Here is a 113376-nt window from a genome sequence, read left to right as displayed (position 1 = left end):
GGGGATTTTGGGGGAGGCAGCGGCCGATTTCACCCCGAACCGCCGAAAAACCCCTGTCGGTATCACGTCGGTATTTTGTCGGTATGACGTCGGTGGGGTTTGGGGGGTGAGACACGCCCGTGCCGTGCGCTTTGGACGTGGGTTTTGTACGGAATGGGGAGGGAGTAGGTCGTACGAAGGTCGGATAATTAGCAAGTACTAGAGCCTAGCCACTCAATATGTCTTTCAAGTCTTCGGCGATTTGCCCCTTATCCCGTAGTTCAAATAATAAAGAGGGAGACAACTCAAAGTCTTTATGGATGATTGTCTTGAGGCACTTCAGGAGCGCTTTGCCTTTAACAGAGCCAGCATAATAGTAATCAAGCTCCTTTTTCACATCTTCGTTTTTTGGCGTACCCGATCCGCCAGGGTAAAACTTGTCACTTTTATTGATCTGTTTTCGTTTTTCAGTGAAGGTTTTTTCGCTTTTTGCTTGGTTCCAAGCTTCCGACAATATTTCTTCAGCTTGATCCTCGCTTACAGCTAAACAGTCCATGAGATGTTCTCGATCACATAAATATCCCTCTAAATCCGATGGTCCGGTGATCCATAACTCGCACCCACTTCCGTAGAATTTTTTAGTCAAAATCCCTTTTTCATATTCTGTTAAAAAATCTCCGTCACGATGAATCACTAATTTTGAAACGCCTAACATGTCTTTGAGAGATTTTGCTCCATCAGCAGATGGAAGATTTTCTGCACCGAAGACCGGCCAAATCGCAGTTTTTTGCCTGTGCTCTGGCCATTGATCAACAATTGATTGAAGCAATGGAGTATTTTTATCCTCGGTGATAATAAGCGTTGACTTATCAAGAAGGCCCCATCCCATTTGTTCTCTTATGATGGCTTCGTCTTGAGCAACTCCCCCGTTTGCAAGCCATGCTAATTTTACATCTGGCGAAGAGGTTCTGATGATGTGTGGACTGTGTGTGGTCAATATCACTTGAGCGGAGAATTCAGTAGCGGCTTCTTCAATTGTTCGAATTAGCTTCTCTTGTCTATCCGGGTGAAGATGTGCATCAGGTTCATCAATAAGCAGGATACTTGGTTTAAACAAAACCAAGTATGCAAAGATTTGAACAACCTGTAGTACTCCTGTACCTGCAAGCTCAAGCGGAGCCCAAAACCCTCCTTTCATTTTCTCAGTGTAAACAAGGGCCTCGATGTCAAAATGTTCGCTGTCGTCGAATTCTATTTTGATCTTAGTTGGTCCGAGGACTTTAGAAATCCACTCTTCAAGAATGGTCAAGTCGTCTTTGGATTCTTGTTGAATTAACAGAAGAATGTTCCGAAGAACACTGTTGGCGTCACCACTAGCCGCACTTCTAAATACGGGTTGCCTACTTTTCTTTTCTTCACTCGACGGTATGCCGGCAAGCCCTGGAATATACGCGCTGAAAGGAGAATTGCGATCTGATAGCTCTGAATAAAGCTTTTTAGGCAATAGATTTTCGGCTCTTAAGTCAATTTGAATGGCATCATTTCTGCCTCGCTTGATCGGAATAACTCCGGAGCTTTCGTCTTCGTCATCACATTCCAGCGTCACGAATACGGAAACGTGCTCCTGCTTTCCTCTAGCTTCGCGAAGTTCCTTGTTGTGCCCAACAACTTTTGCATCGGGCGTGGGAAAATAGTCCAAAGACTGCACCGCAACGCTCCGGGCTTGGTTGTTTTGGATTTTTGGGTCTGCGGTACACCTACACGCCCAATGGAGAGCCTGGAGAAATGAAGACTTACCTGAGCTATTCTGACCAACAAGAATAGTGACATCGGCCAGTTCGACACGAGCTTTGTCTATTGCTTTAAAATTCTCAATCGTGACTGCTTTAAGTCTCAAATAGAATACCCTGTGACGTTGCTGATTAGTCTACGAAAAATCTTACAGCTTCACACTATAAAGTTGTATCCTCTTTTCCCAAAAAAGCCACAATAATTACCAAGAAACAAAGATCTGTTTTCCCCTAAAGCACATACCTCGACAAATCCGCTGATTTCATCAGTTCGCCCAAGTTCTCCTCGACAAACGCAGCGTCCACCGTCACGCCTTCGCCGGCGCGGTCGGGGGCGGTGAAGCTGAGTTCTTCGAACACCCGTTCCATGACGGTATAGAGCCGCCGGGCGCCGATGTTTTCGACCGACTGGTTGACCTCTGCCGCGATGCGGGCCAGTGCCGCGATGCCGTCTTCGGTGAAGTCGACCGTCACCTCCTCGGTCCCCATCAGGGCGGTGTATTGGCGGGTGAGGGCGTTGTCGGTTTCGGTCAGGATGCGCACGAAATCTTCTTCGGTCAGGGCGCGCAACTCGACCCGGATGGGCAGGCGGCCTTGCAGTTCGGGCAGCAGGTCGGAGGGTTTGGCGATATGGAAGGCGCCCGACGCGATGAACAGGATATGATCGGTTTTCACCGGCCCGTGCTTGGTTGACACGGTGGTGCCTTCGATCAGCGGCAGCAGGTCGCGCTGCACCCCCTCGCGGGAAACATCGCCGCCGCGGGCCTCGGATTTGGCGCAGACCTTGTCGATCTCGTCCAGAAACACGATGCCGTTCTGTTCGACGGATTCCAGCGCGGTTTTATTGACGGTTTCATCGTCCAGCAGCTTGTCGGCCTCTTCGCTGATCAACAGCTCGTAACTTTCGGCGACGGTGAGTTTCTTGCGCACGGTGCGCCCGCCGAAGGCCTTACCGAAGAGATCGCCAAGGTTCATCATTCCCATCTGGCTGCCGGGCTGTCCGGGAATATCCATCATGCCCATGGGGTTGGATTGGTCGGCGACGTCCAGTTCGATCACCGTGTCATCGAGCAGCCCGTCGCGGAGTTTCTTGCGGAACATCTCGCGCGTGGCGTCGCGGGCGTCTTCGCCGGCGATGGCCTCGATCACCCGGTCCTCGGCGTTCTGGTGGGCCGAGGCTTTGACATCCTCGCGCATGTAGTCGCGGGTTTGGGCGATGGCGGTATCCACCAGATCGCGAATGATCTGTTCGACATCGCGGCCGACATAGCCCACCTCGGTGAACTTGGTGGCCTCGACCTTGATAAACGGCGCGCGGGCGAGTTTGGCCAGACGGCGGGAGATTTCGGTTTTGCCGACGCCGGTGGGGCCGATCATCAGGATGTTTTTCGGGTACACTTCCTCGCGCAGGTCATCGGGCAGTTGCTTGCGCCGCCAGCGGTTGCGCAGGGCGACGGCGGTGGCGCGCTTGGCGTCCTTCTGGCCGATGATGAAACGGTCAAGTTCGCTGACGATTTCGCGGGGGGTCAGGTCGGTCATTTGGAGATGCTTTCTACGGTCAGGTTGCCGTTGGTGTAGACGCAGATATCGGCGGCGATGGCCATGGCGTCGCGGGCGATCTGTTCGGCGGTGCGGTCGCTGTCCATCATGCCGCGGGCGGCGGCGAGGGCGTAGTTGCCGCCCGAGCCGATGGCGGTGCAGTTGTGTTCGGGTTCAAGCACGTCGCCCGCGCCGGTGATGACATAGATCTGGTCACCGTCGGTGACGATCAGCATCGCCTCGAGCTTTTGCAGGTACTTGTCGGTGCGCCAGTCCTTGGCGAGTTCGACAGAGGCGCGTTGCAGCTGGCCGGGGGTGGCTTCGAGTTTGGATTCGAGCCGTTCCAGAAGGGTGAAGGCATCGGCGGTGGAGCCGGCAAAGCCTGCCACCACGTCATAGCCGCCGGGGGATATGCGGCGGACCTTGCGGGCGGTGCCCTTGATCACGGTTTGGCCAAGGCTGACCTGGCCGTCGCCTGCGATGACGACTTCGCCGTCTTTCTTGACGCCGACGATGGTGGTGCCGTGCCAGCCGGGGAATTCGTTGCTCATATCCGCCTCCGCTTTGGTTCGTGCCTATATGGAAGGCTGCGGCCTATGGTGCAAGGGTTCAACCCAGAAGGTCACGTGCGATGCGGTGAAAGATGCTGGTTCCGATGGGAATGAGATCATCGGGAAAGTCGTAATCGGGGTTGTGAAGGGCGGCGTGGCTGTGGCCCGCCCCCAGAAACAGCATCGCGGCGCGGGCGTTATGGCCAAAGCGCCCGAAATCCTCGGACGGGCGCCAGGGCAGGCCGGTGGCGTCATGCGGGATTTGCAGCGCGTCGAGCGCGGCGGTGGCAATGGCCGTGGCCTCGGGGTCGTTTTCGCTGTGCAGGAAGATGTCGTGATAGGCATGGGTGAAACTCAGGCCATGGGTTTCGCAGGCGGTTTTCAGCAGGGTTAGAGCCTGATCGCAGAGGTTTGTCATCCGATCATCGGTAAGGGTGCGCAGGGTGGCAAAAAGCCGGGCATCGCCCGGGGCAATGCCAAAGGCCGGTTCGCCCATTTGGGTATGGGTCACGGTCACGAGCGCGAAATCGGGGTCGGAGGTGGTGCCATGGCTGAGCGCGGTAAGCCCCGGCATGACTTGTGCCAGCGCCGCCATGGGGGAAATGCCGGTTTCGGGTTGCGAGGCATGGGCGGAGCGGCCCGTGAATTGCACCTCAAGCCCCCGCGAGGCACAGGTTACCGGCCCGGCGGTAAGCGCAACATGACCGATTGGCAGACCGGGGGTATTGTGCAGGGCAAAGGCATATTGCGGTTGAATAGGGTCGAAATTCATATCTTCCAGTACGGCCTTTGCCCCGGCCCCGGTTTCCTCGGCCGGTTGGAACAAAAGCACCACGCGGCCCTTTGCGGGGCGTTGCCGCGACAACAGCCGCGCCAGCCCCATCAGGATTGCCATATGCCCGTCATGGCCGCAAAGGTGCCCAACCCCGTCGGTGAGGGAGCGATGCGCGGGCGTGCCTGTCTCGTAGATCGGCAGGGCGTCGAGTTCGCAGCGGAACAGGACGGCGGGGCCGTCTTTGCCACTCTCGAACACCGCTGCCACGCCATGCCCGCCCAGATCGGGAATGAGCCTATCGGGCGAAAGTGGCGCGAACGCCTGTGTGATGCGCTGGGCGGTTTGGGATTCGTCGCCCGAGACTTCGGGGTGACGGTGCAGATCGTGGCGCAGGGCGACGAGATCGAGAATATCGGAGTTTGTAAGGCTCATACCCTGTTTGTCGCCCGGTGAGGGGGAAAAGGGAAGAGCCGCGTATTGGCGGGCCGCGGTACGGCGTTCTACCGGTTGGTCTATAGCGCTTTATCTAAAGCGTTTCGCGAAAAACCTGAATCACAGATTTTCGCGAAACGCAGTGCTCCGCTCAATCGTTGCACGCGTTCCGCCTTTCGCTGATGCCTCAGGTTAAAGGCGGAACGCTTTAAGTCACTGGCGCGCAACTTTAAGGATGCGAACTAAGTCTGGCCAAATCGCCGTGCCGGGGGGCGGCCCGGCGATGCGCGGCGGCCTGCGGCCTTGATTCCGCGCAATCAGATTATGAAGCTAGGCCCGTCGATGGCGCGGCTTCTTCCCATCACAAAAAAGGGCCGCCCGAAGGCAGCCCTTTCGAAACCTATGCGCGGATCGCTTAGATGCTTTCTTCGATCCAGCTTTGCAGCGCGGCCTTGGGCGCGGCGCCGGTTTTGTTCGAGACAACTTCGCCATTCTTGAAGATGAACAGCGCGGGAATGCCGCGAATGCCCATTTGCACGGCGGCGTTGGGGTTGCTGTCGACATCGACCTTGGCGACCTTGATCTTGCCTTCCATCTCGGCGGAAATCTCTTCCAGCGCCGGGCCGATCTGTTTGCAGGGGCCGCACCATTCGGCCCAGAAATCCACCACAACGGGGATATCGGAATTCTTCACTTCGGCATCGAAGGTATCGTCGGTTACGGCAACGGTGGCCATTGGCTTTCTCCTGACAGGGGTGTGCGTTTGATTGGCAACCTATGTACGCGTGCCGGAAGCGTCAAGCAATGGTGGTGGCCTTGAGCGCTTTGGTCACAAGATCGTGGGGCAGTGGCATGAAGGTTGCCGTGCGCGTCCAGACAAAGGCGGTTTGCACCTTGCGATCAGGGTAGATCGAGGCCAGCGCATGGGCATAGGCCCCCATTTGCCGCAAGAGGCCATCGGGGCAGGTTTCGGGCGTGCCGGGCACCACGGTGTTGGTTTTAAAATCCACCGCCAGCACGCTGTCGGGGGTGAGGACAAGCGCGTCGATGATGCCGTGAATACGACGGTTTTGCAGGGCGTCGATATTGGCGCTGATCGGCACCTCAGAGAGAACATCGGGGGTGAAGAGATGTTGGAGGTCAGGCGCGGTCAGAACCGCCTGTGCCTCGGCCAACAGCGGGTCAAGATCCGCGCCTTGCGCCGCATCCGGGCCGTTGGCAAGGATACGCGCGGCGGTGTCGGGCCATGTATCCTGGGGCACGGTCGGCAGGATTTCCAGAAGGCGGTGGATTTGCCGGCCCCGGCGCTTGGCCTCTTCCTCTTCCAGCCCTTCCCCGGGCAGGGCCTTTTTGCCGCCCAGCTCAGACGGTTTGAGGGTTTCCAAAGCGGTGGCTTTGTTCGGGGCGGGGGTGTGGAAATAGGCGGGCAGGTCAGGGGGCGCCGGGGTGCCCGCGCTTTCCTTGGCGCTTTGTGTCGCGGCCCCCCAATCGCCATGTTCCAGACGCAGCGCGCCTTCGCCTTCGGTGGGATGTGGCGCGGCATCGCAGGCCTTTAGCCCCATGCGCACCTTGTCGTACCATGTGTCACCATTCTTGCCCAAATCGCCCGCTGCCGCCACGATCAGCCATTTCTCGGCCCGGGTCATGGCGACGTAAAGCAGCCGGTCACGTTCGGCCAGTTGCGCGGCCTTTGCGGCGTCGATGGCATCGGTGATGACCTGCGGGGCCTCGTCTGCGCCGGGCTTCCACAGGGCGGTGCCTTGATGGGTCAGGATTTGATCCTTGATGTCATTCTTGCGCTGGCCGGTGTCGGGCAGGATGACGATGGGTGCCTCAAGCCCCTTGGCGCCATGCACTGTCATCACCCGGATGCGATTGCCGGCGCTGTCCATCTGGCGCTTGATCTCAAGATCATCGGTTTCCAGCCAGACAAGGAAGCCCGTCAGGCTATCGACGGCGCGTTGTTCATAGGCCATGGCCTGTGACAACAGGGCGTCGATGCCATCCTCGGCCTCACTGCCGAGCCGGGCCAAAAGGCGACGGCGGCCGTTGTGACGGGTGAGGATGCGTTGCAGCAGGTCATAGGGGCGCAGGTAATCGGCCTCTTTGCGCAGATCCTTGAGAACCGCCATGGTTTCAGGGAATTCTTCGGCGCGATTGCGCAGTTCCGCCCAAAGGTATGTCTGCGCACGGCCATGGGCGAGGGTGTAAAGATCGCCCTCGGACCAGCCAAAGAGCGGGGAGCGCAGCGCGGTGGCCAGGGCAAGGCTGTCCTCGGGCGTGGCAAGGAACGACAGCAGCGCGCCAAGGTCACGCACGGCCATTTCCGCCCCGACCTTGAGCCGGTCGGCCCCGGCGATGGGCAGGTCCTGGTCTTTGCATTCGCGGATGATCTCGTGGAAAAGCGCGCTGCGGCGTTGCACGAGGATCAGGAAATCGCCCGGCTGGGCGGGGGCCATACCGCCCTTGCCATCGGGAACCGGGGTTTGATCGTCGATCATCCGGCGGATCTCTTGCGCGATCTTGCGGGCCAGAAGGATCGCCGGATCATTGGGGGCCTTGGTATCGACCGGCAGGTACCAATCGGGCTGTTCCTCTTTCTCGGGCTTTTCGATCACGGGCCAGAGATCGACGCGCCCGGGCATATCGGATTTGAAGGCCTTGTGGCCCTGATCCGGCGTAAAACCGCTTTCCCCAGCGTTGGCGAAGGTGGCATCGACCAGCGCCAGAACCGCGTGGGAGGAGCGGAAAGAATACTCCATCTCCAATGCGCTGAGCGGGGTGTTCGTGGCCTTCAGACGGTCGTCGAACTCGTCTTTCATGCGGTCAAACTCGCGCGGGTCGGCACCTTGGAAGGAATAGATCGACTGTTTCTTGTCACCCACAACAAAGATTGTCCGGGGCACATCGGCGCGGGCGCCTTCGCCGCTGGTGAATTCCTGTGCCAAGCGTTCGATCACCTGCCATTGCACGGGGCTGGTATCTTGCGCCTCGTCCACCAGGATGTGGTCGATCCCGCCGTCCAGCCGGTAAAGCACCCAAGCGGCGACATCGGGGTTGGTCAGAAGATCACGGGTGCGCAGGATCAGATCATCGAAATCCAGCAGCCCCCGGCGGAGCTTGGCCGCTTCGTAGGCCTCAAGGAAGGTACGGGCGAAGGCATGCAGCGCGCGGGTTTTGCGCATGGCGGCGAGGGCCAAGCGCGGTTCGCGGGCGGATTCCACGCGGGTCATCCAATCGTCGATCTGAGGCATGACTGCGGCGAGGTTTTTTTGGCAGGGTTTGGTGGGGAAAGTGCCTATCTTGGCTGTGAAAGCTTTGGCCCCTGACTTGAACAGGAACAACCCTTCGAGCTCTGCCAGCGCAACAAGGTCAAAGTTGGTAATGTTGCGTAGTTTGACGGCCGCTTTTTGATCGTTGGAACTACTCGCCTCAAGCGCAGGGATCAATTGATCCAGGAGCGCCCGCTCACTGCCCAAGAATACCCCGGCCAAGAGGGACTCTTCCGTCAAATCCGGTGCGATGCCGAAAGCATCGGCCAGTTCCGCATCGCTGATCGGGTTTTTCAGGGCGCTGGCGGCGCGAACAATCTCGGCGGTCAGCTTATCCAGGTCATCGCCGGTGTAATGGCGCGCGAGATTGTAGAATTTCGCGGCCTGCGGCCCTTCGGCGATCTGTTCGACGATCTCGGCACGCAGGAGGCTGGCGGTGCGATCGTCCATCTCGGCAAACTGGGGTGTGACACCGGCCTCCAACGGGAAGCGGCGCAGAAGCGAGGAACAGAAAGAGTGGATCGTCTGGATTTTCAACCCACCGGGCGTTTCGATGGCGCAGGCGAACAAGCGCCGCGCTTTGCGCAGGGTGTCGTCGTCCAGATCCCGTTCAACCCCCAGGTCCTCAAGCGCCGCGCCGAGTTTGTCATTGGACAGCATCGCCCATTCGCCCAAGCGGTCGAACAGGCGGTTCTGCATCTCGCTTGCGGCGGCCTTGGTGTAGGTGAGGCAGAGGATATGCTGTGGGTCTACATCCTCCAGCAACAGCCGCGCGACACGGTCGGTCAGGACACGGGTTTTGCCCGATCCGGCATTGGCCGACAGCCAAGTTGAGCGGTCGGGGCGGGCGGCGTCCACTTGCCGTTGGGTGGCGTCATTGCGTTTTGTCATGATACCGGCCCTTCCTCGGGGTCATCGGTGATGTCCCATTCGCCGAACCGCGCCAGTTGGTCGTAATTGCCTTCCATATCCTTGGTGAACATCGCCCGCCGCGAGGGGAAGCTTTTGCCCCCGTCCAGATAGGCGGCGATCAGGGCCTCGAATTCCTGCCAGATCTTTTCGACGGGTTCGTCGGCCAGCGGCGCGGGCACCTCCTTGGGGTCGTTGCTGAGGCTGAGGTAATAGGCCCCGGCCACCTTGTTGGGCGCAAGATCGCCAAAGCCGAATTGTTCGGCCATCGCGGCCTCAAGCAGCAATTGCTTGTCGAACTCGGCCTGTTGCGGGCCGGTGGGGGCCGCGCCGGTTTTGTAGTCGTAGATATAAAGCTGTCCGGTTTCGTCCATGTCGATCCGGTCGGCGGTGCCGGTGAGGGTAAAGCCCAGGGCGGGCAGGCTGGCCTTTGCTTTTTCCTCGAGGGCCGTGGGGCGGCCACGTTCGCGGCGGGTGTCTTCGGTGGCCAAAACCCAGTCTGCCACCCGCTCCATCCGGGCCAGCCACATGGCGCGCACCTCGGGCCAAGGGACGTTTTCGGCCAGAATAGTCTCTGTTTTCGTGATCAGGTGGTCGCGGGTCAGAAGGCCGGGATCGGCCATGCTGTTGTCTATGAACTCTTCCAGCACCTTGTGCAGAACGATCCCGCGCAACAGGGCATCCGGGGCTTTCATCAGCGGATCAAGCGGTTTGAGGCGCAGAACATGCTTGGCATAGATCGCGTAAGGATCACGGATCAGGGTTTTGATCTCGGTGACCGAAAGTTGCTTGGGCCGCGCAGCGGCCGGTGGGATGGGCGCGGGGCGTTTGGCAGGGGTGGCAACACCGGGGTCTTCCAGCCGCTCGGCCAGCGCAAGCCAATGCTGACCCCTTGCGCGCATCGCCTTGAGCGCGTCCTCACCGCCTTTTTCGGGCAGGCCATCCAACAGGTTCTGCAAGCGGTTGAGCCAGCGCGACACCACGGTTTCGGCATCGTCCGAGCGGATCGAGCGGGTAAGCCAGACCTCGGGCGCGGTTACCGCCTGTTGGAAATCATGTGCCGAAAGACCGATGCGCCGTTCAGGCAGCAAAAGCCCCGCCTCGTTGCGCAGTTTGCGGTTGAGCCATGGGTCGGGCTTGGGCGCTTCGGGCCAGCTTCCTTCGTTGAGGCCCGCAAGGATCAGCAATTCGGCCCCCTGAACGCGGGCCTCCAGCGTGCCCCAGATGCGGATATGCGGGTGGGGCGTGTCGGGGTTGCGCACCTCGCCCCGGCCCAGAATGGCGTTGAAGAGATTGGCGTAGTCGGGGGCGTTCAACTGCCCGCCGTGCTTTGCGTTGTCTTGAAGTTCGGTGACTGCCTTGAGGGCTTCGCGCCCGGCCTCTTTTTCCCAAAGCGTTCCCGTGCCCTCGCCTTCGGGGCCTTGGGCGATGCGCCCGGCCAAGGCGATATGATCCTCGACAAGACGGGTCAGCGGTTGGGCACTACTCACCTCTTTTCCGCAGAAACAGTCTCGAATCCAGGCCACCCAGGCCTCGGCCTCGTCCTCTTTTCGGCCTGCGGCCCAGGCGGTGAGGCTTTCGGCATCGGGGAAGGGCGGCCCATAGCGGCGCAGGTGCAACTCCAACTCCCGCGTCAGGCGCAGGTGGGGGCCGCGTTCATTGCCCGTATGGGTCAGCGGGTGCTTGAGAAGGGTTAGAAGCGACTCTGCGGTCAGGCGGTTGCGCATCAGGTCGGCCACATGGCGCAGGAACCGCCCCGGCACCGAGAGTTGCAGCGGCATACCGGCGGAATCGTCGGGGATAATGCCCCAGCGATCCAGAAGGGCGGTGACCTGCCGGGTCAGCGTTCGGTCGGGGGTGATGAGGGCCGCGGTAGTCTGGTCTTCGGCGGCTTTGCGCAGGCGCATGGCGATGGTCAGCGCCTCATCGCGGGTGGATTCGGCCTCCAGTAATGTGACGTTGGCCATGGCCTTGGTCAGATCGGGCAGGAGTGGCCCATCGCGCAACCATTCATCGGTCACCGGCGCGGGGCGCAGGGCAAGCGAGATCACCTTGTTCCGTTCAAGGCTGGCCGGGGCGGGGGACCACGGCCAAGGGGCGATGTCACGCGGGTGCCCGCCAAGCCGCGCCATGAACTGGGCAAAGCGGTATTGCGGGTGGTCTTCGGAGGTGAGCGGGGTTTCCAGCGTTTGCCAGACATCTTCGGGCATATCGGCATCGAAGCCGGGGAAGACGACCGCCCCTTGTGGAAGTTGCGCGACCGCCTGCATCAAGATCTGCGTCGCCCCGCGCGAGCCGGTGGAGCCCGCGATGATGATGGGATGATCGGGGGGCGTTTCGGCCCATTGGTGGGTGAGCCGTTCAATCACCATCCGTTGCCGGGTTTCCACGTCAGGTTCGGACTGGCCAACGTCGAAATAGGGTCTGACAATGCCCAAAAAGGCTTTGATCCGCTCCCAGTGGCCGGATTGGTCGGTGATGTCCAAGCCTTCGATCACCTCGGGCGGGACGCCTTCGCCATGCATTTCGTCCATCAGGCCGGCAAGGCTGTCGGAGAGGTCGTAAAGCGCCGCGCGCGGGGCAAGATCGGGGGATTGGTCCAGCAGTTGTTCCACCAGCCGCAGGAGTTCCAGACGCCGCCGAAGGGGCGGCACCGCATCGGGCAGGTCGGCCATGGCCCAATCCTCGCCTAGATCGGTCACCAATGAAATGCGCGGTAGCAAGAGCGCCGGGCCTTGATCGAACATCTCGCGGATGCGGCGGGCCATGCGGCGGGTGTTGACGATCAGATGCACCCGCGCCAGCGCCTCGGGCGGCTGGCCTTTATGCAGCGCCAAAAGGCCGTCGACCAGCGCCTTGGGGAAATCCACGCCAAGCGGCACACCAAAGACACGGGGGGCATCGGTTGGGTCAAACATGCGGGTATTCAAGCAGGTCTTCGGCCTGTGCGATACCCTCGGGGTGGCCGACATCGCACCATTTCCCGGGGTAGGGCGTGGCGTACAAGCGGCCCGCCTCGGCCATGCGGTTCCACAGGAGGTTGAGCGAGAACACCTGTTGCTTGATCTCGTGCAACATGTCGGTCTTGAGAATTTGCAGCCCGGAATAGACATGCCCCGGCCCACGGGCGATGCGCCCATCGGGGGCGATCACGAAATCGCCCGCGCCCTTGTGGCCCACCGCATTTTCCCGTGGCAGGCAGAGCAGCAGGGCATCCATTTTGGAAGGCTCCCAAACCTTGGCCAGTTGCGACAGGGGGTTCGGCCCTTTCCAGACCGCATCGGTATTCATGGTAAAGACCGGCCCATCGCCCAGAAGCGGCAGCGCATGGCGAAGGCCGCCGCCTGTGTCCAGGATATCGGGCGTTTCATGCGAAAGCTGCACGCCCTTACCGGCAAGATGCGCGATCAGCGGCTCGGGCTTGTAGTGCAGGTTGGCCACCACGGTTTCCACCCCATGGCCGCGCACCTGTTCCATAGCGTGATCAATCAGCGGCCTGCCCGCCACTTCGACCATGGGTTTGGGCCGCTCAGCGGTCAGCGCGCCCATGCGCGTGCCGAACCCGGCGGCGAAAAGTATCAGGGCCTTGGGTGTGTCGCGCATTGGTCTTTGAGCCTTTGAAGGGTGGTGGCATCGGCGGCGGGCAGATGCGCATGCACAAGTGCGGCCACATCCGAGAGTGCCGGATCCTCAAGATTGCGCATCAGGTGGCCCCAGACGCGCGGGATCAGGTCAACGTAATGCGCCTTGCCATCGCGGATGCAAAGCCGGGCGAAAACACCGACGATCCGCAGGTTGCGCTGCGCGCCGAGGCGGTTGTAATCGGCTTGGAATTGCGCCGGGTCCAGACCGGCGGCCTTGACATACCGTGCGATCATCGCCTCTTCGATCTGCGGGGGCACATCGCGCCGCGCGTCTTGCAGAAGCGAGACCAGGTCATAAGCCCGGTGGCCCAGCATCGCGTCTTGGAAATCCAACAGGCCCACACGCGCCACACCCGCACGCCTTGGCAGCCAGAGCAGGTTTTCGGCGTGGTAATCGCGTTGGATCATCACATCGCTTGGCCCGTGCAACCCTTCAAGCGCGCGCTGCATGGCTTGGGCAAATTCGGCCCGCAAACCGGGCGTGCCCTTGGCGTACCAATCAAAGGGCAGCGCCGAGAGGTCGGCCATCAGTGGCGGATCGTAGGCGGCCAAACCATCGGGCGGCGGGGCCGTGTGAAGCTGTACCAGAAGGTCAGTTGCGGCGGAATAGAGACTGTTTTCAAGGTCAGGATCCCGCGGGATCACGCGGGCGAACAGGTCATCGCCCAAATCCTCCAGCAGCAAAAACCCCTGCGCCGTGTCGCGCGCCAGAATGCGCGGCGCGCTGAGGCCCTGTGACGTGAGGTATTCAGCAATTTGGATGAAAGGCGCGGTATCCTCGCCTTTTTCACGCGGGGCATCCATCAGGACCGCGTCACCCAGCGCGGCGTGATGCAGGCGCAGGTAGCGGCGGTTCGAGGCATCGCCCGCGAGCGGGGCCACCTTGGCCCCCTGCCATTCGGTGTCTGCGATGAAGGCTTTGATCAGGCTGTCACGATCCGCCATTGCAAAGCTCCTTCATGCGGGCATCCCAAGTGGCATCCGACCATTCGAACGTCAATTGGCGGGCATCTTCTGTCGCGGCGGTTTCAAGCGTCAGGTGCAGGGCCGTTTGCGGGGCCAAATCGCCCAAGCGATCAGGCCATTCGACAAGGCTTATCGCGGTTTCGAAGGCCTCCAGCAGGCCCAGTTCCTCGACCTCGCCAATATCGGTCAGGCGATAAAGATCGGCGTGCCAAAGATCGCCCAAGCGGCCGGGATATGTTTGCACCAACGTGTAGGTAGGCGATGGTACATCCTCGGGCATTTCCAGCAGGCCCTGGATCAGGCAGCGCGCGAAATGGGTTTTGCCTGCGCCCACCTCGCCCTTGAGCAAGAGGCAATCGCCGGGGCGCAAAAGCGGGCCCAACGCCTGCGCGATGGCGCAGGTTTCATCGGGGCTGTGACAGGTGATTTGGGCGCTTTGGCGGGACATGGCGCGACAGTACACGCGCCTTCGCCGCCTGCAAGGGGTCAGTCAGGCGTGTTCGGCCGTTATGGGCCGCCCGGTCACGGGGTTCAGAGGTTTGACCGACAGCATTTTTACACCCCCCGACAGCGATCGCACCCGGCATTCGGCGACCTGTCCCGACCGACCCCGCAACACCCGCTTGTGGTCCAGCCCCGCCTTGTCCGAGGCAAGGGCTTCTGCAATCTCGGCCCAATCGGCCTGTCCCAGCGGCGTATCGGCATAGGCCTTGACGATGTCCGCGGTGCTGAGATCGGCAAAACTGCTGTCCGGGTCGATGCCCAGAAGATCGGCGCAGCGTTGGTTGCAGAACATCAACAGGTTGCGCGAGTCAAAAACGGTGATTGCATCATCCATTTCGTCCATGACCAGTTGTCGCAAATCCAGTTGCGCGCGAAAGCGGCGTTTGATCGACATCTCGTCGGTGATGTCCTCGATCAGGAAGGCGACCGCGCCATCGGGGTGGGGCCGCCCGGTGATCCGGTAGGTGAGGCCCGAAGGCAGCGACCAGTTTTCCTGATACAGCCCGTCCGAGGCGCTTTTGATCATCTCAAGGATATGCGCGCGCCATTTCGCGTAACTGCGTGGCTCGGGCATGACCTGTCGGTCGCGCAACCCGTCGAAGAAGCTCATGACATGGGGGCGTGCCGTCAGGAAAGGCGCAGGCAGCGAGGTAAGTTCCAAAAGCGCGGGATTGAACAGGGCCAGTTCCTGATTGCGGTCAAACACGGCCAGCCCCGTGGTGAGATTGGCAAAGGTCTTGGTCAGGGTCTGGACAAACTTGCGCTGGGCATTCTCGGCCCGGACGAGGCCGGTGACTTCGGTGATGTAGAGCGACTGGCCGCCGGGTTGTGGTGTGCTGTGCAATTCGAAACAACGGTGACTGCCCGGTTCCTTGAGGCGCTGTACCTTTGTGTCGCTCAACTCGTCAGGTGCGATCCCTTCAAGCGCCTGTTGTGCGACGCTGTGGGGAAGGGCCTTCCACGCGGTGTTCTGCCATATCGCCCGCCCGGTATTGTCGGCCGTGCAAATGGCGTTGGGCGCGTCGCGCAATGCGCCGAGTTGCCCGGTTTGCCCCTGCGATTCGGTAATGGCGGTCAGGCGTTGCCAGGCCGTTATTATGTCTTCGCTGTGCAGCTGAATACGGGTGTTCGGCCCTCGGCGGGTTGCCGTCAGGATCATGCCGCGCGCCGCGCCTTGGGCGTGGAACCGCGCCGCCGTGTCGTCGGGCAGTTTCGCAAGCGAGTCCGGCAAGCCGGGAAAGATGGCGTGCAGCGTTTCGCGCATCTTTTTCCATTGCGTTACCCCTTCGGGTGGGTCGGCGATGGACGTCGGCGTGCCGATATCCAGATCAGCGAGTTGATCGTCGTGAAAGAGGAAATAGGCATCGGTGCCTTGGTCGCTGCTGTCCGCGCTGGGCCGAGTGCGCCGCGACAGGAGAAGCCCGGAAAGCCAAACCACGAACAGCGCCGTCACGGCGGCGGCCCCCATGAGGGCCAGAACATGGATCGGTGTGATGGCGTGCATCCTTTTCCCCTTGGGCAGACCTTGGGGAATCTTTGCGCGGTTTTGGTTAATCGCGGGTTAATTACCGATGGACTAGCGTTGTATCCGTTCGTTTTCGCCCATGGGGGCGCGGTCGCTGCGCGGTGGGGCCTCCATATGGGCGCGTGGCCAGCTGACCTCGACAAAGGCACCGGTGCGGTCTGCCAATTCCGATTGTCGCCGGAAACTGTCGGAGCCATTGGCGAAACTCAAATCCGCGCCCGAGCGTTCCAAAAGCGTTTTCGCGATGAACAGGCCAAGGCCCATGCCTTCGTATTCGGGGCGTAGGGCGTCGGGGGGGCTGTTGCGCCGGCGCACGAAGGGGTCACCGATCCGGCCCAGAACATGCGGCGGGTATCCATGCCCGTCATCCATGATGCGCACCACGATCCTGTCCTCGGTCCAGCGGCTTTCGACCCAGACCTTTTCATGCGCGAAATCCACGGCGTTCTGCACGAGGTTGCGCAACCCGTGGATCACGTCGGGGCGGCGCAGGACGGTGGGTGTTTCGCCGCTGCTTTCGCTGCCGTGTTCGAACAGGATGATTTTACCACGCTCGACATGCGGTTCGGCGGCCTCTTCGATCACGGCGGTCAAGGGCGCGCGGCGCAGCATCTGATCGCTTTTGCCTGCCCGGCCCATGGAATGCAGGATATCGCGGCAGCGGTCCGCCTGTTCGCGGATCAAAAGCGCATCCTCGCGCAGGTCGGTATTGTCGGCCAGATCCTCGGCCAGTTCCGAACTGGTCAGCTTGATGGTGGCCAATGGTGTGCCCAACTCATGGGCGGCTGCCGCCACCACGCCGCCCAGATCGGTCAGTTTCTGTTCGCGGGCCAAGGCCATTTGCGTGGCTTGCAGGGCATCGGACATCGAATGCATCTCGGACACGATCCAGCGCGAATAGACGCCCAAGAACACCACCCCGATCACGATTGCCGCCCAGTTGCCGAAGATGAAGATTTGCGGGATGCGCAGGACAAACCCCTGTTCAGTGCGCAAGGGCAGGTAAAGCTGTGTCAAAAGGGAAACGATCAAGATCGCCGTCAGCCCCAGGAACATCGTGGAGCGTGACGACAAGGCCGAGGCCGAAACAATTACGGGCCCGACGATCAGGATCGAGAACGGGTTGTTGAGGCCGCCCGTCAGATACAGGAGCAACCCCAGTTGCAGCAGGTCGAACAGCACCACCATCAAGGTTTCGCTTTCCGAAAGGCGCTTGTTCTCGGGATAAACGAAAGAGGCCACGAGGTTCGAGATAACCGCCACGCCGACGGCCAGGTAACACAAGCCGATTTCAAGATTGAGGGAATACAGCCGCTGCGCCACGATCAGGGCGCTGACTTGCCCGATGATCGCCCACCAGCGCAACAGGATCAGGGTGCGCAACCTGATCCAATTGCCACGACTGGGCGATTTGAACATATCTATCGAAGAGTCGGACATCTGCGCCTTTCCGTCCCGTTGCAACTTGGGCTGCCGATGTTAGATGTGCCACAGGACAGGCGGATTGCCTAGCTTCACGAAGGGAATTGGGATGACTCGAACCTATGCGATTGCCGCGGTGGTGGCTATCTTGGGCCTGCTTGGCGGTGTCTATTACATGACCATAGGCAGCGCGCCGGACGATCAATTCGCCCAGTGCCGTACCGGCAAGGTGGCGGGCGGTACGTCGCAGATCGGCGGGCCCTTCACCTTGGTCAGTGAAACCGGTGAGACCGTCACCGATACCGACGTCATCGACAAACCCACGCTGATCTATTTCGGGTACACCTTCTGTCCCGATGTCTGCCCCTTGGACAACTACCGCAACGCGCAGGCGGTCGAGATCCTTGAAGAGCGTGGCGAGATCGTGAAGCCGGTGTTCATCTCGGTCGATCCGGCCCGTGACACGCCCGAGGTTATGGCCGAGTACACCGATAACCTGCATCCCCGGATGCTGGGCCTGACCGGGTCGGAAGAGCAGGTCAAAGCCGCCAGCCGGGCCTATCGTACCTTTTACGAAAAGCAGGCCCCGGCCGAAGGTGCCGAGGATTACTACTTGGTGGATCATACCACGATGACCTACCTTACGCTGCCCGAGCATGGGTTCGTCGAGTTCTTTCAACGCTCGCTAGGCCCGGAACAAATGGCTGACAAGGTTCAGTGTTTCGTCGATGCCATGTAGCGGGCCGCGTTCGTTTGACGCACCCCAAAACGCGGGTTAGAACTATTCTTAAGTCCATCGAAGTGGGAACGGGAGGGGCGACGTAATGTCGGAAAACTTGCACGATCTTGGTGAGGATCGCTCGCTTCTTCTTGTCGATGACGATGAGCCTTTCCTGCGGCGTCTGGCCAAGGCCATGGAAAAGCGCGGTTTCGAAGTGGAAACCGCGGGGTCCGTGGCCGCAGGCACAGCCATTGCCACCGCCCGTCCGCCCGCCTTCGCGGTGTGCGATTTGCGGCTTGAGGATGGCAACGGGTTGGACGTGGTCGAGGTGATCCGGGAAAAGCGCCCTGACAGCCGGATCGTGGTTTTGACGGGCTATGGCGCGATTGCCACCGCGGTTGCCGCCGTCAAGATCGGGGCAACCGATTACCTGTCGAAACCCGCCGATGCGACCGATATCACCAACGCGCTTTTGGCCAAGGGCGAAGATCTGCCCCCGCCGCCCGAGAACCCGATGAGCGCGGACCGCGTTCGTTGGGAGCATATCCAGCGGGTTTACGAGCTGTGTGATCGCAACGTCTCGGAGACCGCGCGCCGGTTGAACATGCACCGCCGGACCCTGCAGCGGATCCTGGCCAAACGCAGCCCCCGGTAACCATCTTCTGTGCCCTTGGTGGCTGTTGCACGCTTCCGGCGGGCAAGCTTTCGAGTGGTTCTGCACATCCTCGTTTCTGACGACATCTGACTTTCAGATAAGAGACGGCGTAGTTCCTGCTCGGGCTTCTGTTGGTGGGCTGTTGTGGCGAGTTGTGCGCCGACAATCCTTCCTATGCACTTTAAGCATACCCGGTTTGCGCCATGTGAAAGGGAAGGGCAGTCGGGTTGCACTGTCTGAGCAAACCTGTTTCGTTTCGCCCATCACTTGCCACTCACGCCACCTGACACGCGGCTGCCACCCGGTTGCCGCAGGACCAATGTTTTGGCGTGATGGCGTCCCGTTCGCGTGGCGTTCCCTGCATGGGATCTGGCGCGTCGAACACAGATAAAGGAGATGTCGATATGAAACGTTACTTGCTGGGAACCGCGCTTGCCGTGGCAACACCGGTGGCCGCCGCCGCACAGGATTGCGGCGAGGTCTCGATCGCGGAAATGAACTGGGCCTCGGCCCAGATCGTCGTTGCAGTTTCGGAGTTTCTGCTGACACAGGGCTATTCCTGCGACGTCACGGTGGTCCCTTCGGACACCACCCCGGCCGTTACCTCGCTGTCGGAAAACAATGAGCCCGATGTTGTGCCCGAGATGTGGCCAAACTCGGCCGGCGATGCCTATGATAAGCTCAAGGAAAACGGTCGCATCGTCGAATTGACCAGTGTTCTGAACCCCGGCGGCGTCGAAGGCTGGTGGATTCCGACCTACCTTGCCGAAGAGCATCCCGAGCTGACCACCATCGAAGGCGTTCTTGAGAACCCCGACCTTGTTGGCGGCATGTTCAACAACTGCCCCGATGGCTGGGGTTGCCGGACCGTCAGCGATAACCTTGCCCGCGCTTTCGACCTCGAAGGCAATGGGATCGAGGTGTTCAATCACGGCTCGGGCGAAACCCTCGCGACCTCGATGGCCTCGGCCTATGAAAGCGAAGAGCCGTGGTTCGGGTATTACTGGGGTCCGACCACCCCGCTGGGCAAGTTCGACATGACCCGCGTCGAGCTGGGCGAGTATGACGAAGACGCGCATGCCGCCAACCAGAACCCCGACAACCCCGATCCGCAGCCTTCGGAATTCCCGACGGCGCCGATCCTGACGGTCGTTACCAAGGACTTCAACGACAACAACCCCGAGCTGGCGGAGTTCTTCAGCAAGGTGTCGTTTGAAACGTCCGAGATGAGCCAACTGCTGGCTTGGCAGGATGAGAACAACGCTTCCACCGAGGAGGCCGCTGTTTACTACCTGCAGAACAACCAAGACACCTGGAGCGAGTGGCTGAACGAAGACGCCCGCGGGAACCTGTCGAAGCTGCTGGAGCAGTAAGCACAGGCGCGTGACAACACCGGCGGGGAGCGAAGGCTTCCCGCCGGTATTCGTGTTCTTTCAACATGACTGTCCCGCGACATGCACCGGGGGGCAGTTTCGCTGCAAGAACATGCGAAGGGCCGCTTGCGACCGCGTATTTTACCCGGTCCGACAACAATCAGACGGTCCGCTCAAGATCCGGGGAAGTGATACATGGCGACATACGATTTTCTGTTCGACAAACTGGGCCTGCGGGACTGGTGTGGCGATGAGCAGGCCGGCGGCCTTAGCTCGATGGCCGACCTCATGGGGCAGGCCGGGGGTGAGAGCGAAACCTCTGTCTGGGAGCTTCCTTTTCCCTCGCTCGATGCGCTGAACGATGCCTGTAGCAGCGTTCCGCAATCGCGGGACCTGACTCGCGGGTTGGAGCGCGGTTTCCTGGATATCAAGGACAGCCTGAAGGTCGTGGTCGATCCGCTGACCCAGCCGTTGAGCTGGGCACTGGAGAACGCACTCTGGATCATGCAATCGGTGCCGTGGTGGATCATGATCCCGCTGTTGATGCTGATCACCTGGGGCGTGGGCCGGTCAGGCAAGCTGGTGGCGCTGGTCGCGGCCTGTTTCGGCTTTCTTGCCTTTATCGATTTCTACGACCACACGATGCAGACGCTGGCGATCATTTTCGTCTGCGCCTTCATATGTGTGTTGTTCGGTGTACCCATCGGTATCGCCATGTCGCGGAACGACCGGGTGCAGAAAGCGCTGATACCCGTGCTGGACATGCTTCAGACGCTGCCGCCCTTCGTCTACCTGATCCCGCTGATTTTCCTTTTCTCGGTGACCGAACCGAAACTCTACGGGATTGCCATCATCCTCTATGCCATCGTTCCGGTGGTGCGCCTGACCGATCTGGGGATACGCCTGGTGGACAAGGACGTGATCGAGGCTGCCGATGCCTTCGGCATGACCAAGCGGCAGAAGCTTTTCGGGGTTCAGATACCGCTGGCGCTGCCGAACATCATGGCCGGGGTCAACCAGACGATCATGATGAGCCTTGCGATGGTGGTTATCGCCTCGCTGGTCTCGGCGCCGGGTCTCGGGGTGCTGGTCCTGCGTGGTATCCGCAGCCTTGAATTGGGTGTCGGGCTGCTGTCCGGCCTCGGGATTGTATTGCTGGCGATTATCCTCGACCGGGTCACCAAGGCCGCGCTGGCGCGGATCAACGCGGAGCAGAAATCATGAGCGATGACATCAAGATCTCGGTGCGCAACCTTTACAAGATCTTCGGCGCGGACCCACAGGGCGCGCTGGAAAAGGTCCGCGACGGCATGGGCAAGGCCGAGCTTCAAAGCGAGACAGGCCACGTGCTTGGCCTGAACGACATCAATGTCGATATGCCCAATGGCAAGACCACGGTTATCATGGGGCTGTCGGGGTCCGGGAAATCCACCTTGATCCGCCACCTCAACCGGCTGATCGAGCCAACGGCGGGCGAGGTCCATGTGAACGGCGAAAACATCCTGGAATATAACGAGCGCCGCTTGCGGCGGCTTCGGCAGGCGGAAATGTCGATGGTGTTCCAGAAATTCGCACTTCTGCCGCACCGCACGGTGCTGGAAAATGCCGGTATGTCCTGGGCGATCGAGGGCAAGAACCGCAAGCAATACGCCGAAGAAGCCACGAAATGGCTGAACCGCGTTGGCCTTGAAGGGCAGGGAGAACAGTATCCCGCACAGCTTTCGGGCGGGATGCAGCAGCGCGTCGGGATTGCCCGGGCGCTGACCTCGAACTCGGACATCATGCTGATGGACGAGGCGTTTTCGGCGCTGGACCCCCTGATCCGCACCGATATGCAGGACTTGCTGATCGAATTGCAGGATGAACTGGCCAAGACGGTGGTGTTCATCACCCACGATCTGGACGAGGCATTGAAACTGGCCGACCACTTGGTGATCCTCAAGGATGGCTACGTGGTTCAACAAGGTGAACCGCAGGATATTCTGCTCAACCCCAATGACCCCTACATCGAGGCCTTCGTCAGCGACATCAACCGCGCCCGTGTGCTGCGGGTACGCTCGGTGATGGAGGAAACCGGCGAACCTCCAAGCGATATTGCCGGTGAGGTCGATGCCAACGATACGCTGGAGACGGTGATCGCGGCCTCGCAGGGTGATACCACCAAGAACTATCGTGTTATGCGTGGTGATCGGCAGGTTGGCGTGCTGCACATGCGCGACCTTGTCCGGGCGCTGGTTCCGCGTGAGACCGGGCAAGGGAGTGCCGAGGCTGAAATCCTAGGCTGATCAAGCAGGCAAGTCGCAAACATCAATCTTGTGCGGCGTGTTGGCGAACCCCGAGGATGAGGCTGAGACGCCCGCAGTTTGCCGGGCGCCTGCCCCGTTCAGTTTCCGCTGGCTGGTTTCGAAGGCAACGGGCGACAGCATGCCGTCGAAATTTCAGCCTAAAAGCTCCCGTCCCAACCCCTATCAGGCCACTTGAAAAAACTGGGCAATATCTGCTGGATCACTAGCGTGGCGTCAAAGCCTGAGCCACAAGAGCAAAGACGGAGAGAGAGCCAATCGCCTGTTCATATGTGTCGGAAGAAAAGGAGATCGAACGTGCGTTAAGGCGTTCGGTATGGGGTAACAGCGAGATAGCATCCGCATGAACCTGCTTCATGAACTCGACCTTTATATCCAGAGGTGGTTTGCAAGGGATATGCGGTTGTTGCTGATGAGCCTGTCGCACCGCTTCGCGCACCTCTTCTGTAATGAGTTTGCGAGCCTCCGAAGGAGACAAGCTGTCGCTGGCCTGTGCGCCAAGGGCGGTTTTGGTTTGAATTCTATGTGTGTCAGGAAACTGTTTGGCAACTTCGCCACATACTTTGTCATCGCCGCTCACGGCAAGCAGGGGAACTCCGAGTTCGGCCGCATAACCCGCGAATATCGTTGGTTCACCGGCCACGATCCCGTTGATTTCGATACGTGAAAATGCCAGTCCGCTGATCGTGTGGGCAAGAATGCCCGGTTCACCTGCCGCTGCATGATAACCGACTAGAACGATACCGTCATGATCTGGCCGCACGCCTTGAATCATTGAAAGAGGACGAGGCTTGCCGGATACAACACGGGCGCGGGGATCAAGATCCTCGACAATCATGTTGCGCATGGGGCCGTGTGAATCTGCGACTGTGATCTCTGTGGCACCGGCATCGAACGCTCCGCAGATTGCGGCGTTTGCCTCCTGTGTCATAAGGTGACGAGCCGTTTCGTATTCCGCGTTACCACGCTGACCTTGCAACGGTTCGCAAACCCCGGCCACGCCTTCGATGTCGACGGAGATGAAAATCTTCACGTTAAGTCCTCTTCATTTGGGTTTCTTGTTGCTTGGTTTCCTGTATCGCGCCCCAAACGCGTTTGATCGCGGGACGTTGCGAGTCGCGCGCACGATAAAGGCGCACCTCGAGAGGAACCTGCCAGTCTTCGCCGCCCACGACAGCCAGTTCACCATCTTCCACAGCCTCGCGCGCGCAGCTTTCGGGCAGGAGTGTTAGTGTGCCAAAAGAAATTGCGAGTCGTTTTAGGACCTCGGAGGTTGGACTTTCGCCTAGACGCTGCAGAATGAGCCCATTCTCGGCATGGTGCGCAAACAGGATGCGTTCGACCTCTGCGAAATAGCCATCGTGTGAATAGCCCATGTATGGGAAGATTCCGCCGCGATCTCCGGCGCGTGCCGGATCGTGCAGAGGTTCCCCGTGTCGATCGGTGGCCGATACCAGCACCATCGGCTCGATGGTTAGTACATGGGTCATAAACTTGGATGTCTCGACAAAAAGTGGCACTTGCGAGTGGCTGTACTGCAAGACGAGATCAATCTCTCCCTCGGCCAAATTTTGTGCCATGTCGTGGAAATTTTGTGTAGAGATATGTGTTGTCAGGTGTCCGGTCTGTGGCTCCAATTGGCGTAGCCAATTCGGAATAAAGTTCAGGTTCAACGTTGTGGCTGCTGCTATTCGCAGATCGGGTCGTTGCCCAATCTGGTTTTCCTGAAATTGCGCGCGATTTGCATAAAGTGTCGTTAGAATTGTTTCGGCGCTATCGCGGAACATGCGACCCTCGGTCGTCAACGTGACGGGGTAAGACCGTCGATCAAACAGTGACACGCCCAGCCAGGTCTCCAGCGCGCGTATCCTGCGGCTGAACGCGGGTTGAGTGACGTTACGATCTGATGATGCCTGAGAGAAGTTTCTCGTCTGGGCAAGCGCCAGGAAATCTTCCAACCATTTTGTGTCCATATCACTAGATTGTTGCTCTCAAGAAAAACGGCAAGCCTATAGTTATGCCAACTTTGCATAGTTCATGCCAAATTTGCCTTAGAAAACCTGTCAAAGTTTCGGTTTCATGATCCAAATTCTGGGCAACGTGCCAATGGTGTCGGTGTATCCGCCGGGGAGACGGAATGAACGCAGGTAATCTTTTGGAAGTCGAGGGGCTGAATGTCGGTTTCGGGCAAGGTGACAATAGTGCGCATGCGGTCAAGGATTTGTCGCTACACGTCAAGCCTGGTGAAACGGTCGCTATTGTCGGAGAATCCGGATCGGGGAAATCTGTTACTTCCTTGGCGGTGATGCGTCTTGTCGAGTTTGGCGGAGGCAGGATCGAGAGCGGCAAGATCGCCTTTCGTAAGCGTGACGGACGAGAAATCGATGTTGTAGACCTAGGTGTCGAAGAAGCGCGCAAAATGCGCGGTGACGATATAGCCATGATCTTTCAGGAGCCGATGACCTCGCTCAACCCGGTGTTCACCATCGGGGAGCAGATTATTGAAGCAGTTGTGGCCCACCAGAATACAAGCCGTACTAACGCCAATAAAATCGCGCTAGAAACACTAGAAAAGGTGCGTATCCCAGATGCGCGCCAGGTAATGAAACGTCACCCTCATCAGCTTTCCGGTGGGATGCGACAGCGCGTGATGATCGCCATGGCGTTGTCATGTCGGCCGCAGCTTCTGATCGCGGACGAGCCGACCACGGCGCTCGACGTGACGATTCAAGCTCAGATTCTGCGCCTGATCCGTGATCTTCAGGAGGAAGAGGGGATGGCGGTCCTGTTCATAACGCATGACATGGGCGTGGTCGCCGAGGTCGCGGATCGTGTTGTCGTTATGTATCGTGGTGAAAAGGTCGAAGAAGGCACCGTCGACGAAATTTTCAACACACCGCAGCATTCCTACACCCGGGCATTGCTCAAAGCTGTACCACGCCTTGGTGCAATGAAGGGTAGCGACACGCCTCTGCCCTTTGATATGCCGACTGCGGGCGAGGATATACCGCACCCAGTTCCCGCACGCGCCATCACCTATGATGCCGAGCCGCTCTTGTCCGTTCGTGGCCTGACAACAAGGTTTGACATCACCGGGGGGTTGTTGGGAAGAGTGCAGAAACGGGTCCATGCGGTCGAACACTTGAATCTCGACATCTGGCCTGGCGAAACGCTTGGTTTGGTCGGTGAATCCGGCTGTGGCAAGTCCACCACTGGTCGATCCATCCTGAAACTAGTCGAGGCCGAATCCGAGCGGTTGCGGTTCAATGGAGAAGATCTGACAAACCTTTCAGGGTCTGAACTACAAAAGCTACGCCGCGAGGTGCAATTTGTGTTCCAGGACCCTTATGCCTCGCTGAATCCCCGTTTGACGGTGGGTTATTCTATTGCCGAACCGATCTTGCTGCATGGGCTGGATAATAAGAAGAACGCCTTTGACAAGGCAGTATGGCTGCTTGAGCAAGTCGGGCTTAGTGCTAATCATGCGCACCGATATCCGCACGCCTTCTCGGGCGGACAGCGTCAGCGCATCGCGATTGCGCGTGCGCTTGCCACAGACCCAAAGTTGATTATCGCGGACGAGGCTGTTTCGGCGCTGGACGTATCAGTGCAAGCGCAGGTGGTGAACCTGTTGATGGACCTTCAAGATCGCTTTGGTCTGGCCTACCTGTTTATCAGTCATGACATGGCCGTAGTCGAACGGATCAGCCACCGGGTTGCCGTTATGTATTTGGGCCAGATTGTCGAAACCGGGACCCGCCGGGACATCTACGAGAACCCGCGCCATGCCTATACACGCCGTCTGATGGCTGCGGCTCCGGTGCCCGATCCCGCAATGCGCTCACGCGAACGTCCGCTGATCACAGGTGAAGTGCCTAGTCCGGTGCGCCCGGTCAATCAGCCGCCTACGCTCAATGAGATGCTGGAGATTGCCCCGGGTCATTTCGTGGCAAAGACCAGCGACGGGGAACTGGCAGTATAATCCAACACTTTCCAACCACAGGGAGAATAAAATCATGAGCTTTTTCAGAAAGGTGACTGCAACCGCAGCGCTTGTAGCAGGAACCGTTCTCGCAGCGCCAGCGATAGCGCAGGACGTGGGCATCGGGATGAACCAGATATTCCAGCGCATGGATCCCCACAACACCAACTACAATGTGGACTATTCCGCGGTCAACGGTGTGCTGGAGCGGCTGATCGGCTTTGATCAGAACATGCAGCTAGTGCCGCAACTCGCTACCGAATGGGAAGGGAGCGACGACGCCAAAACCTTTACCTTCAAACTGCGAGAAGGCGTGAAATTCCATGATGGAACAGATTTCAATGCCGCTGCGGTAAAGGCGAATTTCGACCGACTGGCAGACCAATCCCAGAATCTGGCGAAGAACAGCCTGTTCAAGGTGGTCGACCACGTGGAAACACCGGACAACTATACCGTTGTGATGCATTTAAAAGAGCCATTCGGTGCGATGATCAACACTGTCGCACATCCATCGGTCGTCATCCACAGTCCCAAGGCACTGGAAGAGTTTGGCCGGGATGTCGAAAAGAACCCCGTCGGCACCGGTCCGTTCAAGTTCAAGGAATGGATTCCTGGTGAACGGCTGGTTGTGGAACGTTTTGACGGCTACTGGGATGCAGAATACCCCAAGGTAGACAGCGTGACCTTCTATCCGGTTACCGAAAGTGCAACCCGTGTTTCGATGCTGCTGTCGGACGAGGTGCAGTTTGTGCACGTTCTGCCAGCTGAGTTGTCCGAACGGGTCGCGAGCAATAGTAGCTACGAAGTATTGGACGTGCCCGGTATCACGGTTTGGACCGCATCCATGAACATGCTTAAAGACCATTTCAAGGATGTGCGCGTTCGCCGGGCTTTCAACTTGGCGGTCAACCAAGAGGCGTTCGTACAGGTTGTTTATTCGGGTCACGGTGTCGTTCCGGATTCGCCGATTGCGCCCGACACGCGGTTCCACGAAACGCAGGAACCGCCACTATCCAACGACCTCGAAGAGGCGCGTCGCTTAATGAAAGAGGCGGGCTACGAAGACGGGTTCGACATCCAGATCTGGGGCACTAACAGCTCGACAGGGGTGCGCCTGTTGCAGTTCCTCAAGCAGCAACTTTCGCAGATCAACGTGAATGCGACGATCGTTCCAATGGAAGGTGCCACGCGGTCGGAAAAGGTGTTCTCGTCAATGGATCCTGACACTTCGGAATTCGACATGCTAATTGGCGGCTGGTCACCTTCGACCGGAGATGCCGACTGGCACCTACGCCCGGTTTACGCGACTGAAGGGTGGCTCCCCAAAATCTATAACATGGCGTTTTATTCGAGCGACGTTGTGGACAAAGCGATCGAGGATGCCCTGAACACTGCCGACCCCGAAAAGCGCCGCGCGGCCTATGCCATTGCGCAACAGCAGATTTGGGAAGATGCGCCGGTTGTCTGGCTGGCGATCGAGAACAAGATGGCGGGCCGCAAGAAGGGTTTGTCCGGTGTATTCCAGATGCCTGACGGCACCATGCAATATAAGCACGCGACCTTCGAATAGGTCAGATGAACCCTGACCCGGCGTGTTTGCGCCGGGTCGCCAAAGGATGAGAGCCGATGTTGAATTATTCTCTGCGCCGCGTGGCTGCACTGGTCCCGGTATTGCTGCTTATTTCGGTCTTCGTGTTCCTGTTCATACATCTGCTACCGGGTGATCCTGCTCGGCTTTTGGCCGGTGAGACAGCAACGCAAGAAGAGGTGGAAGCCATCCGCAGGGCGCTGAACCTCGACCGTCCGCTGATTTTGCAGTATTTTGACTTCTTGCGCAGCCTTTTGACGCTCGACTTGGGTACATCGTTGCGCACGGGTGAACCGGTGGCGCAAATGATCGGTCGCGCCTTCATGCCCACGTTCTGGCTGTCAATCTGTGCATTGGCCTGGTCGGTATTGTTCGGGTTGGTCGCGGGTGTGATTTCGGCCGTGCGCCGGGGTAGCGCAGGCGATCACGCAGGCATGTTTCTTGCCGTGTCGGGCATTTCCATGCCGAACTTTTGGTTGGGATTGCTGTTAATGCAGTTCTTTTCGGTCAATCTCGGCTGGCTTGGCACCAGCGGCTTCGACAGCCCTTCCGACCTGATCCTACCTTCTTTGACGCTGGGCACCGGGGTGGCCGCCGTAATGGCGCGATTTACCCGATCTGCGGTCATAGACGTGGCGCGTGAAGATTTCATCCGCACAGCCCGCGCCAAAGGCTTACGCGAACGCGTGGTGATCTGGAAGCACGCATTGCGCAACGCGCTGATCCCTGTGGTAACAATGGTGGGTCTACAATTCGGTTTCCTGTTGGGCGGCTCGATCGTCGTGGAAAAGGTATTCCGGTGGCCGGGGTTGGGTTCGCTACTTCTGGATGCCATCAACTTTCGTGACTACGCAGTCGTGCAGGCCGAAATAATGCTGTTTTCGCTGCAATTCCTTCTCATCAATCTGGTGGTTGATTTGCTTTATGCATTCATCAACCCCGCGATCCGCTACAAATAGGCTCTGACCATGGCCCATACGATTGACAACGATCCCACGGCGGCGCGCATCGAAGAAACCGCGCGCTCCCCGTTTAGCGAGTTTCGCCGACGGTTTGTCCGCCGTCGTGCCGCACTGGTCGCAGCCGTATTTCTTGCGTTGATGCTGGTGGCGGCGTTGCTGGCCCCGTGGTTGCTGCCTTATGGCCCAGATGACTTCGATTACATGAACACCCTGTCCGAACCCTCGCTGCAACACTGGGCGGGAACCGACGAGTTCGGTCGAGACATCTTTGCACGCATCCTTAATGGTGCAAAGTTGTCCATGTATATCGGTTTTGTATCGGTCACCATCGGTGCTGTACTAGGCATTCTGGCGGGGCTTTTCGGCGGCTATTACGGTGGTTGGCTGGATTCTGTCATCATGCGGGTTGCCGATGTGCTTTTTGCTTTTCCGGGTATTCTGTTGGCAATCGGCATCGTGGCCATTCTGGGGGCGGGGCTCGTGAACGTCATCATTGCTGTTGCGGTTTTCAGTGTACCTGCCTTCGCGCGTATCGTCCGATCAGGCACCCTTTCACTCAAAGAAGCAACCTATGTCGAAGCCACCCGTGCCGCGGGTGCTTCGGATTTCGTCATCATGTTCCGACATATCCTGCCTGGCGCTCTTGGCGTGGTGATTGTCTATTTCACGATGCGGATCGGCACCTCGATCCTGACTGCAACCAGCTTATCTTTTATCGGTCTAGGCGTTGAGCCTTCGGTCGCGGAATGGGGGGCCATGCTTGCCACAGGCCGCGAGTACATGATGGCGGGTGAATGGCATCTGACTTTCTTTCCGGGCTTAGCCATTTTTCTGACCGTGCTTGCCTTCAATATCCTAGGTGACGGACTGCGCGATGCGCTGGACCCCAAATTGGACGAAAGCTGAGACGACATGACTGAATTCAAGACCTTGCTGGAGGCCGGGGATTTCCGTGCCGGTCCCGGTAACGACATTTGCGATGTGACAGGAGTACGCGTAGGGCATCAAAATTTGCGGGGCGATGGGCGTTGCACCGGCGTCACCGCTATCTTGCCGCATGGTGACGACCTTTATCGAAATCCGGTGCCGGCTGGGTGCGCCGTTCTAAATGGTTTCGGAAAATCATCAGGATTGGTGCAGGTCGAAGAGCTTGGTGAGATCGAGACCCCCATTCTGTTAACCAACACCTTTGGCGTGGGCTCCTGCGCGAACGCTTTAATCCGGCAGGCGATTGGCCAGAATCCCGGGATCGGGCGAGGGCAGGCGACGGTGAACCCTCTGGTACTGGAATGCAATGACGGCAAGGTAAACGACATCCAGCAACTCGCCGTGTCCGAGGCCGATGCGGAAAGCGCCATCTCTGCGGCAGGTGATGCCTTCCAGCAGGGTGCGGTCGGTGCTGGCAGCGGGATGAAGACCTTTGGATTCGCCGGGGGTATTGGTAGCGCTTCGCGCCATGTACCGCTTGATACAGGGGATTACATGCTAGGTGCGTTGGTTTTGTCTAATTTTGGCGAAGCGGGTAGCTTGCGCGTTTTGGGCAACCGCATCACTGCGCCGGAGGCCATTGCGGAACCCGACACCGGATCAATCATCATACTATTGGCGACCGATGCTCCGATGGAGGCACGCCAGCTCACACGTCTGGCGCGGCGTAGTGCGGCGGCGCTTGGCAGACTTGGCAGCTACCTTGGCCATCAGAGTGGTGATATTGCGCTGGCTTTTTCGACCGCCAACCGGATCGAGCGCGGCTCGCAGGAACTGCATCCGATCCAGCGGCTCTGCGAAAGCCGCATGAACAGCTTTTTCAAAGCCGGTGTCGAGACAGTCGAAGCCGCGATTCTTGGGGCGTTGTGGCACAGTACACCTCAACAGGGATACGACGGAACGCGCCTGCCGGGTTTCCGGGAGACATATCAACGGCACTTCCAGGATAAACAATCGGTTATTTCCGCCTAATGAAGGACAGACTATGACCTATTCTCTTGCGATCCATGGTGGGGCTGGGACGATTCTTAAATCCCTCATGACGCCCGAGCGCGAAGCCGCATTTCATGCTGGCCTCGCCCGGGCGCTGATGGCAGGAGAAGAGGTGTTGCGTGACGGCGGTTTGGCGCTTGACGCAGTGGTCGCCTCGGTATCCGTGCTTGAGGACGACCCGCTGTTCAACGCAGGGCGGGGTGCGGTTTTCACTTCTAATGGTGAGCAGGAGATGGACGCCGCTGTAATGGAAGGCCAAACGCGCAAGGCTGGTGCTGTCGCCGGAGTTTGCGGTCCGCGCAACCCGGTTCAGCTTGCGCGCGCAATAATGCAGCGGACTGAGCACGTCATGCTGATTGGTCCGAACGCGCTGGATATTGCCCGGGCCGAAGGGTTGGCGTTGGAAGACAAGCACTATTTCTTTACCCAAACGCGGTGGGATGCACTGCAAGAGACGCTTAAGTTGCGCGCCGAAGGGAAGGAGCCTGACGACCCGGCCCGCCGCCATGGCACGGTGGGCGCGGTGGCGCGCGATGTCCGCGGTACGTTGGCAGCGGCAACATCAACCGGAGGCATGACCGCCAAAGCACCCGGCCGGGTGGGCGACACGCCCGTGATTGGAGCAGGTACTTTTGCGGATAACGATACATGTGCGGTTTCTTGCACCGGCCATGGAGAAGTATTTATTCGCTGGAACGCAGCTGCCGAAATTGCCGCACGCATGAGGTATGCGCACGAAACACTCCAGCAGGCTGCGGATCATATCGTGCATACAGTTCTCGCGCCTAACGACGGTTCAGGTGGGTTGGTTGCTATTGATCGGGATGGCAATGTCACGATGCCATTCAACTCCCCGGGGATGTATCGCGGCGTTGTAAGTTCGCAGGCAAAAGCTGAGACGTTTATCTTCTGATAACACAGTCCGGAACTTCCCACGCTTAAGTATAATGGGATGAACTACCCGGAGTGACCCCTTCGGGACGCACACCAAGGCTTGTAAATATTGACCGGATCGTGGTTCTGATCAAGAGACACCGCCAGCACATTACCGCCAAGGGACAGGCCCCCGCATGTTGTTGGCGAACAGCACTAGACTGTCTCACCCGATCGCATGCTGTGTTTTAATAGTCTAAGGGGGATCGCCAACTTATTTCGCACTGAGCGCAAAAGTCCCGCCTGGCTTTGATCACACAGTCATTTTGGAGCATAGCAGTGCCAGACATTAACGGCATCGGATCTAGTGTCACGGTATGAGATGGCGGAAAGGCGATAGCGGCGGGGTCTAAAAATCGTGTTGCTCTGGTCATGGGCGGCGAGGAAACTCTTTGACAGTGTTTGCCCGCAGGCAGAGATTTGAATTGGGCGACTGTGAATGCATTGGATTTTGCCATGAAATTGACCTCAGTATTATCTACGTTCTGGCGTAACACTGCCCGGCTCATTCGAGGACGTGATGAGGCATTAAGTCATTGATATTTAATGAATATTAATTCTGGTGACATCCAGCGTGAACCTATGTCACAAGAAGAATACCCCTGGGGCGGGAGTATTTTGGGAAAGATGAAAAGGGATCGCGTCAAAGATCGAAGCGTTTGCTGATTTTGTCCACGACCTGCCCGTCGGCAAGGGCTTGGTTGGGCTGGCGGGCGTAATCCTCGAAGCCGCGGCTTTGGTAATAGGCCAGCCCCCCGGCATTGTCGGCGCGGATCGTGGCGTTGATCCAGCGATAGCCCAGCGCACGGGCGGCCGCCTTGGTTGTCTCGAAGAGTTTTGAGCCGATACCGAGGCCGGTCGTACCCAGTTTTACGAAGGTCGCGATATCGCAGGCCTCGGGCGGCAGATCGGGGTGCGGATTTGCGTATTGAAAGCCAAGAAGATGTCCGGCCTCATCCTCGGCCAAGTGCCAGAGGGCGTTGGCCGGGGCTTGTTCGATCCGCTTGGCAATTGCCTCGCGCGTCACCTCGTGGGTAAGGGCGGTGGTGCCACCTTTGCGGATGATGGCATTGAGCAACTCGGCCATCTGGCGGGCATCCATGGCCCCGGCTTGCCGAATATGGATCATCCGATTTCCTCGAGCAGGGCATTGTGCCGGGCCACGTAGTCGCGGCGGGTATCGAGTGGTGGGCGCAGGACGATTTGCAAACCATCGATCACGTCGGCCGCAGGGCGGCCAAAGAATTTGTCGGCTTCATCGGTGGAAAACCCGGCAATCTGCGTGGCCTCCATCCATGCGCTGATCTTGTCGGCCTTCTTGATCTGTTTCTTGATCTGCGCCGGGATCACCGCAGGCAGGCCAAAGCGGATATGAATCGCCGCGGTCAGGCGCTTGTCCAACTCGTCATAATCCGGGCCAACGGCGGCTTTTACCGGGCTGATCATGTCGCCGATCACGTATTCGGGGGCATCGTGCAAAAGCGCGGCCAGCTTCCATTTCGCATCGGCCTTCGGGTTCAAGCGGGTGAACAGGCCCTCCACCAAAAGCGAATGCTCGGCCACGGAATAGGCATAGTCGCCCAGGGTTTGACCGTTCCAGCGCGCCACGAAGCTTAGCCCATGGGCGATGTCCCCGATCTCGATATCCACCGGGGTCGGGTCCAGCAGGTCAAGCCGCCGCCCTGACAGCATCTTTTGCCATGCACGGGGTTGTTTCATCGTGGCCTCATTGTCGCGGCTTGCCGGTTGGGTGGCTCTGGCGTTGCCGAAGGGACTGACCGGTGCTATCTGCACGGCAAGTTTACAGATTGCAAGGAGCCACCCGGATGGCAAAAGACTATATCGTCAAAGACATCAGCCTCGCGGATTATGGACGCAAGGAACTGGATATCGCCGAAACCGAGATGCCCGGCCTGATGGCCCTGCGGGAAGAATACGGGGCCGAGCAGCCCCTGAAAGGCGCGCGGATCGTGGGCAGCCTGCACATGACGATCCAGACCGCCGTGTTGATCGAAACGCTTGTCGCGCTGGGTGCCGATGTGCGCTGGGCCTCGTGCAACATCTTTTCCACGCAGGACCACGCTGCGGCCGCCATCGCCGCGGGCGGTACACCGGTTTTCGCGATCAAGGGGCAGACGCTGGAGGAGCATTGGGATTACCTTGATCGATCCTTCCTGTTTGACGATGGCCCCAACATGATCCTCGACGATGGTGGGGATGCCACGCTTTACATCCTGCTGGGCGCGCGCGCCGAGGCAGGCGAGGATATCATCCCCGTGCCGTCTTCCGAGGAAGAGGAAGTGATCAAGGCGCAGATCGCCAAGCGGATGAAAGAAAGCCCCGGCTGGTTCACCAAGGTGCGTGATCAGATCAAGGGTGTGTCCGAGGAAACCACTACAGGGGTCAACCGCCTGTATCAACTGGTGCGTGACGGGCAACTGCCGTTCCCGGCGATCAACGTGAACGACTCTGTGACCAAGTCGAAGTTCGACAACAAGTACGGCTGCAAGGAAAGCCTTGTCGATGGCATCCGCCGCGCCACCGATACCATGATGGCCGGCAAGGTTGCCGTGGTCATGGGCTATGGCGATGTGGGCAAAGGCAGCGCCGCTTCTCTGCGCGGGGCCGGTGCCCGCGTGAAGGTGACCGAGGTTGACCCGATCTGCGCCCTGCAGGCCGCGATGGACGGGTTCGAGGTGGTCTTGCTGGAAGATGTGGTATCCTCGGCGGATATCTTCATCACCACCACCGGCAACAAGGACGTGATCCGCATCGAGCATATGCGCGAGATGAAGGACATGGCCATCGTCGGCAATATCGGCCACTTCGACAATGAAATTCAGGTGGCCAGCCTTAAGAACCACAAGTGGACCAACATCAAGGAACAGGTGGACATGATCGAACTGCCCTCGGGCAACCGGATCATTCTGCTGTCCGAAGGGCGCCTTTTGAACCTTGGTAACGCCACCGGCCACCCGTCCTTCGTGATGTCGGCCAGCTTTACCAACCAGGTTCTGGCGCAGATCGAGCTGTGGCAGCGTGGTGAGCAGTACAAGAACGAGGTTTATATCCTGCCCAAGCATCTGGATGAAAAGGTGGCCCGGCTGCACCTTGACCGGATCGGCGTGAAATTGACCCCGCTTGACCCAGAACAGGCGGCTTATATCGGGGTCAAACCCGAAGGCCCCTACAAGCCGGAACACTACCGGTATTGAGGTGATTGCAATTGGCGGGGCGGTTGCGGCTGTCTTGCCGATCTGGGTCCGCTGAGCCTGAACACCCCGGAACCGCCGCCTAAAGCGTTCCGCCTTTAACCTGATGCATCAGCGAAAAGCGGAACGCGTGCAACGATTGAGCGGAGCACTGCGTTTCGCGAAAATCTGTGATTCAGGTTTTTCGCGAAACGCTTTAATCGGGCGGCGGTTTTGTATTTTTGCACCTGATTTTGCATGTTGCCCGGCGGCACCCTAATATCCGAGTGTTTTACTTGACAATTAGAAGATGCCCGAGCAATAGGGGCATCATACAGCAAGCTATCGGATTTCTGGCCGTCTATCAGGCCCTTGAATGCCGGCGCTAGCCATTTCCCATGAACCGATCCCGCCAATCGCCGCCCGCCACCCTTTCGTGGTGTGCGGTACAGCCGGTTTCGTGAATGGGACAGCTTAAGGGATGAAGGGACAGATCAGATGACAAACAGGATGCGACTGGCCAATACAACCGCGATCGCGCTGGGGCTTTCGGTGCTTGGTGGAATGGTGCTTGCGCAGGAGGACATGCAGGTTGAGGGGCATGTCGACCTTGGACAAGTGATCGTCGGCTATACAGCCGATGGCACACCGGTCTATGCTGGTGAGAACACCACCGAGATCGACTCGGAAGAGCTGCACGATACCGGTATCAACACATCGCTCGACAACACGCTGCGTTCGGAAACCTCGGTGTTTACGCAGGAGGACCCCGGCAATCCGGCGCTCGCCGTCAATATCCGTGGTTTCGAAGGGTCCGGCCGGGTCGCGATGATGGTCGACGGGGTGCCGCAGAACTACCGCACGACGGGTCATGCGGCACAGAGTGCTGCCTATATCGACCCCAACCTTCTGTCGAGCATTGATATTTCCCGCGGTGCAGTCGTGACCGCCGGGGGCAGCGGGCTTGCCGGTGCGGTCAATTTTCGTACGTTGAATGCCGAGGACGTGCTTCTGGATGGCCGGAATTTCGGTGGTATGACGCGTCTTAGCTATGGCGACAACGGTGACGATGGCGCCGGGATGCTTGCCGGGGCGTACCGCGATGAGACTTTCGACATGGTCCTGGCGTTCAGTGGCCAGGATGCCAGTAACTACGAGGACGGTACCGGTGCGACCGCCGCGAATACGTGGAAAGATACCCGTTCGGGTTTGCTCAAGCTGGGGTACAACCTGACGGATACGCAGCGCGTCACCTTCTCGGCCAAGCGGTACGAAGCGGATTTCTTCGCGACCAGCTACAAACAGAATATCGAGCAGGACACCTTTACATTCGGGTACAGCTTTAACCCGGGCAACAACCTCGTGAACCTCGATTTCAACCTCTACTACAATGAAACGGATATTCGCTATGTTGCCGGGACAGGCTCTTTTGTCGGGCGGAATATGGTGACCGAAACACTTGGCGGGAACCTGACGAACATTTCCGATTTCCAACTGGGCGCCTGGAACGTCACCTCGGTGAACGGTCTCGATTACTCCCAGGACGACCTGGGCGGCGGCGGCGGCGGTGTGAACCCGACCAACGGGACGGCAAAGCGGTTCTCGGCCTTCTCTGAAAACGTCTTTGTCAACGGCAACTGGGAGGTGACGTTCGGCCTGCGCGCCAATCACTATTCGCTTGAAGGCAATGCATCCCAAGGCGCGATTGATGTGGACTACACATCGATCGACCCGAAGCTGACCGTGGCCTATTGGGTCAACGATTGGCTACAGCCCTACGCGACCCTGTCACAAAGCAGCCGCATGCCGACCCTGCAGGAAACCATGCTCGGGGGTACCCATCCGGGCGGCGGTATGGGCATGATCGCCAACCCGCTTCTGGAGCCGGAAACCTCAAGAGGTTATGAACTGGGCTTCAATATCCAGCGTCACAATCTTTTCATGACCGGAGACAGGCTGACCGGGCGGGTCAATTACTACCACATGGATGTCGAGGATTACGTGACCGCCTCTTCGCTTGCGGGGAACTTCACCAATGCATGGGGCCAGACCGGTATCGCTTTCGTCAACCAGCCGGGCACAGCCGAAACCAGTGGTTACGAGCTTGAACTCGACTACAGCACACCGCGTTACGATATCGGGCTGAGCTACACGATCAACGATTCCGACATGCCGTCGCAAACACCGGGTCTGGGTGCAGGGCAGTATCTGCCGGATCAGACAGGCTCACTTCGGATTGCGACCCGGTTCCTTAACGACAAGCTGACCCTTGGTGGGCAGTACAACTATGTCTCAGGCGGTCTTTATACCGGCCTGTACCAACAGACGCCGACACAGACGGACAGCGATTACCACCTGTTCGATCTATTCGCCGTCTATGACATTTCGGAGGGTGCGAAGCTGACCGCGAAAGTCGCAAACGTGTTCGACGAGGATTACACGCCTTGGCTTTCTGCCGGAACCAAGGGCCGCGGCCGGACGGCCTATGTCGGTCTTGAAATGAAATTCTGACCCGTCCTTTCGGACAAGACAGGGAAAAGGGCCGCGCCGTGCCGTGGCCCTTTTCTTTTGCAAAGGTTTGCTTGCGCTTTTTATCGGGGAACCGTGTCGAAGTTTTCCCTTTGTGCGTGCCAAAACTGCCGTTATCGTAAGGATCAGAGCCGCATTTTGGCTTGGATTTTAATCATGCACCGGCGGGATGGCCGGTTTCAGGTGGGAGAATACTTATGGGCAAACGCGACGAGCTTATCGCACAATATGCTGACGATCTTCGCAACAAATGCGGGATGCAGCCGGATATGGACCTGCTGACCAAGGTGACCATTGGTTGTGGTCCGGCGATCTACAACGCGGATGCAAGTACCGTCGCCGCCGGTCAGCCCGAAGAGCTTGAGACCGTCAAGAACAATTTCCTCATCAAGAAACTGGGCCTTGCCGACGGTCCGCAGCTTATGGATGCGATCAACCAGGTGATCGAAACCTATGGCCGCTCGGAGCGTAACAAGTACCGCGCCGTGGTTTACTACATGCTGACCAAGCACTTCGGCAAAGAGTCGGTCTACGGTTAATCCGGACCAGACAATTCAAAAGAAAACGCCCGGGGCCAAAAACCCCGGGCGTTTTTTCATGGCAGTGGGCCGGGGTTTACCCGGCCCGAAACACCTTAGCCGATGATGCTGTTCAGCGTTGCCGATGGCCGCATGACCGAGGACACCTTGGCCGGGTCACCGTGGTAGTAGCCGCCCAGATCGGCAGGTTTGCCTTGCGCCGCGGCCAGTTCCGACACGATCTCGCTTTCCTTATCGGCAAGCGCCTTGGCAATCGGCGCGAAATGCGCGGCCAGATCGGAATCGTCGCTTTGCCCGGCCAGTGCCTCGGCCCAGTAACGAGCGAACCAATAGTGGCTGTCGCGGTTGTCGGGCTCACCTACCTTGCGCGAGGGGCTGCGGCCATGATCCAGCACGCCCTGCGTTGCCACCTCAACCGCAGTGCCCAGGACGCGCGCCTTGGCGTTGTCCTTCTGATCGGCAAGGAACTTGAAGCTTTCCCCCAGTGCACAGAATTCACCCAGACTATCCCAGCGCAGGTGGTTTTCTTCCATCAACTGGTCGACGTGTTTGGGGGCCGAGCCACCGGCGCCGGTTTCGAACAACCCGCCGCCATTCATCAGCTTCACGATCGACAGCATCTTGGCCGATGTGGCCAGTTCGAGGATCGGGAAGAGGTCGGTCAGGTAATCGCGCAACACGTTGCCGGTGATGGCGATGGTGTTTTCGCCCTTGGTGATGGTTTCAAGCGATGCACGGGTCGCTTCACGCGGGGTCATGATCTCGAACTTGTCGGCCACGCCCTTCGCCTCAAGGATGGGCTTGACGTATTTGATCAGTTCCGCGTCATGCGCACGATCTTTATCCAGCCAGAAAATCGCGCGGTAGCCGGTGGCCTTCTGACGATCAATCGCAAGGTTTACCCAGTCTTCTATCGGGGCCTTGCGGGCGCTGGCCGACCGCCAGATATCCCCGGCTTCGACCTTGTGCTCGTGCAACACGGTGCCATCGTCCAGAACCATCTTCACGACCCCGTCTTCCGGGATCTCGAAGGTGGTGGGGTGGCTGCCGTATTCTTCGGCTTTTTGCGCCATCAGGCCGATGTTTTGCACCGTGCCTGCGGTGGCCGGGTCCATCTTGCCTTTCTCTTTGAAGAACTCGATCGCCTCGTCATAGACCGGCGCGTAGGAGTTATCGGGGATCACACAGTTGGTATCGTGCTGCGCATCATCCGGGCCCCAGCCCTTGCCGCCTGCCTTGATCAGCGCAGGCATCGAGGCATCGATAATCACGTCCGACGGTACATGCAGGTTGGTGATACCCTTGTCGCTATCCACCATGTACATCGGCGGACGCTCGGCCATGACCTTTTCGATCTCGGCCTTGATCTCGGACTTGTCTTCCACACGGTCCAACAGCGCGGCAAGCCCCGAATTGGGGTTCACACCTGCGGCTTTCATCTCGTCGCCGTATTTGTCGAAGACGGGCTTGAGGAATTCTTTCACCGCATGGCCAAAGATGATCGGGTCGCTGACCTTCATCATCGTTGCCTTCATGTGGAGCGAGAACAAAACACCCTCTTGCTTGGTCTTTTCGATCTCTTCGGCAAGGAAGGCATCCAGCGCCTTGGCGCTCATGTAAGTGGCATCCACCACGGTGCCCGCCGGGTAGGACACCCCGTCTTTCAATACGGTTTCGCCGCCCGCGCCTTCCAGAACGATCTTGGCGGTCGCTTCCCCGTCCAGCGTTGCCGACACTTCGTTCGAGAAGAAATCACCGCCCGACATCGAGGCGACGCGCGTCTTGCTGTCGGCGCTCCAATCCCCCATGCGGTGCGGGTTGTTCTGGGCGTATTTCTTGACGGCCGCCGCCGCGCGACGATCCGAGTTGCCTTCGCGCAGAACCGGGTTCACGGCCGAGCCTTTGATCGTGTCGTACTTGGCCTGAATGGCCTTTTCTTCGTCGTTGGCCGGCTCATATGGGTAATCGGGCAGGGCATAGCCTTGGCCTTGCAGTTCCTCGATCGCTTCGACCAACTGCGGCACCGAGGCCGAGATATTGGGCAGTTTGATCACGTTTGCATCCGGCGTCTTCACCAGCTTGCCAAGTTCAGCAAGGTCATCCGACTGGCGCTGTTCCTCGGTCAGAACCTCGGGGAAGGTGGCGATGATGCGCCCGGCAAGGGAAATATCCTTGGTCCCAACGCTGACGCCCGCCGCCTTGGCAAAGCTTTCGATGATCGGAAGAAGGGAGGCCGAGGCCAGTTCGGGGGCTTCGTCGACCTTGGTATAAATAATGTCAGGAGTGTTTTCAGCCATGATTCCACGCTTTCTGAAGTTTCGGCATACCATAGTACACCGAAATCGGATAATCCATCTCTAAAGTGGCGATTACAGTGAGATGCGCCGCAGCGATCCAAAACGCAACCTACAAGTCTTGATCATGCCTTGAAGGCGGGTCGCCATGCGGCAGATCGGCTGCTGGTGCGAGACACCTCGTTGATACACGCTATGTGATTCTTCACATTTTTTCACTGAAAAATCCAATAAAGCGTTTCGCGATAAACCTGAATCACGGGGTGTCGCGCTATGCAGCCCAAACCCCGATCGTTGCACACGTCCCGCCTTTCGCAGGGGGCTCAGGTTAAAGGCGGAACGCTTCAGGTTCTGTCACGTTCATCGGGTGGTGATCGAACAGGCGAAGGTTTGAACCCTCATGCGGCGGGTTTCTTGCGCCCTGATGTCGGTTTAGGCGGGTTGGCGGATCACCGTGAATTAAAGTGACGACTGGCAAATCCAAGGGGCTATCCCTCGATCACTTCGACCCCCCGACGAGCGAGCTTGCGCGCCATGGCGCCGTGCTGTTCCACGTCGGAACCGGCGGCGGTTCCAAGGCGGACACGGTCGGCGATGCCGACCCAGATCACCGAGAAGCGGAACAGCGCAAAGGCCTTGTGAAAAGGCAGGAGGGGCGGTGTTTCCGGGGCATTCCGCATGTAGCGTTCGACGAATTCCTGTTCCGAGGGCAGCCGGAGCGCTTTGTGATCAAGCCCAAGGATACCGCCGTACTCATCGGGCGCGGTATGCCACGGCAACACGCAGAACCCGAGATCCGCCAATGGATGACCGAGCGTCGAAAGTTCCCAGTCAAGGATCGCGGCGACGCGCGGCTCGGTGGGGTGAAAGATGACGTTGCCCATGCGAAAATCGCCGTGTGCGATACTGACGGCGCCATCGTCCTCGGGCATGTTTGCACGTAGCCAGGCCGCAAGCCGGTCAAGATCGGGGATCGGGTCGCCGGGGCTTTCCTCCCATTGACGGCTCCACCGGGCGATCTGGCGCTCGAAGTAATTGCCGGGCCGTCCGAAATCCCCAAGGCCGACCTCGTCGGGCCGGATCTTGTGCATTGCCGCAAGTGCATCAGCAAGCCCCATCCAGAGTTCCCGACGCTCGGCCGGGTTGGCCTCGGACAGCGAGCAATCGGTGAAAACCCGGCCTTCGACCCGTTCCATCAGGTAGAAGGGTGTGCCGAGGACATCCGTCTCTTCGTGAAACAGCACGGGGCGCGGAACCGGAACCCCGGCAGGATACAGTGCATTCAGGACGCGGAATTCCCGGTCAACCGCGTGGGCGCCCTTTAGGATTGGCCCGTTCGGCTGCTTGCGAAGTACCATGTCACGCGAGCCATAGGTGAGAAAGTAGGTCGGGTTGGATTGGCCGCCCGATATGCGTTCGAGCGTCATGTCGCCCGCCGTGCCGAACCGGCGGGCGAGAAAGGTCTCGAGGCGGGCCGGGTCGAAGTCGATATCCGTGGTCATTTCGGGTGGGTATCCTTTTTGCCGGTCATGTCATGAGGGGCGGCTGGCGTTCAGGCCCCGGCTCCCATTTCCAGAAGTCGCGGCCCTCTTTGGCAAGCGTGCGTTCGAGAACCATCTTGTGAACCTCGTCCGCGCCATCGACCAGCCGGGCCTGCCGAGCGTAGCGATAGATCCATTCCAGCACGGTATCCTTGGAATAGCCGCGCGCGCCGTTGATCTGGATCGCGGTATCGGCGGCCTGGTGCAGAAGGTTCGCGACATGGACCTTGGCCATCGACACTTCTTTTCGCGCAAAGCTGCCCTGATCGAGGGCCCAGGCCGCCTTCATCACCAGAATGCGCCCTACCTCGATCTGCATGGCCAGGTCACCCAGCATCAGCTTGATGCTTTCGCGGTCCGACAGGCGCTCGCCGAAGGCAAAGCGCTCGTGGGCATAGGTGTTGGCAATCTCGACGCAGCGCTTGGCCAGCCCCAGCCAGCGCATGCAATGCGTCAGCCGCGCCGGCCCGAGGCGAATCTGGGTCAGCTTCAGCCCGTCCCCTTCCTCCATCAGCACGTTCTCGGCCGGAATCTCCATGTCCTCGTAGACGATCTCGCAATGCCCGCCATGTTCTTCCGGGCCCATGATCGGGATGCGCCGCTCGATCCGGAAGCCGGGTTCGTCCTTGCCGTGCAGGAAGGCCGTCAGCCCCTTGCGCGGGTCGTCCGAGGTACGCGCGACCAGAATGAAGTGATCGGATTCCTCGGCGCCGGTGATGAACCACTTGCGGCCGCGGACGATGTAGCGGTCGTTCTTCTTTTGGGCGGTGGTCAGCATCATGCCGCCCGGATCGGAGCCCGAACCGGGGTGCGGTTCGGTCATGACGAAGGCCGAGCGCACATTGCCTTGGACGATGGGTTGCAGCCAGCGCTTTTTCTGGGGGTCGGTGGCCACCTGTTCCAGAACCATCATGTTGCCGTCGTCCGGCGCGGCCGAGTTGAACACGACCGGCCCGAAAATGGAGCGGTTCATCTCTTCGTAGCACACTGCCATGCCGACCTTGCCGAAGCCCTGGCCGCCGGTCTCTTCTTTCAGTTGCAGGCACCACAAGCCCTCGGCGCGGGCCTTTTCGCGCAGAGCTTCAAGAACGTCGAGGCGGATGTTTTCGTGCGGGTCGAAATTTGTTCGGTCCTCTTCCAGGGGCAGCAGCTCGTCCTCGACAAATCGAGCGATACGCGCCCTGAAATCTTCGATGCGGGGGGAGATTGTAAAATCCATGGGGTCCGTCCTAAAGCGATGATACCAGATGGCCGCCATCGACCACGACTTCGGTGCCGGTCATGAAAGCGCTGTCGTCGGAGGCCAGCAAAAGAAGGGGGCCGTCAAGGTCCGACATCCGGCCAAGCCGACGCTGTGGCACACGCTTGATCAAGGCCTGCCCCACGTCGGAGGCAAAGAACGCGCGGTTCAGGTCGGTCTCGATGTAACCCGGGCAGAGGGCGTTGACCCGGACGCCATGCCGCGCCCATTCGAGTGCGAGGCTTTTTGTCATCTGCACGACCCCGGCTTTCGCCGTCGCGTAAGCAGAGACGTTACCGGCGACGCGCAGACCAAGTATCGAGGCAATGTTGATGATACTGCCGCCGCGGCCTTCATCGACCATGCGTTTTGCCGCGGCCTGCGCAACCCGGAAGACGCCGGTCAGGTCGGTATTGATCACGCGGTCCCAGTCTGCGGGCGAGGTTTCCAACGCCGGGCCGTCATGGGTGATGCCGGCGTTGTTCACCACGATGTCGAAGGCTGGGCGCTCCATCGCTGTGTGAATGCTGTCTGGGTCTGTAACATCAAGCGGTAAGGCCCTTGCCATGCCGCCGGCCTGATGGATTTTGGCGGCAAGTTCTTCCAGCTTCTCCGTCCGGCGGGCCGCGACCGTGACCTCGGCCCCCTCGCGTGCCAGGATCTCTGCGAAATGCCGTCCAAGCCCGGACGAGGCCCCGGTAACGAGGGCGGTTTTACCGCTCAGTTTTCCACCATCTGACATGTTTTTGTCTCCGTCATCGTCAATCGTAGGCTCTGATGGCTCGTGTCGGGCCTTGCGGCGTGTTGCAAGGCTGGCATGCCGGCAGCGGGGCCATCCCCTTGTGCCTGTCGTGATACGCATTTGTGAGTGTAACCTAGACAGAGGCGAAGGACACTTGCGTTGATATTGTAGCTTGTCTCCGAGAGTTTCGTAAGGGGCCTTGCCGTTGTGCGCGCCGTGCGGTTGGGGCATCTGCGGCGCGAACTTCACCCCCCGACGTCGGATCGTTTAGTAGGAAATGTCGATGCCGCGCTCCAGGAACATTTCCTCGATCTCGCGGAGGGAGAGGTTGAAACGGACGTACAGCCAAATCGCGTACGCGATGGTCTCTGGTGGAAACCGGTGGCGCTTGTAGCTGAAGATGGTGCTCATGCGCAGCAACTACTCAGAATCTCTAACGCCTCCAACAGGCCCGTGTTAATGTGACAAAGCTTTCCGGACGACGACACTTGTAGGACGACAGATCGTTGGATAAGCTTGCGGCACTGGTGAATACTAGGCATCAGGCTGTCACCTGAAACCCGCAGCACCGCTCCCAAAGCCGTTTCTCGCGCTTGAAAGACTGATACTATGGGGTTTCGATTTCCTGTCATGATTCCGTTCACCAAGAGTCCTTTCGGCACCACACGCCGTAGTTTTATTCTCGGAAGCTTTGCGGCTTTGTTGGCGCCGCACGTCGCGACAGCACAGCAGGCGATCAGAATTCCTCATGTGTGGGGTGAAACGGTTCTTGAGCGTCCGGCGGAACGGGTTGTGTCTTTGGGATACACCACTCAGGACCCGTTGCTTGCACTCGGGGTGGTGCCTCTGGCGGTGCGTTACTGGTTCGGAGACCAGCCGCATGCCGTTTGGCCATGGGCGCACGAGCGACTGGGCCACGCGGAGCCGACCGTTCTGACCGGCGAGGTCTCGATGGAGCTTGTCGCGGGGCTGTCGCCCGATCTGATCGTCGCCATCGGGTCGGGTATTTCACGGGCCGAGTACGCGTTGCTGAGTGAGATCGCGCCTGTGCTGATGCAGGGGCCCGACGACCCGGTCTTTGGCACGCCTTGGCAGACCGATACCAGGCGCATCGCGCGCGCGTTGGGCAAGGCGCAGCAGGCCGAGGCGTTGATCGGGGACGTCGAAGGCCAGTTCGAGAGCGTAGGGGCAGCGCACCCGGATTGGCAGGGCAAGACAGCGGCCGCGGCCTGGCAGAACGGCAGCGAGACCGGCGCCTTCATGGCTCAGGACAACCGGGCGCGGTTTCTGCATGACCTTGGGTTCCGGATGCCGGAAAAGCTGCGCGACACGGCGGCTGCAGACGGATTCTACACCACGTTTTCGCCAGAAGATATCTCGCCGATTGATGCGGATCTCCTGCTTTGGATTTCATCCATCGGCGGGGCAAGGGAAATTGCCCGGCTTCCGATGCGGAGAACCCTGCGCGCCGAGCAGGAAGGGCGGGAGGTCTTTGCCGATCACCTGGTCTCCGGTGCGTTGTCCTTCGGCAGCGCACTGTCGCTGCCCTATGCGCTCGAACGCTTGGTCGGGGAGGTCGAGCTGGCGCTCGACGGGAGACCTGAAACGGTCGTGCCCTCGGCGCTGAAGGCGGGGCTGGTGCGCTGATGCGCGGCCTGCTTCTTGCCTGTCTTCTGATCGGGGCCGTGGCCATGTCGCTGGGCATTGGTGTCAGGCCGGTTGCGCCCGGCGTGTTCCTGGAGGCGTTGCTTGGATACGATCCGCGCGACCCGGCCCACGTGACGATCGCAGCGATCCGGCTGCCGCGCACGTTGGCGGGCCTTGCGGCGGGTGCGGCACTGGGCATCGCCGGGACGGTCATGCAATCGCTGACCCGCAACCCGCTGGCCGATCCGGGCATTCTGGGGATCAACGCGGGTGCCGCCTTTGCGCTCATTGTCGGGGTCACGCTTTTCGGAAGGTCGGACCAGGCGGCGGTTGCATTGTTCGCCTTTCCGGGGGCCGCGCTGGCGGCGCTGGCGGTGTTTGCCTTGGGCGGCGGCTTCCGGGGGGATTCCGGACCGGTACGCCTGACACTCGCGGGGGCCGCCCTGAACGCGCTGCTGTTATCCCTGGTCACGGCGATTGTCTTGGTCCGGCAGGATTCGCTGGATGTACTGCGGTTTTGGGTGGCCGGCTCCCTGACAGACGCGGCCTACAGGCCGGTCGTGGAAATGACGCTGGTTATCGGGCTGGCTGCGGTTCTCGCGTTTGCCATCGCACCGCTGATCGAGGCGCTGTCGCTTGGTTCCGACTTGGCGCGGGGCCTTGGAACCCGGCTATTGAGAGCGCAGGCCGGGGCGTTGACAGTTGTCACTTTGGCGACGGGGGCTGCGGTGGCGATTGCCGGGCCGATCGCCTTCCTGGGCCTGATGGCGCCGCACCTGGCACGGATGTCGACAGGATACGCGCTGCGGCCGCGCCTGGCGGTGTCGGCGGCCTATGGCGCCCTGACCCTGACGCTGGCGGACACGCTGGGACGGCTGGTTCTGAACAGCGGAGAGGTGCGCGCCGGAATCGTTGTCGCGATGATCGGGGGGCCGGTGTTCATCTGGGTCGCGCGTAGGCTGAGACCGGGTGCGATGGCATGAAGGGGTACTTGCCACTGTCTCTTCTGATCTTTCTCGCCACGATCACGGCGCTCTTGACCGGCCAGGTGGATGCGAGCCCCGGTGTGCTGTGGTCCGGCTTGGTGACAGGCGAGGGGCCCGGGGCGCTGATCCTGGACACGATCCGGGGGCCACGGGTGGCGACCGCGCTGGGCGCGGGGGCGGTGCTGGGCATGTCGGGAGCACTTTTCCAGATGCTCTTTCGGAACCCGCTGGCGTCCCCGGATATCCTTGGATTCAACGCCGGTGCGGGATTGGCGATTATCGCCGGCATTGCATTCGGCATCGCGATGCCGACCGCGGTGATGGCGGCGCTTGGCGGCGTGGCGATGGCGCTGGTGATCGGGGGGCTGGCCTATCGCGGAGGCGGAGGGACGCCGGTGTTGACGATCATCCTGATCGGAATCGGTGCGGGTTTCACGGCGACGGCGGTGTCGACCTTCCTGATGACGATATTGCCGGGGACGACCGCCTCCGAGGCGCAGCGCTGGTTGACGGGTTCGCTCGCGGCGCGCGATTGGAGCCATGTCGCGCAAGTCTTGGGCATCGGGGCGGTGCTCGTGTCGCTGGCCCTCGGGCAGGCGCGGATCCTGTCGGCGCTGGAACTGGGCGACGGGCTGGCGGCAGGGCTGGGGCAGAGACCCGAGGCCGCCCGGTGGCGGCTCTCGGCAACAGGCGTGTTGCTGGCCGCCACGGGTGTGGCCGTGGCGGGGCCGGTGCCGTTCGTGGCGCTGATGGCCGGGCCCCTGGGAATGCGTCTGACGGCTGCCCGAACCTCAGCGGGGCGCATGGTCTCGGGGGCAGGGGCTGGGGCGCTGGTGCTGGTGTTGTCGGACCTAGTGGCGCGCGTGGCCGTACCCGGCCTGCAATTGCCCGCAGGTGTCGCGACCGGTCTTCTGGGTGCGCCCTACCTGCTGTGGCGGCTGTCCCGGGAAATGGAACAAGGAGACTTGTGATGCTGAGAACCGAGGCGCTGAGCCTGTCCTATGACGATGTGTCCGTCATCCGCGACCTGGACCTGGAGCTGCCCGGCGGGCGCGTCACGGCGATCATCGGTCCGAACGGATGCGGGAAATCCACGTTGCTGCGCGCTCTGGCTCGGCTGATGCCGCCGGGGTCCGGCCGGGTGACGCTGAACGGCGAGGACATCAACCGTATTCCGCCCAAGCGCCTGGCCCGGCAACTGGCGATCCTGCCGCAGACATTGCGGGCGCCGGAAGGCATCAGGGTGTCGGACCTCGTGATGCGGGGGAGGATTCCGTGGCGCACGTTCCTGAGCCCGTGGAACGAGGCGGACAAGACAGCCTGCGAGACGGCATTGGAGGCGGTCGGCATGACCGGGCTGGCCGACCGGGAACTGTCGGAACTGTCGGGCGGACAGCGCCAGCGGGCGTGGCTGAGCCTTGTGCTGGCGCAGCAGACGCCTTGCCTGCTCTTGGACGAGCCGACGACCTATCTGGACCTGACGCACCAAATGGACGTTCTGGCCCTGCTGCGGCGACAGAACCGGCAGTCCGGGCAAACGATCATCAGCGTGCTTCACGATCTGAACCTTGCGGCCCGCTATTCGGACAACTTGGTGCTGTTGGCGAACGGACGGGTGGTCGCTTCGGGCGCGTCCGAGCAGGTCTTGACGCCGGACAACCTCCTTACGGCTTTCGATCTGGAGGCACGGGTTATTCCCGATCCGGTGACGGGGACGCCCATGGTCGTACCGCTGGAACCGGCAGAACCTGTCCTCTCCGCCGGAATGTGACCTTTGCCCGAGGGCGGAATGAAGAAAGATGCGGCATCGCTGCCGCATCTCCATGCTTCGGGTTTAGTTCTAGTTCTCAGAAGCGAGAGGTGACCGAAAAGCTGATCTCGCGCCCGGAGCCGTAGGAGCAGGTATAGAGATCCTGGCAACCGGTGACGTAGCGCTTGTCGCCGATATTGGTGACCGCGAGGTTGGCTTCGAGTCCGTCGCGTACCTGGTAGGTTGCGAAAACGTCGTAGAGGGTTGCGCTGGACACCTTGAACGTATTGGCCGCGTCGGCATAGCTTTCGCCTTGGTGGCGCGCGCCGGCCCCAACTTTCAGACCGTCAAGCGGACCTGTGAAATTGTAGCTGGCAAAGAGCGACAGCTCGGTCTCGGGAATGAGCGTCGGCGTCGTGCCGATAAGGGCCGGGTTCGCGTCCTTGCGGATTTCCGCGTCGATGAAACTTGCGGCGGCCTGCAGGTAAAGCCCGTTGCCGAAGTCGTATTCCGCTTCGAATTCGAGGCCGCGCGAGCGCACCTCGCCCAGCTGTGTCTGCGTCGGCGCGACACCGACGACGACCCCTTCGCGATCAATCTGGAACGCCGCGCCGGTCAACGAGAAGTTGCCGTCCAGCGGCGCCCATTTGAACCCGAGCTCGACCTGGTCGCCGGTTTCCGGGCGGGTCACGCCGGCGGCGGGCGATGCGATCAGCGGGTTGAAGAATGTCGAGTAGGACAGGTAAGGCGTGAAGCCGGATGCGGCCTCGTACGCGATGGCCACGCGCCCGGAGGTTTCGCTGTCGCTGCGGCTGAAGTTGGTCGAGCCACGCTGCTTGGTTTCAACGAAGTCATGCCGCAGGTTGAGCGTACCGATCCATCCACTGCCCCAGCGCATCTGATCCTGCACGTAGAAACCGATCTGACGCTGGGTGGTCGTGGCATCCTGGTAGGGCGCGCCGATGACCGGCGTTCCGGGGGCCGTCGGGTTGACCACGGTGTTGCTGCCAGACCCCGAGGCCTGGATTTCGTCGATCTCGTAGTACCTGGCGTCAAGGCCGAAGAGAAGGTCGTGGTCGACCGGTCCGGAGGAGACCGTTCCGTAGTAGCGCAGATCGGTCTGGGCGGTGTAGACCTGCGTGTCGTGTTCGAAAGCTACGAGGCTGAGCGTGCCCTGCGGGTCGCTCGGGGTGGTGGCAAAGCCGTTGTACCCGAACGGATAGTAGTAGCGCTCGTGGACATCCGCGTACCCTAGGCGCCCTATGCCGGTGAAGGTAAAGCCGTTGTCGAGTTCGCGTTCCACGATGGCAGAAAAGGAGGCTTGCCGCCGCTCGTACTTGTCCCAGTCGGGGTCCGAGAAGTTCGCGTCGGGATCAATATAGCCAAATTGCGGGGTCGGCACGACCGTGCCCTGATAAGGCAGGAACGTGCTGCCGTTGTGGTGTTCGTCGGCGATGTGGATGTTGGCCAGCAGCGTCACCTCGGTGCCGCCATCGGTCTTGAACCGATAGGACGGGGCGAAGGTGCCACGCACACCGTCATTGAACGCGTCGTACTTGTCGCCGCCTTCGAGCCGCCCGGTCAGGCGATACGAACTTGAGTCGCCGATGTCGTCGCCGTAGTCGAACTCGACCCAGCCGGCGGTCGCGTCGTTGACGCCGAATGTCAGTTCGCGGATTCGACCGCCCGGGCGCTTGGACACATAGTTGACGATGCCGCCCGGGTTCGAGCCGCCGTAAAGAGCCGAGGACGCGCCCCGCAGGACCTCGACCCGTTCCAGCGTGTAGGGGTCGATGAAGAAGGAGCCGAAGGCGAACGAGAGGTTCTGTGCGTTGTCGAGATAGATCCCGGTCTGGTCGGCCTGAAAGCCTCGGATTCGCAGCCAGTCATAGTCGTTGTCGTCGCCGAACACGTCCGCCGTTACACCGGCGGAATAGCGCAGGGCCTCGCTGACGCGGTCTGCGCCGAAACGCTCGATCTTTTCGCGCCCGAGAACCGAGACCGACTGGGGTATCTCGTTCACGGTGAGCGGCACCTTGCTGCCGGTGACGGTGGGCGGATTCTTGTCCTCGCCCACGGGGCCGGTGGCGTCTTCCTGGTTGCGCAGGGTGATCGTCCCGAGATCAAGCGTCTCATCGGCGGGCTGGGCGGTGGAAACCGCAGCGGTCCCCAGCAGCATCAGCGCTGCGCTGCTGAGCCTGGCCATGCCACGGTGGCGGTTTGTCGTTTCGGCCATATCGGCACCCTTCTCTACAGATGTCACGGTGAGTCACCCATCGACCCGGTCGGAGAAGATGGAGCGCACAGAGTGTTTTCAGGATACCCGATTAAAACTATCAGGAAGGATTGTCTTGAATAATCGGACCATCCTGCGCGGGCGCATTCGCCCGGGCCCACGCCCCCGGCGATTGGCCGGTTCCCTGCTTGAAACTGCGGGAAAAGTGGGCCTGGTCGGCAAACCCGGTCACGTTCGTCACCTCGGCAAGGGGTAGTCCGCAGCACAGGAGGCGCTTGGCGTAATCGATCTTGATCCCTGTGACCCAGCTGTGCGGCGACATGGCCGTGCGTTTGCGAAAGATGCGGTTGAAATGCGTTCGGGACAGGCCGGACAATGCGGCCAGATCATCCACCGCGATCCGATGTTCCATTCGTTCGAAGACATAGGCGCGCATGGCATGGAGCCAGGCATCCCCCTTGTCGCCATCGCCAAGGCCGGCACGGTCGATCAGGCACATCTCTTGAATCATGGCGCTGATCAGCCTGTCGACGCGGGACAGGGAGGGGCGGATCGACAGGCATTCGTCCTGAAGGACGCGTACCAACGGGGCCAGCGGCCCGAGCGACGGGAAAACCATCATACGGTCGATGGGCGCGTCGGTCTCTGCAAGCGCCTTGAAGCGCGGCATCGAAAAGTGAATGTCGATGTGTTTGAGCTCGCCGGGTTCGTCGAGGCTGGCCCAGACCTGCACACCGGCCGGAATGTAGCACGCGGCGGCGGCGCTGGATGCGGCGTCTTTCCCGCGTGAGAGCGACAGTGCACGGTCATCGAGGACAAGAACAAGGCGCGGGTACATCGAGACATACCGCCCGGTGGCCCGGGACTGTCCTTGCACACGCCAATAGTCGACGACCATGTCGTCGAACCGCAGGCAGCGCATCTCGTCCAGCGGATCGAAGCCGCGGACAGCAGCATACATTCTGGGGTGAAAGGACATCGCTCCGCCATTGATAGGTTTTGGCTGGGCATTGCCTTGCTTCGCGCAGATTATTCGCATCGGAAAAGATTATCAACTGTTCATGCCCGACGGTCGCGGGACGGATCCGCTGTGCGCTTGCCTGGCCGGGGGCCGCCGTATCCGGGTCGCTGGAATAGATTGGGCCTGTCAATATCGGCCCTGTTGCACATATGATTGAGGCCCGAATAGGCGGGTTTTATCGTTTCATTTCAGGTGGCCATACGGTCTTCGGGCATGGGTATCGCTTCACAGAGTGCGCAGTGCCCGCATAACATCAAACCCTTGATCGTGGCGCAGGCCGATTTCCCGCGCAGCTTGATATAGCTTTCATCCATCCGACGGCTGTCAGATCTCGGGCGGCGCCACTGCCATCGCGTCCGCTTTTCGACCTCGGGGCATGGTGTTGAACCCAGTGGCAAATCGTCGAGTGGTCGGCGCGGTGGCCGCGCTATGCCATCATCTCTTAGAGGTCACGAGAGCAGACCCGATAGCGGTAATACCAGCGTACCGCCCAAAGCACGATCTCATCACGGAAATGACGCCACGAGAAAAGCTTTGCAACAGAGCCGGTGATGACTGCCTTGAAGAGAATATTCATTAAATATTTGATATTATTATATTTATTATGGAGTGCTCCCAAGCATTGACAGCACCTCCTACCTCATTTACTTCATATATGAGAATGATTCTTCAGATATATGAAGTATACATTGGCTCGGAGGGGGCCAAGAGATAAGGGAGGAGTGACATGTCGGTGAGACAAGTCGAGAATGTGCTGCGTTTCTTTGAGTTTTTCTCAGAGGAACAGGCGCCAGCGACGCTGACCCATCTGTCGTCACGGCTGTCGCTGCCAATGTCGAGCACCAGCAACTTGGTCAGTACGTTGAGGGAGCACGGCTATTTGTTTGAAATTCGCCGTCGCGGGGGCTTTTATCCGACGCGTCGGATGTTCGATGTTAACCGGCGCATCGTTGAAGGTGACCCGGTCCTGCAGATGGCGCGCCATCATATGGCAGATCTGCGATCTGAGACAGGGGAGACGGTATTGCTTGCCGCGCGAGACGGCAGCGAAGCCATTTACCTTGATGCATTGGTTTCCGAGAAAGGGGTCCGATACTCCGCGAGTGCCGGTGAGCGCCGCCCGCTCTACGCCATCTCCGCAGGAAAGGCGATCTTGTCCTCATTGCGTGATGATGAGTTGAAGTCCGAACTCGCGGCAATGGACTATTCCAAGGCCAGCAGCACCTCGATTACCGATCCGGATGAACTTTTCCGCACGATCACGGAAAGCCGCCAGCGCGGTTGGTTTCTGAACGCCACCGAGTTCACGCCGGAAGTGTCCGGCGTTGGAATGCTTTTGGACGTGGCGGGCAGGAAGCTTGGGCTGTCGGTGGCTGGCCCCAACTATCGCATGGAAGGCCGTCATGAAGAAATCGCCGCGGCACTTGGTCGTACGATTGATGCAATCCGTGCGCAGGTCGATGTCAGCGGGGGGGCGTCGTGATGCGCAGGTTCATGCAGGCTGTGGACACAGGGTTCAGCTTGGTAGCGGTTGTCGCGCTCGCCTCTCTGACGCTGTTGGTGGTGGCGGATGTGTCCCTTCGTTATGGAATCGGAAAGCCGCTGTTCTTTGCGCATGATGTCGTGGTCCTTTACCTGACGCCTGCGCTGTTCTTTTTCGGGGTCGGTCCGACCTATTGGCATGACGAACACCTGGCAGTTGATCTGCTCGTTTTGAAATTACCTGCCCGGCCACGCGCCCTGACCGATATCGCGGGTGCCCTGATCGGTCTTTTCATCTTTGTGTTGCTGGTCTGGGTTTCATGGGACCGTGCGTGGTCGAGCTTTGCCAACGGTGAGAGGATCGCGAGTATCGTGCCCTGGCCCGCATGGCTCAGCTATGTGCTGGTGCCGGCGGGGTCGCTGGCGATGGTTGTCGTTTGTCTCGCCCGTCTCGCTTTGGCCATTCAATCTGTCAAATCGGGGGTTCATCCCTCCATGCCCGAACATTCCGAGCATCAGGAGGACGCTGTATGACATCCCTTCTCGTCGTTCTAGGACTTCTTTTCCTGTTGATCATTGGCGTTCCGGTCGGGTTGGCGCTGGCCTTCACGGGGATGCTTGGCATGATCTATATTGTCGGCTTCAACAGCGCCCTTTCGGTTTTGTCGACCACGCCGCTATCTACCACGAACGGGTATGAACTGATTGCGGTGCCCTTGTTCATACTGATGGCCGAGTTCGTGATCGTCAGTGGAATCGCCGATCGCATGTTCAAGGCCATCACCATATGGGTTGGGCGTTTGCCGGGCGGCCTTGCCGTGGCAACAGCGCTTGCCGGGGCGGGTTTCGGGGCGATTTCCGGCTCTTCGACCGCGGCGGCCGCGGCGCTGTCCTCGACGTCGATACCGGCCATGGGGCGCGCCGGCTATGAGGCTAAATTCTCTGCTGGTGTCGTTGCGGTTTCCGGCACGCTCGCGATGCTTATCCCGCCGTCAATCGCCCTGGTTCTCTATGGCATTATCGTTGAGGTGAACATCGCCTCGTTGCTGATCGGTGGTATCATTCCCGGTGTCCTGGTGACGATCGGCATTATCGCGACAATCTACATATTGATCCTTCGCGACCCTTCCATTGCCCCGACGGCCCAGCCATGGCCTTTGCGGGACAAGATCTATGCCTTCCGCGAAATTGGCCCAATGCTGATCCTGTTGGCATGTGTCACCGGCTCAATCTACCTTGGTGTGGCAACGCCCACAGAGGCGGCGGGGCTGGGTGCATTCGGCGCCTTCGTGATCGCGGCGGCGTTCCGGACCCTCACCTGGGCGAGTACCTGGGGCGCGCTTTCCCGCGCGGTTCGGGCGACCTGCATGATATTCCTGATCATCATTGGCGCGCATATCTTCGGGTATGTTTTGACGCTTGGGCAGATCACGCCGGAGTTTGTCAATTGGATCACCACGCTTGAGGTTTCCCCTTATGTCGTGATGGCAGGTATCATCCTTTTCTATCTCGTATTGGGGTGCTTCATGGATCAGCTGGCAATTCTGATCCTGACTGTCCCCGTCATGGTGCCTGCGATCATGACCTTGGGTTTTGATCCGGTGTGGTTTGGTGTGCTTGTCGTCGTATCCGCAGAAGTGGGGATGATCACACCGCCGCTTGGAATGAACATCTTCGTGGTGGCGCGCTATGCCGAAAGGCCGCTTGCGGAAATTTTCCGCGGGGTCGCCCCGCATGTGCTCACGCATCTCATCATTATCGCGCTTCTGGTGGCCTTCCCGCAACTGGTGTTGTGGCTGCCTGGAACGATCAGCAACTGAGCGGAAGGAACGCTATGACCATGACCAAAGCCTCAGACCTCGACCCCTCTGTCTTCTTCATGACCGAAGACAAGGCGCAGCCTTATGCGCCGAGCGGGCATACAGGGACCGTGAACCGCCGACTTGTCTCGCCGGAGACCGGCGCCACGCAAATGGAAGTTTTGATCGGTCGCATCGAACCCGGGCAAGGAGCGACGCCGCACTTTCATCCGGGAATCGATCAGTTCTGCTGGATGCTGGAAGGCCGGGCCCGCGTGACGATAGGCGATTATGAACAGGAAATCGGGGCCGGGGAGAGCTGCTTTTTCGCGGCTGATATGCCTCACACGTTCACTGCTATCGGCGAGACGCCGGTGCGTGTCCTGATCTGCTATGCGCCGCCCTACGGCGAAGGTGCTCGCGTCGACTGTTGAAAGAATTGCACACAATGATCCAAGGAGGAGAAAGATCATGAAACTCAAGACGACCACGATCGCGTTCTGCGCGGCGACAGCGATGAGCCCGGCACTTGCCCAGGAGGTTACGCTGAAGATTGCGGACAGCCTGCCGGCTGATCACATTATCACGCAAAACACGACTGATGTGTTCATGGAACGTGTGAAGGAAGAGCTTGGCGACCGGGTGGCTTTCGAGCACTACCCGGCCCAACAGTTGGCCAAGGCCAAGGACATCCTTTCGATCACGCAGGCCGGTATTGCCGACATCGGCTATATCGTGCCCTCGTATGTGTCCGAGAAGATGCCGTTGGGGGGTGTCGTCGAATTGCCGGGGGAAATCAGCTCGTCTTGCGAGGGCTCGCTTGCCTTCCGCAACCTGGTGCAGCCGGGTGGTATGCTGGACAAGCTTGAATTCCAGCCGAATGGAATCCGGGTTCTCTATAATGTTGCCCTGTCTCCCTACCAGGCCATTTTTTCCAAGCGCGCGGGTGTGGAATCGCTTGGTGATTTCGAGGGCATGAAGATGCGTTCTAACCCCGGCGCCATGGAGTTGTCTTTGCAATCGGCCGGTGCGGCGCCGGTGAGGATGACCCCGCCGGAAATCTTTGACGCAATGACCAAGGGAACGATCGACGGCGCGTTGTTGCCGTTCACGTCGACGTTTTCTTATGGTCTCGATCAGATTGTCGGCTCAGCGACCGAGAACGCCAATTTCGGCACCGTGGGTATTACCTATTCGATTTCCGAGGCAAAGTGGAACAGCCTTCCCGAGGATATTCAGGACGTGCTTACTCGTGTCGGCCAGGAAGTGACCGAAAGCGCCTGTTCCGCCTTTGACGAGGCCGAGAAAGAACTGGCAGCAGAGTTGTCCGAGAAAGGGGCGACTGTATTCAAGCTTTCTGACGAGGAAACTGCCGAATTGGGCGCATCTTTTGAAAGCGTCGCGCAGGAATGGGCCGAGACTCTCGACAGCCGTGGCAAGAAGGGCAGCGACACACTGTCTGCCTTCCGCGAGCAGGTAGAGACGTTGCGCGCAGAAGGAAACTGATCTCAACCAGAGAATGACGGCGGCATCCTTGCCGCCGTCCACTAAGGCAAGGAGGCTGGTGTGCTGAATCTTTTGAAAGGTGTTCGTGTTGTCGAACTCTCAACCATTGTTCTCGGGCCGATGGCCGGGCAAGTTCTGGCCGACTACGGAGCGGAGGTTATAAAGATTGAGGCACCCAATGGGGACCTTGCCCGCCAAGTCGAGCCGCGTTCGGCCTCGGGCGAAAGTTCGATGTTCGTGAACTGCAACCGGAACAAACAGAGCCTGTCGGTCGATCTCAAGACGGATGAAGGCCGCGAGATTATCCGCCGCCTGATTGCCGGGGCAGATGTTTTCTTGCACAACATGCGAATGAAGGCGATTGCCCGTCTCGGGCTTGACGCCGAGACCCTGCGCAAGATCAATCCAGGCCTCATTTATTGCTCGGCAATCGGTTTTGGAAGTGACGGCCCCTATGCTGACCGGCCGGCCTATGATGACGTCATTCAGGCCGCTTCGGGTATCGCGCGGCTTCCGACCTATACAGGTGCGGACCCGGCATACGTACCCGGGGTGATCGCCGACAAGATTGCGGCGCTTTATGCTGCAAACGCAATTTCAGCCGCACTTTACAGTAAGGCCCAGACCGGTCTTGGTGTGGAGATCGAGGTCCCGATGTTCGAGGTCATGAGCTCGTTTGTGATGACCGAACATTTGGCGGCTGCTACCTTCAATGATACGGCCAAGCCAGGGTATCAAAGGCTTCTCAATCGTCACCGCCGTCCGTTTCGCAGCTCTGATGGGTGGATAGCGGTTCTGCCATATACCGAGGCTCATTGGCGCCGGACTTTCACAGAGATTGGCCGCGAGGATATCCTGGAGCAGAAGTGGTTTCAAAACGATTCGACGCGCTCCAGTCATGCATGCGACATGTACGAGATCCTTTCCCTGGCGATGCCGGAACGCACGACGGATGAATGGGTTGCTACCTTTGAGCGTTTGGACGTGCCTCATTCGCGCGTCAGTTCATTGGAGGACCTGCTTAGAGATCCTCACCTCCAGGCTGTCGGATTCTTCGATGCAACCGACGACACCTTGGACCGGGCACGTTCGGTTCCTCAGCCGGTGCGGACACATGGTGCCGAGGTCACGCGCGACCGGCGGGCCCCATTGCTGGGCGAAAACAGCCTACAGCTGTTGGGCGAGTTGGGCTATGGCGATCAAGAGGCCCAGTCGATGGTATCGCGTGGTGTGGTTCGCGGACACGAAAGTGTGAAAGGGGCCTGACATGGCGGGACTTTGGCTTGAAGAATTCGAGGAAGGGCAGATCATCCGGCATGCTATCACGCGGACCGTGACCGAAGCCGACAACATCGCCTTTTCCACGCAAACAATGAACCCGCAACCGCTTCATATCGACCGGGATTTTGCATCCCGAAGTGAATGGGGTCAGCCGCTGGTAAACTCGCTTCTGACGCTGGGTATCATGATCGGGATTTCGGTTCACGAAACGACATTGGGCACCACTGTCGGCAATCTCGGGATGACAAACGTAACTTTCCCTTCCCCGGTCTTTCATGGCGACAGTCTTCGTGTGGAGACCGAGGTGATTTCGGTGCGCGTATCAAAGTCCCGCGCCGGCCAGGGAATCGTCGAATTTGAGCACCGTGCCTACAATCAGGATAACACACTTGTTGCTTCATGCCGTCGGGCGGCGCTCATGCAGGCGCGTGTGCAATGCGAGGAAACGTGATGCGGTCCTGGCTTTTCGTTCCTGGAAACCGTGCAGATATGATGGCCAAGGCCGCGCAGGCCGGTGCCGATGCTGTGATACTGGATCTCGAAGATTCCGTCTCGCCTCAGAGCAAGGTAGAGGCGCGCGAGGTTGTCGCCGAGGCGCTTACAAGCATTGATCGCACTTCCCAGGTCTGGGTGCGCGTGAACCCCGTTCACAGCGAGCATTGTGAGCAAGATGTCAAAGTGGCGCTGATGGGGCGTGCCGATGGCCTGGTTCTGCCCAAATCGGAGAATGGAGGTACAGTCCGTGAACTTGTTCGGCTTACCGGCGGGGATTGCCCCCCTGTTCTTGCGATTGCGACGGAAACTGCGGGTTCGATTTTTGGTCTTGGCGATTACGCCGGGTTGGAAAAGACACTTTATGGTATGGCTTGGGGGGCCGAGGACCTTTCGGCCGATCTGGGCAGCGCGAGCAGCCGTGATGAGGCAGGTATGTTGACCGGGCCTTTTGAGCTCGCGCGCAACCTGATGCTTGCTGGCGCCTCGCGCGCGGGTTGCCAGCCGATTGATACAGTTTGGACGGCGATACGTGATCTGGAGGGGTTGGAGGCCGAATGCCATGCTGCCCGTCGCGATGGCTTCACGGGCAAGATGGCCATCCATCCAGCGCAGGTGCCGGTTATCAACCGCTGTTTCCTGCCAACGCGCGTAGAAATCGAGCTGTCCAGGCGGATCGTTCATGCCTTCGAGGAGAACCCTGACATGGGCGCAGTCAATATTGATGGCCAAATGATCGACATGCCGCATCTGAAAAGGGCGGTTCGTATCCTGGAGATTCAGAACAAGTATGGGGATCAGGTATGACAACGACACCGACACGTTTGGGGCGCGGTTTCTATTGGCAGGAATTGCGCCCTGGGGAGCGATTTCTAACCTATGGCCGGACGATCACTTCGGCCGATATCAGCACCTTTGTCGGTCTGGCCGGGATGATTGAGATCTTGTTCACCAATGCCGAGTATCGGCGTACCGAAAGCGCCATAAAAGGTGAGCCGTCACCCGGTGCATTGGTTTTCTCTGTCGCTGAGGCGCTTTCGCTCAATGCCACGGCCCAGGAAACGGGGCTGGCCTTTCTCGGGTTGTCCTCGCTCGACATCAAGGGGCCGGTTCAGGCCGGTGATACACTGGACGTAGAGATTGAAATTCTTGAGGTCAGGCAAGAAAGCAAGGGCGACCGCGGATTGGTGCGAACACGAAACACTGTTCGCAACCAGGAAGGCCGCGACGTGATGGTTTATGAGCCGCTCCGCCTGATGATGGGCAGGCCGGAGTAAAATAATACATGCGCTGGTGTATGAGAGCGCGGTAAATCGGCCTGCGCCACGATTAAGGGTTTTGACGTTATGCGGGCCCTGCGCACTCTGTGAGGCGATACCTATGCCGAAGACCGCATGGCCACCTGAAATGAAACGATAACGCCCGCCTATTCGGGCCTCAATCATATGTGCAACATGGCCTGGGCGGGCCAGAGTTACTGAAAATTTCAGTGCCCTAGCTGTTTCTGAAAAAGCTATTCAACAGCATCGCTGTTTACGTTAGACAAGCGAACGCGCGGGTTCAGCTTGCCGGGTTCGTCAGGTTGACATCCCGTGTAATTCTTCGCAGCATGCGTTCAGCCACGCGTGCAGGCCTTGCCCGAAGCCAGACATTTACCTCATTCCGGAGTCTGCATGCGTTTCCCATCCTTGGTTATTGCCGCCCTGTTTCTTTCGGTCGGCAGCGCCGTGGCCTGTGAGGGTGTCGCGGTCGAGGACCCGGCGATCTACGGCGGGGATCTGTGCCTTGACGCGGTACCGGAGCGGGTCGTGGTGCTGGACCCGAGTTTCGGACTGGGCGTGGCGCTGGATGCCGGGTTGCAGGTCGTTGGCGCGCCGCTGGATGCCGGGTTGCAGGTCGTTGGCGCGCCGCTGGACCTGATGAGTGACGAGACATTGAAGGCGCGCGCCGAGCGGGCGGGTGTGACTAGCATAGGCGCCGTGACCGAGCCCAGCATGGAGGCGATCGTGGCTTTGCAGCCGGATTTGATCCTGGGGTTTGCTGGGTCCGATAGCATGGCGTCGGGCATTCATCCGATGGCCAGCCAGCTTGCGCCAACCCTGCTTTATACCAATCTTGACTGGCGAGGTTTCTATCGCCTGCTTGCGCCGTTGGGGGACAAGGCATCTGCGGCCGCCGTCGAGGCCAAGCTTGCCGATTTCGAGGCACGGATGGCGGACCTGCGCACGCGGGTGCCCCGGGACCGGACCCTGTCGGTGGTGCGGATCACATCCTGGGATTTCCAGGTCTACATGGATGCCCCGGTGACCTATGCGCCCTTCGCGCTTTTGCGGGAACTCGGTGTGCAACGCAGTGCATACGAGACCACGGAAGACCCCAGCCTGTCGATGAAGCGTCCCGACCTCGAGGAACTGGCTGCTCTGGATGGTGACGTGTTGTTCTACATTGTCGGCGGCACCAACGACTCCGACAGCGATGGTCGGTTCGAGGAAGTGACGGGCAACCCGTTGTGGCAGATGCTGCCGGCGGTGGAGGAGGGGCGTGCCTATCGCGTGGATCATGCCCACTGGATGGAGTTCAGTGGGCTGGATGCGGCAAACGCGGTTCTGGACGACGTTGAGCGATACCTGATCGGCACGCCTTGAAGCTCCGGCTTTGGTCGATACTGCTGCCCGGCGCGTTGGCGTTGTTGGCTTTGTCGCTCTGGGCGTTGACCGTGGGCGCGTCGGATATGGGGTGGTCGGAGGCGTATAAGGCCCTGATCGCCGACGGGTCCGACCGCGCGAACCTTGTGATGCAGGAAGTGCGCCTGCCGCGTCTGCTGGCCGGGCTGCTGACCGGCGCGGCGCTGGCCGTGGCCGGCGCGATCATCCAGGGTATGACGGGCAATCCGCTGGCCGATCCGGGACTTCTTGGCGTGAACGCGGGCGCGGCCTTTGCCGTTGTCTGCGGTATCGCCTTCCTGGGTATCGACGCGATGGCGGCGCTGGTCTGGCTGGCCTTTCTCGGCGCGGCGCTGGCGGCGGCACTGGTGCTGGCGCTGGGGTCGGCAGGCCGTTCGGGAGCGAGGAGCCCCGTGCGCCTGATCCTCGCAGGCGTGATCGTGGCGAGTTTCATCGGCGCACTGACCGCCGCGATCCTCGTGCTGGATACGCAGACACAGGACGTGGTGCGGCAGTGGACGGTCGGCAGCCTGCACGGCCGGACGCTCGATGTGGTTCTGCCTCTGGTACCCTACGTGGCCTTTCCGATGGGGCTGGCGCTGGTCCTGTCGGGGCAGGTGACGGCGCTGAGTCTCGGGGCCGAGGTGGCGCAGAGCATCGGGCAGGCGCAGACCCTGTGGCGGCTGGCCTCGGCCACGCTGGTAGTTGCACTGGCAGGAGCGGCCGCGGCGCTGGCGGGGCCGCTGAGCTTTGTCGGGCTATGGTGCGCCTTTCGGTCGGGGCGGATTACCGGCGCATCCTGCCGGTTGCGGCACTGGCCGGTGCCGCGATGATCGTGATCGTCGAAGTTGCCAGCCTCCCCGAGAGCGTTCTGCCCGTCGTCAGTTTCGCCGGTGCGCTGGTTACCGCGCTGGCGATCCAGATGTTCGCCTGGCGGGCGGGAACGTCGTCCCTGCGGTTGATCCTTGTTGGAGTGGGGGTAGGCACACTGGCCGGGGCCGGGGCGAGTTTCATCGCCGCATTCGGTCCGGCGGCAGAGGTGCAGCGGGCCATCACATGGTCGGCGGGATCCTTGCAGGATGCGCGCTGGGTCAAGCTGGAATGGCTTGTGCTGTGGGGCCTGCCGGGCGCGCTGGCGCTGTGGCTGGCGGCCCGTGAACTGGACCTGATCGCGCTGGGCGACAGGGTGGCGGGCGGTGTCGGACAACGGGTGCATCTCGTACGGGGGTTGGTGATCGTCGCCGTGGCGTTGCTGGCGGGCGCGGCGGTGGCCGCCTCGGGACCGATCGCCTTTGTCGGACTGGCCGCGCCGCATGTGGCGCGAGCTTTGACCGGGCGGAATCACGCACGGCTGATCCCGGTCGCCGCGGTCTGCGGCGCGATCCTGCTGGTGGTGGCCGATCTGGCCGCCCGCCGACTGCTTGCGCCGGTGCAGGTGCCAGTTGGTCTGGCCACTGCGCTGATCGGTGCGCCATTCTTTGGATACCTTCTCTGGAGCCGTCGCAATGAGCTTTGATACCACCGAAGCGCAGTCCGGTCTCGTCGCCGAAGCCCTGACCCTTGGCTATGGTGCGTCACCGATCGTGAAGAACTTGTCGGTCGCTCTACCCAAGGCCCGTTTCACCGCGATCCTGGGGCCGAATGGTTGTGGGAAATCGACGCTGCTGAAAGCGCTGTCACGGCAACTGGTGCCGCTTCAGGGGCAGGTCCTGCTGGACGGGCGCGCGATTGCTGCTCTCGGAGCCAAGCAGGCCGCCCGGGCGCTGGGCCTGTTGGCTCAGGGGGCCGAGCCGCCCGAGGGTCTGAGCGTCGAGGCGCTTGCGCGGCAGGGCCGCTATCCGCATCGTGGACCGTTCAGTCCGTGGCAGGCCCGTGATCAGCAGGCGGTGGACCGGGCCTTGCAACAGACCGGCCTGGCGGAGCTGCGTGACCGGCCGGTCGAGGTACTGTCGGGCGGGCAGCGACAGCGAGCCTGGATCGCAATGGTACTGGCACAGGACGCGCCTGTACTGTTGCTGGACGAGCCGACGACGTGGCTGGACCTGCGCCACCAGATGGAAGTGCTGGGCCTGATGCGGCGACTGGTGGACGAGGATGGCCTGACCGTGGTTACGGTTCTGCACGACCTGGACCAGGCGGCGCGGCACGCCGATCACGTGGTCATGATGAAGGCAGGCCGAATCGTTGCCGAAGGCGCGGTGCGCGCAGCCCTGGCCAAGGACCGCCTGGCCGAAGTCTTTGGCGTGGATGTCGACGTGCTGGAGGACCCCGCGACCGGGCGGCCGATGTGCATCCCCCGCTCCATACTGCCGGAATAAGTTGCTAGTTTGATACAACCACGTCGTTGAACATCATACTCCCTTGCTTGGGCGGTTTGCCTGAGTAGTTTGATCAACAAAGCAAGCGATGCGCCAGCCAGCTCTTTTCCAAACGATTTTTCGAAGGACAACTGGCCTTGCTTAATTCTCCGCTCCTGAAGCTGGTTCTGACCAGCAGCATTCCGATCCTTGCCGTTACGGCCGCGCAGGCGCAGGACGGCGAAATTCCGTTCGACCTTGGTACACTGGAAATCTATGGCGACCGCACTTCGACCGATGCCGAGGGCAGTACTGCGCCTTTGAGCGTCGTGCGGGGTGAGCAACTGGACGATGCCACCATTGCGTCAATCGAGGACACGTTCGGCCTGATCCCCAACGTGCAGGGCGGGGACAGTGCGCTGACCGGCTTTGTCATCCGCGGCGTCAATTCCGAAGGTCAGACGCCGGGGCTGGGCGCGCCGCTGGCATCTTTCTATATCGACGGTGTCCAGCAAACGGTCGAGGGCACGCGCCGTGGCGCACGCTCGACCTTCGATGTCGAACAGGTGGAGGTCTATCGCGGGCCGCAATCCACGCTCGGCGGCCGCGCCGCGCTGGCTGGTGCCGTCTATGTAAAAACCAAGGACCCGGAGTTCGAACCCGGGGGCGCGATGCGCCTGACCTATGGCAGCGACAACCGCAAAACCGTGGGCATCGCGGCAACGGGCCCGGTTTCAAACACCGTTGCGATCCGGTTTAGCGGCGAGTGGTACCACAAGGACAGTTCGATCGACTATCCCTCCTACCAGGGCTTCAGCGGCTATGACGACATCAGCGAGGACAAGTATCACACGCTGCGCGGCAAGCTTTTGTGGACGCCAACCGACCGCACGCGGGTGTTGCTCAGCTATTCTCACTCCTATGACAACACCAGCCCCAATATCGTTGCCAGTGGCACCAACCGCGGTGATGTCAATGGGACGCTGAGCCCGAACTTTCCGGTCCTGCAGGCGAACTCGGCGGCGTTGAGCACGTTTTTCGGCATCCCGCCGGAAAACCAGCTTGGGCTGCTGACGGTTCTGGAAGAAGTGCGCAACACGACCACGGACAACTTCGGGCTGGAGATCACGCACGATATCAATCCCAACCTCGAGTTCACTTCCATGACGAGCGTGTCGATGTCGGAAACCGATGTGCGCTCCCTGAACTTCGGCAACCCGGGTGAGCTTACTTCGGCCGATGCGGGGCAGCAGCAGGACCTCTTCACGCAGGAATTCCGCCTGAACTACGAAGACGAGGGTCTGCGCTGGGTGCTGGGCGCCTATGCCGGCCGCGAGGTGCGGGATACGTATCGCCGTGGCACCTACTTCAACACCGGAATCCTTGCCGATCCGACGCAGCCGCTGACCATGGGCATCAACCAGATGACGGACATCGAAACCAACAATACGGCGGTTTTCGGCGAAGCGACCTATGAATTCGCGCCCGGCTGGTCGGTGATCGCAGGCGGACGGCTGGATCATATCGACCAAACAACGACGCAGGTGGTTTCCGGCGTCACGACCAGCTTTTCCTATGACGACGTGGTCGCCCTGGGCAAGCTGGGCCTGACGCGCGAACTGTCCAACGAGGATAGGATATCGCTTGTGGTGCAGCAGGGCTACCGTCCCGGCGGCGCCGGGAACAACGTGACAGGCGCGTACCGCTTCGATCCGGAAACCTCCACGGTCGTCGAACTGGGCTACCAGGGGCGGTTCCTGCAGGACCAGCTGGGTTTCTCGGCGACGGCGTTCTGGCAGACATGGGACGACCAGCAGGTCGAGATCGGCCTGTTTCCGAACAACAGTATCGTCAACGCGGGTGAATCCGAATCCTACGGTGCCGAGTTCGAGCTGGACTACGCGGCAACCGGCAAGCTGGATCTCTTCGCCTCGTTCGGTCTGCTTCACACCGAGTTCAAGGATTTCAACACCGGCGGCGTGAATTACACCGGGCTTGGCTTTCCGAATGCGCCGGAATTCACGGCAGCGGTCGGGTATCGCTGGGGGGCGCCGACCGGGTGGTTCTCTTCCGGGGTGGTCAAACATACCGGGCGGCAGAAATCGCGCTTTGACAACGCGACGCCGGACACGCTCAGCGCCTTCACCACGCTCGATCTGAACGTCGGCTACGCATGGGACCAGGCCAGGATCACGGCCTATGCGACGAACCTCTTCGACGAGGATTACCTGGTCTACGAGAACAGCAGCGCGAGCCTTCAGGGGTTGGGTAACGGGCAAGAGATCGGCCTGCAGCTCGACTACACGTTTTGAGGCGAGGATGACGGTTGCGAAAGCGATGCTGGCGGTTGACGGCACACGCGCCGTCGCCGCCTTTCGGGCCTTTGCAGAAGCCGCCGAGCGGCCGGTCGAGCCGCATGGCGACGGGATTCGCATCGGCCTGATGGCGGGCGGTCTTGTTATCGAGCCACGGGGAAAGGACACGGCGATCACCGTCGATGCAGCCGATGCGACCGGCCTGCAGCTGATCTGCGACACACTTGTCGAACGGCTGGCCGGTATGGGGCTTGTGCCCGAGTGGCAGGAAGATATGGCCGGAAAAAGGCCCGGAAACCAAGCGCTTGCCCGGATCGCCGGGGTGACGCGGATATCACCGTCCTACAGCAGGGTGGTGATCGAGGGCGAGGATCTCGGGCGGTTTGCCAACGAGCCGCTGCATTTCCGTCTGTTGATGGGGCCGGCGGATGCGCCTTGGCCGGTGACGGACGAAACGGGCGCGACGGACTGGCCCGGCGGGATCGGTGAGTGGCATCGGCCGGTCTATACCACGCGCGAGGCTGAACCCACGCGGCAGGGCACGCGCCTGAGCTTTGACGTGTTTCGCCATGATGGCGGGCGTGTGACGGCTTGGTGCGACCGGGTGAGCCCGGGGGGCGAGATCGCCCTGACCGGCCCGGGCGGGAGGGGCTATCCCGCGCCGGTTGGCTGGCTTGGGCTGGTCGGGGATGAAACCGCGATGCCGGTCATGGCGCGAATCCTGTCCGCCTTGCCGAGCGACGCGCGCGGTGCGGCTGCGATCGTCGTGCCGCATTCGGAAGACATTCAGCAGATATCGCATCCCGAAGGTGTCATGCTGCGCTGGTGTATCCGGGGCAAGGGGGAAACGCCGCTGTCGGCACTGGCCAGCCTGCCGTTTCCTGACAATGACCGGCACATCTTCTTCGCCGCCGAAAAGTCCGAGGCAGAGCAGGCGCGCAAGTGGTTGAACGAAAGGGGATTCCAGAAAGGTGAGTCGCGGGCGGCCGCCTACTGGACGGCAAGGTAAAGCTCTTTTAAACAGTGGACCGAGAACATGAGCCGCGCCGGTCAGACGTGGCCCAGTCCTGAAGGATTTCCCATGCTGCGTCAGTTTTTCGAGTATTACCGCCCGCATATGGGCCTGTTCTGGCTGGATTTCGGCTGCGCGGTGATCTCGGGCTTACTGGAGCTGGCCTTTCCGCTGGCCGTGGCGGGGTTCATCGACCATCTGCTGCCCCGCGGAGAGTGGGCGCTGACCATGTGGGCCGCCGTCGGGCTGGTGGTGGTGTATCTGATCAACGCAGGCCTGATGGCGGTGGTGATGTACTGGGGCCACAAGCTGGGTATCAACATCGAGACCGAGATGCGGGCGCGGGCCTTCGATCATCTGACGCGGTTGAACTGGGGCTGGTTCGACAAGGCCGAGACCGGCAAGCTGGTGGCCCGCGTGACCCGCGATCTCGAAGAGATCGGCGAGGTGGCGCATCACGGCCCCGAGGACTTGTTCATCGCCATCATGACGTTCATCGGGGCCTTTGCCCTGATGCTGTGGCTGCACGTGCCGCTGGCGCTGATGACGGCGGTGATCGTGCCGGTAATGGTCGTGTTGCTGGCCGTCTATGGCGGGCGAATGACCCGGGCCTGGCAGGCGATCTATGGCCGGGTGGGCCAGTTCAACGTGCGGCTGGAGGAAACGCTGGGCGGCATCCGCGTAGTGCAGGCCTTTACCAATGAGGCGCATGAACGCGCGCTTTTCGCGGATGCCAACAGGGGCTATCGAAAGACCAAGCTGGAAGCTTACCGCATCATGGCGGCGCTGACGACGTTGCACTACATGGGGCTACGCTCGGTACAGGTGATCGTGATGGTGGCGGGCGCGGGATATGTCTTTTCCGGCTCGCTCTCGACGGGCAGTTTCGTGGCGTTCCTGCTGCTGGTCGGCGTGTTCTTCCGCCCGCTGGAGAAGATAGCGGCGGTGGTGGAAACCTATCCGCGCGGCATTGCCGGGTTCCAGAGGTTCCAGGCGCTTCTGGCCGAGCGGGCCGAGATTGCCGATGCGCCGGACGCCAAGCCCGCGCCGGACCTGACCGGGCGGATCGAGTTCGACGACGTTGCCTTTTCCTACGATGGCGCGCGAGGTGTATTGCATGGCGTGTCCATTGCCGTGGAACCAAGCCAGACGGTTGCGCTGGTTGGTCCGTCTGGCGCGGGCAAAAGCACGCTGATGGCCTTGCTTCCGCGGTTTTATGCGCCGACGTCGGGCGAGGTCCGGATCGACGGCCAGTCCGTCGCGGACATGACCCTCGACAGCCTGCGGCGGCAGGTGGGTCTAGTGTCGCAGGATGTCTTCCTATTCGGCGGCACCCTGCGCGACAACATCGCCTACGGGCGGCTCGATGCGTCTGAAAACCAGATACTGCACGCCGTTCACCAGGCACAGCTGTCCGAGATGGTGGCCGAGCTGCCGCATGGTCTCGATACGATGGTAGGGGAACGTGGTGTCATGCTTTCAGGTGGGCAGAAACAGCGCGTTGCCATTGCGCGTGTCTTCCTGCGCGACCCGCCGATCCTGCTTCTGGACGAGGCCACCTCGGCGTTGGACAGGGGCACGGAGCGCAAAGTGCAGGCGGCGCTGGAAGCTTTGTCAAAGGGGCGCACGACGCTTGTCATCGCCCACCGCCTTCAGACTATCCGCCACGCCGACCGTATCGTCGTTCTGGACGAAGGCCGCATTGTCGAGGCGGGCACACACGAGGAACTTGTGGATCGTCAGGCGAATTACTTCTCGATGATGGACTGAACGGTCGACCCCATGAAAAATGCCAGGCCCCGCTTTTGCTGACAGGCCTTAACTGTACGTTGTCCGGTAATCTGGGACGCATGCGCGGTTTTCGGATTGGAGGCTCTGGCGGCTGGGGAGTTAGTAAGCCGTCAAGAGACGACCGCGCTGGCCTTTAGGCCGGAGCCCTGAACATACGCCAGTACCTCCCTGACCATAGGGATCGAGGAGGTGTCATTTTGGCCGACACCGGCCGTTTGCGGTGGGGTTATTAAGTCCCGAGATCGGCTCTTTCTGCCAATTCTGAACGTAACCTAATCAGGATGCCTGAAAATCGAAAGCGTAAACGTCACCTTGCGGCTATGCCGAAGGTGTTGATTACAGTAGAAAATTTTCACGGTTGGTGAAGAGTAATGGTGCCGGTGATAGGACTCGAACCTACGACCCCATCATTACGAATGACGTGCTCTACCAGCTGAGCTACACCGGCACTCGGGGCGCGGCTATAGCACCGTGCGCGCCCCTGTGGAAGCGTTATTTTTCGGAACTTTCCTCAGACTTGTTGCCGTCGTCCTCGACGATCTCGGCATCCAACACGTCGGCCTCAGCCTCGGTTTCCTCGTGCTGATCCACTGACTTGTCTTCAATCGTTCCGACAATCAGCGGCAGCATCTCAACGCCTGTGGCTGTGCTGACGGCCTGAGCGGGCGGCGCTTTCCACGACAGCGTGTCGAACGACTCGCAATGTTCACAAACCGGCGCCCATTCGGCGTGGATGTGGTGACAGTTGTCGCAGACCCATTGCGGCCCGCGCGGTGCCGAGAGCGCCCGCGCCAGCCATCCCTTGACCACCGCGTCCGAGGCGCCTTCGCCCCGCTCTACCGCGGCCATGATCGTCAGGGCGCGCGCATCCGGATCTCCTTCGGCCAAATCGCCCAAGGCCCGCCGCGCTGCCGGGAAATCTTCGGCGGCGATATGCAGCTCGGCTTCCAGCAGTTTGGTCTCACGGTTGTCGGGATGAACGCGCAGCAATTTATTGAACCGCTTTAAACGCTTGTCCGGGGTTTCATCGGGTTCGATCTCGGCAAAGACTGCGGCCAGATCGGGGTGCGGCTGGGCATCCCATGCTTTCTTGATCACCCGCGTTGCATAGCGTTTGGAGCCTTGTTCGATATAACCGCGTGCCGCCAACACCGCCGCTGGTACCAGATCGGGCGACAGGCGATTGGCCTCGATCGCGGCTTCGCGTGCCTCGATGCTTTGGCCCTCGTCCAGAACCTCGCGCGCTTCGGACAAGGCCAGGACCGCATCGCGCCGCTTGTGAACATCGCGCGGCAAGGTGCCGTATTTAAGCTTGGCGTTCAGGGTCTCACGCGCACCCTGCCAATCCTCGCTTTTGGCCTGCAGTTGCAACAGTGCATCCTGAACCTCGCCATGCTTGGGCTTGAGGGCAAAGGCGGTTTTGGCCAGCTTCAAAGCGGTTTGCGTATCCCCGTCCGAAAGCTTCTGCCTCATCAGGCCACGCAGGCCCACGAAGCGGGTGTTCTCGTTCTTCAAAAGGCGCTTATAAACCGCCTCGGCCTTCTTGCGGTCACCCGACATTTCGGCGGCTTGTGCCGTGATCAGGTTGGTCAGGGCGGGTTTCTTCAGATATTTTTCGGCCTTGTTGGCCTTGCTCATCGCCAGATCACCCTCGCCAGAGGCCAAGGCAAGCAGGCCCTCGGACAAAGCGCGATACCCCTTTTCCTGACGGTTGCGATCAAAGTAGCGCGACAGGGCTGTTTCGTCGCCGTTGATGAATTTCAGAACCGCGATCAAAAGCCCGGCCAGCTTCAGGAAAATCCAGATTGCCAGCACCAAAAGCAAAAGTCCGATCACCGCCATCATCGGGCTGAGGTTGAACTCATATCCCGCCATGACGATCTGTACCCCGCCGTCAAGTTCCAGAAGGAACCAAGCGCCATAAGCGGCCGCAGCAACCAGGGCGCCGAAAACAACTATTTTAATAATCGACCAAAGCATAAAAACGCCCTTTCAGGTTTAGTTCAGGTTCTCGCCAAGCGCTTGCGCGGCGGCCACGGCATCCAAACGCCGGGCGGCCTTGCCGGCCCAGTCCGACAGTTCGGCGCGGCCCTGTTCGGGCAGGCTTTCGATTTCGGCCAAGGCATCATTCAAACGCCCTTCGCGCAACGCCGCCTCGGCGCGGCTTAGCACCGCATCGGCACTGTTACCTTCTCTCGGTTCAAGCGACCGTGCGCCCAGTTGGGCGAAAAGGAAATCGGAAAATCCACCGCCGTCGTCCGTCGCAACAGAGCGCGACGCCGCAAGCGCCCGCCGCGCCGCTTCGGGGAAGCTTTCCTGTAGTGCCGTCAGTGAGGCAACACCATCTTCGGCGACGGTTTCAAGCGCTTCAGGCACCTCCGCCCCGGCAGTTCGCAGATCGGCCAAGGCGGGTGCAAATCCGGTGCCCGCATCCAGTGCAGTTTGAATCCGAGTCAGGGCTGCGCGACGCATGGTGGCTTGCGCCGTGGCTTCGGCGTTATCTTCCATTTGCTGCGCTTCCGCGGTCATCGCTTCGATTTCCGAACGCTGCGCGGCCATTGCATCCTGCAGGGCGCGAAGCTCTCTTTCGTAGGCGGCGACGGCGGCATCAGATGCCCCTTCGGTAATCGGGCGTTGTTCAACGTCGGTCAGCCGCGAGTCGAGCGTGGAAAGCTGACTTTTGACATCTGCAAGTTGGCTGGAAACATCCGAGACAGAGGCCGCAATCGATTCCTGCGCCGTTTCGATACCGCTCAGATCAGGGCCTTGTGCGGCGGCTTCGACCTTGTTGTTCAGATCGGCGATACGGGCGGCCTGCTCGTCAAGCGCGGCTTGAAGATCGGCTGTCGTGATGTCTTCGGATTGCGCGCCGAATGGCAGGAAACCCTCGGGTATATACTGTGCGGCACCGATGCCGATGGCCCCGGCGGCAAGGCCGCCAAGCAACATGGGAAAGAAACCGCCTTTACGAACGACAACCTGTTTTTCTGAAGTTTCTGTGGCTTGTGGTGCCGCGTGGGCAGCTTCAGACGCGCTGTCGTTGCCGGTTGACGCGACTTCGCTTGCCGGCTCGGGTTCTGCGTCTGCGTCTGCGTCTGCGTCTGCGTCTGCGTCTGCGTCTGCGTCTGCGTCTGCGTCTGCGTCTGCGTCTGCGTCTTCTTCCTGATCCGTCGGGTTTTCCTCGGGCGTACTGTCATCTGCCTTGGAATCCGGGGTTGCATCCGCTTTGGCGTCTGTCGTGTCAATCTCGTTGGTCTGGCTGTCTTCGGACAGCGGATTTTCCGTGTCAGTTGCGGAACTGTCATCCACCGCACTGTCTTTTGAAGATTTGTTTTTTCCAGCCACTATAAAAACCCTTTCGAATCTTGTGCGCGGGGCGCACCTTCTGGACCTTACTGTGCAGGTTACCGACCCTCAAGTCGGTTGGCTTTGATACAAAGCTGTTCGACGGCCTGCTGCATGGCCTCGGCATTTGGGGCCTTGGCGACGACCACGCCATCAAGGTAGCGTTCTGGCACTTGATTGCCCGCGGCTTGGCTGATCGCGACGATGGTTAGGCGCGCACGCCAATTTGCATGGTGCGCTTGGGCAAAAAGTAACCGCGCGCTGCGCGGGGAGAACAGGGGGAGAATAACGTTTTCCTCCCGCTCCAAAATCCGGTGCGCTTCGGGTGTTAGGGGCACTGGGCGCTGATGGTACAAAATGGCTTCATCAGTGTCTATTCCAGCGCCAGACAGGATTTTGGCCAGGGGTGCGGCGACGTGCTCGCCCCTGATATGCAGGCAAGGTCGCGGGGGCAGATCGGCGATGACCTGGGGGATCAGGCGTTCTGCGTCGCCCTCTCCCTCGGTTACGGACAGGCCGATGGCGCGGGCGGCGTCACCGGTGGCCGGGCCGACGGCATAGGCCGGTATATCCCGCCGGTCCGCAAGCTTTGCAAAGGCTTCAACCCCATTGCGAGAGGTGAAGATCAGGGTGCCGACGTTCGAGAGGTCGGGCAAATTGGCACAGACCTCGATTTGCATGAGCGGCGATGTACAAACCGTACATTTTTTGCCGAGTTTTGTACGTAATGCCGCGGCAAACTCTGAACCCGCGGGCTCGGGCCGGGTGATCAGGATGGTTGCCGTCATTAGGGGTCCGCAGTTGTCTGTGCCACCCCTTGGTGTTACCTGCCTGACAGCACTCATGCAACGGGCACCCCATGAACCAGACCCTGACGATCCTCGGCTTGGAAAGCAGCTGTGACGATACGGCAGCGGCTGTCGTGCGGGTTGGGCCGGAGGGGGCGGCGGTTTTGTCGTCGGTCGTACACGGCCAGACCGCGTTGCACGAAGATTTTGGCGGTGTCGTACCAGAGATCGCGGCGCGGGCGCATGCCGAGAAGCTGGACAGTTCGGTTGCCGCCGCGCTGCGCGAGGCCGGGGTTGGCTTTGACGATCTCGATGCCGTGGCGGTCACCGCCGGTCCCGGCCTGATTGGCGGGGTTCTGTCGGGCGTGATGTGCGCCAAGGGGATTGCCGCGGGCACGGGGCTGCCCTTGATCGGGGTGAACCATCTGGCCGGTCATGCCCTGACCCCACGCCTGACGGATGGGGCGGCTTTTCCCTACTTGATGCTTTTGGTGTCGGGCGGGCATTGCCAGTTCCTGATCGTGCGGGGGCCCGAGGATTTCTCGCGGCTTGGCGGGACCATCGACGACGCCCCGGGCGAGGCCTTTGACAAGGTTGCGCGGCTTTTGGGCCTGCCGCAACCGGGCGGCCCGGCGGTGGAGCAAGAGGCCGCCAAGGGCGATGCAAACCGGTTCAATCTGCCCCGCCCGCTGTTGGACAGGCCGGGATGCGATATGTCGTTCTCGGGATTGAAGACCGCCGTTTTACGAGCGCGGGATGCCCTGGTGGCGCAAAAGGGCGGGTTGACCCATAAGGACAGGGCCGATTTATGCGCCGGGTTTCAAACCGCCGTGGTGGATGTTCTGGCCGAGAAAACCCGGCGTGCCATGGCGCTTTACCGTGACGAAAACCCGCCTGAGCCGCTGATTGCAGTGGCCGGTGGAGTTGCGGCGAATGGCGCTATCCGCGGTGCATTAGAGACTGTTTCATCAAGGCACGACGCGGCGTTCCTTGCGCCACCACTAAGGTTGTGCACAGATAATGCCGCGATGATTGCCTATGCCGGTGCCGAGTTGTTCGCGCTGGGCCGGCGTGATGGCATGGATCTTGCGGCGCGGCCCCGATGGCCTTTGGATCAAAACAGCCCCGCGATGCTGGGCAGTGGCAAGAAGGGGGCCAAGGCATGATTACGGTGATGGGCGCGGGCGCATTTGGTACCGCCTTGGCGGTTTCAATGGCACGGGTTCGCCCGGTCCGACTCTGGGCGCATGACGCGGCCCATATCGCCGAGATGCAGCGCACGGCGCGAAACGAGCGGCGTTTGCCCGGCGTGCCCTTGGGCGAGAATATGACGTTTTGCAGTGAGTTAGAGACTGTTTCCAAGCAAGACATCATACTTTTGGCTGTCCCGATGCAGCGCTTGCGCGCCGTTTTGGAGGCGCATCAAGGCGCGTTTGGTCAGGCGCAGCTTGTGGCGTGTTGCAAAGGGATGGAATTGAGCACAGGCCAAGGCCCAATCGGGATTATTCAAGAGGTTTGCCCCAAGGCGACGGCGGCCATTCTGACCGGGCCATCCTTTGCCGCGGATATTGCCAAGGGGTTGCCAACCGCCCTGACATTGGCCTGTGGTGACAATGCGGCCGGACCAACCCTGCAACAGTCTCTAACAACGCCCAACTTACGGCTTTATCGTACCAGTGATACCACCGGGGCCGAGCTGGGCGGGGCGTTGAAGAACGTGATGGCCATTGGCGCAGGTGTTGTCATGGGGGCCGCCCTGGGCGATAGCGCGCGCGCGGCCCTGATGACCCGTGGCTTTGCCGAGATGACCCGCATGGCCGAGGCCGTTGGAGCCGAACCAGAGACCTTGGCAGGGCTGTCGGGGTTTGGCGACCTGGTGCTGACTTGTACCTCGGATCAATCTCGAAACTATCGTTTTGGGCTGAGTTTGGGTCGAAACGAGGGTTTTGACCCATCGGTAACCGTTGAAGGGGCCGCCACGGCGCGAGCGGTGCATGCCAAGGCGCGGGCGCTTGGCCTTGAGATGCCGATCACCGCCGCGATCACCGGTTTGATCGCCGGGGAATTGCAGGTGGAGCAGGCTATGGATATGTTGTTGTCACGACCATTGAAGGAAGAATGAATGCTGATTGCCCTGATCGCCCGCGACAAGCCCGGCGCCCTGAACATACGCAAAGCCAACCGCGATGCGCATCTGTCCTATGTCAAGGAAACCGGCGTGGTGTCGCAAGCCGGACCGCTTTTGGATGATGAAGGGGAGATGACGGGCTCTTTGGTCATTCTGGAGGTCGAAGACATGTCAGCGGCACAGGCTTGGGCCGATGACGACCCCTATGCCAAGGCCGGGCTTTTTGCGTCGGTCGACTTGATCCCGTGGAAGAAAGTGATCTGAGCCATGCGATATTGGCTGTTCAAATCCGAGCCGTCGACCTGGGGTTGGGACGACCAGCAAGCCAAGGGCGATGCGGGTGAGGAATGGGACGGCGTGCGCAACTATCAGGCGCGCAATTTCATGCGCGAGATGACGGTGGGCGACCGGGGCTTTTTCTATCACAGCCAAAAGGAAAAGGCGGTTGTGGGTATCGTCGAAGTGATCGCCGAGGCCCACCCGGACAGCACCACGGATGACCCACGTTGGGAATGCGTGGACATCAAGGCACTTGAGGGTGTCAAAACCCCCGTGACGCTGGACATGATCAAGCAGGACGAGCGCCTTGCCGATATGGTTCTGGTCAAGAATTCGCGGCTGTCCGTACAGCCGGTAAGCGAGTCCGAATGGCAGATCATTTGTGAGTTGGCAGGCGTTTCGGCCTGATTCAGCGTCTTGATGTGAAAACGGAGGGAAATCGGCGGATGCCAGTCCCCTCCGTTACCCCACGTGCTCCCTACACACCACACGCGTCTCTGGATTAGGTTCCGGCCATCCTGGCCTGTTGGATGCACATTACCGCAGCTTGCCCTGCCTGCCAAACGGCAAGTCCTGAGCATCTGTTTCAAATTTCACATAACAAACCGGTTCGGGGGCAGGCGCGGAGCAGATCGCATTGATGGTGTATGAGCCGGGCGTTGCCGGGGATGATTCGCTAAATGGTTGAGTCGCCCGCCGCGTCGGTTTGTCACCCTGTTGATGCGCCGGCGATCGGTTGCTGCAATGCAGAGTCGTGCGGCATGTGCGGGGGTTTACCCAAGGGCAGCAGAGCTTTGAAAACTAAACAAATTCCCGGCGGTGTGAAATAATTTACAGAAACAGAGGCTTTTCTGAAAAGAAATTTCCGAAAAAATCTCGGATTAACAAGGACATATTCCAAAATTTACAGATTCCATGTAATGTTCGCGAACGAATGGACAAGCAGGGCTGCCCAAGTCGCAACATTATTGCTGCGACGCCGCAAACGGAGGAGTGCGGCGGCTAACCCAAGGGCAATCACCCCGATGTTGCGGGGGTGATGCCGGATAGGGACAGGAGGACTCGACCGATGGACGGATCGCAAGCGCCGCAAACAGCGGCCAATCTTATTTTGCTGGGGCCGCCGGGTGCGGGAAAGGGAACACAGGCACGGATGCTGCAAGAGCGGTTCGGCCTTGTGCAACTGAGCACCGGGGACCTTTTGCGCGCGGCGGTTGCCGCGGGCACCGAGGCTGGCAAACAGGCGAAAGCCGTCATGGAAGCCGGGGATTTGGTGAGCGACGAGATCGTTATCGCGATCCTGCGTGACCGACTGGGCGACGATGATTGCGCGCGCGGTGTTATCCTTGACGGTTTCCCGCGCACGACGGCACAGGCCGAGGCCTTGGATCAACTTATGGCTGAAAGCGGAAGCCAGATCGGGGCCGCGATCAGCCTTGAAGTGGACGATGCGGCCATGGTGGCGCGTGTTGCCGGCCGCTACACCTGCGGCGTCTGCGGCGAAGGCTACCACGACGAATTCAAGCAGCCCGAGATCGAGGGCAAATGCGACAAATGCGGCGGGACCGAGATGAAGCGCCGGGCCGATGACAATGCCGAGACGGTCTCGCAGCGTCTCAAGGCCTATCACGCGCAGACCGCGCCGCTGATTGAATACTACGACAACATGGGCGCGCTGAAGCGTGTCGATGCGATGGGCGATATCGACGCCATCGCAAAAGAACTGACCGTGATCGTCGAACAGGTGGTCGCGTAAGGGAGAGCCGGTTGCGCGCCCGCGTCACCGGCAAAGAGGAAACTGGAACGGGAGGACAAGAGGTGTCCGAAGAGTCTTCAAACAACGCGTATTGGAAAGCCAATCTGCGTCTTATCATCGGGAGCCTGATCATCTGGGCGCTCGTGTCATTCGGGTTCGGTATTCTGCTGCGCCCGGCCCTGTCGGGGATTGCCGTAGGCGGTTCCGACCTGGGCTTTTGGTTTGCGCAGCAGGGGTCGATCCTGGTCTTTCTTGGCCTGATCTTCTTTTACGCCTGGCGGATGAACAAGCTGGACGCCGAACACGGCGTTGGCGAAGAGTAAGGGCCTGACAGATGGATCAGTTTACACTTAACCTGCTTTTCGTCGGCGCGTCTTTCGCGCTTTATATCGGGATCGCCATCTGGGCGCGTGCCGGATCGACCAGCGAATTCTACGCCGCCGGGCGTGGCGTTCACCCGGTGACCAACGGTATGGCGACGGCAGCCGACTGGATGTCGGCGGCCTCGTTCATCTCGATGGCGGGTCTGATTGCCTTTACCGGCTATGACAACTCGTCCTTCCTGATGGGGTGGACCGGTGGTTACGTGCTTCTGGCGCTGCTGCTGGCCCCGTACCTGCGGAAGTTCGGCAAATTCACCGTGTCGGAATTTATCGGTGACCGTTTCTACAGCCCCACCGCGCGATTGGTTGCCGTGATCTGTTTGATCGTGGCCTCGACCACCTATGTGATCGGCCAGATGACCGGCGTGGGCGTGGCCTTTGGCCGCTTCCTTGAGGTGGACAACACGACCGGCCTTTTGATCGGGGCCTGTGTGGTGTTCGCCTATGCCGTTTTCGGCGGCATGAAGGGTGTGACCTATACGCAGGTGGCGCAGTACATCGTGCTTATCCTTGCCTATACCATCCCGGCGATCTTCATCTCGCTGCAACTGACCGGCAACCCGATTCCGGCGCTTGGCCTGTTCGGTGATCACGCCGCTTCGGGTGAGCCGCTTCTGGCCAAGCTGGACCAGATCGTGACCGAACTGGGCTTTAACGAGTATACCGCGCACCACGCCGATACGCTGAACATGGTGCTGTTCACCCTGTCGCTGATGATCGGGACTGCGGGTCTGCCGCACGTGATCATGCGCTTCTTTACCGTGCCCAAGGTGGCGGATGCCCGTTGGTCGGCTGGTTGGGCGCTTGTCTTCATTGCCTTGCTTTACCTTACGGCCCCGGCGGTTGGCGCCATGGCGCGTCTCAACATCACCGAGTTGATGTGGCCGGAAGGCACCAGCGGTCAGGCCGTTTCGGTTGAGCAGATCGAAAGCGACCCGGCCTATGACTGGATGGCGACATGGCAGACCACTGGCCTTTTGGGTTGGGAAGACAAGAACGGCGATGGCCGCATCCAGTACTACAACGACGGCAATGCCGAGATGCAGGCCAAGGCCGCCGAAGCCGGTTGGGAAGGCAATGAACTGACCAATTTCAACCGCGATATCCTTGTTCTGGCCAACCCCGAGATCGCCAACCTGCCGGGTTGGGTGATCGGTCTGGTTGCGGCTGGTGGTCTGGCGGCGGCCCTGTCCACGGCGGCGGGCCTCCTGCTGGCGATCTCGTCGGCGGTGAGCCATGACCTTGTGAAGGGGCAGTTCAACCCGAACATCAGCGAGAAGGGCGAACTTCTGTCGGCCCGTATCGCGATGGCGGTGGCCATTGTCGTGGCCTCCTACCTGGGCTTGAACCCGCCGGGTTTCGCGGCGCAGACCGTGGCGCTTGCCTTTGGTCTGGCGGCGGCTTCGATCTTCCCGGCGCTGATGATGGGCATCTTTACCAAGGTGAACAACAAGGGCGCCGTGGCGGGCATGTTGGCCGGTCTGATCGTGACGCTGGTTTATATCTTCCTGCATAAGGGGTGGTTCTTCATCCCGGATACGAACAGCTTCACCGATGCCGATCCGCTGCTTGGGACCATCAAGTCGACCTCCTTCGGGGCGGTTGGTGCGATGATCAACTTTGCCGTGGCCTTCATCGTGTCGAAATCGAGCGATCCGATCCCGCAGGAAATCGACGATCTGGTCGAAAGTGTCCGCGTGCCGAAAGGTGCAGGCGCGGCTGCTGCCGATCACTAGAACGGTATTGCAAGGGGCGCCAATGGCGCCCCTTCATCCTTGCCCATGCTATTTTGCATAGACGGGCGATGTCTTTTTGACAGATAGTTTATCCCCATCCGACAGGAGCCACTTGCATGGCCGAAAGCCCCGCAGAGATTCTGCATGTTCTGACCCATAACGCCCCTTTCGACATGCTGTCCGAGGCCAAGCGCCGATCGCTTGCCAAAGCGGCCAGTCGCATCACCGCCCCTGCCGGGACGGTTTTGTTCAAGGAAGGTGGGCCGCTTGAGGGGTTATACCTTGTGGAGCGCGGCATGCTGGATATCGAGTCGAGCAACGCCGACCTGATTTCGCAGCGGGGCCCGGGCGATATCATGGGGGAGCGGGGCCTGTTGCGAGACGGGCGGGCCATGCTGACCGCGCGGGTGACCGAGGACAGTCAGCTTATCTTGATCCCGGCCAAGGTGTTCCTGACCGCCTTGGAAAGTAGTGAAGACCTGTCGGCTTGGTTCGGCCGCTCTGCCCCTGCCGACGGGGAGCGGGATGAAGGCCCTTACGCGACGGGCCTGACCGCCTTGCAGGTTGCGGACCTGATGGCACAAACGCCGGTGACCTGCCCGGAAACCAACAGCGTGACAGATGTGGCGCGGGTGATGCGCGACAAGAAGATTTCCTCGGTTCTGGTGATGGAGGATACGGCGCTGACCGGCATTGTCACCGTGCATGACATGACCAACAAGGTCTTGGCCGAGGGCCTGACCGGGGATATCCCCGTGGCGCAGGTGATGACGCCCAAGCCGATGACAATCGCGCCCGATGCCCTTGGGCTGGATGCCTTGATGATGATGTCGGACCACGGGATCAACCACCTGCCCGTGGAATCCCGGGGCCGTATCGTGGGGATGATCGGCAAGACCGACCTGTTCCGCCGACAGGCCGCCACGGCCAGCCACATGATCGCCGATATCGTGCAGGCCGATGATGCCGAGACCATGGCGCAGGTGATGCACCGTGTGCCGGAGCTTTTGTCGCAACTGGTAAGCGCGGGCACCCGGCCGCAGGCGGTCACGCGGCGGATCACCGATATCACCGATGCGATCACCCGGCGTTTGCTGGTTCTGGGCGAGGAAAAGCTTGGCCCTGCGCCGGTGCCCTATCTATGGCTGGCCTGTGGAAGCCAGGGCCGGCGCGAACAGACCGGGCTATCGGATCAGGACAATTGCCTGATCCTGCACGATGACATGACGCCCGAGCATGACGCCTATTTCGCCCGGCTGGCACAGTTTGTCAGTGATGGGCTGAATACCTGTGGGTTCATCTATTGCCCCGGCGACATGATGGCCACCAACCCGCGTTGGCGCCAACCCCGCCGGGTCTGGCAGGAGTACTTCAAAGGCTGGATCGCACAGCCCGACAACGAGGCGCAAATGCTGGCCTCGGTCATGTTCGATCTGCGCCCGATTGCCGGGGATGAAACCCTTTTCGAGGATATGCAGGCCGCAACCCTTGCAATGGCGCAGAAGAATTCGATCTTCGTGGCGCATATGATTTCCAACTCGCTCAAGCATACGCCGCCTTTGAACCTGTTCCGGGGTTTTGCCCTGATCCGGTCGGGGGAGCACAAGAACATGGTGGACCTGAAGCTTTCCGGCGTGGTGCCGGTGGTGGATCTGGGCCGGATCTATGCCTTGCAGGGCGGGTTCGAGGCGGTGAATACGCTTGATCGGATCGAAGAGGCCCGCGAAAGGGGCGTGATTTCCCAATCGGGCGCGCATGACCTGTTGGATGCTTACGAGCTGATCGCGGAAACCCGCCTGCGCCATCAGGCCATGCAGATCAGGAATGGGGAAAGCCCCGATAATTTCATGGCGCCCGGGGCGCTTTCGGAGTTGGAACGCAACCATCTGCGCGATGCCTTCATGGTGATCAAGACCATGCAATCGGCGGTCGGGCAGGGCAAAGGCGCATTGGGGTAAATCGCGATGTTCATGGAACTAATAGCCAGTTTTGTTGCCGGGTTCGCGGCTGCCGGCGTTGTCTTGGTGATCAACATGGTGACGGGCAACCGTTTGCCGAAATGGGTCATGCCGGTGGCGGCGGGTGTGACCATGATCGGCTTTGCCATCTGGTCGGAATACAGTTGGGCAGGCCGAACCAAGGCGGCCCTGCCCGAGGGGGTCGAGGTGATCGACACCGTCGAGGTATCGCGTTTCTGGAAGCCCTGGACCTATGTTGTGCCCCAGACGACACGCATCATGGCCGCGGATGTCGCGGCAATCCGCGAAAATGATTCAGTTCAAGGCGCGCGGCTTGTCGATCTGTATTTGTTCGAACGGTGGCAGGCGCCGGGGAAGGTGATGGAACTGGTCCGTTGTGATGACCCGGCCCGCGCGCTTGCGACCGAAGCGGCGCTTGCCGATCCCGAGGAGGCGGCCAAATGGTTGCCGGTGACGCGGGCGGATCCGATTTACGGTGCGGTCTGCACCGATTGAGCCGGAGGGAGGCCGGAGCGATGGAGGGGAAGAAAGTATTGCTGGTGGAGGACGAGGACAATATCGCCCTTGCCCTTGAGCACCTGATCGCGCGGCAGGGATATACCCTGAAACGGATTGCGGATGGCACCCGGGCGATGGAGGCGATTGTCAAGGATCACCCCGATCTGGTGGTGTTGGATGTCATGCTTCCGGGCAGTTCGGGATATGAGATTTGCCAATCCATCCGTCGTGACGCGAGGCTGGCAAATATCAAGGTTCTGATGATGACCGCCCGTGGCGGCGAGGTGGAGCGGCGCAAGGGCATGGCGCTTGGGGCCGATGATTTCATGACCAAGCCCTTTGCCACGTCGGACCTGACCAACCGTATCAAGACCCTGCTGGAAAAGCCCTCCAATGCGTGAGCGTTTTGGATTGCGATTGCGCTTTGCATTGTTCTTCGCGGCGCTTGGCCTTGGGGGCGTTGCGATCCTGATCGGTGCCCTGTGGCTTGGCTATGGTCGCAATGGCGGGCCGGTCGATGGTTATGTCCTGGCCGGGCTTGCGGCGGGGTTTGGTATCCTGGGGTTAACCGCCTGGATCGGTTACCTTTTCGATGAGAACGTGGCACACCCGATCCTTGGGCTGGCCTCGGATTTGAATACCCGGGCGCGGGCCGATGTCGGGGCCGGGATAGACGAGGAACAGGCCCGCTATCTGGGGGCCTTGGCCCCGGCGGCGCGGGCCATTCACGAAGCCCTTTCCGAAGCCCGCGAGGCACAGGAACGCGCCGTTGCGCGCGAAACCGACCGCCTGGCGCGCGAAAAGGCCCTGTTCGAGGCCTTGCTGCGGGATTTGGCCGAAGGGGTCGTGGTGGTGACGCCTGACAACCGCCTGATGCTGTTCAACCGCGCGGCCGAGGATTTGCTGGGCGATCTGGGGTTGGACCGGCCATTGCGCGCGTACATAAGATTGGACCCCTTGAACCACGCGATTGAGCGTTTGGACAGAAACCTGGCGCGGGGCCATTCGGAGGCCGAAAGTTTCCTTGTGCCGACAACGGATGGCGAACGCTTCTTGTTGGGGCGGGTGAGCCCGGTTTTGTCGGGGGAGGACCGTTTGGGTCATGTCCTGATTTTCCATGACGCGACCGAGGATTTGCAGGCCCATGCCGAGCGGGACCACCTGTTCAACACGCTGATGGAAGAAGTCCGTCGCCCGGCGGCGGCGATTGGTGCGGTTCTGGATGTCTTGCAGTCGGACGCGGATATTCCGCCCAAAACGCGGGCCACCTTCGATGCCGCGATGAACGAAGAATTATCGCGCCTTTTCAATTGCCTGCGTGAGGTTGATGCCCGGCATGCGCAAATCACCACACGCCATTGGCCGATGTCCAGAGTGGCGGCGGATGACATCCTTGAAGGGCTGAAGGCGCGTGTTGACCTGCCCGTGAAAACCGAGGGTGGCGCGCATTTCCTGCGGTGTGATGGCTTTGCCATCATGGAGGTCATGGCCCGCGTCGTGCAGGGCCTGTCGCAGGACGCGGGGCGCGATGAGTTTGCCTTGCGGGCCGAACGACATGGCGCCGAGGTCTGGCTAAGCGTGCAATGGCAAGGCACCGAGGTCCGTGAAAGCGACCTTGAGACATGGCTGAAACAGCCCTTGTCGGAAAGCTATGGCGCTTATTCGGGGCGCGATGTCGTGGAAGGGCATCGCACGGAAATCTGGTCAGAAACAGGGGGTTACGGGCATCGCATCGTGCTTCCACTCGACGCGTCGGGCGCGCCTTCCCTGGCCGCGGGAGATGTGCGGCCCGAGTTCTATGACTTCAACTTGCCGACGAATGTTGGCGAGATCGCCGAGCGGAAGCTTTCGGATCTGTCGTTTGTTGTCTTCGACACCGAGACAACGGGCCTTGCGCCCAGCGGCGGAGACAGGATCGTGCAGATTGCGGGCGTTCGGATCGTCAATGGGCGTATCCTGCGGGGAGAGGTGTTCGACACGCTGGTCAACCCCGGTTGCCCGATCCCGCCGACCTCGACCAAGGTGCATGGCATCAGCGATGATATGGTCACCGAGGCCCCAGATATCGTGGCGGCAGGGAAGGCGTTTCATAGGTATTGCGAGGGCGGCGTGCTTGTTGCCCATAACGCGCCCTTCGATATGGCCTTTCTCAGGCGCGATGAACCCGTGATCGGGCAACAGTTTGACCACCCGGTTCTATGTACCGTTCTTCTGTCTGCGGCACTTTACGAACATACGGGCGAGCATACCTTGGATGCCTTGGCCGAACGGTTCGGCGTGACAATATCGCCGGAATTGCGGCACACCGCGCTGGGCGATGCCATGGCGACGGCAGAGGTGTTCCTGCAGATGATCGGGGTGATGCAGGCGGCCGGGATTCACACCCTTGGCGATGCCATTGCCGCCGGACAAAGGATGACCAAAATCCGCAAGGCGCAGGATTACTGATTTTCGTACGAGTCGTACGACCGACCGCCGGTTTTCGTACGAAAACCGCAGGGGTCTGGAAGATGATCGTACGAGTCGTACGAAACGCCAAAGTCTTAACAATTGTAAATGTTAAGCGGCCATTAATGCCCGCCTGATATCCCTGCCCCCGGGTGAGAGAAAGGTGGTGAAGATGAGCGCGCCGGGTGGTAACGCCGCGCCGGTCATCATCAAACGAAAGAAGGTCACGGTTGGCAATGGTCATCACGGCGGGGCGTGGAAGGTTGCCTATGCCGATTTCGTGACCGCCATGATGGCGTTCTTTCTTTTGATGTGGCTGCTGAACGCGACGACGGAAAAACAACGAAAAGGCATTGCGGATTACTTTAGCCCGACGATTCCGATCAACCGGATATCGGGGGGCGGTGATGGTAATTTCGGGGGCGAAAGCGTGTTCTCGGAAGAGGCCCTGCCGCAGAATGGCACCGGCGCCACGAACCGGCGCCCGACCGAATCGCAACAAGCGCGGGGCGAGATGGGCGTGGCGGTCAAAGGGGCCGAGAAAAGCGATGCCGTGAAAACGCCCGAGGCCAAACCGGACAGTGACCTTGAGACGCTGGACGATATGCTTAGCGGCAAGGCCGGGGAAAGCACGATCTCGCGCAAGACGCGGCGGCATATCCTCACGCGTTTGACCGACGAGGGATTGCTGATCGAGATATTCGATTTGCCGGGCGCAGAGCTTTTCAAGGCAGGCACGGCCGAGCCCACGGACCTTTTGTACCAGATCGCGGGTCTCCTGAACGAGGCGGGCGCATTGGTGCAAAACGGCGTGGCGGTGGAAGGGCATATTCGTGCCGCGCCGGTCGTTTTGGCGTATAACCCTGTTTGGGAGTTATCCGCCGAGCGTGCCAATGCGATGCGACAGCTTTTGCAGGATCGTGGGCTGGCCCCTGACCGGATACAGCGGGTCACGGGCCATGCCGACAGGGAACCGGCGGTGCGCAACCCCATGGCGATCCGCAACAATCGGATCGAGGTGATCTTTCTGCGGTCGGACAGCGATTGAAATAGGCGGCATTTTATCTGTTAGGCCGCTGTTAAATGGAACGCCTTACATCTGGTGCCCGACTCCTGTCGATGCAGCAGAAAGGCGTATCCATGACTATTTCTTCCTCGTTGAATGCCGGTGTGGCGGGTTTGAGCGCGAATGCAACGCGCCTTGCCGCGATTTCCGACAATATCGCCAATTCGGCCACCTATGGCTACAAACGGGTCGAGGCCGATTTCCAATCGCTTGTGATCTCGTCGAATGGCGGCAGCTATTCGGCCGGTGGTGTCCGGGCCGGGACGCAGCGGTTGATCGATGAACGCGGGTCACTTGTGCCCACATCGAACCCCACCGACCTTGCGGTGCGTGGGCGCGGTATGCTTCCCGTGGCGGCGGCCAGCGAGGTGGAAGTGGGCAATGGCAATGCGCAGATGATGCTGACCACCACCGGATCGTTCCGCACCGATTCCGAGGGGCGTTTGCGCACGGAATCGGGCCTTGTTCTTATGGGATGGCCCGCCAACCCCGACGGCACGATCCCGGCCTTTCCGCGTGATACCAGCGATGGGCTGGAGCCGGTGCAGATCAACGTCAACCAGTTGACCGGGGAACCCACGACGGCGCTTGACCTTGGTGTGAACCTTCCGGCGACGGGTACCGCGGCAGGAGCGAGCGGTACGCCGCAACAACTGCCGGTCGAGTACTATGACAACCTTGGAAAATCCGAGAATATCCTGATCGAATTCACGCCAACGGTGCCGGCCTCGGGGTCGTCCAACGAATGGACCATGACCCTGACGGATTCGGCCCAGGGCGGGGCGGTGATCGGGGAATATACCCTGCAATTCGACAATGCGCGCCCCTCGGGGGGCACATTGCAAAGCGTCAGCGCCAGCACTGGCGGGGCCTATGACGCGGCCACGGGCAACCTGATCGTCAACGTGGCGGGCGGGCCGATGGAGATCAACATCGGGCAGTTGGGGGCCCGCGACGGGATGACCCAGCTATCGGACAGTTTCGCCCCGATGTCGATGTCCAGGAACGGCTCACCCGTGGGCAGCATGACCTCGGCGGAGGTGGACGAGAACGGCTTTGTTCATGCCTCATTCGACACCGGGACCACGCGGATCATCTATCAGGTGCCGCTGGTCGATCTGCCCAATCCCAACGGGATGGTGGCCATGGATCAGCAAACCTACCTGCCGTCGCCTGAAAGCGGATCCTTCTTCCTTTGGGATGCCGGGGATGGCCCGACCGGTGATGTGGTGTCTTTCGCGCTGGAGGAGTCGGCCACCGATGTCGCCGGGGAGTTGACCGATATGATCCAGACGCAGCGGGCCTATTCCTCGAACGCCAAGGTGATCCAGACCGTCGATGAGATGTTGCAGGAAACCACCAACATCAAGCGGTAAGCGCACCGCCTGACCCCTTGATAAGGAGACCATAGGCATGGGTATATCGACCGCCCTTAACAATGCGCTGAGCGGGCTATCGGCCACATCGCGCACCGCGCAGGTGATCTCGGGCAACCTCGCCAATGCCCTGACCGAAGGGTATGCCACGCGCGAGGTCAGCCTTTCGGCGCGCAACACCACCGGCGGTGTGCGGGTCGAAGGTATTCAACGGCACGTGGATCAGGCCCTTGCCGCCGATATGATGCTGTCGGCGGGAGAGCGGGCAGAGGCCTGGACAAAGGCCGATTTCCTGAAGGGGGTCGAGCGTGCCATCGGCCTTCCGGGCGAGGCGCAATCCCTGCCCGGGCGGATGGCCGCATTCGAGGCCAGCCTTGTGACGGCCGCCACCAGGCCCGAGGACGACAACCGGCTGAGCGCGGCAATTGCCCGTGCGGGCGAAGTGGTTGGGGCGCTGGATGCCGCCTCGGGTGCGATCCAGACCGCGCGGGCCCGGGCGGATGGCGAGATTGCGCAGGCGGTCGAGCAGGTCAATACCGCCCTGGAGCAGCTTCAGCGCATCAATCGTACCGTGGTGTCGGCCACGACATCGGGCCATGTGACGGCGGGGCTTCTGGACCAGGGCGATCAGCTTCTGGCGCAACTGTCCGAGGTGGTGCCGATCCGCAGTGTGCCGCGCGACAATGGCGCGATTGCTGTTTTCACCACCGGGGGGGCGATCCTTCTGGATGGGACGGTGGCCAGGCTGGAGTTCACCGAATCGAATGTCGTGGCCCCCCATATGACCGGCGATAACGGCCTGTTGTCGGGGTTGACGATCAACGGCGTGGCGGTAGAGCCGCGCGGGCCAAACAGCCCTGTCGGCGGTGGCCGCCTGTCCGCGCTGTTCGAGCTGCGCGATGGGGTGGCCGTGGAGGCGCAACGCGATCTGGACGCGGTGGCGCGTGACCTGATCACGCGATTTGAGGCCCCCGGCCCGGACCCGGGTTTAAGCCCGGGCGATCCCGGGTTGTTCACCGATGCGGGCGCCGCCTTTGACGCGACCGGGGAAGTGGGCCTTGCCGGGCGCATCGCCCTCAACGCCCAAGCCGACCCCGGACAAGGCGGCGCGGCATGGCGGTTGCGCGACGGCCTGGGCGCGGCGGGGCCCGGCCCGGCCGGAGACAGCAGCCTTTTGCAGGCAATGGTCAATGCCCTGGCGGACCCCGAAAGCATGGCCTCGGGCGGGCTTGGGGCGACACAGCGGGATTTGTCGGGCCACATCGGTGCGCTTGTCTCGCGGATCGGGCAAGAGCGTTTGTCGCAGGATCAGTCTCTGACTTTTGCCAATGCGCGCCATTCGGAGCTGTCCGATATGGCGGCGCGCAACGCCGTCGACAGCGATGACCAGATGCAGCGCCTGCTGCAGGTCGAACAGGCCTATGCCGCCAATGCCCGCCTGATCGAGACGATCAATACCATGATGGACCGCCTTCTGAGGATTTGAACCATGAGCATGCAAACCATCGGTGATCTGGCGCGTAGCGTCATGTTGCGCCGCCAGAACACCGAATTGAAAACCCAGATGACACGCCTGACCCAGGAGGTTACGACCGGGCGCGCCGCCGATCCGGTGCGCCACCTGTCGGGGCAATTGTCCGGGCTGGCCGATATCGAGCAGAGCCTGACCCTGAACCGGAGTTACAAGACAGCGGCGACCGAGGCGGGTGCCATTGCCAGCGCGATGCAAGCGGCCCTTGGGCGTGTTGAGGCCGAAACCGGGCGCTTGGCCGAAAGCCTTGCCTTGGCCACGACCACGGGTGGTGGCGTTGCCCTGCCGGTCATGGCGGGGCAGGCGCGTGACGTGCTGGATACCATTGTCAGCAGTTTGTCGGCCCGGGCCTCGGGGCGGGCGTTGTTTTCCGGATCCGCGGTGACAACCCCGGCCTTGGCGCCATCGCATGACATCCTGACCGCCGTGAAAGCCGCGCTGGGCGGGGCAAGCGATGCGGCCAGCGTGGAAACGGCCGTGGCTGGTTTCTTTGCCCCCGGCGGAGATTTCGAAACCGTGGTCTACCAAGGCGGGACCGATCCCATGGGGGCCATCCCGCTGGGCGCGGGCGAAGCGGTGACCCTGGACATCAGGGCCGATTCACCGGCCCTGCGCCAGAGCTTGCAGAATACCGTTTTGGCGGTTCTGGCCGGGGACCAGGGCCTTTCCCTGGGCGATGGGGATCGGCAGGCCCTTTTGGCGGGGGCCGGAGAAGGGCTTTGGCAGGCACAGGGGCAGATGACCGTGCTGCGCGCCGACCTAGGCCATGCGGAATATCGCATCGAACAGTCCAGCAGCCGCATCGCCAGCGAGATTTCGGGGCTTGAGCAGGCCCGTAACAGCCTGACGGCGGTGGACCGTTTCACATCGGCGACCGAGCTTGAGGCGGTACAGCTTCAGCTTGAATCGCTATACACGATCACCGCGCGATCCTCGCGCCTGAGCTTGGTGAATTTCCTGTCATGACCCTGATGCGCCGCCTTCTGATCGCGACCGCGGGCCTTGCCACGCTGTTTGCCGTTATCCTTGCCTCGGGTGTGGCCCATGCCGCCCCGATCCGGTTGAAAGACCTTGTGGAATTCGACGGGGTCCGGGGCAATGACCTTGTGGGATATGGCCTGGTGGTTGGGTTGAACGGCACCGGCGACGGGCTGCGCAATGCGCCGTTCACCGAGGAGATCATGACAAACATCCTTGAGCGGCTGGGCGTGAACGTGACAGGGGAGCAGTTTCGCCCCAAGAACGTGGCCGCGGTTCTGGTAACGGCCAGCATGCCACCGTTTTCCCGGGCGGGCGGCAAGATCGACGTGACCGTTTCGGCCATCGGCGATTCCAGTAGCCTTTTGGGCGGGACCTTGGTGATGACGCCGCTCAATGCTGCCGATGGGCAGATCTATGCCGTTGCCCAGGGGACGATCATTGCCGGCGGTGCGGCGGCCGAGGGGGCCGCGGCAGAGGTGGTGCAGGGCGTTCCGACCTCGGGGGTGATCCCCTCGGGCGCGCGGATCGAGCGCGAGATCGACTTTGCCCTCTCGTCGCTGGACACCCTGCGCATTGCCCTGCGGGAGCCGGATTTCACCACCGCCGCACGTATTGAAAACGCCATCAACCAGACCTTCGGGCGGCGCGTGGCCCTGATGCTTGATTCCGGGACGGTGCGGCTTGACGTGGCCGCGACCGGGGCGCGCTCCCCGGCGCATATGCTGGGCCGGATCGAGAATATTCTGGTCCAGCCCGAACGCAAGGCGCGGGTGGTGGTGGATCAGCGGTCGGGCACCATCGTCATGGGGCAGGATGTGCGGATTTCCCGCGTGGGGGTGAGCCAGGGCAACCTGACCCTGCGGGTGCAGGAAGCCCCGGTGGTGGTACAGCCCAACCCCTTTGCCGAGGGGGAAACCGTGGTGGTGCCCCGGACCGCCGCCGATATCGAAGAGGACGAGGGCATTGGCCTTGCCGAGGTACCGCCGGGAACCTCCTTGTCGGAGGTGATTGCCGGGCTCAATGCGCTGGGCGTGGCGCCGCGTGACATGATCGACATCCTGAAAAGCATCAAGGCGGCCGGGGCGCTGCACGCGGAATTCGTGGTGCGGTGATCCCGGCTTCTGCCAAGAAGGCGCTTTTTTCCTTTATTAGAGCCGGTTTTTCAAAGGTGGCTTGCATGGTCAGCCCTGCGTGATTGTTGGGGCGAGGACTGTCGAGGCGACCCAAATCACCGGATGTTCTGGTGAATGGGCCGCCCCCTGATGATCGCGGCCCCCTCATCTTGGGCCGATACGTGATGGCCTGACGTCACCGGCGGCCCGTCCCGGGCTTGACCCGGGACCTCTGCGTTCGGGCTTGCGGGATGGGTCAGGCCGCAAATCTGCTGCCTTTCAAGCGGTGTTGACGGGTGCCCCGGGGCGCGAAACGGGCGCAAAGCGGGTTATGATAGCGCTTGGACCGATGAGTTGCCTGGTCGAATGAATGGGCCGTCATGCGCGGTTCGCAACGCCCCGTTCTCAGCCCCATGCGTAGAAGCCTGACAGTTTTGAGCCTTTGGAAGCCAGCGCCGCAGGGCATGCGGTGCAAAGGCGGAATGGGCATTTTAGGGTGTAACAGGGTCTAAAAATACCCGCGAACAAGGCTTTCGGCGATCAGGGTCCAGCCATCGGCGATGACGAAAAAGGCCAATTTGAAGGGCAGGGACACGATCGCGGGGGGGACCATCATCATGCCCATGGACATCAGGATGGCGGCAACGACAAGGTCGATGATCAGGAAGGGCAGGAAAATCAGGAAGCCGATTTGGAAGGCGCGGGCGATTTCGGACAGCATGAAACTGGGCACCAGCACCGACAGCGGCGCCTCGGCGCTGGCCGATATTCCGGTGGTATCGGGCCGCAGGTTGGCCATGCTGGCGAAGGTCGCGCCATCGACCCGGCCTGCCATGAAGTCGCGAAACGGCGCGAGGGCAAGCTGTGCGGCCTCTTCCACCTCGATCACCTCGTCCAGCAGGGGCGCGATGCCTGCGGACCAAGCCTCGGAAAAGATCGGCTCCATCACGTAATAGGTGAGAAACAGTGCAAGGCTGACGATCAGCATGTTGGGCGGTGATTGCTGCAGCCCGATCCCCTGCCGCAGGATCGAAAGCACCGTGACGATGAAAGGAAAGCAGGTGATCATGATCGCCAGGCCCGGTGCGAGGCTGAGGACGGTGATCAGCAGGATCAATTGGATCGTGCGGGCGCTGATCGAGCCATCCTGACCAAGCGAAATGGCGATCTCTTGTGCCGGGGCCGGTCCGGCGGCAAGAAGGGCCGCCAAGAGTGGCAGCGCCGTGAGAAAAAGCCGTGCCGGCATTGGCCGCTTACCCCAGCCCATCTTGAAGGTCCGCCACCTCGGTCAGGCGGACGGCCAGTTGCCCGGCCTGATCGCCTTCCATTTCTTCCAGTTGTCCGCGCGCAATCAGGCGTTCGCCCACGTAAAGCTCAACCGCGTCGTCGACACGTTTGTCGAGCGGCAGCACCGCGTCGCGCTTGAGCGTCAGCAACTCGCGGATCAAGGGGCGGGCCTTGCCCACGGAAATGGTGATCTCGATGGGAACCGAGGAAAAGGGCGTTTTCAGCTCGGCCTGTTGCGGGGTCTGGGATGTTTCGGTCATCAGGTGGTATCCTTCATGTCGTTCAGGGTGTCGGCGTAATAGGCTTCGATGGCGTCCGAGATCCCGGCAAGAACGGCCTTGGTGTCGATCTCGCGCTCGGTATCGCCAAACCGCAGGCGCACTTGGCCTTCGCTCATCGCCGGATCGGCGGAAATGGTGGCGGGCGGATGGTCGGGCCCTTCGAGCAGCTTTTCGAGAACCGGCACCGTTTCCGGTGCCGCCAGAAGCGACACCGGCGCGGGGGTTTGTTCGTCAAGAAAGCCGTGCAGGATTTCCCGAACCCTTGCCCCAAGGCTGTCCTGCGCAAGGCGAGGCAGGACGGTTTCAACCAGTTGATCAAGAAAGGGCTTGAGTGATTTCAGCGCCGCGGCCTGTGCCTCGTGCAGGGTGAAGGACAGGTCTTGCAGGTTCTGCGCGAAATCGGCCGAAACATGGCTGGCCTCTTCCGAGGAGGCCTTGGTGGAATCGTCCCACCCGGCCTGATAGCCCTTTTCAAAGGCGGCCAGTTTTTCCTCTTCGAGGGCGACATCGGTGATCGCCACCGGATCGCCATCTGCCAGGGTGCTGAAATCCTCAAGAAGATGCGAAATGGTCATCAGGCGTTTTCCTCTTCCAGCCAGCTGCGCAGGATTTCGACGGTTTCCTCCTGTCGTTCACCGATGAGGTTGCGCAGGCGTTCCGCAGGGTCGTCACCGCCGCGGGTGAGCGCCGGAACCTCGGCCTCGTCTTCCGAGGCGGCCCCCTCGGGGCCGGAGACAAGCGACATATCCGCGGCGTCGCGCGGGCCATCGTCGATCTCGCCGGTCAGAACGCGGGCGGCGGCTTCGCCCGGGGATGGGGAATCGGGCGCGGGGGGCGGCAACGTGGAGGCGCCCGCGCGGGGCTTCATCAACACGGGCCGAACGACAAACAGACCCAAAACCAGCGCAACAAGGCCCAGAACGGCGGCCTGAACGATCGACATCAGGTCAAGCCCGAGGCCCGCGAGGAACGCGGGTTCGGCACTGGTGCCGCTGGGCAAAACGGTTTCGAATTGCATGGTCTTGAGGGTGATGACATCGCCGCGCGCTTCGTCGAAACCGACGGCCGAGGCCACCAATTCGCGCAGCGCGGTCAGTTCCTCTTGGGGGCGGGGGGTGAAAACCTCGGCCCCGTCGGTGCCAGTGCCCATGGTGCCATTGACCAGAACCGCCACGGTCAGCCGTTTGATCGCACCGGGGGCGACGGTGATTTCCCGTTCGGTTTCCGACACCTCGTAATTGATCCGCTCGCGGGTTTCGCTGCTTTGGCTGGAGGAGCTATCGGTGCCGCCCGCCTCTCCATCGGGGAGGTTCGAGGCCACGGTGACATCGCCACCGCCCTGATCAGAAGAGGTATTCGTGCGTTCCTCGGAATCGGTGCTGATGGCGACGCGGCTTTGCGGATCAATCCGGCGTTCGCGCATCGATTCGGTCCGGGTGACGGTATCGAGGCTAAGCTCGACCACCGCATTGCCGGGCCCGACGCGCGCCTCAAGCAGGCGCTGGACCCGTTTGCGCATCGCTTCGGCGCGATCGTCGGTGGCATTCGCGGGCGTATCTTCGGACATACCGATCAAACCCCCGGTGCTGTCGATGATCGAGACATCCTCGGGCGCCAGACCGGTGACCGCCGAGGCCACAAGATAGCGCAGGGCGCGGGCATGCTGTGCGGTCAGCGTACCCGAGGAGGTGTTGATCATCACCGAGGCCGAGGGCGTCACATCCCTTTGGAAGGGGTTCGATCCGGTGCTGGCCAGATGCACCCGCGCGCCGGTAATGGCGGGGTGCGCCTGGATCGTGCGGGCCAGTTCGCCTTCTTTCGCGCGCCAATAGGCGGCATCGAACATCTGCGAGGTGGTCCCGAAGCCCGACATCGAATCAAGCAGTTCATAGCCCTTGGTCGAGGTGGCGGGCAGGCCTTCGCTGGCCAAGGTCATGCGCAATTCATCGCGGCGCGCCGATTCGACAAAGATCGCACCGCCGCGCACATCGTAGGCCACGCCGCGTTGTTCCAAGGCGGCCACGACATCGCCCGCCGCCCCGTTCTCAAGACCCGCGTAAAGCAAGGTCAGGCTGGGTGACGAGGCCATGCGGGCAAGGCCCAGAACGGCGGCAAAGACGGCCCCCGTGGCCAAAACGACGATCACGCGCCGGCGTGCATCCAGTTTGTTCCAGACGTCAAAAACTTGCTGCAATTCTTTGCCTCCTGATCCCCGGCTTCTGCCGTTCGCTGAGGTCATCTTTGGCTGATCCGGCTTAACAATCGGTTAGTTCCTGCGTGCCTATAGTGCGTCAAAGGCGACTCGCAGGTGAGAAAGATGGCCGAGACGGAAAACACGGAAGAAGACAGCCCGAAAAAGGCATCGAAACTGCCGCTTGTCCTTGGGTTGGTATTGGCCATCCTGGGCGGCGGCGGTGGGTTCTATGCGGTGTATTCGGGCCTGATTCTTGCCCCGGAGGTGACCGAACACGCGGCCCAAAAGGCGGCATCGGGCGAAGTGAAAGACATGTCCGATGTGGCCTTCGTGCCGGTTGATCCCATGGTCATCTCGCTTGGGTCGGGCGGGGCAAGCCACCTGCGATTCCAGGCACAGCTTGAGGTTGGCACCGCCCACGAATCCGAGGTGGCGAAACTGATGCCGCGGGTTGTCGATGTTCTCAACAGTTACCTGCGCGCGCTGGAGCCCGAGGATATTGCGGCGGGATCGGCCCTGATTCGCCTGCGGGCGCAGATGCTGCGCCGGGTGCAGATCGTCACCGGCGGCGACCGGGTAAGGGACCTGTTGATCATGGAATTTGTACTGAACTGAGGTGACGGAATGGAATTGATTGCCGATATACTGCTTGTGGCAGGTGCTTTGGGTGCGGGGTTTTACTGTTTCGTTCTGGCCCGGCGGCTACGCCGCTTCAATGATCTTGAAAACGGGGTTGGCGGGGCGGTGGCCGTTCTGTCCGCGCAGGTCGATGACCTGGCCAAGACGCTGGAGGCCGCGCAAAGCACGGCCAGCAGTTCGACCGACTCGCTTGAAGGGTTGACGGAGCGCGCCGAAGCGGTGGCCAGACGTCTGGAACTGATGGTCGCCTCGATGCACGATCTGCCGGCGGCCCCCCCGCCCAAAGCCCCGCAAGGCGCGGTGTTCAAACGTCATCAAGCGATTGACAGCGAGGTGGCGCAATGACGCGCAAAGGCAAACACCGCCGCCGACAGCCGGGCCGTGGGGCCCTTGTTCTGATCGCCAGTATCCTGTTGCTGTCGGCCGGGTTCCGGGTTGGCGGCGGGGCGGGGCAGGCCCTTGCCCTGGCGCAAGACGGGGTTGACGCCAGCCCCCTTGCCAAACCCGCGCCGCAGGCCTGTGACACGCCAGACGACCTTAGGCGCGTGCTTGCGGCGATCAAGACCCGTGAACAGGGCCTGACCCGGCGTGAAACTGCATTGCGTGACCGGATGCAGGCCCTGTCGGTGGCCAAGCGGGAAACCGAACGAAAACTGCAGGAACTGATCGAGGCGGAAGCGGATTTGCGGGCCACGATCGCCATGGCCGAAAGCGCCTCGGACTCGGACCTGGCGCGCCTTACTAAGGTTTATGAAAGCATGAAGCCCAAACAGGCCGCCGCCTTGTTCGAGGAAATGGACCCGAATTTCGCGGCCGGTTTCCTTGGCCGGATGCGTCCCGAGGCCGCGGCCGAGATCATGGCGGGCCTGACACCGCAAGCGGCGCATACCTTCAGCGTGGTCCTTGCCGGGCGCAACGCCAATGTCCCCAAGGAATGACGCAAAGGCGCGCACGCCCCACACCCCCACGAAAGGCTGGAGAAGCATATGCTTGGTTTAATCGGTATCCTGGTCATCTTTGCCATGGTCTTTGGTGGCTATCTGGCCGCCGGGGGCAAACTGGGTATTATCTTCAAGGCCCTGCCGTTCGAGATGATGATAATCGGCGGCGCGGCTGTCGGGGCCTTCTTGATCAGCAATGACATGTCGGCGGTCAAGCAGGCCGGCAAGGATGTGGGAAAGGTGTTCAAGGGGCCAAAGTGGAAGCCCGAGGATTATCGTGATCTCTTGTGCCTGCTGTTCGAATTGATCCGGCTGGCCCGGCAAAATCCGGTCGCCATCGAGGAACATATCGAGACACCCGGGGACTCGCCGATTTTCTCGAAGTACCCGAAAATCCTTGGCGACAAGGAAGCGGTGGCCCTGATCAGCGACACCATGCGCTCGGCCTCGATGAACTATGACGATCCGCACCAGGTGGAAGAGGTTCTGGACAAGCGGATGGAGGCGACACTGCATCACTCCATGCATTCCAGTCATGCGCTTCAAACGGTGGCCGATGGTCTTCCGGCGCTGGGTATCGTGGCCGCCGTGCTTGGTGTGATCAAGACCATGGCCTCGATCGACCAGCCGCCGGAAATCCTGGGCAAGATGATCGGCGGCGCGCTTGTCGGCACCTTTCTGGGGGTGTTCCTGGCCTATGGTTTCGTTGGCCCGTTCGCGGGCAAGGTCAAGGCCGTGGTCGAGGAGGACAGTCACTTTTACCACCTGATCCGCGAGGTTCTGGTTGCCAATTTGCACAACCACGCGACCAATATCTGTATCGAGGTCGGGCGGCAGAACACCCCCTCGCATATCCGGCCCAGTTTCTCGGATCTGGAAGCGGCCCTGAAGGGCGTCAAGCAGGATGCAGCATGATGCGGTTGCTTGGCATATTGATGGTCTGGGCAGTGCTCGCGGCACCCACCTTTGCACAAAGCGTGCCCATCCGGTCAGGAGAGCACGACAGTTTTACGCGGCTTGTCCTAACGGTTCCGCCGCGGGCGGATTGGACCATGTCCAATGACAGCAAAAGCCCGGTTCTGAGCTTTCAGCGGCCCTTTCGATTTGACGTTGCAGAGGTGTTCGACCGTATCCCGCGCGACCGGTTGACGGGTTTGCGGGAACTTTCGCCGGGGCGTCTGCAACTCGATCTGGCCTGTGCCTGTGATGTGACGATGTTCTGGCATGCCGAAACCATGCTGGTCATCGATATTGCGGACCCGCCGGCGCGTCGCGATCTTGTCACGCCGCGGTTGCGCCCACCGCGCGATACAATGCGCCAAAAACGGCAGGCCGTCCCGGACACGCGCCGGATGATCGCCCGGAACCAGTGGCCTCGAACCCGCCCTTCGGCGGCCTTGCTGCAGCGCCAACTGACCCCGCCCGCCGAAAGCGTTCGGCCCAAGCCCCCAAGGCTTCACCCCCCCATGCGGCAGGCCGAGGCGCTAAGCCGTAAGCGCCAGCAGATCATGGAGCAACTTGGCCGCGCCGCCTCGCAGGGGTTGTTATCGCCCAAGGCGGGTTTGTCAGGCAAGGCAGGGGCAGGGGCGCAGGCCAAACCGAAATCGCCTGCACCGGGCGGCGGGTCCGCGCCGCAAGCCAATGACGGGCCACCGGCCGGCAAACATAACCTCCTTGACAACATCCGCGCGCAATCGAGTATCGACCGGGATTTCTTGCGCCATACCGACACCATGACCGGGATCACGAGCGACGGGCGCGCATGCCTGCCCGAAGCCGTGGTGCGTGTCTCGGATTGGGGAAACGACGCTCCTTTCGGGGCGCAAATCGGTCCGCTCAACGCGCGGCTTTTCGGCGAATTCGACAAACCCGACGAAGAGACAGCCCTGCGTTTGGCGCGGCTTTATGTCTATTTCGGCTTTGGTGCCGAAGCGCGGCGCACCCTGCGCCTGGTTGCGACGCCATCACAGGGGCGCGCGATGACCATGGCCATGGCCGACATCCTGCAGCATGGCAAAGCGCCCGATGCCTCGCTCTTTGCCGGGCAACTGGATTGCACATCCTCTGTTGCGCTTTGGGCCGCACTGGCCCACGCCGATCTGCCTGCCAATACGCCCGTGGATACCGATGCCATCCTCAGGGGGTTTTCCGCCTTGCCCCGGCATTTGCGCCGCTATGTCGGGCCTTGGCTTTCGGATCGGTTCCTGAAGGCGAACCGGCCCGATGTGGCCAATCGCATCCTTCGCATCCTTGAGCGCGGGCCGGGGCCGGACACGCCGGAAATCGGATTGGCAAAGGCCGAGGCCGAACTGGCCGAGGGGGCGCTTGAGGAGGCGGCCGATACGCTTGACGGCGTCGTCGAACACGGGGCCGAGCCATCGGCGCGCGCGCTGGTGCGCCGCATTGAAACCCTGTGGCGCGAGGACAAGGAGATATCCTTTGACATGGCGCAACTGGCCGGGGCCTATGCCCGCGAGACCCGGGGCACGGACCTTCATGCCGATCTGACCTGGGCGCAGGTGGTCGCATTGGCCGCGTCCGGGGCCTTTCATCAGGCTTTCGACGAAATCGACCGCATCAAGGAAAAGGGTAGCATGACGCATGATGCGCTTGTCGACGATGTCATGGGGCGGCTTGCGGCACGGGCCGAAGACTTCGACTTTTTGCAATATGCGCTTCCGCCCGAGGATCGGCCCATGACCCGGCTTTCGCCGGCGGTGGCCAATGCCACCGCGGCACGGCTGTTGGACCTTGGTTTCGCGCAGGCCGCTGGCCTGTACCTTGAGGGGGGCGTAAAGGCGCCGAATCATCGACAGCGTCAAATCCTGCGTGCCCGCAAGGCCCTGCAAACAGATCGCCCCAGGCAGGCCGAAGCCGAGCTATTGGGCCTGGACGGGCGCGATGTGAATCGCCTGCGCGCCGAGGCCCGAAGCCGCCTTGGCCAACATCGCGCGGCATCCGAACTTTTTGCAAGTGTCGGCGAGGATGAGGCGGCCGAGTTGCAGGCATGGCTGGCCGAGGATTGGAAACGCCTTGCAGCCAACCCCGAGACGGACTTGGCGCAAGTCGCGGACTACATGACCGGCCAGCCCGAGGCACCCGGCACAGGGCGCACCGCGGGGCAGCTGCGAAGGGGCCGTGACCTTCTGGGGCAGAGCGGGGATATCCGCGACATGTTGCGCAACCTGCTGGATACGCGCGGCCTGGAGGGGCCGGGCGGGTAGGGCCCGTGCCGCATCGCATCCCGGTAGATTGCCGAAATTCCCTGGTTCTTGGTTACTTAAAATCAACTCTCTTTCGATAGCTGTGGAGCATGTGCAGAACGCCCATCAAGGAAAGGTCACAAAGTGTCCGACGGTTGCCCTACGGGTCGCGGAATCGCCGATCCCACCACGCATAACGGCCATGGCCGCGCAAAAGCACGGCGCGCTTGTTCCGGGCAAGACCCGGCAAACCCTTGGTGGCGTGGGGGTGTCGCGCTTTGCGCCGGGGGGCCGGGCCGCAGGACGTCGGCCCCGGCCGTTATGCGTGATCGCACCGCACCCCCTGCCAGGCGCCGGTATCGGGTGAATGGCCCAGGATCGAAAGGGGGGCGTTGATCATGGCGGGGTTTTCAATCCGGGCCCTGTTTCAGCCCACGGTCCTTTTGGCACTGGCATTGATGGCGGTGATCGTCATGATGATCCTGCCGATGCCTGCGGCGGTTCTGGACGTGGGGTTGGCGGCCTCTTTCGCCTTGGCGATCCTGATTTTCACCGTCACGCTGTTTATCGAGAAACCGCTGGATTTCTCCTCGTTCCCGACGATCCTTCTGGCCTCGCTCATGCTGCGGCTGTCGCTCAACGTGTCATCGACCAAGCTTATCATCGGGCAAGGGCACACCGGCACCGGGGCGGCGGGCGATGTGATCCAGGGCTTTGCCAATTTCGTCATGGGCGGCAGCGTGTTCCTGGGGCTGGTTGTTTTTGGTGTTCTGTTGATCGTCAACTTCATGGTGATCACCAAGGGCGCCGCGCGGATGGCCGAAGTTGGCGCCCGATTTGCCCTTGATGGCATGCCGGGCAAGCAATTGGCCATCGACAGCGATATTTCCGCCGGTGCGATCAACCACGCCGAAGCGCGGGAGCGGCGCGAAAAAGAACAGCAGGAAACCACCTTTTTCGGCTCGCTTGACGGGGCCTCGAAGTTCGTCAAGGGCGATGCGGTGGCCGGGTTGCTGATCACCTTGCTCAATCTCGTGATGGGCCTGATCATGGGAACGGTTGTGCATGGCATGGCGATCGGGACGGCCTTTGAAACCTATGCGATCCTGACGGTCGGGGATGGCTTGGTCACCCAGATCCCGGCCGTGGTGATTTCCATTGCCTCGGCGCTTTTGCTGGCCCGGGGCGGCGCCAAGGGGGCAACCGACCTTGCCTTGGGGGCGCAGCTTGGCAAGCATCCCGTCGCCATCGCGACGGTCGCCCTTTTGATGGTGCTTTTCGCATTGGTGCCGGGCCTGCCCTTCGTTCCCTTCATGCTTGGCGGGCTGGGGCTTGGCGGGGTCGCGTTCTGGCTGCATCGCAACAGGCCCGGCGAGACCGACAACACCGCTCAGGCCATGGCCGAAACGCCCCTTCCGGCCAAACGCTCGCTTGGCGATATCCTTGAGCTTGACGATATCCACGTCGAATTCGCGCCCGACCTGGTGAACATGGTTCTGGATCCGGGCACCGGGCTGGACACCCGGATCGAGAATATCCGCAAACATGTGGCCACCCATTTCGGTGTGATCCTGCCCGAAGTGCGCCTGACGGATGAGCCGGGGTTACGGCCCGGCACCTATGTGATCCGCGTACAAGGGGTTGAGCAGGCGCGCGACACCCTGCGCCCCGACCAGGTTTTGGTGCTTGATCCGGACAGCCTTGCCGGCTTGCCCCCGGGCGAGGCGGTATCAGAGCCTGTTTACGGCGCGCCGGCCCGTTGGATCGACGCCTCGGCGCAGGAGGACCTGGCCCTGTCCGGGGCCACCATCGTGGCCCCCGCCGAGGTGCTTGCCACGCATCTTCTTGAGGTGATCCGCGGCAATTTGAGCCGGTTGCTGACGATGAAATCCATGCGCCGCCTGCTGGATGAAATGGTCAATCTGTCCGATCCCGCGCGGGCCGAGGCAAACCGTAAGCTACTGGACGAGATCATCCCCGATCGTGTCCCCTCGGACCTGCTTCATGCGGTGCTGCGCCTTTTGTTGGCCGAGCAGGTCTCGATCCGGAACTTGCCCCTGATCCTCGAGGCCACGGCCGAGGCCCGGCAGGGCCATGCAACCCCCGAGGCGATCTGCGAACATGTCCGTCAGCGTCTGGGGTTTCAATTGGTGGCCGGGCTGCAACAACCCGATGGCAGCTTGCCACTGATCCAGCTGGCCCCGGAATGGGAAGAGACATTTTCCACCTACCAAGTGGATGGAGAGCGCGGGCGGCTTGACGTGGCGCTTCCGCCGGAGCTGTTCAATACCCTCACAAGCGGCATCGCCGAGGAGGTCAACAGGGCCGGGCAAAAGGGAATTTCGCCGGCTATCGTCACCTCGACCGCGCGCCGCCGGTTCCTCAAGACGGCGCTTTCGGCCAAACGGATCAACACGCCTGTCCTGTCCTTCGAAGAAATCGGCCTCGAGGCCCGGCCAAGCCTTGTCGGCATGGTGGCCGCGTGACCCAGATGGCCGAGGCGATTGACCTGTCGCGCGGCCTTCTTTGGCTACACCTTGCGGTCTTGTTGCGGGTCGGCCCCGCGATTGCGCTGTTTCCCGGCTTTGGTGAACAGGCCCTTCCGGTGCGGATCAAACTTGTGATCGCCTTGATGGTTACGGTCGTCATGGCCCCGGCGGTGGCGCCTTTCGTGCCGTCGTCGCAGGTCGCGCCGGGCAACGTCGTGTGGCTTGCCCTGAGTGAAAGCGCCGTTGGCCTGCTTATTGGGCTGGGTATTCGCCTGTTCGTCATGGCCCTGCAAACCGCCGGGTCCATCGCCGGGCAATCCACGTCGCTGTCGCATATCCTTGGCAGCGTGGGGGTGACACCCCTTCCGGCCATCGGCCATTTCCTGGTGATCGGCGGCATCGCCTTGGTGATGATCCTTGGCCTGCACGTCCGGGCGATACAGATGCTTGTGCTGACCTACGGGATTTTCCCGGTCGGGGTTTTCCCCGAGGCGGCCTCGGTCGGGCAATGGGGTATGCGGCAGGTGGCCGGGGCCTTTGCACTGGCCTTCACCCTCGCCGCGCCCTTTGTCATCGTTTCGGTGCTTTATAACCTGACGCTGGGCATCATAAACCGCGCCATGCCACAGCTTATGGTGGTGTTTGTCGGCGCGCCGGTCATCACCGGCCTTGGGTTGCTATTCTTGTTCCTGCTTGCGCCCACGATCCTCACGATCTGGGCCAATGCGCTCGACAGGTTCCTGGCCAATCCCCTGGGGGGCGGGTGAATGGCCGGACAGGACGACGACACCGATAAATCCCACGAGCCGACACAGCACAAGCTGGACGAGGCGCGCAAGAAAGGCGAGGTGGCCCGCTCGGCGGATATGACAACGGCCGCGGCCTATGCCGGGTTCCTTTTGGCGGGTCTTGTCGCCGGGGCAAGCGCGATCCGGACCGTCAGCGAAGGTTTCATGGTGTTGATCGGGCAGGCCTCGGGCCTTGCCCCGGTGGTTTTCGATGGCCCGGCCACCCCGCTTATGGGGGGGCTGATGGCCACGATGGCCATGGCCTTGCTGGCATGGTTTCTTGTGCCGGCGGGCATGGCGCTGTTGTCGATCCTCGCACAGCGCAGCTTTGTCGTGGCCGCAAGCAAGGTGAAACCGAAGGCCTCGCGCCTCAACCCGATCCAGAACGCCAAGCAGAAATATGGCCCCTCCGGCCTGTTCGAGTTTGCGAAAAGCTTTGTCAAACTCCTGTGCTACTCGGTGGTTCTCGGGGTTTACCTGACCTACCGGTTGCCCGAAATGACCGGTGCCTTGCATGCCGAACCGCAAGTTGTTGGCGCATTGCTCAGCCGGATGATGGTTGAGTTCATGTCGGTCGTTCTGGTGATCGCTTTGGTGATCGGCGGCATCGACCTTGTGTTCCAACATCATGACCATCGCCGCCGAAACCGCATGTCACACCGCGACCTGAAGGAAGAGCATAAACAGCACGAGGGCGACCCCCATATGAAACAGGAACGCCGCCAACGCGCGACCGAGATTGCCTCGAACAAGATGATGGCGGAGGTGCCAAAGGCCGATGTGGTGATCATGAACCCCACCCATTACGCGGTTGCCCTGCAATGGAGCCGCGCATCCGGGTCGGCCCCGGTCTGCGTGGCGAAAGCCACCGGGCACTTGGCGCTGGCCATCCGCGACCTTGCGGTCGAGAATGGTGTGCCCGTGCGGCGCGATCCGCCAACCGCGCGCGCCATCCATTCCATGACGGAGATCGGACAGGAAATCGACACCTCGCAATACCGCGCCGTGGCCGCCGCGATCCGCTTTGCCGATGCCATGCGCCGCAAGGCAAAGGCCTTCGGATGAGCCGCGGCTTGACGGACCTTGCGGCGCTGACCGAGGCGCAGTACCGGGCAAAACAGGCTGAATTAGAGCCTGTTTTGACCGAAGAGCGCCGGTTGCGCCGGGCCTTGGCCGATCTGGAAGACAATGTCAGCGGCAGTGCCGCGCTGCCGCTCGCCGATACCATGGACTTGCAGCGCGTGGGCGGGGATATGGCATGGCGGCGCTGGGCCGCTCAAAGCCGTAGCGACCTGCAAACAAAGCTGGCCCGGGTGCTGGCGCAAAAAGCCGCGAAAATGGCGGGCCTCAAGCAGGCCTTCGGCCGGGCCGAGGCCGTGGCCGCGATGAAACACCAAGAGGCCACAGATCGCACAGGTGCCCGGGACAAGGCACAGCTTGAGGCGGTTCAGGATCTGATCAGGCTGAAAATGTCACTTTGACGTCGCGGGCGGGCCCCGCGATGGGGGCCTCAGATATCCTGTCGTGCCAGATCGGTGATGAGTATACTGCGGACACCCTTGCCAAGGATGCCTTGCGCAACCTCTTTCAAGGCGCCGCGCAGGACGTCCATATTGTTGGAATTGGTGAACTCACCTTCGAACCCGCCCATGTTCGCGTGATCGAACAGCACCTGAAGGAAGCCATCGCGCAGCTTCGGTTCGCGTTCGTAAACCCCGGCATTCAGGCCCGCATCCACCTCGATGCCCAGGGACATGACCACAAGCGATTCAACCAGCTCATCGTGCACCACGGGCACCACGAACTGGTTGTTCAGCTTGACATAGGCCATGTCGTCATCCGCGTGACCCGCATTGCCTGCCGCATGGTCCCCTTTCGCCGGGTCTTGATACCCCGGTGTTTCGCTTTTTTCTGCCGGAACAGTCTCGTTTTTCACGGGGTCGGGGCGCAGGGCTAGGCCGGCGCCAACGCCACCGCCCAGGCCGACCGAAAGCATAAGAACAGGCAGAAGTTTCTTGATCATGTCGTTTCCCTCAGAATGGCAGGATCATGTCCAGCGCCTGCTGCCCATAGCGGGGCTGTTGCACATCGGTGATCTGGCCGCGCCCGCCATAGGAAATCCGCGCCGAGGCGATCTTGTCATAGGTGATCTCGTTCTGGCGCGAGATATCGCCGGGCCGGACGTAGCCCGTCACCAAAAGCTCGCGCAGTTCGAAATTCACCCGAACCTCCTGCGTTCCCTGGATTGCCATGACGCCATTGGGCAGAACCTGCGTCACCGTCGCCGCCACCCGCAGGGTCAGTTCTTCGCGGCGGCTGACGGACCCGTCGCCGCCCGACGACCCCGAAGAGTCAAGCGAAACCGCATCCGCCATGCTGGCCCCTTCGGGCAGGCGCTTGTCGATCCGCTGTGGCAGGCCCAGAAGCTGCGGCACCCCCATGTTCTGCGAGGCATTGCGCGAGCGCGAGGTCGAGTTTTCAATCGCGGCTTCCTCGTCGATCTCGATCACGACGGTCAGGATGTCCCCCCGCTGCACCGCCCGCCTGTCGCCGAACAGCGATTGCCGGCTCCCCGACCAGAGCGAGGCCTCGTCGACAGGGCGCTGAACCTCGGCGCGCAGCGGCAAACCGGGTTGCAGCATCGCCACATGTTCCGGGGTCGTTTCGGTCGGGCTGAGGCTGGGCGGCTTGCCGAAATGGTCCAAGCGGCCACAGCCCGCCAAGCCGAGCAAGATAAAAAACCAGAAACTGTTTAGGCGCAAAAGCATAATTTTTCCTTAACGTGAGACCATGATACGGCCATCCGGTAAAACCCGGCCCGAGACGGTATTGCGCGAGGACATGTTCATCACCCGCACCACTTCACCCGCCCCCGCCCGGCCAAGCGAGCGGCCTTCGGTGGTGATCCGCAGCCCGTTGCGCTCAAAGATCAGTGGCACGATCTGGTTGCGATCCACCAAGGCGGGTTTGCCCAGATCGCCCATCCGAATGGGACGCCCGGCATAAAGCGAGACCCGCGCCTCCAGTCCGATGACCGCCTCGGGGGTCGTGGCCGCGCCGGGGATCTCGACGGGTTTGACCATCACATCGCCGGGGCCGATGATGCTTTGTGCCCGGATGGTGCGCGCGGCCAAGACCGTATCGGCCATGGCGGGCGCCCCAAGGGCCAGCAGGAAGGCGGCAAGGCGGATCATCAGCGCACCTGCGTCGTCGCGCCAAGCATCTGGTCGGCGGCGGAAATGACCTTGGAATTCAGTTCATAGCCGCGCTGCGCCTCGATTAGTTCGGTCACTTCGCGCACCGGGTCAACCGAACTGTCCTCAAGGTATCCCTGTCGCAGGGTGCCAAGCCCGTCCTGCCCGGGCGTCGAGATCAGCCCAGCGCCCGAGGCTTCTGTTTCAAGGAAAAGGTTGCTACCCATGGCCTCCAACCCCTTGGCGTTGGTGAACCCGGCCAGGTTCAATTGCCCGATCAACTGCGCCTCGGCGGCATCGCGGAAGTAAGCATAAACCTCCCCCGCCGGGTTGATCGACAGGCTGCGCGCATCGTCGGGGATGGTGATCTCGGGCTGCACCGGGTAGCCATCCGAAGTCACGATCAGCCCATCGGCCGAACGCTTCAGCGCCCCGTCGCGGGTATAGGCCGATTGGCCCGACGGCAGCGTGACCTCCAAGTATCCATTGCCCTCGATCGCCACGTCCAGATCGCCGCCCGTGGGCGAAAGCGCCCCCTGCGCAAGGTTCACCGAAACGGCGGCGGGCCGCACCCCAAGGCCAAGCTGCACGCCGGTGGGCAAAACCGTGCCGTCATTGGCGTTCACGGTGCCGGGGCGGGCCATCTGCTGGTAATGCAGATCGGCAAATTCCGCCCGCCGGGTGTTGTAGCCTGTGGTCGACATATTGGCGAGGTTGTTGGAAATCGTTTCAACCCGCATCTGCTGGGCGGCCATGCCCGTGGCGGCAATCTTGAGGGCGCGCATATCGTTCTCCTGCGGTTAGCGTGTAAAGGCCTTGAGGGCCGTGCGGATGCGCTCGTTCTCGGCATCCAGGAAGCTTTGCCCCATCTCGTAGGCGCGTTGGATTTCCACCATGCGCGCGATCTGTCCGATGGGGTCGACATTGGCGCTTTCAAGGAAACCCTGAACGATCCGCCCGTCGAAAACAGGCTCTGTTCCGCCTGTCGTGCGAAACATCACGCCATCCTCGCGAATGAGGTCATGGGCTTCCACGGGCCGGACAAGCCCCAATTGCCCAAGCGGGCGGCCATCCGCGCTTAGCGTGCCATCGCGCGATATGGCGACATCGGCGGCATCGGGTGGCACGAAGACCGGCGCGCCCCCCGCATCCAGCACGCGAAAGCCATCGTTGGTCACCATCTCGCCCGCCGCCGAGAGGGTGAAATTCCCCGCCCTTGTCAGGCGCTCCCCCTGCGGCGTCTCGATCAGGAAGAACCCCGGGCCTTCGATCGCAAGATCAAGCGTGCCGCCGGTGGAGGTCAGCGCCCCTTGCAGCATCGAGGTATTGCGCACATTGGCCGTGGCCATCGAAAGCGAGGGGCCGCCGTCGGTGCGCGTTACATGCTCGGCAAAGATCAGCCCCTCCTGCCGGTACCCGGTGGTGGCGGCATTGGCGATGTTGTTGGCCACCACCTGCAATTCGCGCAACAGGCCCGATTGCCGTGTCAGGGTCGTGTAACCTGCGTTTTCCATCTTATCCTCCGATGATCAGCGGGATCAGCCGGTCTTGGAAAAATCCGACCAGTGTTTGCGTCATGAACCCCATGGTCAGCCAGAAAACCGCGACGATGGCGGCCAGTTTCGGCACGAAGGTCAGGGTCAATTCCTGGATCGAGGTCAGTGCCTGGAACAGGCCCACCGTGACACCGGCCAGCAAGGCCACCGTCAGGATCGGGAATGAAATGATCACCGCCACCCAAAGCCCCTGGCGCATGGAATCGAAGAAAATCACCTGGTCCAGCATGATCAGACCGGCATTCTCAGGATTTCCTGATAGGCCTCGACCACCTTGTTGCGCACCGTTACCGCCGTTTCCACGGCCAGTTCGGTTTGCGCCAAGGCCTGCACGAGGGCATGCGGATCGGCCTCGCCGGTCATCGTGGCCTTTGCGGTGGCTTCGCTTTCGCGCAGGGTGGCGGCGAAATCGCGCGCCACATTGCCAAGCGCCTCCCCGGGGCCGCCCGCGCCGGGCTTTGCCTCGGTCGCGGGGCGGGCGGCTGCATATTTCTGAACAGCGGAAAGAGGTTTTATATCCATTCTGGATCTCCTTTATTTGCGAAGCAGGTCCATCAGACCCGAGGACATTTGCCGCGCCTGCTCGAACATCTTGAGGTTCGCCTCATAGCTGCGCTGCGCTTCGCGCGCGTCAGCGATTTCAATCACCAGATCCACGTTGGACCCGCCGTAATGGCCGCTTTCGTCGGCCATGGGATGCGTCGGGTCGTACACCTGTTTCAGGTCCCCGCGATCCAGTTGCACAGGCCCGGTTTCCACCCGGCCCGTACCCTCGCCCGCCGTGAACTCGGTGCGGAACGAAATCGTCTTGCGCCGGTATCCCGGCGTATCGGCATTGGCGATGTTTTCCGACAGGTGGCGCAGGCGCTGTGCCTGCGCCTTCAGCCCGCTGGCGGTGACATCAAGGGATTTGGCAAATTCACTCATCCCTGGCCCTACTATCTTGCGCTCACTGCGTTGCGCAGAACCGTCAGGGAATGCTTGTAGATGGCCAGGGCGCGATCATGCTGTCGCTTGACCTCAACGGCCTTGACCATCTCGGTCTCGATCGACACCGAATTGCCGTTCGGATCGGACTCTGCGTCATGGCGAATGGACGGGTCATAAGCGCGGTTGGCACCCGCTCCATGCAGATGTGCGGCCCGTGTGGCCCTTGGGCGAAAATCACCGGTATCAGTCTCTAAATAGGCCTGAAACGGCGCTAAATCCCGCGCGGCATAGCCGGGGGTGTCGGCATTGGCCATGTTCTGCGCGATCAAGGCCTGTCGCGCTCCCGCGTGGCGGGCCATGGCATGCGACATGCGAAAGATGTCTAGGTTTTCAAACATCGGGGCTTCTCCCTCGATTGGCTTCAATCAAGGCTTAACCGTGATTCCTTTAGAAAGGGTTTGCGGAAAAACTTTTGGAGTTCCCGATGACGGAAAACACCCTGACACCCCCGACCCCTCATATCGCGCGGCTCAAGGCCGTGCGCCCCCTTGGCCGGGTCAGCGCCGTGCAGGGGCATAGCCTTTGTTTGTCTGGCCTTTCGGGCGAGGCGCGTTTGGGGGATCGGGTGCGCATCGACCGGGGCGCAGGCCCGCTTTTCGGCGAGGTCGTGCAGCTTGAGGAAGGGCGCACCGTCGTTTTGCCCGATGAGGTGCCCGTGGGCGTGGCGCTGGGCGATTCGGCGCTTTTGCTGGATGCCGCGACGATCTCGCCGACGACGGGCTGGGTCGGGCGGGTGATTGATCCCTTCGGAAACCCACTGGATGGAATGCCACTGGCAGCCGACCATACGCCATATCCCTTGCGGGCGCATCCCCCTGCACCGGCCGAGCGCCGCGCGCTGGGCGCGCGTCTTGAGACCGGGATGGCCGCCTTCAACACCCTGCTACCCATCGTGCGCGGGCAGCGGCTTGGCCTTTTCGCCGGGTCCGGTGTGGGGAAATCCAGCCTTCTGGGCCATCTGGGCAAGAATATGCAGGCCGATCTGGTGGTTTTCGCGCTGATTGGCGAACGCGGGCGCGAATTGCGCGAATTCGTCGAAAAGGTGCTTGGCCCCGATGGCATGCGGCGGGCGGTGATCGTTGCGGCCACCTCCGACATGTCGCCGCTTATCCGGCGGCGCTGTGCCTGGGCCGCGATGGCCGTGGCCGAGTATTTTCGTGATCAGGGGCGGCACGTCTTGTTGCTGGCCGATTCCGTCACCCGGTTTGCCGAGGCGCACCGCGAGGTGGCCACCGCCTCGGGTGAAATGCCCGCCCTGCGGGGTTACCCGGCCTCGACGTCGCATATGATCATGTCGCTGTGCGAACGCGCGGGGCCAGGTGCGGGGGCGGCGGGGGACATCACCGCGCTGTTCAGTGTCCTGGTGGCCGGCTCGGATATGGATGAGCCGGTCGCCGATATCTTGCGCGGGGTGCTGGACGGCCATGTGGTTTTGGATCGTACGATTGCCGAGCGCGGCCGCTATCCGGCGATTGACTTGCTACGCTCGGTCTCTCGCAGTTTGCCCGCCGCCGCCAGTGATGACGAGAATGCCCTCATTGCGCAGGCGCGTGCCCGTCTGGGGGCCTATGCCGCCTCCGAAACGATGATCAGGGCCGGGCTTTACAGCGAAGGCAGTGATCCGGAGCTGGATCAGGCGGTGCGCATCTGGCCGGACCTGGATGCATTCCTGGCGGAATCCGAGCCGAATACGATCACCGACAGTTTTGCGCGCCTTGGCCTGATCCTGCGGCGTGGGGCAGCCACAGGCCGCGCGCGCAGGTCCGAACACGGCCTGCCCGCCCCCCGCCAGACCACGGCGCGGGCCACCCCGCATCATGCACCCAAACGGTCAGATCCCTAGGCGGGTCGCATCCCCCGGCGCCACCAACATCAAGACCCGCCGCACAAGGGCATCAGAACTGCCGCGGCGCCTGCTGCAACAGGGTCAGGGCGATGGCATTGGCGCTTTGCGCCTGCATCCCGGCCACCTGATCGCGCAGCAGGTATCGCTCAATCAGCCCATCCAGAACCTCGGCATCTTCCAAATCCGAAAGGCGGGCGATGCCCAGTTGGCTTTCACTGCGGTCCGTAAAAACCTCAAGCTGCTGATCCAGGCCCAACTGTGCAAAACTGTCCGGCAACCCAAGCGCCACCTCGAACACCTTGCGCAGGGGGGGCGTGCCCATGATCCGAAACCAAAGGGACTCGTCACTGTCCGGGCGTTCCTGCGCGATCTCGGCCAGTTCACGCTCGGCATTCATGGCCAGGCGCAGGCTTTCGTCCTGATCGCCCACCGCCACCTCGAAAGAGATCGCGCGAAAACGGGCCGTGATCTCGGCGCCGAACCCCTCGCTTTGCGTCGCCGGAGTGCCCCCATCGCCAAAGCCAAAAGTCTCTGACAGCGCCTTGTAGCGGTCATCGGCAAGCTTGTTGGCAAGCGCATCCTGCGACTCGACCCCGCCTTCCAGGATACGCCGGATCAAGAAGCGGTTATCCAGGTCATCCTGCAACCCGAAGGCCCCCAGGGCGACGCGCAAAAGCCGGCGGTCCGCCACCAGGTCCTCGGCGCTGGTGATCTCGCCGATCCTGGTCTCGAAATAGGTAGTATCGCGGCTGATGACGGGGGATTTCTCAAAGGCCTCGGCCTGGCTGTCCCGCGTGGCATTCAAAAAGGCCCAACCGCTCAGGCCCGACATCGGTATGACGGGTTGAAAACTCATTGCACACCCTGCGCCAAAAGCCGGTCTTCCCGGGGCAGCAATCCACGAAGCGCCTTGAGACATTGATAATACTGGGCGTTCAACACCGCCTCGGTCGCGCGGGACAGATGCGCATGGCTGTCAGGGTCGGTGAAAACCCGGCTCAATTCCTCGATCCGGCGCAACAGACGCAGGCGCGCCTCGTCCGGTTCGGCATCGCCCGACAACACCAATTGCGTCGCATAGCAGACGCGCCGCACCGGGGTATTGGCTTCATCGGGGTGAATGGCATCGCGCAGCCGCAGGATATTCGCCTCGGGCGTCACGATGGAAAGGCGCGATCGCCGCTCGCCGTTTTCGATCACGGCGCCATTGATCAAAACCCGTTCTTTCGGGCTCAGTTTCAGGACAAGACCGCTCATGCCGATGCCCCCCCATCGCGCAACCCCCTGAGGATCGCGGTATTCACTTCGATCAGGGGCGCGGCACTTGCCCCTTGGGTCAAAACCTTGCTGCTGTGCAGCCGGGTGAATTCCGCAAGATAGACAATCCGCGCGCGCAGCGCCTGGGGAAGCGGATTTCCCGCATCCGCCACGTCGGCGGCCAGGAGGGTCCACAGCCTGCGATTGTCATGAATGGCGGCGGCCATATCGCGAAACCCTGTCGTCCCGCGCTCCGATGCCGTTTTCAGCGCATGGGTAATGCGCGCGATGGCGTCATATTCAACGCCGCGATGGGTGCGGGTGGCCTGCGCATCTTGCCGATAGGCATTCTGTGCCATTTGGATCGCGTTCACATCAAATCCTTCCGGTTTGGGTCTGTCGTGTCAGGATGCGTCGGGGCGCCCGGTGCGGGGCGCCCCGATCAGTGTTAGCCCCTGAACAAGGACAGGATGGCCTGCGGTGCCTGGTTGGCGATGGACAACGATTGCGTCGCAAGCTGCTGTTGCACCTGAAGGGCCTGCAGCCGCGCCGAGGTCTCTTCCATATCCGCATCCACCAAGGCACCGATGCCGGATTTCATCGCATCGGTCAGCTTGCCAACGAAATCGTTCTGGTCGCTGACCCGCTTGGCCGAGGCCCCAAGATCCGCCGCCCCCTGAACCGCGATTTGCAAAAAGCCTTCGATTTCGTCCAGGGCCGTCTGCGCATCGGCGGCCGACGCGATCGAGGTGCGCGACGTCATGTCAAGGTTGGCTTCGAAATCAACCCCGGCCACGTCGATGGTGGAAATCGTCGGTGGGTTTGAATTGCTGTCGTCGTTGGCCCCTGACCGGTCAAGCGAGGACAGAACGGTTAGCTGCGTGCCGCCGTTGCCGTCCACATCCGTCGCCAGAAGGTTCACACCGTTGAATTGCGCGGCCCCCGTGATGGCGGTGATCTGGTTCGCCTTCTCGGTCATATCGGCTTCGATCTTGCCGAAATCGGCTGTTTCGCTGGTTCCCGCGGCGGCAAGTTCGCGCATTTCGCCCAGGATGTCGACGATCTGTTCGGCCCCCGCCGAGGCGACAGCCACCGTCGATTCACCCACGGCAAGCGAGTCCGAGACCGCCTTGAAGCCGTTGACATCCGATTCCATCACCTTGGAAATCGCCCAGATGGCCGAATTGTCCTTGGCAGAGGAAATCTTTTTGCCGGTCGACACCATGTCCTGTGTCTTGGCAAGGTTCGAATTGACCGATTTCAGGGTTTGCAGCGCCACCATCGCGCTGTTGTTCGTCAGAATGCTCGACATAGCATGTTCCTTTAACGCTTGGCGCTTTTGCGCCATGTTTCATACACCCGCCTCCGCCAGAGGCCGGGCCAAACAGTCGTTCTGACATCTGCAGCCGATGGGGCTTGTGCCCCTGCCGCGCCACCCGTTCCGGATGCAGGCACAGCATGGGCCTTGAGATGCTAACGGAACCCTAAAACGCGCCCCCGTTATCATGGGCATTTGACACAAATCCCTCAGGCCCGCTTTTCCACGCTGAAATCGGCCTCTCCTTCGATGGTGGTCTTGGTGCCCTTGGCGTCATAGGTTTCAAGCCCGCGCCTGACCCGGCGCAGGGCGGCCATGCGCGCGGCCACGTGCCGTATCCCTTGCAACGCGCCATCCAAAAGCGCCTGATTGCGCAATACCTTGGCCTCCACGGCGCCCATTTCCGGGCGCTCGGCCTCGGTCAGGGCATTCAGCGCATCAATCAGCCGCTCCTTGTTTTCCAAAAGCGTTGCGATGGCCTCCAGGTCGCCTGCCAAAAGCGCCGCGCGCTCTTGTTCAAGCAGGTCATCCAGACGGTTTATCAGGGTTTGCGCGTCTTCATGGTTCATCTCGGGTCTCCATCATTGCGTTCAGGAAATGTTCGGCCAGGCCGATTCCGCCGGTTTTGGCGATCTCCTCGGCCACGGCCTGCCGGTGGAACGAGGCGAATTGATCCCCGCCCGGCCCACCGGAAAACGAATTTTCCTGCGTGCCGAATCCGGCGCCTTTCAACATCTCGGCCAGGAAGGTCGCTTCCAATTTCCGTGCTGCTTCGCGCGCCGGCGACAGGTCGGAGAAAGCCGCCCTTGGCGCCGCGCCCTTGGGGGGAATCGGTAAAAAATCAGTCACTGTTTTACCTCGAATTGTGGACAAGACCCCGCCATTTGACCGCAATTCGGTAAAGAACCGGTAACCGGCATCTGCCATGCTTTCCCCAACTGAGGAAGAAATCCCGGAGAGCAGCATGCTGCCAGTTCATACAACGCCTGTCGCACAGGATCAGACGTCGAAACCGCGATCGCCCGCGCATCCCGCCCCCAAGGCGGCGCATCCGCCTTTTCTTGCCGTTTTCGGGGCGGCGCATCTGCAATCGCCTGCGCCGCAAGCGGAGCCGGAAACCGATTTGCCCAAGGCCGAGGGGGGCGAGGGCCCCGGCACCTCGCCGCCTTTGGACGGTGAGGTGCCGCAGGTTGATGCATCGCCTCCCAAACCGGACACGGCAGACCCCGAGGCGGTGGAGATGGCGCAACCCACCTTGCCCGGCGCAGACCCCGCGCGACCGGGGCAAGGTGGGGCGTCCGACAGCTTGATATCGGGGGCTCAGGCATCGGTCACGCGGGGGCGGCCCCACCCGGTGTTCGGGCCCGGCCCGGCAACAACCACGGAAACAGGCTCTGATACCGCCCAAAAGCAGCTTGAAATCTCCTCGAAAGCACCAAGGGCACCGCTGATTCCGGGCAATGGGCAGGCCGCTGAGGCCCATGCGCCTGTGCCGCCACGGCTTGCGATGCCGGATCGGGCGGGGCACGCGATGGTGCGCCCGCCCGTGTCGGAAACGGCCGGTCAAGAGGGGCAAACACCCCCGCGCGCGGCCACGGGACGTCTTGCCGCCAAGGATGCGGCGCCTGCATCCGGCGGTATGGCGTGGCATGTGGCGGCGTCGGAAAACGGCGCCTCGCCACGCCAAGCGCGCGAGGCGCCGGCCCGGGGTCGCGGCGACCCGCCTTTGCCCCTGTCCCAAACGCCGGCCCCGCCATCCCCGACGCCCACCGGCACGGCACAGACCGCACAGCTGCCCACCATGACGCCCCGATTGCCCCCGTCCGCC

The 113376-nt window shown here is 61.0% G+C and carries 105 protein-coding genes, 1 tRNA gene and 3 pseudogenes; 61 read left to right on the top strand and 48 right to left on the bottom strand.

Annotated elements, in window-relative coordinates:
* Positions 1-205: 205 nt before the first annotated feature.
* The 12 genes from RBB32_RS13355 to regB all read right to left on the bottom strand — a co-directional run bounded on the left by RBB32_RS13355 (position 206) and on the right by regB (position 17326).
* On the bottom strand, positions 206-1876 hold the full coding sequence (locus RBB32_RS13355; protein ID WP_306153250.1) for an ATP-dependent endonuclease: 1671 nt from the start codon (positions 1874-1876) through the stop codon (positions 206-208).
* 124 nt (positions 1877-2000) lie between these two features.
* The gene (gene hslU, locus RBB32_RS13350; RefSeq protein ID WP_306153248.1) at positions 2001-3308 is read right to left on the bottom strand and encodes an ATP-dependent protease ATPase subunit HslU; all 1308 of its coding nucleotides are present in this window, start codon (positions 3306-3308) and stop codon (positions 2001-2003) included.
* Entirely contained in the window at positions 3305-3859 is a 555-nt protein-coding gene (gene hslV / locus RBB32_RS13345; RefSeq protein ID WP_306153246.1) for an ATP-dependent protease subunit HslV, read from the bottom strand. The genes hslU and hslV overlap by 4 nt, the downstream gene beginning before the upstream one ends.
* 58 nt (positions 3860-3917) lie before the next feature.
* Positions 3918-5066, bottom strand: a complete 1149-nt coding sequence (locus RBB32_RS13340; RefSeq protein WP_306153244.1) for an amidohydrolase — start codon at positions 5064-5066, stop codon at positions 3918-3920.
* A gap of 415 nt (positions 5067-5481) precedes the next feature.
* Positions 5482-5802 (bottom strand): thioredoxin, encoded by a 321-nt coding sequence (gene trxA / locus RBB32_RS13335; protein WP_306153242.1) that lies wholly within the window; start codon positions 5800-5802, stop codon positions 5482-5484.
* A gap of 61 nt (positions 5803-5863) precedes the next feature.
* Positions 5864-9229, bottom strand: a complete 3366-nt coding sequence (addA, locus tag RBB32_RS13330; RefSeq protein WP_306153238.1) for a double-strand break repair helicase AddA — start codon at positions 9227-9229, stop codon at positions 5864-5866.
* On the bottom strand, positions 9226-12165 hold the full coding sequence (addB, locus tag RBB32_RS13325; protein WP_306153236.1) for a double-strand break repair protein AddB: 2940 nt from the start codon (positions 12163-12165) through the stop codon (positions 9226-9228). Before addB ends, addA begins: the two co-directional genes overlap by 4 nt.
* On the bottom strand, positions 12158-12850 hold the full coding sequence (locus RBB32_RS13320) for a nucleotidyltransferase family protein (RefSeq protein WP_306153234.1): 693 nt from the start codon (positions 12848-12850) through the stop codon (positions 12158-12160). The genes addB and RBB32_RS13320 overlap by 8 nt, the downstream gene beginning before the upstream one ends.
* A complete protein-coding gene (locus RBB32_RS13315) occupies positions 12826-13836 on the bottom strand; it encodes an aminoglycoside phosphotransferase family protein (RefSeq protein WP_306153231.1) in 1011 nt (336 codons plus the stop codon). The genes RBB32_RS13320 and RBB32_RS13315 overlap by 25 nt, the downstream gene beginning before the upstream one ends.
* Positions 13823-14305: a tRNA (adenosine(37)-N6)-threonylcarbamoyltransferase complex ATPase subunit type 1 TsaE gene (gene tsaE / locus RBB32_RS13310; protein WP_306153229.1), complete on the bottom strand. Its 483-nt coding sequence runs from the start codon at positions 14303-14305 to the stop codon at positions 13823-13825. The genes RBB32_RS13315 and tsaE overlap by 14 nt, the downstream gene beginning before the upstream one ends.
* A gap of 42 nt (positions 14306-14347) precedes the next feature.
* Positions 14348-15865, bottom strand: a complete 1518-nt coding sequence (locus RBB32_RS13305; protein ID WP_306153227.1) for a PAS-domain containing protein — start codon at positions 15863-15865, stop codon at positions 14348-14350.
* A 72-nt stretch (positions 15866-15937) separates the two neighbouring features.
* Positions 15938-17326, bottom strand: coding sequence for a sensor histidine kinase RegB (regB, locus tag RBB32_RS13300; protein ID WP_306153225.1), 1389 nt, complete (start codon positions 17324-17326; stop codon positions 15938-15940).
* A 91-nt stretch (positions 17327-17417) separates the two neighbouring features.
* Between regB and RBB32_RS13295 the strand changes: the two genes are divergently transcribed.
* The 5 genes from RBB32_RS13295 (at position 17418) to RBB32_RS13275 (ending at position 22342) form a co-directional block, all read left to right on the top strand.
* Entirely contained in the window at positions 17418-18047 is a 630-nt protein-coding gene (locus RBB32_RS13295; protein WP_306153223.1) for an SCO family protein, read from the top strand.
* Between the two features lie 85 nt (positions 18048-18132).
* A complete protein-coding gene (locus tag RBB32_RS13290; protein ID WP_306153222.1) occupies positions 18133-18684 on the top strand; it encodes an ActR/PrrA/RegA family redox response regulator transcription factor in 552 nt (183 codons plus the stop codon).
* Between the two features lie 404 nt (positions 18685-19088).
* Positions 19089-20057 (top strand): ABC transporter substrate-binding protein, encoded by a 969-nt coding sequence (locus tag RBB32_RS13285; RefSeq protein WP_306153221.1) that lies wholly within the window; start codon positions 19089-19091, stop codon positions 20055-20057.
* A gap of 195 nt (positions 20058-20252) precedes the next feature.
* Positions 20253-21281 carry a proline/glycine betaine ABC transporter permease gene (locus tag RBB32_RS13280; RefSeq protein ID WP_306153220.1) on the top strand — a complete coding sequence of 343 codons (1029 nt, stop codon included), beginning with the start codon at positions 20253-20255 and terminating at the stop codon, positions 21279-21281.
* Positions 21278-22342, top strand: coding sequence for a glycine betaine/L-proline ABC transporter ATP-binding protein (locus tag RBB32_RS13275; RefSeq protein ID WP_306153219.1), 1065 nt, complete (start codon positions 21278-21280; stop codon positions 22340-22342). Before RBB32_RS13280 ends, RBB32_RS13275 begins: the two co-directional genes overlap by 4 nt.
* A 223-nt stretch (positions 22343-22565) precedes the next feature.
* On the opposite strand, the gene RBB32_RS13270 is transcribed toward RBB32_RS13275, so the two are convergent.
* Both RBB32_RS13270 and RBB32_RS13265 read right to left on the bottom strand, forming a co-directional pair.
* Positions 22566-23393 (bottom strand): M55 family metallopeptidase, encoded by an 828-nt coding sequence (locus RBB32_RS13270; RefSeq protein ID WP_306153218.1) that lies wholly within the window; start codon positions 23391-23393, stop codon positions 22566-22568.
* 1 nt (position 23394) lies between these two features.
* Positions 23395-24318 (bottom strand): LysR substrate-binding domain-containing protein, encoded by a 924-nt coding sequence (locus tag RBB32_RS13265; RefSeq protein WP_306153217.1) that lies wholly within the window; start codon positions 24316-24318, stop codon positions 23395-23397.
* Positions 24319-24497: 179 nt separating this feature from the next.
* Between RBB32_RS13265 and RBB32_RS13260 the strand changes: the two genes are divergently transcribed.
* The 6 genes from RBB32_RS13260 to RBB32_RS13235 are packed head-to-tail and all read left to right on the top strand — an operon-like array spanning position 24498 to position 31785.
* The gene (locus tag RBB32_RS13260) at positions 24498-26342 is read left to right on the top strand and encodes a dipeptide ABC transporter ATP-binding protein (protein ID WP_306153216.1); all 1845 of its coding nucleotides are present in this window, start codon (positions 24498-24500) and stop codon (positions 26340-26342) included.
* 34 nt (positions 26343-26376) lie between these two features.
* Positions 26377-27912, top strand: coding sequence for a glutathione ABC transporter substrate-binding protein (locus RBB32_RS13255; protein WP_306153215.1), 1536 nt, complete (start codon positions 26377-26379; stop codon positions 27910-27912).
* 56 nt (positions 27913-27968) lie between these two features.
* Positions 27969-28889, top strand: a complete 921-nt coding sequence (locus tag RBB32_RS13250) for an ABC transporter permease subunit (protein ID WP_306153214.1) — start codon at positions 27969-27971, stop codon at positions 28887-28889.
* A gap of 9 nt (positions 28890-28898) precedes the next feature.
* Complete coding sequence (locus tag RBB32_RS13245) at positions 28899-29798, top strand: ABC transporter permease subunit (RefSeq protein ID WP_306153213.1); 900 nt, start codon at positions 28899-28901, stop codon at positions 29796-29798.
* Positions 29799-29804: 6 nt separating this feature from the next.
* A complete protein-coding gene (locus RBB32_RS13240; RefSeq protein WP_306153212.1) occupies positions 29805-30851 on the top strand; it encodes a P1 family peptidase in 1047 nt (348 codons plus the stop codon).
* A 13-nt stretch (positions 30852-30864) separates the two neighbouring features.
* Entirely contained in the window at positions 30865-31785 is a 921-nt protein-coding gene (locus tag RBB32_RS13235) for an isoaspartyl peptidase/L-asparaginase family protein (RefSeq protein WP_306153211.1), read from the top strand.
* A gap of 281 nt (positions 31786-32066) precedes the next feature.
* On the opposite strand, the pseudogene RBB32_RS13230 reads toward RBB32_RS13235, so the two are convergent.
* The 3 genes and pseudogenes from RBB32_RS13230 to RBB32_RS13220 form a co-directional block, all read right to left on the bottom strand.
* Positions 32067-32210: pseudogene (locus tag RBB32_RS13230) on the bottom strand (IS6 family transposase); the annotation flags it as partial.
* 238 nt (positions 32211-32448) lie between these two features.
* Positions 32449-32934: a GNAT family N-acetyltransferase gene (locus RBB32_RS13225; RefSeq protein ID WP_306153210.1), complete on the bottom strand. Its 486-nt coding sequence runs from the start codon at positions 32932-32934 to the stop codon at positions 32449-32451.
* The gene (locus RBB32_RS13220) at positions 32931-33524 is read right to left on the bottom strand and encodes an HD family hydrolase (protein ID WP_306153209.1); all 594 of its coding nucleotides are present in this window, start codon (positions 33522-33524) and stop codon (positions 32931-32933) included. The genes RBB32_RS13225 and RBB32_RS13220 overlap by 4 nt, the downstream gene beginning before the upstream one ends.
* 107 nt (positions 33525-33631) lie before the next feature.
* On the opposite strand from RBB32_RS13220, the gene ahcY reads away from it, so the two are divergent.
* The 3 genes from ahcY to RBB32_RS13205 all read left to right on the top strand — a co-directional run bounded on the left by ahcY (position 33632) and on the right by RBB32_RS13205 (position 38064).
* A complete protein-coding gene (gene ahcY, locus RBB32_RS13215) occupies positions 33632-35020 on the top strand; it encodes an adenosylhomocysteinase (RefSeq protein ID WP_306153208.1) in 1389 nt (462 codons plus the stop codon).
* Between the two features lie 474 nt (positions 35021-35494).
* Complete coding sequence (locus tag RBB32_RS13210; RefSeq protein WP_306153207.1) at positions 35495-37507, top strand: TonB-dependent receptor domain-containing protein; 2013 nt, start codon at positions 35495-35497, stop codon at positions 37505-37507.
* 215 nt (positions 37508-37722) lie between these two features.
* Positions 37723-38064 (top strand): DUF2853 family protein, encoded by a 342-nt coding sequence (locus RBB32_RS13205; protein ID WP_306153206.1) that lies wholly within the window; start codon positions 37723-37725, stop codon positions 38062-38064.
* Between the two features lie 95 nt (positions 38065-38159).
* Here RBB32_RS13205 and RBB32_RS13200 read toward each other — a convergent pair whose 3' ends face one another.
* From RBB32_RS13200 to RBB32_RS13180, 5 genes and pseudogenes are all read right to left on the bottom strand, one after another.
* Positions 38160-40361, bottom strand: coding sequence for an NADP-dependent isocitrate dehydrogenase (locus RBB32_RS13200; RefSeq protein ID WP_306153204.1), 2202 nt, complete (start codon positions 40359-40361; stop codon positions 38160-38162).
* A 485-nt stretch (positions 40362-40846) separates the two neighbouring features.
* Positions 40847-41860 (bottom strand): phosphotransferase family protein, encoded by a 1014-nt coding sequence (locus RBB32_RS13195; protein WP_306153202.1) that lies wholly within the window; start codon positions 41858-41860, stop codon positions 40847-40849.
* Positions 41861-41885: 25 nt separating this feature from the next.
* The gene (locus tag RBB32_RS13190) at positions 41886-43118 is read right to left on the bottom strand and encodes an acyl-CoA dehydrogenase family protein (protein ID WP_306153200.1); all 1233 of its coding nucleotides are present in this window, start codon (positions 43116-43118) and stop codon (positions 41886-41888) included.
* 10 nt (positions 43119-43128) lie between these two features.
* Complete coding sequence (locus tag RBB32_RS13185) at positions 43129-43881, bottom strand: SDR family NAD(P)-dependent oxidoreductase (protein WP_306153198.1); 753 nt, start codon at positions 43879-43881, stop codon at positions 43129-43131.
* Between the two features lie 270 nt (positions 43882-44151).
* Positions 44152-44292 (bottom strand): annotated as a pseudogene (locus RBB32_RS13180) (IS6 family transposase); the annotation flags it as partial.
* A gap of 198 nt (positions 44293-44490) precedes the next feature.
* Here RBB32_RS13180 and RBB32_RS13175 point away from each other — a divergent pair.
* From RBB32_RS13175 to RBB32_RS13160, 4 genes are read left to right on the top strand one after another with little or no spacing between them, the layout of a single operon-like run.
* The gene (locus tag RBB32_RS13175) at positions 44491-45528 is read left to right on the top strand and encodes an ABC transporter substrate-binding protein (protein ID WP_371931058.1); all 1038 of its coding nucleotides are present in this window, start codon (positions 44491-44493) and stop codon (positions 45526-45528) included.
* On the top strand, positions 45528-46511 hold the full coding sequence (locus RBB32_RS13170; RefSeq protein ID WP_306153194.1) for an iron ABC transporter permease: 984 nt from the start codon (positions 45528-45530) through the stop codon (positions 46509-46511). The genes RBB32_RS13175 and RBB32_RS13170 overlap by 1 nt, the downstream gene beginning before the upstream one ends.
* 8 nt (positions 46512-46519) lie before the next feature.
* Positions 46520-47485 carry an iron chelate uptake ABC transporter family permease subunit gene (locus tag RBB32_RS13165; protein ID WP_306153192.1) on the top strand — a complete coding sequence of 322 codons (966 nt, stop codon included), beginning with the start codon at positions 46520-46522 and terminating at the stop codon, positions 47483-47485.
* Positions 47485-48285: an ABC transporter ATP-binding protein gene (locus tag RBB32_RS13160; RefSeq protein WP_306153190.1), complete on the top strand. Its 801-nt coding sequence runs from the start codon at positions 47485-47487 to the stop codon at positions 48283-48285. Before RBB32_RS13165 ends, RBB32_RS13160 begins: the two co-directional genes overlap by 1 nt.
* A 76-nt stretch (positions 48286-48361) precedes the next feature.
* Here RBB32_RS13160 and RBB32_RS13155 read toward each other — a convergent pair whose 3' ends face one another.
* The 3 genes and pseudogenes from RBB32_RS13155 to RBB32_RS13145 form a co-directional block, all read right to left on the bottom strand.
* Positions 48362-50500, bottom strand: coding sequence for a TonB-dependent siderophore receptor (locus RBB32_RS13155; RefSeq protein WP_306153188.1), 2139 nt, complete (start codon positions 50498-50500; stop codon positions 48362-48364).
* Between the two features lie 100 nt (positions 50501-50600).
* A complete protein-coding gene (locus tag RBB32_RS13150; protein ID WP_306153186.1) occupies positions 50601-51461 on the bottom strand; it encodes an AraC family transcriptional regulator in 861 nt (286 codons plus the stop codon).
* Positions 51462-51802: 341 nt separating this feature from the next.
* Positions 51803-52098: pseudogene (locus tag RBB32_RS13145) on the bottom strand (hypothetical protein); the annotation flags it as partial.
* Between the two features lie 150 nt (positions 52099-52248).
* On the opposite strand from RBB32_RS13145, the gene RBB32_RS13140 reads away from it, so the two are divergent.
* The 16 genes from RBB32_RS13140 (at position 52249) to RBB32_RS13065 (ending at position 68138) form a co-directional block, all read left to right on the top strand.
* Complete coding sequence (locus tag RBB32_RS13140; RefSeq protein WP_306153183.1) at positions 52249-53004, top strand: IclR family transcriptional regulator; 756 nt, start codon at positions 52249-52251, stop codon at positions 53002-53004.
* On the top strand, positions 53004-53537 hold the full coding sequence (locus RBB32_RS13135) for a TRAP transporter small permease (protein ID WP_306153181.1): 534 nt from the start codon (positions 53004-53006) through the stop codon (positions 53535-53537). The genes RBB32_RS13140 and RBB32_RS13135 overlap by 1 nt, the downstream gene beginning before the upstream one ends.
* Positions 53534-54823 (top strand): TRAP transporter large permease, encoded by a 1290-nt coding sequence (locus RBB32_RS13130; protein ID WP_306153179.1) that lies wholly within the window; start codon positions 53534-53536, stop codon positions 54821-54823. The genes RBB32_RS13135 and RBB32_RS13130 overlap by 4 nt, the downstream gene beginning before the upstream one ends.
* 14 nt (positions 54824-54837) lie before the next feature.
* The gene (locus RBB32_RS13125; protein ID WP_306153177.1) at positions 54838-55236 is read left to right on the top strand and encodes a cupin domain-containing protein; all 399 of its coding nucleotides are present in this window, start codon (positions 54838-54840) and stop codon (positions 55234-55236) included.
* A 37-nt stretch (positions 55237-55273) separates the two neighbouring features.
* Positions 55274-56308, top strand: a complete 1035-nt coding sequence (dctP, locus tag RBB32_RS13120) for a TRAP transporter substrate-binding protein DctP (protein WP_306153175.1) — start codon at positions 55274-55276, stop codon at positions 56306-56308.
* Between the two features lie 60 nt (positions 56309-56368).
* A complete protein-coding gene (locus RBB32_RS13115; protein WP_306153173.1) occupies positions 56369-57574 on the top strand; it encodes a CaiB/BaiF CoA-transferase family protein in 1206 nt (401 codons plus the stop codon).
* A gap of 1 nt (position 57575) precedes the next feature.
* A complete protein-coding gene (locus tag RBB32_RS13110) occupies positions 57576-58040 on the top strand; it encodes a MaoC family dehydratase (RefSeq protein ID WP_306153171.1) in 465 nt (154 codons plus the stop codon).
* Positions 58040-58888, top strand: coding sequence for a CoA ester lyase (locus RBB32_RS13105; RefSeq protein WP_306153170.1), 849 nt, complete (start codon positions 58040-58042; stop codon positions 58886-58888). Before RBB32_RS13110 ends, RBB32_RS13105 begins: the two co-directional genes overlap by 1 nt.
* A complete protein-coding gene (locus RBB32_RS13100) occupies positions 58885-59358 on the top strand; it encodes a MaoC/PaaZ C-terminal domain-containing protein (protein ID WP_306153169.1) in 474 nt (157 codons plus the stop codon). Before RBB32_RS13105 ends, RBB32_RS13100 begins: the two co-directional genes overlap by 4 nt.
* A 396-nt stretch (positions 59359-59754) precedes the next feature.
* Positions 59755-60726 (top strand): iron-siderophore ABC transporter substrate-binding protein, encoded by a 972-nt coding sequence (locus RBB32_RS13095; RefSeq protein ID WP_306153168.1) that lies wholly within the window; start codon positions 59755-59757, stop codon positions 60724-60726.
* A complete protein-coding gene (locus RBB32_RS13090; protein ID WP_306153167.1) occupies positions 60723-61577 on the top strand; it encodes an iron ABC transporter permease in 855 nt (284 codons plus the stop codon). The genes RBB32_RS13095 and RBB32_RS13090 overlap by 4 nt, the downstream gene beginning before the upstream one ends.
* A complete protein-coding gene (locus RBB32_RS13085) occupies positions 61505-62260 on the top strand; it encodes an iron ABC transporter permease (protein WP_306153165.1) in 756 nt (251 codons plus the stop codon). Before RBB32_RS13090 ends, RBB32_RS13085 begins: the two co-directional genes overlap by 73 nt.
* Positions 62250-63062, top strand: coding sequence for an ABC transporter ATP-binding protein (locus RBB32_RS13080; RefSeq protein WP_306153163.1), 813 nt, complete (start codon positions 62250-62252; stop codon positions 63060-63062). Before RBB32_RS13085 ends, RBB32_RS13080 begins: the two co-directional genes overlap by 11 nt.
* 137 nt (positions 63063-63199) lie before the next feature.
* The gene (locus RBB32_RS13075) at positions 63200-65353 is read left to right on the top strand and encodes a TonB-dependent receptor (protein WP_306153161.1); all 2154 of its coding nucleotides are present in this window, start codon (positions 63200-63202) and stop codon (positions 65351-65353) included.
* A 7-nt stretch (positions 65354-65360) separates the two neighbouring features.
* Entirely contained in the window at positions 65361-66365 is a 1005-nt protein-coding gene (locus RBB32_RS13070; protein ID WP_306153159.1) for a siderophore-interacting protein, read from the top strand.
* Between the two features lie 72 nt (positions 66366-66437).
* The gene (locus tag RBB32_RS13065) at positions 66438-68138 is read left to right on the top strand and encodes an ABC transporter ATP-binding protein (RefSeq protein WP_306153157.1); all 1701 of its coding nucleotides are present in this window, start codon (positions 66438-66440) and stop codon (positions 68136-68138) included.
* 393 nt (positions 68139-68531) lie between these two features.
* On the opposite strand, the gene RBB32_RS13060 is transcribed toward RBB32_RS13065, so the two are convergent.
* The 4 genes from RBB32_RS13060 to RBB32_RS13045 all read right to left on the bottom strand — a co-directional run bounded on the left by RBB32_RS13060 (position 68532) and on the right by RBB32_RS13045 (position 72292).
* Positions 68532-68607, bottom strand: a tRNA-Thr gene (locus RBB32_RS13060).
* 44 nt (positions 68608-68651) lie between these two features.
* Positions 68652-70139, bottom strand: a complete 1488-nt coding sequence (locus RBB32_RS13055) for a heme biosynthesis protein HemY (RefSeq protein WP_306153156.1) — start codon at positions 70137-70139, stop codon at positions 68652-68654.
* A gap of 18 nt (positions 70140-70157) precedes the next feature.
* Complete coding sequence (locus tag RBB32_RS13050) at positions 70158-71468, bottom strand: COG4223 family protein (RefSeq protein WP_306153155.1); 1311 nt, start codon at positions 71466-71468, stop codon at positions 70158-70160.
* A 95-nt stretch (positions 71469-71563) separates the two neighbouring features.
* On the bottom strand, positions 71564-72292 hold the full coding sequence (locus RBB32_RS13045; RefSeq protein WP_306153154.1) for a uroporphyrinogen-III synthase: 729 nt from the start codon (positions 72290-72292) through the stop codon (positions 71564-71566).
* A 71-nt stretch (positions 72293-72363) separates the two neighbouring features.
* On the opposite strand from RBB32_RS13045, the gene tsaD reads away from it, so the two are divergent.
* The 16 genes from tsaD to RBB32_RS12965 all read left to right on the top strand — a co-directional run bounded on the left by tsaD (position 72364) and on the right by RBB32_RS12965 (position 89565).
* Positions 72364-73458, top strand: coding sequence for a tRNA (adenosine(37)-N6)-threonylcarbamoyltransferase complex transferase subunit TsaD (gene tsaD, locus RBB32_RS13040; protein WP_306153153.1), 1095 nt, complete (start codon positions 72364-72366; stop codon positions 73456-73458).
* Positions 73455-74414, top strand: a complete 960-nt coding sequence (locus RBB32_RS13035) for an NAD(P)H-dependent glycerol-3-phosphate dehydrogenase (RefSeq protein WP_306153152.1) — start codon at positions 73455-73457, stop codon at positions 74412-74414. Before tsaD ends, RBB32_RS13035 begins: the two co-directional genes overlap by 4 nt.
* Positions 74415-74684 (top strand): YciI family protein, encoded by a 270-nt coding sequence (locus RBB32_RS13030; protein WP_306153151.1) that lies wholly within the window; start codon positions 74415-74417, stop codon positions 74682-74684. It begins immediately after the preceding gene.
* 3 nt (positions 74685-74687) lie between these two features.
* Positions 74688-75107: an EVE domain-containing protein gene (locus tag RBB32_RS13025; protein ID WP_306153150.1), complete on the top strand. Its 420-nt coding sequence runs from the start codon at positions 74688-74690 to the stop codon at positions 75105-75107.
* A 661-nt stretch (positions 75108-75768) separates the two neighbouring features.
* On the top strand, positions 75769-76455 hold the full coding sequence (locus RBB32_RS13020; RefSeq protein ID WP_306153149.1) for an adenylate kinase: 687 nt from the start codon (positions 75769-75771) through the stop codon (positions 76453-76455).
* 62 nt (positions 76456-76517) lie between these two features.
* Entirely contained in the window at positions 76518-76778 is a 261-nt protein-coding gene (locus RBB32_RS13015; protein WP_306153254.1) for a DUF4212 domain-containing protein, read from the top strand.
* 11 nt (positions 76779-76789) lie between these two features.
* Positions 76790-78574: a sodium:solute symporter family protein gene (locus tag RBB32_RS13010; protein WP_306153148.1), complete on the top strand. Its 1785-nt coding sequence runs from the start codon at positions 76790-76792 to the stop codon at positions 78572-78574.
* Between the two features lie 116 nt (positions 78575-78690).
* Positions 78691-80532, top strand: coding sequence for a DUF294 nucleotidyltransferase-like domain-containing protein (locus RBB32_RS13005; RefSeq protein WP_306153147.1), 1842 nt, complete (start codon positions 78691-78693; stop codon positions 80530-80532).
* 12 nt (positions 80533-80544) lie between these two features.
* A complete protein-coding gene (locus RBB32_RS13000; protein ID WP_306153146.1) occupies positions 80545-81048 on the top strand; it encodes a hypothetical protein in 504 nt (167 codons plus the stop codon).
* 20 nt (positions 81049-81068) lie between these two features.
* Entirely contained in the window at positions 81069-81452 is a 384-nt protein-coding gene (locus tag RBB32_RS12995) for a response regulator transcription factor (RefSeq protein WP_306153145.1), read from the top strand.
* Entirely contained in the window at positions 81445-83499 is a 2055-nt protein-coding gene (locus tag RBB32_RS12990) for an exonuclease domain-containing protein (RefSeq protein ID WP_306153144.1), read from the top strand. The genes RBB32_RS12995 and RBB32_RS12990 overlap by 8 nt, the downstream gene beginning before the upstream one ends.
* A 172-nt stretch (positions 83500-83671) precedes the next feature.
* Positions 83672-84547 (top strand): flagellar motor protein MotB, encoded by an 876-nt coding sequence (locus RBB32_RS12985; RefSeq protein ID WP_306153143.1) that lies wholly within the window; start codon positions 83672-83674, stop codon positions 84545-84547.
* Between the two features lie 92 nt (positions 84548-84639).
* On the top strand, positions 84640-85941 hold the full coding sequence (locus tag RBB32_RS12980) for a flagellar hook protein FlgE (RefSeq protein ID WP_306153142.1): 1302 nt from the start codon (positions 84640-84642) through the stop codon (positions 85939-85941).
* A 37-nt stretch (positions 85942-85978) separates the two neighbouring features.
* Positions 85979-87427 (top strand): flagellar hook-associated protein FlgK, encoded by a 1449-nt coding sequence (gene flgK, locus RBB32_RS12975; protein ID WP_306153141.1) that lies wholly within the window; start codon positions 85979-85981, stop codon positions 87425-87427.
* 3 nt (positions 87428-87430) lie between these two features.
* The gene (locus RBB32_RS12970; protein WP_306153140.1) at positions 87431-88438 is read left to right on the top strand and encodes a flagellin; all 1008 of its coding nucleotides are present in this window, start codon (positions 87431-87433) and stop codon (positions 88436-88438) included.
* Complete coding sequence (locus RBB32_RS12965) at positions 88435-89565, top strand: flagellar basal body P-ring protein FlgI (RefSeq protein ID WP_371931057.1); 1131 nt, start codon at positions 88435-88437, stop codon at positions 89563-89565. Before RBB32_RS12970 ends, RBB32_RS12965 begins: the two co-directional genes overlap by 4 nt.
* A 508-nt stretch (positions 89566-90073) precedes the next feature.
* Here the strand turns inward: RBB32_RS12965 and fliP are convergent.
* Genes fliP through fliF form a run of 4 tightly spaced genes read right to left on the bottom strand, consistent with a single transcriptional unit; the run spans position 90074 to position 93327 of the window.
* Positions 90074-90811 (bottom strand): flagellar type III secretion system pore protein FliP, encoded by a 738-nt coding sequence (fliP, locus tag RBB32_RS12960; RefSeq protein WP_306153139.1) that lies wholly within the window; start codon positions 90809-90811, stop codon positions 90074-90076.
* A 7-nt stretch (positions 90812-90818) separates the two neighbouring features.
* Entirely contained in the window at positions 90819-91112 is a 294-nt protein-coding gene (locus RBB32_RS12955) for a FliM/FliN family flagellar motor C-terminal domain-containing protein (protein ID WP_306153138.1), read from the bottom strand.
* Positions 91112-91708 carry a flagellar biosynthesis protein gene (locus RBB32_RS12950; RefSeq protein ID WP_306153137.1) on the bottom strand — a complete coding sequence of 199 codons (597 nt, stop codon included), beginning with the start codon at positions 91706-91708 and terminating at the stop codon, positions 91112-91114. Before RBB32_RS12950 ends, RBB32_RS12955 begins: the two co-directional genes overlap by 1 nt.
* Entirely contained in the window at positions 91708-93327 is a 1620-nt protein-coding gene (gene fliF, locus RBB32_RS12945) for a flagellar basal-body MS-ring/collar protein FliF (RefSeq protein ID WP_306153136.1), read from the bottom strand. The genes RBB32_RS12950 and fliF overlap by 1 nt, the downstream gene beginning before the upstream one ends.
* 123 nt (positions 93328-93450) lie before the next feature.
* On the opposite strand from fliF, the gene fliL reads away from it, so the two are divergent.
* From fliL to RBB32_RS12900, 9 genes are all read left to right on the top strand, one after another.
* On the top strand, positions 93451-93942 hold the full coding sequence (gene fliL, locus RBB32_RS12940; RefSeq protein ID WP_306153135.1) for a flagellar basal body-associated protein FliL: 492 nt from the start codon (positions 93451-93453) through the stop codon (positions 93940-93942).
* Positions 93943-93951: 9 nt separating this feature from the next.
* Positions 93952-94311, top strand: coding sequence for a hypothetical protein (locus tag RBB32_RS12935; RefSeq protein ID WP_306153134.1), 360 nt, complete (start codon positions 93952-93954; stop codon positions 94309-94311).
* Positions 94308-94904, top strand: coding sequence for a MotE family protein (locus RBB32_RS12930; protein ID WP_306153133.1), 597 nt, complete (start codon positions 94308-94310; stop codon positions 94902-94904). Before RBB32_RS12935 ends, RBB32_RS12930 begins: the two co-directional genes overlap by 4 nt.
* A gap of 48 nt (positions 94905-94952) precedes the next feature.
* A complete protein-coding gene (gene motA / locus RBB32_RS12925; RefSeq protein ID WP_306153132.1) occupies positions 94953-95822 on the top strand; it encodes a flagellar motor stator protein MotA in 870 nt (289 codons plus the stop codon).
* Positions 95819-98131, top strand: a complete 2313-nt coding sequence (locus RBB32_RS12920) for a hypothetical protein (RefSeq protein ID WP_306153131.1) — start codon at positions 95819-95821, stop codon at positions 98129-98131. Before motA ends, RBB32_RS12920 begins: the two co-directional genes overlap by 4 nt.
* A 377-nt stretch (positions 98132-98508) precedes the next feature.
* Complete coding sequence (gene flhA / locus RBB32_RS12915; RefSeq protein WP_306153130.1) at positions 98509-100596, top strand: flagellar biosynthesis protein FlhA; 2088 nt, start codon at positions 98509-98511, stop codon at positions 100594-100596.
* A gap of 5 nt (positions 100597-100601) precedes the next feature.
* A complete protein-coding gene (locus tag RBB32_RS12910) occupies positions 100602-101366 on the top strand; it encodes a flagellar biosynthetic protein FliR (RefSeq protein WP_371931060.1) in 765 nt (254 codons plus the stop codon).
* A complete protein-coding gene (locus tag RBB32_RS12905) occupies positions 101367-102452 on the top strand; it encodes a flagellar biosynthesis protein FlhB (RefSeq protein WP_306153128.1) in 1086 nt (361 codons plus the stop codon).
* The gene (locus tag RBB32_RS12900; RefSeq protein WP_306153127.1) at positions 102449-102868 is read left to right on the top strand and encodes a hypothetical protein; all 420 of its coding nucleotides are present in this window, start codon (positions 102449-102451) and stop codon (positions 102866-102868) included. Before RBB32_RS12905 ends, RBB32_RS12900 begins: the two co-directional genes overlap by 4 nt.
* Positions 102869-102897: 29 nt before the next feature.
* Here RBB32_RS12900 and RBB32_RS12895 read toward each other — a convergent pair whose 3' ends face one another.
* Genes RBB32_RS12895 through RBB32_RS12855 form a run of 9 tightly spaced genes read right to left on the bottom strand, consistent with a single transcriptional unit; the run spans position 102898 to position 107465 of the window.
* The gene (locus RBB32_RS12895) at positions 102898-103410 is read right to left on the bottom strand and encodes a flagellar basal body-associated FliL family protein (protein WP_306153126.1); all 513 of its coding nucleotides are present in this window, start codon (positions 103408-103410) and stop codon (positions 102898-102900) included.
* Between the two features lie 10 nt (positions 103411-103420).
* Positions 103421-104155, bottom strand: coding sequence for a flagellar basal body L-ring protein FlgH (gene flgH / locus RBB32_RS12890; protein ID WP_306153125.1), 735 nt, complete (start codon positions 104153-104155; stop codon positions 103421-103423).
* A gap of 9 nt (positions 104156-104164) precedes the next feature.
* The gene (flgA, locus tag RBB32_RS12885) at positions 104165-104578 is read right to left on the bottom strand and encodes a flagellar basal body P-ring formation chaperone FlgA (RefSeq protein ID WP_371931059.1); all 414 of its coding nucleotides are present in this window, start codon (positions 104576-104578) and stop codon (positions 104165-104167) included.
* 2 nt (positions 104579-104580) lie between these two features.
* The gene (gene flgG / locus RBB32_RS12880) at positions 104581-105366 is read right to left on the bottom strand and encodes a flagellar basal-body rod protein FlgG (protein ID WP_306153123.1); all 786 of its coding nucleotides are present in this window, start codon (positions 105364-105366) and stop codon (positions 104581-104583) included.
* Positions 105367-105381: 15 nt separating this feature from the next.
* Positions 105382-106095, bottom strand: a complete 714-nt coding sequence (locus RBB32_RS12875) for a flagellar hook-basal body complex protein (protein WP_306153122.1) — start codon at positions 106093-106095, stop codon at positions 105382-105384.
* Position 106096: 1 nt separating this feature from the next.
* Positions 106097-106366 carry a flagellar biosynthetic protein FliQ gene (locus RBB32_RS12870; protein WP_306153121.1) on the bottom strand — a complete coding sequence of 90 codons (270 nt, stop codon included), beginning with the start codon at positions 106364-106366 and terminating at the stop codon, positions 106097-106099.
* A 2-nt stretch (positions 106367-106368) separates the two neighbouring features.
* Entirely contained in the window at positions 106369-106659 is a 291-nt protein-coding gene (gene fliE, locus RBB32_RS12865; protein WP_306153120.1) for a flagellar hook-basal body complex protein FliE, read from the bottom strand.
* 12 nt (positions 106660-106671) lie between these two features.
* Positions 106672-107064 carry a flagellar basal body rod protein FlgC gene (gene flgC, locus RBB32_RS12860; protein WP_306153119.1) on the bottom strand — a complete coding sequence of 131 codons (393 nt, stop codon included), beginning with the start codon at positions 107062-107064 and terminating at the stop codon, positions 106672-106674.
* 11 nt (positions 107065-107075) lie between these two features.
* Positions 107076-107465 carry a FlgB family protein gene (locus tag RBB32_RS12855; protein ID WP_306153118.1) on the bottom strand — a complete coding sequence of 130 codons (390 nt, stop codon included), beginning with the start codon at positions 107463-107465 and terminating at the stop codon, positions 107076-107078.
* Between the two features lie 86 nt (positions 107466-107551).
* Here RBB32_RS12855 and RBB32_RS12850 point away from each other — a divergent pair, with 86 nt between their 5' ends.
* Complete coding sequence (locus RBB32_RS12850; protein ID WP_306153117.1) at positions 107552-108970, top strand: FliI/YscN family ATPase; 1419 nt, start codon at positions 107552-107554, stop codon at positions 108968-108970.
* A gap of 52 nt (positions 108971-109022) precedes the next feature.
* On the opposite strand, the gene RBB32_RS12845 is transcribed toward RBB32_RS12850, so the two are convergent.
* The 6 genes from RBB32_RS12845 to RBB32_RS12820 form a co-directional block, all read right to left on the bottom strand.
* Positions 109023-109829, bottom strand: a complete 807-nt coding sequence (locus RBB32_RS12845; protein ID WP_306153116.1) for a DUF1217 domain-containing protein — start codon at positions 109827-109829, stop codon at positions 109023-109025.
* On the bottom strand, positions 109826-110230 hold the full coding sequence (flbT, locus tag RBB32_RS12840; RefSeq protein ID WP_306153115.1) for a flagellar biosynthesis repressor FlbT: 405 nt from the start codon (positions 110228-110230) through the stop codon (positions 109826-109828). Before flbT ends, RBB32_RS12845 begins: the two co-directional genes overlap by 4 nt.
* Positions 110227-110604 (bottom strand): flagellar biosynthesis regulator FlaF, encoded by a 378-nt coding sequence (gene flaF / locus RBB32_RS12835; protein WP_306153114.1) that lies wholly within the window; start codon positions 110602-110604, stop codon positions 110227-110229. Before flaF ends, flbT begins: the two co-directional genes overlap by 4 nt.
* A gap of 74 nt (positions 110605-110678) precedes the next feature.
* Positions 110679-111542, bottom strand: a complete 864-nt coding sequence (locus tag RBB32_RS12830) for a flagellin (RefSeq protein WP_306153113.1) — start codon at positions 111540-111542, stop codon at positions 110679-110681.
* A gap of 215 nt (positions 111543-111757) precedes the next feature.
* Positions 111758-112117 (bottom strand): hypothetical protein, encoded by a 360-nt coding sequence (locus tag RBB32_RS12825; RefSeq protein WP_306153112.1) that lies wholly within the window; start codon positions 112115-112117, stop codon positions 111758-111760.
* Positions 112107-112397 (bottom strand): rod-binding protein, encoded by a 291-nt coding sequence (locus RBB32_RS12820; RefSeq protein ID WP_306153111.1) that lies wholly within the window; start codon positions 112395-112397, stop codon positions 112107-112109. Before RBB32_RS12820 ends, RBB32_RS12825 begins: the two co-directional genes overlap by 11 nt.
* Positions 112398-112512: 115 nt before the next feature.
* Here RBB32_RS12820 and RBB32_RS12815 point away from each other — a divergent pair.
* Positions 112513-113376: hypothetical protein (locus RBB32_RS12815; RefSeq protein ID WP_306153110.1), on the top strand; the 864-nt coding region annotated here is incomplete at its 3' end.

Source organism: Roseovarius sp. MMSF_3281 (genome assembly GCF_030733685.1).
GTDB lineage: Bacteria > Pseudomonadota > Alphaproteobacteria > Rhodobacterales > Rhodobacteraceae > Roseovarius.
This window is presented reverse-complemented; position numbering and strand designations above follow the sequence as displayed.

Bases quoted from the DNA above. Each gene is read 5' to 3' on its own strand.
- hslU (WP_306153248.1), bottom strand. From the start codon at position 3,308: ATGACCGACCTGACCCCCCGCGAAATCGTCAGCGAACTTGACCGTTTC.
- hslV (WP_306153246.1), bottom strand. From the start codon at position 3,859: ATGAGCAACGAATTCCCCGGCTGGCACGGCACCACCATCGTCGGCGTC.
- RBB32_RS13340 (WP_306153244.1), bottom strand. From the start codon at position 5,066: ATGAGCCTTACAAACTCCGATATTCTCGATCTCGTCGCCCTGCGCCAC.
- trxA (WP_306153242.1), bottom strand. From the start codon at position 5,802: ATGGCCACCGTTGCCGTAACCGACGATACCTTCGATGCCGAAGTGAAG.
- addA (WP_306153238.1), bottom strand. From the start codon at position 9,229: ATGACAAAACGCAATGACGCCACCCAACGGCAAGTGGACGCCGCCCGC.
- addB (WP_306153236.1), bottom strand. From the start codon at position 12,165: ATGTTTGACCCAACCGATGCCCCCCGTGTCTTTGGTGTGCCGCTTGGC.
- RBB32_RS13320 (WP_306153234.1), bottom strand. From the start codon at position 12,850: ATGCGCGACACACCCAAGGCCCTGATACTTTTCGCCGCCGGGTTCGGC.
- RBB32_RS13315 (WP_306153231.1), bottom strand. From the start codon at position 13,836: ATGGCGGATCGTGACAGCCTGATCAAAGCCTTCATCGCAGACACCGAA.
- tsaE (WP_306153229.1), bottom strand. From the start codon at position 14,305: ATGTCCCGCCAAAGCGCCCAAATCACCTGTCACAGCCCCGATGAAACC.
- RBB32_RS13305 (WP_306153227.1), bottom strand. From the start codon at position 15,865: ATGCACGCCATCACACCGATCCATGTTCTGGCCCTCATGGGGGCCGCC.
- regB (WP_306153225.1), bottom strand. From the start codon at position 17,326: ATGTCCGACTCTTCGATAGATATGTTCAAATCGCCCAGTCGTGGCAAT.
- RBB32_RS13295 (WP_306153223.1), top strand. From the start codon at position 17,418: ATGACTCGAACCTATGCGATTGCCGCGGTGGTGGCTATCTTGGGCCTG.
- RBB32_RS13290 (WP_306153222.1), top strand. From the start codon at position 18,133: ATGTCGGAAAACTTGCACGATCTTGGTGAGGATCGCTCGCTTCTTCTT.
- RBB32_RS13285 (WP_306153221.1), top strand. From the start codon at position 19,089: ATGAAACGTTACTTGCTGGGAACCGCGCTTGCCGTGGCAACACCGGTG.
- RBB32_RS13280 (WP_306153220.1), top strand. From the start codon at position 20,253: ATGGCGACATACGATTTTCTGTTCGACAAACTGGGCCTGCGGGACTGG.
- RBB32_RS13275 (WP_306153219.1), top strand. From the start codon at position 21,278: ATGAGCGATGACATCAAGATCTCGGTGCGCAACCTTTACAAGATCTTC.
- RBB32_RS13260 (WP_306153216.1), top strand. From the start codon at position 24,498: ATGAACGCAGGTAATCTTTTGGAAGTCGAGGGGCTGAATGTCGGTTTC.
- RBB32_RS13255 (WP_306153215.1), top strand. From the start codon at position 26,377: ATGAGCTTTTTCAGAAAGGTGACTGCAACCGCAGCGCTTGTAGCAGGA.
- RBB32_RS13250 (WP_306153214.1), top strand. From the start codon at position 27,969: ATGTTGAATTATTCTCTGCGCCGCGTGGCTGCACTGGTCCCGGTATTG.
- RBB32_RS13245 (WP_306153213.1), top strand. From the start codon at position 28,899: ATGGCCCATACGATTGACAACGATCCCACGGCGGCGCGCATCGAAGAA.
- RBB32_RS13240 (WP_306153212.1), top strand. From the start codon at position 29,805: ATGACTGAATTCAAGACCTTGCTGGAGGCCGGGGATTTCCGTGCCGGT.
- RBB32_RS13235 (WP_306153211.1), top strand. From the start codon at position 30,865: ATGACCTATTCTCTTGCGATCCATGGTGGGGCTGGGACGATTCTTAAA.
- RBB32_RS13225 (WP_306153210.1), bottom strand. From the start codon at position 32,934: ATGATCCATATTCGGCAAGCCGGGGCCATGGATGCCCGCCAGATGGCC.
- RBB32_RS13220 (WP_306153209.1), bottom strand. From the start codon at position 33,524: ATGAAACAACCCCGTGCATGGCAAAAGATGCTGTCAGGGCGGCGGCTT.
- ahcY (WP_306153208.1), top strand. From the start codon at position 33,632: ATGGCAAAAGACTATATCGTCAAAGACATCAGCCTCGCGGATTATGGA.
- RBB32_RS13210 (WP_306153207.1), top strand. From the start codon at position 35,495: ATGACAAACAGGATGCGACTGGCCAATACAACCGCGATCGCGCTGGGG.
- RBB32_RS13205 (WP_306153206.1), top strand. From the start codon at position 37,723: ATGGGCAAACGCGACGAGCTTATCGCACAATATGCTGACGATCTTCGC.
- RBB32_RS13200 (WP_306153204.1), bottom strand. From the start codon at position 40,361: ATGGCTGAAAACACTCCTGACATTATTTATACCAAGGTCGACGAAGCC.
- RBB32_RS13195 (WP_306153202.1), bottom strand. From the start codon at position 41,860: ATGACCACGGATATCGACTTCGACCCGGCCCGCCTCGAGACCTTTCTC.
- RBB32_RS13190 (WP_306153200.1), bottom strand. From the start codon at position 43,118: ATGGATTTTACAATCTCCCCCCGCATCGAAGATTTCAGGGCGCGTATC.
- RBB32_RS13185 (WP_306153198.1), bottom strand. From the start codon at position 43,881: ATGTCAGATGGTGGAAAACTGAGCGGTAAAACCGCCCTCGTTACCGGG.
- RBB32_RS13175 (WP_371931058.1), top strand. From the start codon at position 44,491: ATGGGGTTTCGATTTCCTGTCATGATTCCGTTCACCAAGAGTCCTTTC.
- RBB32_RS13170 (WP_306153194.1), top strand. From the start codon at position 45,528: ATGCGCGGCCTGCTTCTTGCCTGTCTTCTGATCGGGGCCGTGGCCATG.
- RBB32_RS13160 (WP_306153190.1), top strand. From the start codon at position 47,485: ATGCTGAGAACCGAGGCGCTGAGCCTGTCCTATGACGATGTGTCCGTC.
- RBB32_RS13155 (WP_306153188.1), bottom strand. From the start codon at position 50,500: ATGGCCGAAACGACAAACCGCCACCGTGGCATGGCCAGGCTCAGCAGC.
- RBB32_RS13150 (WP_306153186.1), bottom strand. From the start codon at position 51,461: ATGTATGCTGCTGTCCGCGGCTTCGATCCGCTGGACGAGATGCGCTGC.
- RBB32_RS13140 (WP_306153183.1), top strand. From the start codon at position 52,249: ATGTCGGTGAGACAAGTCGAGAATGTGCTGCGTTTCTTTGAGTTTTTC.
- RBB32_RS13135 (WP_306153181.1), top strand. From the start codon at position 53,004: ATGCGCAGGTTCATGCAGGCTGTGGACACAGGGTTCAGCTTGGTAGCG.
- RBB32_RS13130 (WP_306153179.1), top strand. From the start codon at position 53,534: ATGACATCCCTTCTCGTCGTTCTAGGACTTCTTTTCCTGTTGATCATT.
- RBB32_RS13125 (WP_306153177.1), top strand. From the start codon at position 54,838: ATGACCATGACCAAAGCCTCAGACCTCGACCCCTCTGTCTTCTTCATG.
- dctP (WP_306153175.1), top strand. From the start codon at position 55,274: ATGAAACTCAAGACGACCACGATCGCGTTCTGCGCGGCGACAGCGATG.
- RBB32_RS13110 (WP_306153171.1), top strand. From the start codon at position 57,576: ATGGCGGGACTTTGGCTTGAAGAATTCGAGGAAGGGCAGATCATCCGG.
- RBB32_RS13105 (WP_306153170.1), top strand. From the start codon at position 58,040: ATGCGGTCCTGGCTTTTCGTTCCTGGAAACCGTGCAGATATGATGGCC.
- RBB32_RS13100 (WP_306153169.1), top strand. From the start codon at position 58,885: ATGACAACGACACCGACACGTTTGGGGCGCGGTTTCTATTGGCAGGAA.
- RBB32_RS13095 (WP_306153168.1), top strand. From the start codon at position 59,755: ATGCGTTTCCCATCCTTGGTTATTGCCGCCCTGTTTCTTTCGGTCGGC.
- RBB32_RS13085 (WP_306153165.1), top strand. From the start codon at position 61,505: ATGGTGCGCCTTTCGGTCGGGGCGGATTACCGGCGCATCCTGCCGGTT.
- RBB32_RS13080 (WP_306153163.1), top strand. From the start codon at position 62,250: ATGAGCTTTGATACCACCGAAGCGCAGTCCGGTCTCGTCGCCGAAGCC.
- RBB32_RS13070 (WP_306153159.1), top strand. From the start codon at position 65,361: ATGACGGTTGCGAAAGCGATGCTGGCGGTTGACGGCACACGCGCCGTC.
- RBB32_RS13065 (WP_306153157.1), top strand. From the start codon at position 66,438: ATGCTGCGTCAGTTTTTCGAGTATTACCGCCCGCATATGGGCCTGTTC.
- RBB32_RS13055 (WP_306153156.1), bottom strand. From the start codon at position 70,139: ATGCTTTGGTCGATTATTAAAATAGTTGTTTTCGGCGCCCTGGTTGCT.
- RBB32_RS13045 (WP_306153154.1), bottom strand. From the start codon at position 72,292: ATGACGGCAACCATCCTGATCACCCGGCCCGAGCCCGCGGGTTCAGAG.
- tsaD (WP_306153153.1), top strand. From the start codon at position 72,364: ATGAACCAGACCCTGACGATCCTCGGCTTGGAAAGCAGCTGTGACGAT.
- RBB32_RS13035 (WP_306153152.1), top strand. From the start codon at position 73,455: ATGATTACGGTGATGGGCGCGGGCGCATTTGGTACCGCCTTGGCGGTT.
- RBB32_RS13030 (WP_306153151.1), top strand. From the start codon at position 74,415: ATGCTGATTGCCCTGATCGCCCGCGACAAGCCCGGCGCCCTGAACATA.
- RBB32_RS13025 (WP_306153150.1), top strand. From the start codon at position 74,688: ATGCGATATTGGCTGTTCAAATCCGAGCCGTCGACCTGGGGTTGGGAC.
- RBB32_RS13020 (WP_306153149.1), top strand. From the start codon at position 75,769: ATGGACGGATCGCAAGCGCCGCAAACAGCGGCCAATCTTATTTTGCTG.
- RBB32_RS13010 (WP_306153148.1), top strand. From the start codon at position 76,790: ATGGATCAGTTTACACTTAACCTGCTTTTCGTCGGCGCGTCTTTCGCG.
- RBB32_RS13005 (WP_306153147.1), top strand. From the start codon at position 78,691: ATGGCCGAAAGCCCCGCAGAGATTCTGCATGTTCTGACCCATAACGCC.
- RBB32_RS13000 (WP_306153146.1), top strand. From the start codon at position 80,545: ATGGAACTAATAGCCAGTTTTGTTGCCGGGTTCGCGGCTGCCGGCGTT.
- RBB32_RS12995 (WP_306153145.1), top strand. From the start codon at position 81,069: ATGGAGGGGAAGAAAGTATTGCTGGTGGAGGACGAGGACAATATCGCC.
- RBB32_RS12990 (WP_306153144.1), top strand. From the start codon at position 81,445: ATGCGTGAGCGTTTTGGATTGCGATTGCGCTTTGCATTGTTCTTCGCG.
- RBB32_RS12985 (WP_306153143.1), top strand. From the start codon at position 83,672: ATGAGCGCGCCGGGTGGTAACGCCGCGCCGGTCATCATCAAACGAAAG.
- RBB32_RS12980 (WP_306153142.1), top strand. From the start codon at position 84,640: ATGACTATTTCTTCCTCGTTGAATGCCGGTGTGGCGGGTTTGAGCGCG.
- flgK (WP_306153141.1), top strand. From the start codon at position 85,979: ATGGGTATATCGACCGCCCTTAACAATGCGCTGAGCGGGCTATCGGCC.
- RBB32_RS12970 (WP_306153140.1), top strand. From the start codon at position 87,431: ATGAGCATGCAAACCATCGGTGATCTGGCGCGTAGCGTCATGTTGCGC.
- RBB32_RS12965 (WP_371931057.1), top strand. From the start codon at position 88,435: ATGACCCTGATGCGCCGCCTTCTGATCGCGACCGCGGGCCTTGCCACG.
- fliP (WP_306153139.1), bottom strand. From the start codon at position 90,811: ATGCCGGCACGGCTTTTTCTCACGGCGCTGCCACTCTTGGCGGCCCTT.
- RBB32_RS12955 (WP_306153138.1), bottom strand. From the start codon at position 91,112: ATGACCGAAACATCCCAGACCCCGCAACAGGCCGAGCTGAAAACGCCC.
- RBB32_RS12950 (WP_306153137.1), bottom strand. From the start codon at position 91,708: ATGACCATTTCGCATCTTCTTGAGGATTTCAGCACCCTGGCAGATGGC.
- fliL (WP_306153135.1), top strand. From the start codon at position 93,451: ATGGCCGAGACGGAAAACACGGAAGAAGACAGCCCGAAAAAGGCATCG.
- RBB32_RS12935 (WP_306153134.1), top strand. From the start codon at position 93,952: ATGGAATTGATTGCCGATATACTGCTTGTGGCAGGTGCTTTGGGTGCG.
- RBB32_RS12930 (WP_306153133.1), top strand. From the start codon at position 94,308: ATGACGCGCAAAGGCAAACACCGCCGCCGACAGCCGGGCCGTGGGGCC.
- motA (WP_306153132.1), top strand. From the start codon at position 94,953: ATGCTTGGTTTAATCGGTATCCTGGTCATCTTTGCCATGGTCTTTGGT.
- RBB32_RS12920 (WP_306153131.1), top strand. From the start codon at position 95,819: ATGATGCGGTTGCTTGGCATATTGATGGTCTGGGCAGTGCTCGCGGCA.
- flhA (WP_306153130.1), top strand. From the start codon at position 98,509: ATGGCGGGGTTTTCAATCCGGGCCCTGTTTCAGCCCACGGTCCTTTTG.
- RBB32_RS12910 (WP_371931060.1), top strand. From the start codon at position 100,602: ATGGCCGAGGCGATTGACCTGTCGCGCGGCCTTCTTTGGCTACACCTT.
- RBB32_RS12905 (WP_306153128.1), top strand. From the start codon at position 101,367: ATGGCCGGACAGGACGACGACACCGATAAATCCCACGAGCCGACACAG.
- RBB32_RS12900 (WP_306153127.1), top strand. From the start codon at position 102,449: ATGAGCCGCGGCTTGACGGACCTTGCGGCGCTGACCGAGGCGCAGTAC.
- RBB32_RS12895 (WP_306153126.1), bottom strand. From the start codon at position 103,410: ATGATCAAGAAACTTCTGCCTGTTCTTATGCTTTCGGTCGGCCTGGGC.
- flgH (WP_306153125.1), bottom strand. From the start codon at position 104,155: ATGCTTTTGCGCCTAAACAGTTTCTGGTTTTTTATCTTGCTCGGCTTG.
- flgG (WP_306153123.1), bottom strand. From the start codon at position 105,366: ATGCGCGCCCTCAAGATTGCCGCCACGGGCATGGCCGCCCAGCAGATG.
- RBB32_RS12875 (WP_306153122.1), bottom strand. From the start codon at position 106,095: ATGGAAAACGCAGGTTACACGACCCTGACACGGCAATCGGGCCTGTTG.
- RBB32_RS12870 (WP_306153121.1), bottom strand. From the start codon at position 106,366: ATGCTGGACCAGGTGATTTTCTTCGATTCCATGCGCCAGGGGCTTTGG.
- fliE (WP_306153120.1), bottom strand. From the start codon at position 106,659: ATGGATATAAAACCTCTTTCCGCTGTTCAGAAATATGCAGCCGCCCGC.
- flgC (WP_306153119.1), bottom strand. From the start codon at position 107,064: ATGAGTGAATTTGCCAAATCCCTTGATGTCACCGCCAGCGGGCTGAAG.
- RBB32_RS12855 (WP_306153118.1), bottom strand. From the start codon at position 107,465: ATGTTTGAAAACCTAGACATCTTTCGCATGTCGCATGCCATGGCCCGC.
- RBB32_RS12850 (WP_306153117.1), top strand. From the start codon at position 107,552: ATGACGGAAAACACCCTGACACCCCCGACCCCTCATATCGCGCGGCTC.
- RBB32_RS12845 (WP_306153116.1), bottom strand. From the start codon at position 109,829: ATGAGTTTTCAACCCGTCATACCGATGTCGGGCCTGAGCGGTTGGGCC.
- flbT (WP_306153115.1), bottom strand. From the start codon at position 110,230: ATGAGCGGTCTTGTCCTGAAACTGAGCCCGAAAGAACGGGTTTTGATC.
- RBB32_RS12830 (WP_306153113.1), bottom strand. From the start codon at position 111,542: ATGTCGAGCATTCTGACGAACAACAGCGCGATGGTGGCGCTGCAAACC.
- RBB32_RS12825 (WP_306153112.1), bottom strand. From the start codon at position 112,117: ATGAACCATGAAGACGCGCAAACCCTGATAAACCGTCTGGATGACCTG.